The organism is Anoxybacillus suryakundensis, assembly GCF_001418025.1.
Classification (GTDB): domain Bacteria; phylum Bacillota; class Bacilli; order Bacillales; family Anoxybacillaceae; genus Anoxybacillus; species Anoxybacillus tengchongensis.
In genome coordinates this window covers 1-115,343 of record NZ_LIOK01000001.1, presented here as the reverse complement: position 1 = coordinate 115,343, position 115,343 = coordinate 1, and the positions used below count along the sequence as shown (strand labels likewise).

Annotated in this window: 110 protein-coding genes, 1 tRNA gene and 4 other annotated features (1 of these 115 running past the window's edge); of the genes, 100 read left to right on the top strand and 11 right to left on the bottom strand. The window is 41.3% G+C overall.

Features of this window, described 5'->3' with window-relative positions:
- The 3 genes in view from pfkA to ASC42_RS00545 are tightly spaced (at most 48 nt apart) and all read left to right on the top strand, a layout consistent with a single transcriptional unit that may run on beyond the window.
- On the top strand, positions 1-312 hold the end of the coding sequence (gene pfkA / locus ASC42_RS00555; RefSeq protein WP_055440081.1) for a 6-phosphofructokinase. Its footprint begins 648 nt before the window's first position; 312 of the gene's 960 nt are visible here — the last part of the coding sequence; its start codon lies beyond the left edge, outside the window; it ends in the stop codon at positions 310-312.
- 48 nt (positions 313-360) lie between these two features.
- Positions 361-2,121 (top strand): pyruvate kinase, encoded by a 1,761-nt coding sequence (pyk, locus tag ASC42_RS00550; RefSeq protein ID WP_055440080.1) that lies wholly within the window; start codon positions 361-363, stop codon positions 2,119-2,121.
- A gap of 45 nt (positions 2,122-2,166) precedes the next feature.
- On the top strand, positions 2,167-2,559 hold the full coding sequence (locus ASC42_RS00545; RefSeq protein ID WP_082435655.1) for an FxsA family protein: 393 nt from the start codon (positions 2,167-2,169) through the stop codon (positions 2,557-2,559).
- Between the two features lie 18 nt (positions 2,560-2,577).
- Here ASC42_RS00545 and ytvI read toward each other — a convergent pair whose 3' ends face one another.
- Entirely contained in the window at positions 2,578-3,696 is a 1,119-nt protein-coding gene (gene ytvI / locus ASC42_RS00540) for a sporulation integral membrane protein YtvI (RefSeq protein ID WP_055440078.1), read from the bottom strand.
- Positions 3,697-3,783: 87 nt separating this feature from the next.
- On the opposite strand from ytvI, the gene ASC42_RS00535 reads away from it, so the two are divergent.
- From ASC42_RS00535 to ASC42_RS00420, 24 genes are all read left to right on the top strand, one after another.
- Positions 3,784-4,239, top strand: coding sequence for a DUF441 domain-containing protein (locus tag ASC42_RS00535; RefSeq protein ID WP_072242629.1), 456 nt, complete (start codon positions 3,784-3,786; stop codon positions 4,237-4,239).
- 261 nt (positions 4,240-4,500) lie between these two features.
- The gene (gene citZ, locus ASC42_RS00530; RefSeq protein ID WP_055440077.1) at positions 4,501-5,619 is read left to right on the top strand and encodes a citrate synthase; all 1,119 of its coding nucleotides are present in this window, start codon (positions 4,501-4,503) and stop codon (positions 5,617-5,619) included.
- A 70-nt stretch (positions 5,620-5,689) separates the two neighbouring features.
- Complete coding sequence (gene icd, locus ASC42_RS00525; RefSeq protein WP_055440076.1) at positions 5,690-6,964, top strand: NADP-dependent isocitrate dehydrogenase; 1,275 nt, start codon at positions 5,690-5,692, stop codon at positions 6,962-6,964.
- A gap of 23 nt (positions 6,965-6,987) precedes the next feature.
- Positions 6,988-7,926, top strand: a complete 939-nt coding sequence (mdh, locus tag ASC42_RS00520; RefSeq protein WP_032100355.1) for a malate dehydrogenase — start codon at positions 6,988-6,990, stop codon at positions 7,924-7,926.
- A 53-nt stretch (positions 7,927-7,979) separates the two neighbouring features.
- Positions 7,980-8,450 (top strand): MaoC/PaaZ C-terminal domain-containing protein, encoded by a 471-nt coding sequence (locus tag ASC42_RS00515; RefSeq protein ID WP_055440075.1) that lies wholly within the window; start codon positions 7,980-7,982, stop codon positions 8,448-8,450.
- 90 nt (positions 8,451-8,540) lie between these two features.
- Positions 8,541-9,257, top strand: a complete 717-nt coding sequence (locus tag ASC42_RS00510) for a response regulator transcription factor (RefSeq protein WP_032100353.1) — start codon at positions 8,541-8,543, stop codon at positions 9,255-9,257.
- A complete protein-coding gene (gene pnpS, locus ASC42_RS00505) occupies positions 9,250-11,013 on the top strand; it encodes a two-component system histidine kinase PnpS (RefSeq protein ID WP_055440074.1) in 1,764 nt (587 codons plus the stop codon). Before ASC42_RS00510 ends, pnpS begins: the two co-directional genes overlap by 8 nt.
- A gap of 194 nt (positions 11,014-11,207) precedes the next feature.
- Positions 11,208-13,835 (top strand): DNA polymerase I, encoded by a 2,628-nt coding sequence (polA, locus tag ASC42_RS00500; RefSeq protein WP_055440073.1) that lies wholly within the window; start codon positions 11,208-11,210, stop codon positions 13,833-13,835.
- 16 nt (positions 13,836-13,851) lie between these two features.
- Positions 13,852-14,673, top strand: a complete 822-nt coding sequence (gene mutM / locus ASC42_RS00495) for a DNA-formamidopyrimidine glycosylase (RefSeq protein ID WP_055440072.1) — start codon at positions 13,852-13,854, stop codon at positions 14,671-14,673.
- Positions 14,674-14,740: 67 nt separating this feature from the next.
- Positions 14,741-15,364 (top strand): sporulation membrane protein YtaF, encoded by a 624-nt coding sequence (ytaF, locus tag ASC42_RS00490; protein ID WP_055440071.1) that lies wholly within the window; start codon positions 14,741-14,743, stop codon positions 15,362-15,364.
- An 11-nt stretch (positions 15,365-15,375) separates the two neighbouring features.
- Positions 15,376-15,978: a dephospho-CoA kinase gene (gene coaE, locus ASC42_RS00485; RefSeq protein WP_072242627.1), complete on the top strand. Its 603-nt coding sequence runs from the start codon at positions 15,376-15,378 to the stop codon at positions 15,976-15,978.
- Positions 15,979-16,084: 106 nt separating this feature from the next.
- Entirely contained in the window at positions 16,085-17,113 is a 1,029-nt protein-coding gene (locus tag ASC42_RS00480) for a glyceraldehyde-3-phosphate dehydrogenase (protein ID WP_055440070.1), read from the top strand.
- A 241-nt stretch (positions 17,114-17,354) separates the two neighbouring features.
- A complete protein-coding gene (gene speD / locus ASC42_RS00475; RefSeq protein WP_012574217.1) occupies positions 17,355-17,729 on the top strand; it encodes an adenosylmethionine decarboxylase in 375 nt (124 codons plus the stop codon).
- Between the two features lie 75 nt (positions 17,730-17,804).
- On the top strand, positions 17,805-18,197 hold the full coding sequence (locus ASC42_RS00470; protein ID WP_055440069.1) for a hypothetical protein: 393 nt from the start codon (positions 17,805-17,807) through the stop codon (positions 18,195-18,197).
- Positions 18,198-18,259: 62 nt separating this feature from the next.
- The gene (nrdR, locus tag ASC42_RS00465; protein ID WP_032100345.1) at positions 18,260-18,730 is read left to right on the top strand and encodes a transcriptional regulator NrdR; all 471 of its coding nucleotides are present in this window, start codon (positions 18,260-18,262) and stop codon (positions 18,728-18,730) included.
- A 29-nt stretch (positions 18,731-18,759) separates the two neighbouring features.
- Positions 18,760-20,157 (top strand): replication initiation and membrane attachment family protein, encoded by a 1,398-nt coding sequence (locus ASC42_RS00460; RefSeq protein ID WP_055440068.1) that lies wholly within the window; start codon positions 18,760-18,762, stop codon positions 20,155-20,157.
- A gap of 10 nt (positions 20,158-20,167) precedes the next feature.
- Positions 20,168-21,100: a primosomal protein DnaI gene (gene dnaI / locus ASC42_RS00455; protein ID WP_055440067.1), complete on the top strand. Its 933-nt coding sequence runs from the start codon at positions 20,168-20,170 to the stop codon at positions 21,098-21,100.
- Between the two features lie 62 nt (positions 21,101-21,162).
- Positions 21,163-22,017, top strand: coding sequence for a putative sporulation protein YtxC (ytxC, locus tag ASC42_RS00450; RefSeq protein ID WP_055440066.1), 855 nt, complete (start codon positions 21,163-21,165; stop codon positions 22,015-22,017).
- A 295-nt stretch (positions 22,018-22,312) separates the two neighbouring features.
- Positions 22,313-24,244, top strand: a complete 1,932-nt coding sequence (gene thrS, locus ASC42_RS00445) for a threonine--tRNA ligase (RefSeq protein WP_055440065.1) — start codon at positions 22,313-22,315, stop codon at positions 24,242-24,244.
- Positions 24,245-24,357: 113 nt separating this feature from the next.
- Positions 24,358-24,482, top strand: a sequence feature (ribosomal protein L20 leader region).
- Positions 24,483-24,507: 25 nt separating this feature from the next.
- Positions 24,508-25,050 (top strand): translation initiation factor IF-3, encoded by a 543-nt coding sequence (gene infC / locus ASC42_RS00440; RefSeq protein ID WP_006323512.1) that lies wholly within the window; start codon positions 24,508-24,510, stop codon positions 25,048-25,050.
- Positions 25,051-25,069: 19 nt separating this feature from the next.
- Positions 25,070-25,270 (top strand): 50S ribosomal protein L35, encoded by a 201-nt coding sequence (gene rpmI, locus ASC42_RS00435; protein ID WP_003397838.1) that lies wholly within the window; start codon positions 25,070-25,072, stop codon positions 25,268-25,270.
- 18 nt (positions 25,271-25,288) lie between these two features.
- Positions 25,289-25,648, top strand: coding sequence for a 50S ribosomal protein L20 (rplT, locus tag ASC42_RS00430; RefSeq protein WP_055440064.1), 360 nt, complete (start codon positions 25,289-25,291; stop codon positions 25,646-25,648).
- A gap of 61 nt (positions 25,649-25,709) precedes the next feature.
- Positions 25,710-26,198, top strand: a complete 489-nt coding sequence (locus tag ASC42_RS00425; RefSeq protein WP_055440063.1) for a dUTP diphosphatase — start codon at positions 25,710-25,712, stop codon at positions 26,196-26,198.
- Between the two features lie 55 nt (positions 26,199-26,253).
- Positions 26,254-27,339 carry a M42 family metallopeptidase gene (locus ASC42_RS00420; RefSeq protein WP_055440062.1) on the top strand — a complete coding sequence of 362 codons (1,086 nt, stop codon included), beginning with the start codon at positions 26,254-26,256 and terminating at the stop codon, positions 27,337-27,339.
- Between the two features lie 22 nt (positions 27,340-27,361).
- Here the strand turns inward: ASC42_RS00420 and sspI are convergent, their stop codons facing one another.
- Positions 27,362-27,571: a small acid-soluble spore protein SspI gene (gene sspI, locus ASC42_RS00415; RefSeq protein ID WP_032100298.1), complete on the bottom strand. Its 210-nt coding sequence runs from the start codon at positions 27,569-27,571 to the stop codon at positions 27,362-27,364.
- Between the two features lie 83 nt (positions 27,572-27,654).
- Between sspI and msrA the strand changes: the two genes are divergently transcribed.
- From msrA to ASC42_RS14160, 11 genes are all read left to right on the top strand, one after another.
- Positions 27,655-28,179: a peptide-methionine (S)-S-oxide reductase MsrA gene (gene msrA, locus ASC42_RS00410; RefSeq protein ID WP_055440061.1), complete on the top strand. Its 525-nt coding sequence runs from the start codon at positions 27,655-27,657 to the stop codon at positions 28,177-28,179.
- Positions 28,176-28,928 carry a TrmH family RNA methyltransferase gene (locus ASC42_RS00405; protein WP_055440060.1) on the top strand — a complete coding sequence of 251 codons (753 nt, stop codon included), beginning with the start codon at positions 28,176-28,178 and terminating at the stop codon, positions 28,926-28,928. The genes msrA and ASC42_RS00405 overlap by 4 nt, the downstream gene beginning before the upstream one ends.
- A gap of 70 nt (positions 28,929-28,998) precedes the next feature.
- Positions 28,999-29,234 (top strand) — a binding site (T-box leader).
- A 48-nt stretch (positions 29,235-29,282) separates the two neighbouring features.
- On the top strand, positions 29,283-30,317 hold the full coding sequence (pheS, locus tag ASC42_RS00400) for a phenylalanine--tRNA ligase subunit alpha (RefSeq protein ID WP_055440059.1): 1,035 nt from the start codon (positions 29,283-29,285) through the stop codon (positions 30,315-30,317).
- 15 nt (positions 30,318-30,332) lie between these two features.
- On the top strand, positions 30,333-32,747 hold the full coding sequence (pheT, locus tag ASC42_RS00395) for a phenylalanine--tRNA ligase subunit beta (protein ID WP_055440058.1): 2,415 nt from the start codon (positions 30,333-30,335) through the stop codon (positions 32,745-32,747).
- 204 nt (positions 32,748-32,951) lie between these two features.
- Positions 32,952-33,395, top strand: a complete 444-nt coding sequence (locus tag ASC42_RS00390) for a hypothetical protein (protein WP_245191123.1) — start codon at positions 32,952-32,954, stop codon at positions 33,393-33,395.
- A gap of 133 nt (positions 33,396-33,528) precedes the next feature.
- Positions 33,529-34,422 (top strand): polyprenyl synthetase family protein, encoded by an 894-nt coding sequence (locus tag ASC42_RS00385; protein WP_055440056.1) that lies wholly within the window; start codon positions 33,529-33,531, stop codon positions 34,420-34,422.
- 18 nt (positions 34,423-34,440) lie between these two features.
- Positions 34,441-34,596 carry a competence pheromone ComX gene (gene comX / locus ASC42_RS00380; RefSeq protein ID WP_055440055.1) on the top strand — a complete coding sequence of 52 codons (156 nt, stop codon included), beginning with the start codon at positions 34,441-34,443 and terminating at the stop codon, positions 34,594-34,596.
- 6 nt (positions 34,597-34,602) lie between these two features.
- Complete coding sequence (locus ASC42_RS00375) at positions 34,603-36,858, top strand: ATP-binding protein (protein ID WP_055440054.1); 2,256 nt, start codon at positions 34,603-34,605, stop codon at positions 36,856-36,858.
- Between the two features lie 21 nt (positions 36,859-36,879).
- Complete coding sequence (locus tag ASC42_RS00370) at positions 36,880-37,530, top strand: response regulator transcription factor (protein WP_055440053.1); 651 nt, start codon at positions 36,880-36,882, stop codon at positions 37,528-37,530.
- A gap of 177 nt (positions 37,531-37,707) precedes the next feature.
- Positions 37,708-38,733, top strand: coding sequence for an MFS transporter (locus ASC42_RS00365; protein ID WP_245191122.1), 1,026 nt, complete (start codon positions 37,708-37,710; stop codon positions 38,731-38,733).
- Between the two features lies 1 nt (position 38,734).
- Entirely contained in the window at positions 38,735-38,911 is a 177-nt protein-coding gene (locus ASC42_RS14160; protein WP_342413228.1) for a hypothetical protein, read from the top strand.
- A gap of 64 nt (positions 38,912-38,975) precedes the next feature.
- Here the strand turns inward: ASC42_RS14160 and ASC42_RS00360 are convergent, their stop codons facing one another.
- The gene (locus ASC42_RS00360; protein WP_055440052.1) at positions 38,976-40,157 is read right to left on the bottom strand and encodes an IS701 family transposase; all 1,182 of its coding nucleotides are present in this window, start codon (positions 40,155-40,157) and stop codon (positions 38,976-38,978) included.
- Between the two features lie 238 nt (positions 40,158-40,395).
- Here ASC42_RS00360 and ASC42_RS00355 point away from each other — a divergent pair, with 238 nt between their 5' ends.
- Positions 40,396-40,701, top strand: a complete 306-nt coding sequence (locus tag ASC42_RS00355; protein ID WP_055440051.1) for an ABC transporter permease — start codon at positions 40,396-40,398, stop codon at positions 40,699-40,701.
- Positions 40,702-40,759: 58 nt separating this feature from the next.
- On the opposite strand, the gene ASC42_RS00350 is transcribed toward ASC42_RS00355, so the two are convergent.
- Entirely contained in the window at positions 40,760-41,320 is a 561-nt protein-coding gene (locus ASC42_RS00350; protein ID WP_055440179.1) for a Uma2 family endonuclease, read from the bottom strand.
- Between the two features lie 124 nt (positions 41,321-41,444).
- Here ASC42_RS00350 and ASC42_RS00345 point away from each other — a divergent pair, with 124 nt between their 5' ends.
- The 24 genes from ASC42_RS00345 (at position 41,445) to uvrC (ending at position 67,335) form a co-directional block, all read left to right on the top strand.
- Positions 41,445-41,891 carry a MarR family winged helix-turn-helix transcriptional regulator gene (locus ASC42_RS00345; RefSeq protein WP_055440050.1) on the top strand — a complete coding sequence of 149 codons (447 nt, stop codon included), beginning with the start codon at positions 41,445-41,447 and terminating at the stop codon, positions 41,889-41,891.
- Positions 41,888-45,010 carry an MMPL/RND family transporter gene (locus tag ASC42_RS00340; RefSeq protein WP_055440049.1) on the top strand — a complete coding sequence of 1,041 codons (3,123 nt, stop codon included), beginning with the start codon at positions 41,888-41,890 and terminating at the stop codon, positions 45,008-45,010. The genes ASC42_RS00345 and ASC42_RS00340 overlap by 4 nt, the downstream gene beginning before the upstream one ends.
- Positions 45,011-45,085: 75 nt before the next feature.
- On the top strand, positions 45,086-45,307 hold the full coding sequence (locus ASC42_RS00335) for a hypothetical protein (protein WP_221248163.1): 222 nt from the start codon (positions 45,086-45,088) through the stop codon (positions 45,305-45,307).
- Positions 45,294-45,848 (top strand): hypothetical protein, encoded by a 555-nt coding sequence (locus ASC42_RS00330; protein ID WP_055440047.1) that lies wholly within the window; start codon positions 45,294-45,296, stop codon positions 45,846-45,848. The genes ASC42_RS00335 and ASC42_RS00330 overlap by 14 nt, the downstream gene beginning before the upstream one ends.
- Before the next feature lie 122 nt (positions 45,849-45,970).
- Positions 45,971-46,246: a cell division protein ZapA gene (gene zapA, locus ASC42_RS00325; RefSeq protein ID WP_055440046.1), complete on the top strand. Its 276-nt coding sequence runs from the start codon at positions 45,971-45,973 to the stop codon at positions 46,244-46,246.
- Positions 46,239-46,778, top strand: coding sequence for a CvpA family protein (locus ASC42_RS00320; protein WP_032100274.1), 540 nt, complete (start codon positions 46,239-46,241; stop codon positions 46,776-46,778). The genes zapA and ASC42_RS00320 overlap by 8 nt, the downstream gene beginning before the upstream one ends.
- 49 nt (positions 46,779-46,827) lie before the next feature.
- Positions 46,828-48,537 carry a DNA polymerase/3'-5' exonuclease PolX gene (gene polX / locus ASC42_RS00315; protein ID WP_055440045.1) on the top strand — a complete coding sequence of 570 codons (1,710 nt, stop codon included), beginning with the start codon at positions 46,828-46,830 and terminating at the stop codon, positions 48,535-48,537.
- A gap of 19 nt (positions 48,538-48,556) precedes the next feature.
- Positions 48,557-50,902 carry an endonuclease MutS2 gene (locus tag ASC42_RS00310; RefSeq protein ID WP_055440044.1) on the top strand — a complete coding sequence of 782 codons (2,346 nt, stop codon included), beginning with the start codon at positions 48,557-48,559 and terminating at the stop codon, positions 50,900-50,902.
- An 11-nt stretch (positions 50,903-50,913) separates the two neighbouring features.
- Positions 50,914-51,321, top strand: a complete 408-nt coding sequence (locus ASC42_RS00305) for a DUF350 domain-containing protein (RefSeq protein ID WP_032100526.1) — start codon at positions 50,914-50,916, stop codon at positions 51,319-51,321.
- Between the two features lie 193 nt (positions 51,322-51,514).
- The gene (locus ASC42_RS00300) at positions 51,515-53,191 is read left to right on the top strand and encodes a long-chain-fatty-acid--CoA ligase (RefSeq protein WP_055440043.1); all 1,677 of its coding nucleotides are present in this window, start codon (positions 51,515-51,517) and stop codon (positions 53,189-53,191) included.
- A gap of 96 nt (positions 53,192-53,287) precedes the next feature.
- Positions 53,288-53,869, top strand: a complete 582-nt coding sequence (locus ASC42_RS00295) for a fatty acid metabolism transcriptional regulator FadR (protein WP_055440042.1) — start codon at positions 53,288-53,290, stop codon at positions 53,867-53,869.
- Positions 53,870-53,908: 39 nt separating this feature from the next.
- Entirely contained in the window at positions 53,909-54,676 is a 768-nt protein-coding gene (locus ASC42_RS00290) for an enoyl-CoA hydratase (RefSeq protein WP_055440041.1), read from the top strand.
- Positions 54,677-54,691: 15 nt separating this feature from the next.
- Entirely contained in the window at positions 54,692-55,465 is a 774-nt protein-coding gene (locus ASC42_RS00285) for an electron transfer flavoprotein subunit beta/FixA family protein (RefSeq protein WP_055440040.1), read from the top strand.
- Between the two features lie 16 nt (positions 55,466-55,481).
- Positions 55,482-56,459: an electron transfer flavoprotein subunit alpha/FixB family protein gene (locus ASC42_RS00280; protein WP_055440039.1), complete on the top strand. Its 978-nt coding sequence runs from the start codon at positions 55,482-55,484 to the stop codon at positions 56,457-56,459.
- Positions 56,460-56,606: 147 nt separating this feature from the next.
- Positions 56,607-56,921: a thioredoxin gene (gene trxA, locus ASC42_RS00275; protein ID WP_055440038.1), complete on the top strand. Its 315-nt coding sequence runs from the start codon at positions 56,607-56,609 to the stop codon at positions 56,919-56,921.
- Between the two features lie 127 nt (positions 56,922-57,048).
- Positions 57,049-58,254 (top strand): hypothetical protein, encoded by a 1,206-nt coding sequence (locus ASC42_RS00270; RefSeq protein WP_055440037.1) that lies wholly within the window; start codon positions 57,049-57,051, stop codon positions 58,252-58,254.
- Positions 58,255-58,337: 83 nt separating this feature from the next.
- Complete coding sequence (locus tag ASC42_RS00265) at positions 58,338-59,315, top strand: NAD-dependent epimerase/dehydratase family protein (protein ID WP_055440036.1); 978 nt, start codon at positions 58,338-58,340, stop codon at positions 59,313-59,315.
- On the top strand, positions 59,275-60,192 hold the full coding sequence (locus ASC42_RS00260) for a lysylphosphatidylglycerol synthase transmembrane domain-containing protein (RefSeq protein ID WP_055440035.1): 918 nt from the start codon (positions 59,275-59,277) through the stop codon (positions 60,190-60,192). The genes ASC42_RS00265 and ASC42_RS00260 overlap by 41 nt, the downstream gene beginning before the upstream one ends.
- On the top strand, positions 60,189-61,631 hold the full coding sequence (locus ASC42_RS00255) for an alkaline phosphatase family protein (protein ID WP_055440034.1): 1,443 nt from the start codon (positions 60,189-60,191) through the stop codon (positions 61,629-61,631). Before ASC42_RS00260 ends, ASC42_RS00255 begins: the two co-directional genes overlap by 4 nt.
- Positions 61,628-62,350 carry a glycosyltransferase family 2 protein gene (locus ASC42_RS00250; protein ID WP_032100265.1) on the top strand — a complete coding sequence of 241 codons (723 nt, stop codon included), beginning with the start codon at positions 61,628-61,630 and terminating at the stop codon, positions 62,348-62,350. Before ASC42_RS00255 ends, ASC42_RS00250 begins: the two co-directional genes overlap by 4 nt.
- Before the next feature lie 74 nt (positions 62,351-62,424).
- On the top strand, positions 62,425-63,171 hold the full coding sequence (locus ASC42_RS00245) for a hypothetical protein (RefSeq protein WP_055440033.1): 747 nt from the start codon (positions 62,425-62,427) through the stop codon (positions 63,169-63,171).
- An 18-nt stretch (positions 63,172-63,189) separates the two neighbouring features.
- Positions 63,190-64,113, top strand: a complete 924-nt coding sequence (locus ASC42_RS00240; protein WP_055440032.1) for an FTR1 family iron permease — start codon at positions 63,190-63,192, stop codon at positions 64,111-64,113.
- A 47-nt stretch (positions 64,114-64,160) separates the two neighbouring features.
- The gene (locus tag ASC42_RS00235) at positions 64,161-65,561 is read left to right on the top strand and encodes a hypothetical protein (protein WP_055440031.1); all 1,401 of its coding nucleotides are present in this window, start codon (positions 64,161-64,163) and stop codon (positions 65,559-65,561) included.
- A complete protein-coding gene (gene uvrC / locus ASC42_RS00230) occupies positions 65,554-67,335 on the top strand; it encodes an excinuclease ABC subunit UvrC (protein ID WP_055440030.1) in 1,782 nt (593 codons plus the stop codon). Before ASC42_RS00235 ends, uvrC begins: the two co-directional genes overlap by 8 nt.
- Positions 67,336-67,345: 10 nt before the next feature.
- On the opposite strand, the gene ASC42_RS00225 is transcribed toward uvrC, so the two are convergent.
- Positions 67,346-67,777 carry a YslB family protein gene (locus tag ASC42_RS00225; RefSeq protein WP_055440029.1) on the bottom strand — a complete coding sequence of 144 codons (432 nt, stop codon included), beginning with the start codon at positions 67,775-67,777 and terminating at the stop codon, positions 67,346-67,348.
- Between the two features lie 285 nt (positions 67,778-68,062).
- On the opposite strand from ASC42_RS00225, the gene ASC42_RS00220 reads away from it, so the two are divergent.
- The 25 genes from ASC42_RS00220 (at position 68,063) to yihA (ending at position 94,429) form a co-directional block, all read left to right on the top strand.
- Entirely contained in the window at positions 68,063-68,671 is a 609-nt protein-coding gene (locus ASC42_RS00220) for a succinate dehydrogenase cytochrome b558 subunit (protein WP_055440028.1), read from the top strand.
- A 23-nt stretch (positions 68,672-68,694) separates the two neighbouring features.
- Positions 68,695-70,455, top strand: coding sequence for a succinate dehydrogenase flavoprotein subunit (gene sdhA / locus ASC42_RS00215; protein ID WP_004889163.1), 1,761 nt, complete (start codon positions 68,695-68,697; stop codon positions 70,453-70,455).
- A complete protein-coding gene (gene sdhB / locus ASC42_RS00210) occupies positions 70,452-71,213 on the top strand; it encodes a succinate dehydrogenase iron-sulfur subunit (RefSeq protein ID WP_009361787.1) in 762 nt (253 codons plus the stop codon). The genes sdhA and sdhB overlap by 4 nt, the downstream gene beginning before the upstream one ends.
- An 87-nt stretch (positions 71,214-71,300) precedes the next feature.
- Positions 71,301-71,750, top strand: a complete 450-nt coding sequence (locus tag ASC42_RS00205) for an acyl-CoA thioesterase (RefSeq protein WP_055440027.1) — start codon at positions 71,301-71,303, stop codon at positions 71,748-71,750.
- 80 nt (positions 71,751-71,830) lie between these two features.
- Positions 71,831-72,046 (top strand): helix-turn-helix domain-containing protein, encoded by a 216-nt coding sequence (locus ASC42_RS00200; RefSeq protein ID WP_183241385.1) that lies wholly within the window; start codon positions 71,831-71,833, stop codon positions 72,044-72,046.
- Between the two features lie 109 nt (positions 72,047-72,155).
- Positions 72,156-72,953, top strand: a complete 798-nt coding sequence (racE, locus tag ASC42_RS00195) for a glutamate racemase (protein WP_055440025.1) — start codon at positions 72,156-72,158, stop codon at positions 72,951-72,953.
- Between the two features lie 90 nt (positions 72,954-73,043).
- Positions 73,044-74,090 (top strand): GerMN domain-containing protein, encoded by a 1,047-nt coding sequence (locus ASC42_RS00190; RefSeq protein WP_055440024.1) that lies wholly within the window; start codon positions 73,044-73,046, stop codon positions 74,088-74,090.
- A gap of 93 nt (positions 74,091-74,183) precedes the next feature.
- Positions 74,184-74,951 carry a ribonuclease PH gene (gene rph / locus ASC42_RS00185; RefSeq protein WP_055440023.1) on the top strand — a complete coding sequence of 256 codons (768 nt, stop codon included), beginning with the start codon at positions 74,184-74,186 and terminating at the stop codon, positions 74,949-74,951.
- Positions 74,948-75,559 carry an XTP/dITP diphosphatase gene (locus ASC42_RS00180; RefSeq protein ID WP_055440022.1) on the top strand — a complete coding sequence of 204 codons (612 nt, stop codon included), beginning with the start codon at positions 74,948-74,950 and terminating at the stop codon, positions 75,557-75,559. Before rph ends, ASC42_RS00180 begins: the two co-directional genes overlap by 4 nt.
- Entirely contained in the window at positions 75,556-76,068 is a 513-nt protein-coding gene (locus tag ASC42_RS00175; protein WP_055440021.1) for a metallophosphoesterase family protein, read from the top strand. The genes ASC42_RS00180 and ASC42_RS00175 overlap by 4 nt, the downstream gene beginning before the upstream one ends.
- Before the next feature lie 80 nt (positions 76,069-76,148).
- A tRNA-Arg gene (locus tag ASC42_RS00170) sits at positions 76,149-76,222 on the top strand.
- A gap of 377 nt (positions 76,223-76,599) precedes the next feature.
- Entirely contained in the window at positions 76,600-77,502 is a 903-nt protein-coding gene (gene ilvE / locus ASC42_RS00165) for a branched-chain-amino-acid transaminase (RefSeq protein ID WP_055440020.1), read from the top strand.
- A gap of 12 nt (positions 77,503-77,514) precedes the next feature.
- Positions 77,515-77,772: a binding site (T-box leader), on the top strand.
- 66 nt (positions 77,773-77,838) lie between these two features.
- Positions 77,839-79,557: an acetolactate synthase large subunit gene (gene ilvB / locus ASC42_RS00160; RefSeq protein ID WP_055440019.1), complete on the top strand. Its 1,719-nt coding sequence runs from the start codon at positions 77,839-77,841 to the stop codon at positions 79,555-79,557.
- A complete protein-coding gene (gene ilvN, locus ASC42_RS00155) occupies positions 79,554-80,072 on the top strand; it encodes an acetolactate synthase small subunit (RefSeq protein WP_055440178.1) in 519 nt (172 codons plus the stop codon). Before ilvB ends, ilvN begins: the two co-directional genes overlap by 4 nt.
- A gap of 17 nt (positions 80,073-80,089) precedes the next feature.
- Positions 80,090-81,115: a ketol-acid reductoisomerase gene (gene ilvC / locus ASC42_RS00150; protein ID WP_055440018.1), complete on the top strand. Its 1,026-nt coding sequence runs from the start codon at positions 80,090-80,092 to the stop codon at positions 81,113-81,115.
- Positions 81,102-82,646, top strand: coding sequence for a 2-isopropylmalate synthase (locus ASC42_RS00145; protein WP_055440017.1), 1,545 nt, complete (start codon positions 81,102-81,104; stop codon positions 82,644-82,646). Before ilvC ends, ASC42_RS00145 begins: the two co-directional genes overlap by 14 nt.
- Before the next feature lie 18 nt (positions 82,647-82,664).
- Positions 82,665-83,774 carry a 3-isopropylmalate dehydrogenase gene (gene leuB / locus ASC42_RS00140; protein WP_055440016.1) on the top strand — a complete coding sequence of 370 codons (1,110 nt, stop codon included), beginning with the start codon at positions 82,665-82,667 and terminating at the stop codon, positions 83,772-83,774.
- 11 nt (positions 83,775-83,785) lie between these two features.
- Complete coding sequence (leuC, locus tag ASC42_RS00135) at positions 83,786-85,201, top strand: 3-isopropylmalate dehydratase large subunit (RefSeq protein ID WP_055440015.1); 1,416 nt, start codon at positions 83,786-83,788, stop codon at positions 85,199-85,201.
- An 11-nt stretch (positions 85,202-85,212) separates the two neighbouring features.
- Positions 85,213-85,797: a 3-isopropylmalate dehydratase small subunit gene (leuD, locus tag ASC42_RS00130; RefSeq protein WP_055440014.1), complete on the top strand. Its 585-nt coding sequence runs from the start codon at positions 85,213-85,215 to the stop codon at positions 85,795-85,797.
- An 83-nt stretch (positions 85,798-85,880) separates the two neighbouring features.
- Positions 85,881-86,801 carry a DUF3196 family protein gene (locus ASC42_RS00125; protein ID WP_055440013.1) on the top strand — a complete coding sequence of 307 codons (921 nt, stop codon included), beginning with the start codon at positions 85,881-85,883 and terminating at the stop codon, positions 86,799-86,801.
- Positions 86,802-86,902: 101 nt separating this feature from the next.
- On the top strand, positions 86,903-88,189 hold the full coding sequence (tig, locus tag ASC42_RS00120) for a trigger factor (protein WP_032100248.1): 1,287 nt from the start codon (positions 86,903-86,905) through the stop codon (positions 88,187-88,189).
- A gap of 195 nt (positions 88,190-88,384) precedes the next feature.
- The gene (gene clpX, locus ASC42_RS00115; protein WP_055440012.1) at positions 88,385-89,647 is read left to right on the top strand and encodes an ATP-dependent protease ATP-binding subunit ClpX; all 1,263 of its coding nucleotides are present in this window, start codon (positions 88,385-88,387) and stop codon (positions 89,645-89,647) included.
- Between the two features lie 107 nt (positions 89,648-89,754).
- Positions 89,755-91,413, top strand: coding sequence for an ATP-dependent protease LonB (gene lonB / locus ASC42_RS00110; RefSeq protein WP_055440011.1), 1,659 nt, complete (start codon positions 89,755-89,757; stop codon positions 91,411-91,413).
- Positions 91,414-91,526: 113 nt separating this feature from the next.
- Positions 91,527-93,851 (top strand): endopeptidase La, encoded by a 2,325-nt coding sequence (lon, locus tag ASC42_RS00105; protein ID WP_055440010.1) that lies wholly within the window; start codon positions 91,527-91,529, stop codon positions 93,849-93,851.
- On the top strand, positions 93,848-94,429 hold the full coding sequence (gene yihA, locus ASC42_RS00100; RefSeq protein WP_055440009.1) for a ribosome biogenesis GTP-binding protein YihA/YsxC: 582 nt from the start codon (positions 93,848-93,850) through the stop codon (positions 94,427-94,429). Before lon ends, yihA begins: the two co-directional genes overlap by 4 nt.
- Positions 94,430-94,469: 40 nt before the next feature.
- Here yihA and ASC42_RS00095 read toward each other — a convergent pair whose 3' ends face one another.
- Positions 94,470-94,943, bottom strand: coding sequence for a hypothetical protein (locus ASC42_RS00095; protein ID WP_055440008.1), 474 nt, complete (start codon positions 94,941-94,943; stop codon positions 94,470-94,472).
- A gap of 177 nt (positions 94,944-95,120) precedes the next feature.
- Here ASC42_RS00095 and hemA point away from each other — a divergent pair, with 177 nt between their 5' ends.
- From hemA to ASC42_RS00055, 8 genes are all read left to right on the top strand, one after another.
- Positions 95,121-96,455 (top strand): glutamyl-tRNA reductase, encoded by a 1,335-nt coding sequence (gene hemA, locus ASC42_RS00090; protein ID WP_055440007.1) that lies wholly within the window; start codon positions 95,121-95,123, stop codon positions 96,453-96,455.
- A 12-nt stretch (positions 96,456-96,467) separates the two neighbouring features.
- Positions 96,468-97,283 (top strand): cytochrome C assembly family protein, encoded by an 816-nt coding sequence (locus tag ASC42_RS00085; RefSeq protein WP_055440006.1) that lies wholly within the window; start codon positions 96,468-96,470, stop codon positions 97,281-97,283.
- Between the two features lie 21 nt (positions 97,284-97,304).
- Entirely contained in the window at positions 97,305-98,231 is a 927-nt protein-coding gene (gene hemC, locus ASC42_RS00080) for a hydroxymethylbilane synthase (protein ID WP_055440005.1), read from the top strand.
- The gene (locus tag ASC42_RS00075) at positions 98,232-98,981 is read left to right on the top strand and encodes a uroporphyrinogen-III synthase (protein ID WP_055440004.1); all 750 of its coding nucleotides are present in this window, start codon (positions 98,232-98,234) and stop codon (positions 98,979-98,981) included.
- Positions 98,974-99,957 carry a porphobilinogen synthase gene (hemB, locus tag ASC42_RS00070; RefSeq protein ID WP_141653475.1) on the top strand — a complete coding sequence of 328 codons (984 nt, stop codon included), beginning with the start codon at positions 98,974-98,976 and terminating at the stop codon, positions 99,955-99,957. Before ASC42_RS00075 ends, hemB begins: the two co-directional genes overlap by 8 nt.
- On the top strand, positions 99,957-101,252 hold the full coding sequence (gene hemL, locus ASC42_RS00065; protein WP_055440002.1) for a glutamate-1-semialdehyde 2,1-aminomutase: 1,296 nt from the start codon (positions 99,957-99,959) through the stop codon (positions 101,250-101,252). The genes hemB and hemL overlap by 1 nt, the downstream gene beginning before the upstream one ends.
- Before the next feature lie 87 nt (positions 101,253-101,339).
- Positions 101,340-102,245: a LysM peptidoglycan-binding domain-containing protein gene (locus tag ASC42_RS00060; RefSeq protein WP_055440001.1), complete on the top strand. Its 906-nt coding sequence runs from the start codon at positions 101,340-101,342 to the stop codon at positions 102,243-102,245.
- Positions 102,246-102,260: 15 nt separating this feature from the next.
- Positions 102,261-103,172 (top strand): protein kinase family protein, encoded by a 912-nt coding sequence (locus ASC42_RS00055; RefSeq protein ID WP_055440177.1) that lies wholly within the window; start codon positions 102,261-102,263, stop codon positions 103,170-103,172.
- Here ASC42_RS00055 and ASC42_RS00050 read toward each other — a convergent pair.
- Positions 103,157-103,348 (bottom strand): hypothetical protein, encoded by a 192-nt coding sequence (locus ASC42_RS00050; protein ID WP_009361757.1) that lies wholly within the window; start codon positions 103,346-103,348, stop codon positions 103,157-103,159. The two genes, ASC42_RS00055 and ASC42_RS00050, sit on opposite strands and share 16 nt — an antisense overlap.
- Positions 103,349-103,485: 137 nt before the next feature.
- Positions 103,486-103,708 (top strand) — a binding site (T-box leader).
- Between the two features lie 41 nt (positions 103,709-103,749).
- Between ASC42_RS00050 and ASC42_RS00040 the strand changes: the two genes are divergently transcribed.
- The 4 genes from ASC42_RS00040 (at position 103,750) to ASC42_RS00025 (ending at position 112,089) form a co-directional block, all read left to right on the top strand.
- Positions 103,750-106,374: a valine--tRNA ligase gene (locus ASC42_RS00040; protein ID WP_055440176.1), complete on the top strand. Its 2,625-nt coding sequence runs from the start codon at positions 103,750-103,752 to the stop codon at positions 106,372-106,374.
- A 62-nt stretch (positions 106,375-106,436) separates the two neighbouring features.
- On the top strand, positions 106,437-107,741 hold the full coding sequence (locus ASC42_RS00035; protein ID WP_055439999.1) for a bifunctional folylpolyglutamate synthase/dihydrofolate synthase: 1,305 nt from the start codon (positions 106,437-106,439) through the stop codon (positions 107,739-107,741).
- Positions 107,742-107,799: 58 nt separating this feature from the next.
- The gene (locus ASC42_RS00030; RefSeq protein ID WP_055439998.1) at positions 107,800-111,222 is read left to right on the top strand and encodes an Ig-like domain-containing protein; all 3,423 of its coding nucleotides are present in this window, start codon (positions 107,800-107,802) and stop codon (positions 111,220-111,222) included.
- An 18-nt stretch (positions 111,223-111,240) separates the two neighbouring features.
- Entirely contained in the window at positions 111,241-112,089 is an 849-nt protein-coding gene (locus ASC42_RS00025; protein ID WP_055439997.1) for an ankyrin repeat domain-containing protein, read from the top strand.
- A 9-nt stretch (positions 112,090-112,098) separates the two neighbouring features.
- Here ASC42_RS00025 and ASC42_RS00020 read toward each other — a convergent pair whose 3' ends face one another.
- The 4 genes from ASC42_RS00020 to ASC42_RS00005 all read right to left on the bottom strand — a co-directional run.
- Positions 112,099-113,736, bottom strand: coding sequence for a hypothetical protein (locus ASC42_RS00020; RefSeq protein WP_055439996.1), 1,638 nt, complete (start codon positions 113,734-113,736; stop codon positions 112,099-112,101).
- Positions 113,737-113,749: 13 nt separating this feature from the next.
- Positions 113,750-114,319 carry a PulJ/GspJ family protein gene (locus ASC42_RS00015; RefSeq protein WP_055439995.1) on the bottom strand — a complete coding sequence of 190 codons (570 nt, stop codon included), beginning with the start codon at positions 114,317-114,319 and terminating at the stop codon, positions 113,750-113,752.
- On the bottom strand, positions 114,303-114,893 hold the full coding sequence (locus ASC42_RS00010) for a prepilin-type N-terminal cleavage/methylation domain-containing protein (RefSeq protein ID WP_055439994.1): 591 nt from the start codon (positions 114,891-114,893) through the stop codon (positions 114,303-114,305). The genes ASC42_RS00015 and ASC42_RS00010 overlap by 17 nt, the downstream gene beginning before the upstream one ends.
- 249 nt (positions 114,894-115,142) lie before the next feature.
- Positions 115,143-115,343: ATP-binding protein (locus ASC42_RS00005; protein ID WP_167338081.1), on the bottom strand; the 201-nt coding region annotated here is incomplete at its 5' end.

Here is a 115,343-nt window from a genome sequence, read left to right as displayed (position 1 = left end):
ATCATTGTTGTTGCAGAAGGTGTCGGTAGCGGTGTGGAATTCGGTAAGCGCATCGAAGAAGCAACAGGGTTCGAAACGCGTGTGACAGTATTAGGTCATGTCCAACGCGGTGGTTCACCAACTGCTTTTGACCGTGTCCTTGCAAGCCGTCTAGGTGCGCGCGCAGTAGAGTTGTTACTTGAAGGAAAAGGCGGACGTTGCGTTGGTATTCAAAATAACCAACTAGTTGATCATGATATTATTGAAGCGTTAGCCCAAAAACATACAGTCGATCAGAAAATGTACCAACTATCAAAAGAGCTTTCAATTTAATGGATATTTGTGGTATCGTTTCCATATGCAAAGTGTAGGAGGGTATTTATGCGCAAAACGAAAATTGTTTGTACGATCGGTCCTGCGAGTGAAAGCGTAGAGAAACTTGTACAACTTATCGAAGCGGGAATGAACGTTGCACGTCTTAACTTTTCTCACGGAAGCCATGAAGAGCATGCTGCACGCATTCGCAACATTCGTGAAGCATCAAAAATGACTGGAAAAACCGTTGCCATTTTATTGGATACAAAAGGTCCAGAAATTCGCACGCACAACATGGAAAATGGTGCAATTGAATTAAAAGCAGGTGCTGAAGTCACCATTTCGATGAAAGAAGTACTTGGTACACCAGAAAAATTTTCGATTACTTATGAAGGACTCATTGATGACGTACATGTCGGTTCAACCATTTTATTAGATGACGGGTTAATCGGTTTAGAAGTATTAGCTGTTGACAAAGAAGCGAAAGAAATCAAAACAAAAGTGTTGAACGGCGGCGTACTAAAAAATAAAAAAGGTGTCAACGTGCCGGGCGTAAAAGTGAAATTACCGGGCATTACGGAAAAAGATGCAGATGACATTCGTTTTGGTATTGAACAAGGCATCGACTTCATTGCTGCATCGTTTGTTCGACGTGCTTCCGATGTGCTTGAAATTCGCGAATTACTCGAAGAACATAACGCATTACACATTCAAATTATCCCGAAAATTGAAAATCAAGAAGGCGTAGACAATATTGATGAGATTTTAGAAGTGGCAGACGGTTTAATGGTTGCTCGCGGGGACCTAGGTGTCGAAATTCCAGCGGAAGAAGTACCACTTGTGCAAAAAGAGTTAATTAAAAAATGCAACGCGCTTGGAAAACCGGTCATCACAGCGACACAAATGCTCGATTCAATGCAACGCAACCCACGACCAACTCGTGCAGAGGCAAGCGATGTGGCGAACGCTATTTTCGATGGAACAGATGCGATTATGCTTTCCGGAGAAACAGCAGCAGGGGCTTACCCAGTTGAGGCGGTACAAACGATGCACCGCATTGCTTTGCGCACGGAGCAAGCGTTACAATATCGCGATTTATTATCAAAACGGAGCAAACAAAGCGGAACAACAATTACAGATGCAATTGGACAATCGGTTGCTCACACGGCGTTAAACTTAGATGTTGCAGCAATTGTGACACCGACAGTAAGCGGTCATACAGCGCGTATGATTTCGAAATACCGCCCAAAAGCGCCAATTATCGCTGTTACATCAAATGAAGCTGTCTCTCGTAAATTAGCACTCGTTTGGGGTGTTCATCCGCGCGTTGCCCAACATGCGACGTCAACAGATGAGATGCTTGATATTGCTGTTGAGGCGGCTATCGATACAGGTATCGTGAAACATGGTGATCTTGTTGTCATTACAGCAGGTGTTCCGGTTGGAGAAACAGGCTCGACTAACTTAATGAAAGTGCATATGATTGGCGATATGATTGCGAAAGGCCAAGGCATTGGTCGTAAATCCGCATTCGGAAAAGTCGTTGTAGCTAAAACGGCTGGAGAAGCGCTTGAAAAAATGATAGAAGGTGGCATTTTAGTTGCCCCAGCGACAGATGCGGACATGATGAGAGCATTAGAAAAAGCTGTGGCCATCATCACCGAAGAAGGTGGCTTAACAAGCCATGCGGCTGTTGTTGGCTTAAGCTTAGGAATCCCGGTAATTGTCGGTGTAAACAACGCAACAGCTATTTTAAAAGATGGACAAGACATTACGGTAGATGCGAGCTTCGGTGCTATTTATCGTGGTCATGCGAGCGTGCTATAATAAAGAAGGGGACATCCCCTTCTTTATTATTTTGGAGGGATGTATGTGCAAAACATCTTTTTTCTTCTTTTTATCGTGATTCCAGCGCTAGAAATTGTCGTTCTTGTGTTGGCGGGAAAGGCAATTGGTATATGGCCAACATTTTCACTAATCGTTTTGACAGGCATGATCGGTGCATTTTTAGCGAAAAAACAAGGATTGCATACGGTGCAGCGGGTGAAATATGAGTTCAAGAACGGACGTATACCAAGCGATGCGCTATTAGATGGTGCTTGTATTTTAGTTGGTGGAACATTGTTGCTAACGCCGGGATTTATTACAGATACGGCAGGTTTTATTTTACTTCTCCCATTTGCGCGTGAAAAAATAAAACCGTGGCTTGTTCGCTTGTTTAAGAAGATGTTCTATACAAAAACATGGATTTATATTCGAAAATAAAAAGCATAAGCTAATGGCTTATGCTTCCTTTTTTCCGATAATAAAGTTCCAAATATCTTGAAAAACGCCAGCATGATGTAGTGTTCGACCAATGACAAGTAATACAGGTCCAACGATTAAGCCGAGAAAACCGATCAATTTGAAACCGACAAATAAAGCGATCAATGTAGCTAACGGATCGAGTCCGATATTAGAGGAGAGAAGTTTTGGTTCCATCACTTGTCGCTGTACGAGAACGACGAGATATAACACACCAAGGCCGATAGAAAAGTGAGTATCGCCGCTCATCGCTGCGTAAACAATCCATGGAACAAACACTAATCCTGTTCCTAAATACGGTAAAATATCAACAATGCCGATAATAAGAGCGATCGTAATCGCGTATTCTACTCGCAACACAAGTAAGCCGACTAATACGATCAGTGTTGTAATCGAAATGAGTGTCGCTTGCGCTTTAAGAAACCCAAATAGCGCCTTTTTTAATTCGGCAAACACTTTTGTCGTGCTCGTTTGCACTTTGTTTGGTAACAATTTTTGAAACAATGCTTTTAGGCGATACCAGTCTTTGCATATAAAAAATGTGGCAAGCAACGAGAAAATAAAAATTGTTGCAAAATTAGGCAACCATCCAATGATAGAAGGTATATTTTGTAATATGTTTTGGATAAATTGCCCGACCGTTGTAGCAATTTTCGTTCCAACAGATTGAATGTTTGACATAATCGTATCTTGTTGTGATGTGTCTAAATTTTTAAAAAGTGTAGCTAGTTGGTTATAGAGTGGAATGATTTGGCTTGCCACAAACTGTTCTATATAAATAACGAGTTTTTGAAAATGATTTGGCACCACTGTTGCTAAGTATTGTGTTCCAGTCACGATTTCTGCAACAAGAAGGGTGACAAGCCCAGCAACGAGTGCAAGTAAAAGAATTAAAACAACGATGACTGCCAACGCCCTTGGCATTTTCATTTTTTTCTCCATTACGTCGACAATCGGATTAATGAAAAAGGCGATCGCTAACGCAATTAAAAACGGGTACGTTAACGTGGACAAATAATATAAGCTTGCTAATCCGGCGATAATCACAACGATCACAAATAAAAAACGAAGGGAACTGTACAAATATTGATTCGACATTCCCTCACCTCCCGTCTTTTGTCATTTACAACTATTATAATATACAATGCAAAGGAAGAAAAAGTTTCAAAGAAGGGGGCGTATTTCGTGCAACCATTTATTTTTTTATTTATTCTTCTTGTCATTGGTATGATAGCAAAAAATCATTCCCTTATTGTTGCTGTACTTTTTTTACTCGTTGTGAAAAGTATCGGATTAAGTTCTAAAATATTTCCTTATTTAGAGCAAAAGGGAATTAATCTTGGTGTGACGATGATTACGATTGCTGTATTAGTTCCGATTGCAACTGGAAAAATAGGGTTGAAAGAACTGACAGAGTCTGTTCGCTCGATTTATTCCTGGATTGCCATGTTATCAGGGGTTGCTGTCGCTTTGTTAGCAAAGGGAGGAGTTACACTGCTTGTGAAAGATCCACATATGACGACTGCGCTTGTTCTTGGGACGATTTTAGCTGTATCTTTATTTAAAGGGGTCGCTGTTGGCCCGTTAATAGGTGCTGGCATTGCATATGTAATCATGAAAATAGTCGATGTATTTTCTTAATTGATTACTTTTTTATAATAATATTTTTGAATTATGATTTCTTTTAGTTCACAAAAGTCTGATAATTGTTTATAATGGTAGTGGAGCATGTACGAAACTATCGTATATATTCCCCTGCTCGCTTCGTAAAGCGGATAGGTGAATATATAACAAAATGTAAGCATTTTCTTTGCATTTTTATTCAGCTGTTTTGAGCAATCGCTCGACGACGCGTTTCAACATGGGAAAAGGGGAATAAAAGAGAAAAAGGAGAGATGTAAGATGACAGTAACTCGCGGTCTCGAAGGGGTTGTAGCAACCACTTCCACAATTAGTTCAATCATCGATGATACGCTCACATATGTTGGGTATAATATCGATGACTTAGCTGAACACGCTACGTTTGAAGAAGTCGTTTATTTGCTTTGGCATCGCAAACTGCCGAATAAGGAAGAACTAGAAATGTTAACAAAACAGTTAGCGGAAAATGCCGATATTCCGCAACAAGTTATTGATCATTTTAAAATGTATCCGCTTGATCAAGTTCATCCAATGGCAGCGCTTCGTACAGCGATTTCATTCCTCGGCTTGTACGATGAAGAAGCAGAAGCGATGAATCTTGAGGCAAACTATCGGAAAGCCATTCGTTTACAAGCGAAAATATCAACAATTGTAGCTGCATTTTCGCGCATTCGAAAAGGTTTAGAACCTGTGCCACCGCGCAAAGATTTAAGTTTTGCGGCAAACTTTTTATATATGCTAACAGGTAAAGAACCGGATCCGATCGCTGAGGAAGCGTTTAATAAAGCGCTCGTGCTGCATGCAGATCATGAATTGAACGCTTCAACATTTACAGCGCGCGTCTGTGTTGCGACTTTATCTGATGTATATTCTGGCATTACAGCAGCGATTGGAGCGTTGAAAGGGCCGCTTCACGGTGGAGCGAACGAAGCGGTAATGAAAATGTTGACAGAAATCGGCACGCTTGAAAATGTAGAAACGTACATTCATAACAAATTAAATAATAAAGAAAAAATTATGGGCTTTGGTCATCGTGTGTATCGCCATGGAGACCCACGTGCAAAGCACTTGAAGAAAATGTCTGAAAAATTGACGAAGTTAACAGGTGAACCACATTGGTATGACATGTCGGTGAAAATTGAGGAGATCGTTACATCGGCAAAAGGATTACCACCAAATGTTGACTTCTACTCTGCTTCTGTTTACCATAGTTTAGGAATTGATCATGATTTATTTACGCCGATTTTCGCAATTAGTCGCATGTCTGGATGGCTCGCACACATTTTAGAGCAATACGAAAACAACCGTCTCATTCGTCCGCGTGCTGAATATACGGGACCTATGAGACAAGTATACGTGCCGCTTGAAGAGCGAGCATAAGGATGGCTGCAAAAGGTGAGAAACTCGCCTTTCTCACCTTTTTATACTACATAATTTGGAGGTCGTTATTGTGATGCAAGGTGAAAAAATTACGGTTACAAATGGGGTATTAAACGTTCCAAACTATCCAATTATTCCATTTATTGAAGGAGATGGGACAGGTCCAGATATTTGGGCAGCTGCATCTCGGGTGCTAGAAGCGGCTGTGGAAAAAGCTTATAAAGGTGAACGCAAAATTGTTTGGAAAGAAGTGCTTGCTGGTGAAAAAGCGTTTAAATTGACAGGTGAATGGTTGCCACAGGAAACGCTTGATACGATTCGTGAATACATAATTGCCATTAAAGGACCGTTGACAACGCCAGTAGGTGGTGGGATCCGTTCATTAAACGTTGCGCTTCGTCAAGAGCTCGATTTATTTGTATGCTTACGCCCGGTTCGTTATTTCAAAGGAGTTCCTTCTCCGGTTAAGCGTCCTGAAGATACAGACATGGTTATTTTCCGTGAGAATACGGAAGATATTTATGCGGGAATTGAGTATGCCAAAGGAACACCAGAAGTGAAAAAATTAATTGATTTCTTGCAAAACGAAATGGGTGTGCGTAAAATTCGCTTCCCTGAAACATCTGGAATTGGTATTAAGCCGATTTCAGAAGAAGGTACGAAACGATTAGTGCGCGCAGCAATTAAATATGCCATTGAGCATGGTCGGAAATCGGTTACGCTCGTTCATAAAGGAAACATTATGAAATACACAGAAGGCGCATTTAAAAACTGGGGTTATGAATTAGCTGAGCAAGAATTCGGCGATCAAGTATTTACTTGGGCTGAATATGACCGCATCGTTGAAATGCATGGAAAGGAAGCTGCAAACCGAGCGCAAGCGGAAGCAGAAGCAGCAGGAAAAATTATTATTAAAGACTCGATTGCAGATATTTTCTTACAACAAATTTTAACTCGTCCACGTGAGTTCGATGTCGTTGCGACAATGAACTTAAACGGTGACTACATTTCAGATGCGCTCGCAGCACAAGTAGGCGGCATCGGTATCGCCCCAGGTGCAAACATTAACTACGAAACAGGCCATGCGATCTTTGAAGCGACGCACGGAACTGCACCGAAATATGCAGGATTAGACAAAGTGAACCCATCATCTGTCATTTTATCTGGCGTAATGATGTTTGAGCATCTCGGTTGGAATGAAGCAGCAAAATTGATTATTGACTCGATGGAAAAAACTATTGCATCTAAAGTGGTCACATACGACTTTGCACGTTTAATGGAAGGTGCAACAGAGGTGAAATGTTCTGAATTCGCGGATGCTCTCATTCGAAATATGGGAGAATAACATAAAAAAGGGGATGGAAGAACGTGGGTATGAAACGTAAAAAAATCTCAATTATCGGTGCTGGATTTACGGGAGCAACAACAGCGTTCATTTTAGCGCAAAAGGAGCTCGGGGACATTGTTCTTGTCGACATTCCGCAGTTGGAAAATCCAACAAAAGGAAAGGCGCTCGATATGCTTGAGTCAAGCCCGGTTCTTGGATTTGACGCCAACATCATCGGTACGTCGGATTATGCAGATACAGCTGATTCAGATATCGTCGTGATCACCGCTGGCATTGCGCGTAAACCCGGCATGAGCCGCGATGATTTAGTCACGACAAACCAAAGTATTATGAAGGCGGTCACGAAAGAAGTCGTCAAATATTCGCCGAACTGCTTTATTATCGTATTAACGAATCCTGTTGATGCGATGACATACACGGTGTTTAAAGAATCCGGTTTCCCGAAAAACCGTGTGATCGGTCAATCTGGGGTGTTGGATACCGCACGTTTCCGTACATTTGTTGCACAAGAATTAAATTTATCTGTAAAAGACATTACGGGATTTGTTTTAGGAGGTCATGGAGATGATATGGTGCCACTTGTGCGCTATTCGTATGCGGGTGGCATTCCTCTTGAAACGTTAATTCCAAAAGATCGTTTAGACGCCATCGTTGAACGTACTCGCAAAGGTGGCGGTGAAATTGTGAACTTGCTTGGCAACGGCAGTGCTTATTATGCGCCCGCTGCATCCCTTGCTGAAATGGTTGAAGCAATTGTGAAAGACCAGCGCCGAGTTCTTCCAGCCATCGCTTATTTAGAAGGCGAATACGGATATGAAGGTATTTATTTAGGTGTGCCAACCATTTTAGGTGGCAACGGAATTGAAAAAGTTATCGAATTAGAGCTAACAGAAGAAGAAAAAGTAGCGTTAGCAAAATCTGTTGAGTCGGTGAAAAATGTGATGAAAGTATTACAATAATAAAAATTCGGGGGGAATCCCCGAATTTTTATATATGGTCAAACAAAGGGGAGATGGGTATGCTGAGCAAAAAACGCAAACTTGGACGTTTAATTTCAGACATTTCCGTTGGTGAGAAGCTCGTATTAACGGAAGCGATCGAAGATAAGGATTTATTGTTATATTTAGGGCTAACAAACGATGCCAATCCGCTTTATATTCAACATGACTACGCATCTCAAACGCCATGGAAACGCCCGATTGTACCAACCATTATGTTAACAGGTATCATTACGTCGGCTGTTTCAAAATATTTGCCGGGACCAGGAAGCCACATCATTTCCCAAACGATTGAATTTAAACGACCGGTATATCATTACGAACATGTTGAATTTTTATTTGAAGTGACTGAAGTGGATGAAGAAAATAATGAAATTCATATTTCGATTCAAGCTGCGCGAGATGGAGAAGAAATATTAGTTGGAGCATTGCGTGTCGTTCCGCCATATCCGTTCGTTGAAGAAAAAGCACTAGATAACTTTTAAAAAGGAGGCGTTGCCTCTTTTTTATTTTTTTCTTTTTACATCATTCGTTATAATAAAAATGTAACAAATTTACGTTGTTGGAGGATGGTTATGTCGAAACGTGTGTTAGTTGTCGATGATGAGCAGTCGATCGTTACGTTGTTAGAGTACAACTTAAAACAGGCAGGGTTTATCGTATTGACAGCCTATGATGGAGAAGAAGGGCTTCATAAAGCGTTAGAGGAGCGTCCCGATTTTATCATTCTTGATTTAATGTTACCGAAATTAGATGGGATTGAAGTATGCAAGCAGCTACGGCAACAAAAAGTGATGACTCCTATTTTAATGTTGACAGCAAAAGATGATGAATTTGATAAAGTACTTGGGCTTGAATTAGGTGCCGATGACTATATGACCAAGCCGTTTAGCCCACGTGAAGTTGTAGCACGCGTTAAGGCCATTTTACGCCGAACAATCATACCAGGACAAGAAGAAAAACAAGAACATAGCGACGATTCGCTTATTGTCGGACAACTAAAAATTTTCCCAGATCGTTATGAGGCATATTTTGCACAACAAAGATTAGAACTCACTCCGAAAGAATTTGAATTATTAGCATACTTAGCGAAATATAAAGGACGTGTATTGACACGTGATCAATTATTAAGTGCAGTTTGGAACTATGACTTTGCGGGGGATACACGCATTGTCGATGTGCATATTAGTCATTTGCGTGACAAAATCGAACATGATACGCGAAAGCCTGTATATATTAAAACGATACGGGGCTTAGGATATAAATTGGAGGAGCCGAAAGCGGATGAATAAATTTCGCTCCCGGCTATTGCTCGGGCTTATTTCCGTCATTTTGTCGGTTTTATTCGGTCTAGGTTTGCTATTAGGTCAATTGTTTCAAAAGTTTTATGCAGATACTGTGCATGATCGAATGGAGAAAGAGGCAAAACTTTTAGCCTTATATATGGAAAATAAATCGCTTCAGTCTGATATGTTTGAACAACGATTGAACGCCATTAGCGATATGCTGTCTGCTCGCATCACCATTGTTGATCGAGACGGAAAAGTTCTGTTAGATACAAACAATTACGTGTTGATTGATAAAAAACGTCATCAAAAGCTCATTCAAACGTTATTAAAAAAAGAAGATGAATCAGTTATATTTGAAGAAGAACAAGACTTATATTATTATGCAGTTTCATTTTGGCAACGTGATCAACAACTCGGATATATTGTCATAAGTTTGCCGATGGATGCGATTGAGCGGGTGGACGAACAAATTTGGTTGTTGCTCACGTTCAGCTTGAGCATTGCTTTTTTCATCATTCTTTTATTAGGTATTAAAATTACAAACCAGTATACGAAACCGATAGAAGCAGCAACAAAAGTGGCGATGGAGTTGGCACGTGGCAATTATAAAGCTCGAACGTATGAAAGTCGAGAAGACGAAACAGGCATGCTTAGCCAGTCGCTAAACATTTTGGCGCGCAATTTACAAGAGATGGTTCGTACACAAGAAATGCAGCAAGATCGCTTACGTGCTCTCATTGAAAATATGGGAAGTGGCTTAATTTTAATTGATCAGCGTGGGTACATTTCGTTAATGAACCGCGCGTATAAGGAAATGTTCCATATTGATCCATTAGATTACATACATCGCTTATATTATGAAGCGTTTCCACATCAAGAGGTCATCGCCCTTGTAGAGGAAATATTTATGACAGAAATAAATGTAAGGAAACAAATGCTTCTTCCGATTGGTATTGAACGAAAACATTTTGAAGTGTACGGAACGCCCATTATTGGAACGAATGATGAGTGGAAAGGAATTATTATTGTGTTCCACGATATTACTGAGCTAAAAAAGCTTGAGCAAATGAGAAAAGATTTTGTGGCGAACGTTTCGCACGAATTAAAAACGCCGATTACATCGATTAAAGGGTTTGCTGAAACGTTATTAGATGGAGCGATGCATGATGCGCAAACGCTTGAATATTTTTTAACGATTATTTTAAAAGAAAGTGAGCGCCTTCAACATTTAATTCAAGATTTGCTTGATTTATCGAAAATTGAACAGCAAGGATTTACGTTAAATATATCCGTTGTTGACTTGAATGAGGTATTGAAAGAAGTCATTGTCATGCTTGAATCAAAAGCGAACGATAAACAAATTACATTGACATGTACATCGAATGCAACGCTTTGTTATATGTATGGTGATTTACATCGTTTAAAACAAATTTTTATTAATTTAATTAATAATGCTATTGCTTATACACCAGCTGGTGGGCGTGTAACAGTTTATGTGGAGAAAGACGATAAAGAGTTACGCGTTCATATAAGTGACACAGGTATCGGAATTGAACAAAAGGAAATTCCACGTATTTTTGAAAGATTTTATCGTGTGGACAAAGCACGAAGTCGCAACTCAGGTGGTACAGGTCTTGGATTAGCGATTGTGAAACATTTAGTAGAGGCGCATCACGGTACAATTTCTGTAAAAAGTGAAGTGGGGGTAGGGACGACATTCACTGTTCATTTTCGTGCAGATGCTTGTGCAGACGACTGATTTTTAACGATATATTTACAATTAGTTTACCATGTATTAAAAAAATATTGGTAACATAACAAGTGAAAACCCCTTCATCCAAGAAGCCGATTGTCTTGGAATAGGCGAGGACAACGAATGTTCTCGTCTTTTTTCTTTTTTGGCGGTGATCATGGTAAAATAAGCGTAAGTGAATCAAAGAGGAGGTTTTCGGTTTGGCGAACAAATTAGTCTTAATTGACGGCAATAGCATCGCTTATCGCGCTTTTTTTGCATTGCCTCTGTTACATAACGATAAGGGTATTCATACAAACGCCATTTATGGTTTTACAATGATGTTAATGAAGCTCATTGAAGAAGAGAAGCCGACGCATATGCTCGTCGCGTTTGATGCAGGGAAAACGACATTTCGCCATGAAGTGTATACAGAATACAAAGGTGGGAGACAAAAAACACCACCAGAATTATCGGAACAGTTTCCGTTTTTACGCGAACTGCTTGATGCATACAACATTCGTACGTACGAACTTGAAAATTATGAGGCAGATGATATTATCGGAACGATTGCTACGGAGGCGGAAAAAGAAGGATTTGACGTCGTCATTATTTCGGGTGATCGTGATTTAACACAATTAGCCTCTGAACGCATTCATGTACATGTGACGAAAAAAGGGATAACAGATATAGAGCGATATACACCAGAACATGTATTTGAGAAGTACGGGCTAACGCCTGCTCAAATTGTTGATTTGAAAGGATTAATGGGAGATGCGTCAGATAATATTCCAGGAGTTCCAGGGATAGGAGAGAAAACTGCATTAAAATTATTAAAAGAATATGGAACGGTTGAACATGTGCTTGCCTCACTTGAACATATTTCTGGAAAAAAACTAAAAGAAAACTTGCAAACGTACCGTGAACAAGCGTTATTAAGTAAACAGCTAGCTACCATTCGTCGCGATGTTCCGCTGACGCTATCGCTCGATGAATTAGCATGGCAGTCGTATGATGTCGAGCGAGTGACAACGTTGTTTCAAGAGCTCGGTTTTACATCGCTTATGGACAAAATTGGTCGGTCTTCACAAGAACAACGATCGTTAAAAGATATTTCATTTGTTACTGTTCAAACGATTGACGAGCATATGTTGGAAAAAGAAAGTACACTTCTTGTTGAAGTGATGGATGCGAATTATCATCAAGCACCTATTTTAGGCTTTGCGCTTGTCAATGAACGTGGACACTTTTTTATCCCGACGGACGTTGCTTTAGCGTCGTCTGCATTTAAAACGTGGCTTGAAGATGAGCAATGCAAAAAAAGTGTATTTGATGCAAAACGAGCGATCGTTGCGCTAAAGTGGCACGGTATTGAACTCAAAGGTGTCGATTTCGATTTATTATTAGCCGCATATTTACTCAATCCGACAGATGCTAACGGCGATGTGGCGGCTATTGCAAAAACGAAACAATATACAGATGTACAAAGTGACGAAGAAGTATATGGAAAAGGGGCAAAACAAGCTGTTCCACCGACAAATGTATTAGCTGAACATCTCGTACGAAAAGCAAAAGCGATCGCTTCGTTAAAAGAAACATATATTCATGAACTTAAACAAAATGAACAATTTGAATTGCTTATTCACTTAGAGTTACCACTTACGTTCATTTTGGCACAGATGGAGTTCTACGGTGTAAAAGTGGATGTAAATCGTTTGCAAGATATGGGGAAAGAATTCGCTGCTCAACTTCAACAAATTGAGCAACGCATTTATGAATTAGCAGGAACGACATTTAACATCAATTCCCCAAAACAACTAGGGACGATTTTGTTTGAGAAATTACAGCTGCCGGTTGTAAAAAAGACGAAAACAGGTTATTCAACCTCGGCGGATGTTTTAGAAAAATTGGCGCCGTACCATGAAATCATCGAGCAAATTTTACATTATCGTCAGCTCGGAAAATTACAATCGACATATGTAGAAGGATTAATGAAAGTTGTTCGAAAAGATACAGGAAAAGTGCATACCATTTTCCAACAAGCGCTCACTCAAACAGGACGTTTAAGTTCAACGGAGCCCAATTTACAAAACATTCCGATTCGTATTGAAGAGGGAAGAAAAATTCGCCAAGCGTTCGTCCCATCTTTTGATGACTGGGTGATTTTTTCTGCTGACTATTCGCAAATTGAGTTGCGGGTGTTAGCTCATATCGCTAACGATGAAAATTTAATTGTAGCATTTCATCATGATCTCGACATTCATACGAAAACAGCGATGGATATTTTTCATGTGAAAGAAGAAGAAGTGACTGCTCAAATGCGCCGGCAAGCAAAAGCTGTCAACTTCGGCATCGTTTATGGGATTAGCGACTACGGATTGTCGCAAAACTTAGGCATTACACGCAAAGAAGCAGCGGAATTTATCGAGCGCTATTTCCAAAGTTATCCGGGCGTAAAACGGTATATGCAAGAAATTATACAAGATGCAAAACAAAAAGGATATGTCACGACGTTGCTTCACCGTCGTCGTTATTTACCTGATATTACGAGCAGTAATTTTAATGTTCGTAGCTTTGCGGAGCGGACAGCGATGAACACGCCAATTCAAGGAAGTGCAGCGGACATTATTAAAAAGGCGATGATTGATTTAGCTAGCCGTTTACGTGAAGAAGGACTACAAGCTCGTTTGTTGCTACAAGTACATGACGAACTCATTTTAGAAGCGCCAAAAGAGGAAGTACATTTGTTGAAAAACATTGTTCCCGATGTAATGGAAAATGCTGTTTCATTACGTGTTCCGCTAAAAGTCGATTATCATTTTGGACCGACGTGGTATGACGCAAAGTAAGGAAGGGTGAACATGCATGCCAGAATTACCGGAAGTCGAAACGGTGCGACGTACATTACTTCCTCTTGTTGTTGGTAAAACGATCGAACGTGTGAATGTGCTTTGGGAGAAAATCGTTCAACACCCTGAAGTAGAGACATTTTGCGAACGATTGAAAGGGCAAACAATTTACGACATCCAGCGGCGAGGGAAATTTTTAATTTTTCAATTGGATAATGTCGCTCTTGTTTCCCATTTGCGTATGGAAGGACGTTATATATATGAAAAAGAAGATACACCATTTGATCGGCATACGCATGTCTTTTTTACATTTACCGATCGCACGGAACTTCGTTATCGCGATGTGCGGAAATTTGGTACGATGCATCTGTTCGATAAAGGAAAAGAATTACACGTTCCTCCTTTGTCAAATATCGGACTTGAGCCACTTGACGAGCAGTTTACTGTTTCATGGCTTAGCGACCAGCTTCAACGCACGGAGCGAACGATTAAAGCGACATTGCTTGATCAAACCATTGTCGCAGGATTAGGTAATATTTATGTCGATGAAGTGTTGTTTCGTTCTTCCATCTCTCCAGAGCGTGTAGCAACTACGCTAACTGTCCAAGAAATCGAAGCGTTACATAAAGCGATTATTCAAACGATACAAGAAGCGATTGAAAAAGGCGGAAGTACCGTTCGAACGTACGTTAATACGCAAGGGAAGACAGGGACGTTTCAAACGCAATTATATGTATACGGCCGAGCAAACATGCCGTGCCGTCGTTGTGGGACACCTATTATAAAGACAACTGTGGCTAATCGCGGTACACATTATTGTCAGCATTGTCAAACATAGCATAAGAACATTGCCTAGGCCTCTTCCATATACTATGGTAGCTTTTCAAAGGAAGGGGCGGGCGTATATGATTACGTGGTCTTTAGTTTTGCTTGCTTTAGCTGTGAGCATCGACGGCTTGACTGTCGGTGTTACGTATGGTATGCGGAATGTACACATTCCGCTTCGTTCGTTGCTTATTATTTCGCTTTTTTCATGCATGACATTTTTAGTAGCGATGGGCATTGGTCGCATGCTTTATATGTTTTTTTCACCAACCGTTGCTAATGCAATGGGTGGGAGTATATTAATCATATTAGGATTATGGATGATCATTCAATTTATGCTTAAAAGAGATGACAATGAAGAAAAGTTTTTAATGAACGTAGAAATTCGTTCGCTCGGTATTGTCATTCAAATTTTACGCAAACCGACGATGGCTGATTTTGACCGCTCGGGAACGATTACAGGGATGGAGGCGGTATTTTTAGGCATCGCCCTGTCGCTCGATGCGTTTGGAGCAGGCGTGAGCGCTGCGCTTTTAAATTATTCTGTGTTGTTTACTACATTTCTCGTTTGTTTGCTTAGCTTTAGTTTTTTATTTAGTGGGTTAAAAATTGGAAAATCGTTTAGGAAGTATGACTGGCTACAAAAATACTCGTTTTTACCTGGGATTATGCTTATTGTTATTGGTATTTTTAAAATGAGGTAGGGGTGAAGGCGGTGTTAACGATCGGATTAACTGGGGGCATCGCTAGTGGGAAAAGTACGGTCGCGGCAATGTTCCGTGACTTACATATTCCTGTCATCGATGCAGATGAAATCGCTCATCGTGTCACATCAGTTGATGGCGACGCATATCAACCGATTATAGAGACGTTTGGGAGCGACATTTTAGATTCAAATGGTGCAATTGATCGACGTAAGCTTGGTGCGATCGTATTTCATGATGAACAAAAGCGAAAACAGTTAAATGCCATTGTTCATCCACTTGTTCGCAAACATATGTTGCAACAGAAAGAAAAATATGCAAAAGAAGGGGAAAAAGCAGTTGTTCTTGACATTCCCCTTTTATTTGAAAGTAAATTAGAGTATCTCGTTGACCGTATTCTCGTTGTGTATGTTGATGAACAAACTCAACTTCGTCGCCTTCGTGAGCGTAATGGATTTTCGGTTGAAGAAGCATGGGCGCGGATAAAAGCACAAATGCCACTTGAAGAAAAAAGAAAAAAAGCAGATGAGATCATCGATAATAATGGAACGATTGAAGAAACGAAAAAACAATTGCACACATGTTTAATGCGATGGGGTGTCCTTGAAAAATAGGACGCCTTTTTTTATTTTTTTATAGCATAAACACCTTAAAAATGTTATACTATTTTTGTATATAACAGATAAATAGTATAACACATATATTGAAAGGGGCTATATAATGAAAGCGAGAGTAGCGATTAACGGGTTCGGACGCATCGGACGTATGGTGTTCCGAAGAGCTATTATGGAGCATGATCTTGACATTGTAGCGATTAATGCGAGCTATCCGCCTGAAACGTTAGCTCATTTAATAAAATATGATTCAAACCACGGTAAATTTGACGGAGATGTCATTGCGGTTGAAGACGGCTTAATTGTAAACGGAAAAAAAGTACAATTGCTGAATTCACGTGATCCACGGCTATTACCATGGGGAGAACTTCAAATCGATATTGTTATTGAAGCAACAGGAAAGTTTAACGCAAAAGAAAAAGCAATGATGCACGTCGAAGCAGGAGCGAAGCGCGTCATTTTAACTGCACCTGGAAAAGATGAGGACGTAACGATTGTTATGGGAGTCAATGAACATATGCTTTCTCCAGAGCATGTGGTCATTTCAAACGCTTCATGTACAACAAACTGTTTAGCGCCTGTTGTGAAAGTGCTTGATGAAGCATTTGGGATCGAAAATGGACTCATGACAACCGTCCACGCATATACGAACGACCAAAAAAATATTGACAATCCGCATAAAGATTTACGTCGTGCACGTTCATGCGCACAATCGATCATTCCGACAACAACAGGTGCAGCGAAAGCGTTAGCACTCGTATTACCACATTTAAAAGGGAAAATGCATGGTATGGCGTTGCGCGTTCCGACACCAAACGTTTCACTTGTTGACGTTGTTGTCGATGTGAAAAAAGACGTCACCGTCGATGAAGTAAACGAGGTGTTTATGCAAGCTGCGCGTGGATCTCTAAAAGGCATTTTAGACGTGACGATGGAACCGCTTGTGTCGATTGATTTTAATACAAATCCACATTCTGCCATTGTTGATGGGTTGTCCACGATGGTGATCGAAAATCGGAAAGTAAAAGTATTAGCATGGTATGATAATGAATGGGGCTATTCGTGTCGCGTTGTCGACTTAACAAAGTTTGTTGCGAAACAATTGTTAAAAAATGAAACGGTTACGATGTCATAACGCTGGGGGTTCCCAGCGTTATTTTTCTACCCATTTTATAAAAAAACAAAAAACGATATTGAAAAAAAAATATAAACGAAGTATACTATTTTTCGTGAACTTCTTGAACGCGTGGTAATGTGACTACTTAAAGGGTTAGGACCTCTTTGGACTAACTTTCCCCCGTGGTAGTTATACATTCCAAAAAGCAAAAGAAATTCATCGTTTATTTTTTTAAAATTCATAAAAGGGGGATACGATCATGGATACAATGGGTCGTCACGTTATCTCAGAACTTTGGGGATGCGATTTTGATAAGTTGAATGACATGGAGTTTATTGAAAAAACATTTGTTGATGCAGCGTTAAAGTCTGGTGCTGAAATTCGTGAAGTTGCGTTTCATAAATTTGCACCACAAGGCGTTAGCGGTGTTGTCATCATTTCTGAATCACATTTAACCATTCACAGTTTTCCTGAACACGGTTATGCCAGCATCGACGTTTACACGTGTGGGCATTTAGATCCGACGATTGCAGCTGACTATATCGCAGAAGCGTTAGGTGCGCAAACGCGCGAAACAATTGAATTGCCTCGTGGTATGGGTCCAATTGAAATTAAACAAGCAAAAGCTTTATAATAAAATGTAAGAGAGAAAGAGGTGTAGATTCTGCACCTCTTTTTTATCATTCATTGAAAAGCGAGGAGACAAACGGTGAAATGGAAATATGTATTAACCAATCATAATGAAACATCTGAACGTCATCCGGATGAACAGCTAAAAAGCCGTTATTATAAAACAACACAATCTGCTGCATTACAAGCAGTAAAAGAAATGTTTGAGCAAATGGATGGATGCCACATTGTGGCGATTTCAGCAGAACGTGGAGAAATAAGCGTATCACTAACGAAAGGAAAAAAAGCATTTATTGTTGCAACAATCGTTTCTGTTCGTCCATTTGAAACAGCCATTGACTTTTCAGTAACGACAGAAACAAAATGGTTTCCAATTGACTTTGGGTTTAGTCGCCAACTTATTATTCGTTTATACGATCAATTAGCTAAACGATTTACATATATCGGATCGGGAATATATAGCGATAAATAGTTGTATATGCGCCTTTTTTTGTCTACTATAAGGGTAAGATCATTGCTAGGGAGCTGATACATATGAAATGCCCGTCGTGTCATCACAATGGAACGCGCGTGCTTGACTCGCGTCCGGTTGATGAAGGGCGTTCCATTCGCCGTCGTCGTGAATGTGAACGTTGTCATTTTCGCTTCACAACGTTTGAGCGGATCGAAGAAACACCGTTAATTGTTGTGAAAAAAGAGGGAACGAGAGAAGAATTTAGCCGGGAAAAAATATTACGCGGGCTCATTAAAGCGTGCGAAAAACGGCCGGTTGCGCTGGAACAACTAGAGGAAGTGACGCAACAAATTGAGCGAGAGTTGCGCAACAGCGGTATAAATGAAGTGAAAAGTGAAACGATTGGTGAAATGGTCATGGAACGGCTATCAAAAATTGATGAAGTTGCCTATGTTCGTTTTGCGTCTGTATACCGTCAATTTAAAGATTTAAACGTTTTTATCGAGGAATTAAAAGAACTTATTAAAAAAGAACAAGGGGAAAGGGCATAATATGCTCTTTTTAGAAGAAGGTCGATAATATGGAATATAGCTGGAAAGAATTAATTGCCGTCGACCGATATATTGTGCATGCGAATGGTGTTTTAAGCGAACTAGATCGAAAAGTATTGACGCTTTTATATCAACCGTTAATTGGTGCTCAAGCATATAGTCTATATATGACGTTATGGAGTGAACTAGAGCAAGCACGTTTATGGAGCGAAGAGACGACGCATCATAGTTTAATGGCAATTATGCAATGCAGTTTGCCGACGATATATGCGGAACGTTTAAAGCTCGAGGGCATTGGGTTGTTGAATACGTATATGAAGCGCACGAATGAAAATGATGAACGCGTATTTATTTATGAACTTTGCCTCCCTCTTACACCAGAACAATTTTTTACTGATGGTGTTTTAAACGTATTTTTATATGATCGTGTAGGAAAAACAAAATTTCAAAAGTTGAAAAAGTTTTTTTCTGATCGTGCCATCGATCGCACTTCTTTCATACCCGTTACGCGCTCATTTCACGATGTATTTTCATCGATCCAACCTGAAAAAATGATTCATAAGTTAAGCGACGAAGCGAAACAAGAAGTCATGTTGCAAGATGGACAGCAGTATATAGGAAAAGAGCAAGCGATGTATACGATGCGAGATGATATATTTGATTTTGATACATTTTATGCAGGACTGTCCCATCATCTTGTCCCACGTCGTGCGATTACTGAAAAAGTGAAAGATGCGATCAAAAAGCTAGCCTTTTTATATGGCATTGACCCGCTTGACATGCAAAAAATTGTGATGAGTGTTATAGATCCGGCTGAACAAATTGATATTGAAGCATTAAGAAAAGCAGCACAAGAATGGTATCAATTTGAACGTGGTGAGGCGCTTCCGCGTCTATATGATCGTGTGCAGCCGTTAGAGGAGCGGACGATGGCGCATGTCGAGCCAAAAAACGAAGAAGAATATTTAATGAAGCAGCTTGAAACCGTTTCGCCGAGACAACTACTTATGGACTTTTCTGGTGGCGTTGAGCCAGCGCTAGCAGATTTGCAGCTCATTGAAGAGATTATGTTTAAACAAAAATTGCCACCAGGTGTTATGAATGTGCTGATTTATTACGTCATGCTGCGTACAGATATGAAGCTTCCGAAAAAATATGTAGAAAAGATCGCGAGTTCATGGGCGCGAAAAAAAGTGCGCACAGTGAAGCAAGCGATGGAATTGGCGAAAAAAGAAGCGCGTGAATACGAAACATTTATAAAAGAAAAAGAGAAAAAAGGTTCGAAAAAGCCGATTCGTACTGAGTTATTGCCAGATTGGTTACAAACAGATTATTCACAATTTGAGCGAAAACAAGTGAAATCGGAAGAAGAGCTAGAACAAAAACGACGCGAGTTGGAAGAACGGTTGAAAAAGCCGAAAAGTTAGGGGATAAATGATGAAACCAATTCGGGAAACGATCCATCATTTAATGAATCGTCATGATTTTAAAGAGCGATATGAGGCGATGAAGCGCGATATTTTAAACGATCGACACGTTCAATCGTTTTTACGTGGTCATGATGTGACGGATGCGATGTTGAATCGACATCTCGGGAAATTGTATGAGTTTGTGCAACAAAGTAAGCATTGTGAACGTTGTCCAAGTTTAGAACAATGTCCGAATTTACTGAAAGGGTACACACCTCATTTAATTTGGCAAGGGAAAAACATTGATGTACAATACGAGCGCTGTGCTCGTAAAGTGCAAGATGATGAACGGAAAAAACAACATTCGCTCATTCGTAGTTTATTTATTCCGCGTGACATGCTGCAAGCATCATTTGATCAGTTAGAGACGGACGATCTTGGAAGAATTGAAGCGATCGAACTTGCGAACACATTTGCTTCAACGTATGAAGTAGGTAAACGAACGAAAGGACTGTATTTATACGGTTCTTTTGGCGTTGGAAAAACGTATTTGTTAGCAGCGATGGCAAATGAGTTAGCCCAAAGACATATCGCTTCATTTCTTGTGTACGTGCCGGAATTTGTTCGTTCATTAAAGTCATCACTTCAAACGGACGCGTTTCAAGATACGATTGAATATGCAAAGCAAGTGCCTGTTCTTATGCTCGATGATCTAGGGGCAGAACTAATGTCAAGTTGGTGGCGCGACGAGGTGCTCGGTCCGATTTTACAATATCGTATGCTTGAGCATTTGCCGACATGCTTTACATCGAACTTTGATTTGAAACGTCTTACCCATCACTTCGCTCACTCACAACGAGGTGAAGAAGAACAGGTGAAAGCGGCTCGAATTATTGAGCGAATTGTTTATTTAGCTACTCCGATCGAGATGAAAGGAAAAAATCGACGAATCGAAATGTGATAAACAGGCGGTGTTCCCCATATATATAAAACAAGCATGTTTTTGGAAAAGGGGGGGCACCGTTGATTTATATCGTATTTCAAGATGGACAAGATGCACAACGGCTTTTTGTAGAATTGAATAAAGCACCACAACCATATGGAAAATTACTTTACGACGACAAGACGATTACCGTCTTCTTTCATGAATCGAATATTGCCCATATGCGCGCATTGTTCATTCCGATTTTTACTTCATGTATCATTCAAGCGTTTGAAGCACGTTGGATTTTATCAATTATTTCTCGTACGTTCTTTTATGAGAATGAAGAAGAGCAACAACAAATTTTACAGCTCACTTACTCGTTTATTGATGGAGAAAGGTACGACTATCGTCTCGGAAAAAAATTGACTACGCCACGCGAGCAATTGATTGCCCAATCGCTATATGAATGCTTACATGAAGGTGTATTTTCGTTCGAGTCGCTTATGACTTTTCGGTTAAAGCCGTATTATGATCGATTGATGCATTATGTTGAATTAGCCATTGACGAATACAAACTAGAACAAGAATATCAAGCGTTTATTCATATGTTGCGCGAAATTGTTGCATCACGTCAGCCGCAAATGAACGTGCTTCATTTAGTATATGAAAACGATACGTTCCAATTTTTTGATGAACATTTTTTTTCTTTGTCGTTTCAACAGCTGAAGCAGTTAATTGATCGTCGCCTTATGGTGAGTCAGCCAATGTACATTGATACATCTGTATTAGCCCCGCTCGTATCGATCGCACCAGAAAAAATATATATGTATACAGATGTCACAGATGTGGGAATGATTCAAACGATTCAAAATGTGTTTCAAGAGCGAATGGAGCTTCGAACACCTCTTGATTTTCCAAAAAAATATGCTTATAATGACATACATAATGAATAAGGTCAAAAGTGATGATGAGGACATGGGTGTATGTTTACGGTTCACAGAGAGGGAAGGCATAGGCTGAAACCTTCCTAACACGAAAGATGCACTTACCACCTCTAAACTTCAGCAGTGAACAATGGGACGATGCCCCGTTTAGTAATTGCTGACGGTTTGCGCCGTTATCGAAATGAAGCCGTTTATACGCTCGTTGTATATTTGTATAAACGGGAAGAAGGGTGGAACCACGAAGCCAACTCGTCCCTCATTTTTGGGACGAGTTTTTTTATTTTTAAAAAAGGAGTGAATAGCTTTGGCGGATGTAGTAAAGATCACATTTCCAGATGGAGCAGTAAAGGAGTTTCCGAAAGGAGTGACAACAGAAGACATTGCGGCGTCAATTAGTCCTGGCTTAAAGAAAAAAGCAATTGCAGGGAAGCTGAACGATCGAATGATTGATTTGCGCACATCAATTGAAGAAGATGGCGCGCTTTCGATTATTACACAAGATATGTCAGAAGCGCTTGACATTTTGCGCCATAGCACAGCGCACTTAATGGCGCAAGCGATTAAACGATTATATAAAGATGTAAAGCTTGGCGTTGGTCCTGTTATTGAAAACGGCTTTTACTACGATATTGATGTCGATGTGCCAATTACAGCGGAAGACTTACCGAAAATTGAACAAGAAATGAAAAAAATCGTGAAAGAAAACTTGGACATCGTTCGTAAAGAAGTAAGTCGTGAAGAAGCGATTCGTCGCTATGAAGAAATTGGGGATCATTTAAAAATTGAACTTATTCACGACATTCCGGAAGGAGAAGTTGTCTCCATTTACGAACAAGGAGAATTTTTCGATCTTTGTCGTGGGGTGCACGTGCCATCAACAGGAAAAATAAAAGAGTTTAAACTGTTAAGTGTGGCGGGTGCATACTGGCGTGGCGACAGCAAAAACAAAATGTTGCAACGTATTTACGGAACAGCCTTTTTCAAAAAAGAAGATTTAGATGAATATTTACGCCTTTTACAAGAAGCGAAAGAGCGCGATCATCGCAAGCTTGGAAAAGAACTCGACTTATTTATGACATCGCAAAAGGTCGGACAAGGATTACCGCTTTGGCTCCCAAAAGGAGCGACGATTCGCCGAACAATTGAACGTTACATCGTCGATAAAGAGTTGTCGCTTGGTTATCAACACGTATATACGCCGGTACTTGGCAGCGTGGAATTATATAAAACGTCTGGCCATTGGGACCATTATAAAGATGGCATGTTCCCACCGATGGAGATGGATAATGAGCAGCTTGTATTACGTCCGATGAACTGCCCACATCATATGATGGTGTATAAACATAAAATTCATAGCTATCGCGAACTGCCAATTCGCATCGCTGAACTCGGCACGATGCACCGTTATGAAATGTCTGGAGCGCTTACAGGCTTGCAACGTGTGCGCGGCATGACGTTAAATGATGCACATATTTTCGTGCGCCCAGATCAAATTAAAGACGAGTTTAAGCGCGTCGTCAATTTAATTTTAGAGGTATATAAAGACTTCGGTTTAACTGATTATTCATTCCGTCTGTCGTATCGTGATCCACAAGATAAAGAAAAATATTATGATGACGATGCGATGTGGGAAAAAGCACAAAGCATGTTAAAAGAGGCGATGGACGAACTCGGACTTGACTATTACGAAGCGGAAGGAGAAGCGGCGTTTTACGGTCCGAAATTAGACGTTCAAGTGCGCACAGCGCTAGGAAAAGATGAAACATTATCGACTGTGCAATTGGATTTCTTACTGCCAGAACGTTTTGATTTAACATACATCGGTGAAGACGGAAAACCGCATCGTCCAGTCGTTATCCATCGCGGTGTCGTATCGACGATGGAACGCTTCGTCGCTTTCTTAATTGAGGAGTATAAAGGGGCGTTTCCGACATGGCTAGCGCCTGTACAAGTGCAAGTCATTCCAGTCGCTCCGTCTGTCCATATGGATTATGCGTACGAAGTGAAGCACGCGTTACAATCAGCAGGCGTGCGTGTCGAAGTCGATGAGCGTGAAGAAAAAATTGGCTATAAAATTCGTGAAGCGCAAATGCAAAAAGTCCCTTACATGCTCGTTGTTGGTGATAATGAACTAAACGAACGAGCTGTGAACGTGCGAAAATACGGTGAACAAAAAAGTGAAACGATGGGGCTTGATGCGTTTATTGATTTCATCCAAAAAGAAGTACGAAAATAGTTGCATTTTCCCTTCATGTTTGTTATAGTTTTATTTGTTGTGATGAATTGACATCAGTTGACAATGTATTTTCGTTTATGGTATATATGTTAAAGTAAAAGTAAATACTTGTTTGGAACAAGCAGAAGCACCCGCTTCTCACCTGATCGACGCCATATTGGCTGTTAGCAGGTTCGTGACAAAACAAATGTTGTCAGCGAGACGTGTGGGTGTATTATGCCCACACGTTTTTTGTTATGTGCGTTCTGCTTTGACAAACAAGCTTGAAAAAACCGTGGAGGTGGCTAGTTATTAGCAAAGATTTTATTATTAATGAAAACATTCGGGCACGTGAAGTTCGTTTAGTCGATCCAAATGGCGAGCAGCTTGGGATTAAGACGAAACAAGAAGCGTTAGAAATTGCCGCGCGTTTAAACTTGGACTTAGTGATGGTTGCACCAAATGCGAAACCGCCGGTATGTCGCATTATGGATTATGGCAAGTTCCGCTTTGAGCAACAAAAGAAAGAAAAAGAAGCGCGCAAAAAGCAAAAAGTAATCAACGTGAAAGAAATTCGTTTAAGCCCAACGATCGAAGAACATGACTTCAACACAAAATTGCGCAACGCGCGGAAGTTCCTTGAAAAAGGAGATAAAGTAAAGGCGACGATTCGTTTTAAAGGACGCGCGATTACGCATAAAGAAATTGGTCAGCGTGTGCTTGACCGATTTGCTGAAGCGTGCGCGGATATTGGTACGGTTGAGACGGCACCAAAAATGGATGGCCGCAGCATGTTTTTAGTGCTAGCACCGAAAAACGACAAATAACAAAAGGGAGGAACACCTTATGCCAAAAATGAAAACTCACAAAGGCTCAGCGAAGCGTTTCAAAAAGACAGGAACAGGTCAATTAAAACGTTCACACGCATTCACTAGCCACTTATTCGCAAACAAAACGCAAAAACAAAAACGTAAACTTCGTAAAGCAACACTTGTATCAAAAGGCGATTTCAAACGTATTCGTCAATTGTTAGATAACGTAAAATAATTTTAGGAGGGAAATGTTATGCCACGTGTAAAAGGCGGTACAGTCACACGCAGACGTCGTAAAAAAATTCTTAAACTTGCAAAAGGATATTTTGGTTCGAAACATCGTTTATATAAAGTAGCAAACCAACAAGTAATGAAATCGTTAATGTACGCGTATCGCGATCGTCGTCAACGCAAACGCGACTTCCGTAAACTTTGGATTACGCGCATTAACGCAGCAGCGCGCATGAACGGTCTTTCTTACAGCCGTTTAATGCACGGATTAAAGCTTGCAGGAATCGAAGTAAACCGCAAAATGCTTGCTGATTTAGCAGTAAACGATGCTGAAGCATTCGCACAACTTGCAAACATCGCAAAAGAAAACTTAAACAAGTAATAAAAGAAATGACCATTCTCCCTTGAGGGGATGGTCATTTTTTATAAGAGGGGGAGAAAAAATGAATTTGCGAACATTATTTTCTATGCAACGACAATTAGATGAGCGAATCGAGACAGAGCGTGGATTGCGCGGCGAACGTTTAGTCGAGCGTAAACTGTTAGCCCTTCTTGTCGAAGTAGGGGAGCTAGCAAATGAAACGCGTTGTTTTAAATTTTGGAGCTCAAAACCGAAAGCGGCAGATGAAACGATTTTAGAAGAATATGTAGACGGTCTTCATTTTATTTTATCGCTTGGACTAGATCTTTCTTTTGATAAGCATATCGAATGGCCGAACGTGCAAGAAAGCGAACGGCTTGTTGAGCAGTTTTTACACGTATTTGAAGCGATTCATACGTTTCGGATGAAGTTAGACGCAGAGGCATATAACGAATTAGTATACGTGTACGCCAAGCTCGGTCATGCGCTACAGTTTACTGCTGAACAAATCGAACGAGCGTATGTCGCAAAAAACGAAGTAAATCATGAGCGACAAAGTCACAATTATTAACAACTGTCAAAATGTTTAGTATAATGAATAGCGTACATAGAGAGGAGTGACATACGTGAAGAAATTAGATGAAACGTTAACGATGTTGAAAGCGTTAACGGATGCGAAAGGTGTTCCAGGGAACGAACGAGAAGTGCGCGAAGTAATGAAGTCGTACATCGCTCCGTATGCTGATGAAGTGACAACGGATCGTCTTGGTAGCTTAATTGCGAAAAAAGTAGGAAAAGCAAATGGGCCGAAAGTCATGATTGCTGGCCATTTAGATGAAGTAGGTTTTATGGTGACGCAAATCGATGAAAAAGGCTTCATTCGCTTCCAACCGCTCGGAGGCTGGTGGGGGCAAGTCATGCTTGCTCAGCGAGTGACAATCGTAACGAAAAAAGGTGATATTACAGGCGTCATCGGTTCAAAACCGCCACATATTTTACCTGCTGAAGCAAGAAGAAAGCCGGTAGAAATCAAGGATATGTTTATCGACATCGGGGCTTCGAGCCGTGATGAAGCGATCGAATGGGGTGTACGTCCGGGTGATGCGATCGTTCCGTATTTTGAATTTACCGTGATGAACAATGAAAAAATGTTGCTTGCAAAAGCATGGGATAACCGCATCGGTTGCGCAGTTGCTATTGATGTGTTGAAACAATTAAAAGATGTTGAGCATCCAAACGTCGTATACGGTGTTGGAACCGTACAAGAAGAAGTAGGCTTGCGCGGGGCTCGAACATCCGCTTTTGCGATTGAACCAGATATTGCGTTTGCGGTAGATGTCGGCATCGCTGGTGACACACCAGGTGTATCCGAAAAAGATGCCATGGGGAAACTCGGCGGCGGGCCGCATATTGTTTTATACGATGCAACACTTGTTTCTCATAAAGGATTGCGTGAATTTGTCATTAGCGTAGCAGAAGAAATGAACATTCCATACCGTTTTGACGCGATGCCAGGCGGTGGAACAGACGCAGGAGCGATCCATATAACAATGCGTGGTGTCCCAGCATTAACGATCTCTATCCCAACGCGCTACATTCACTCCCATGCGGCACTTCTTCACCGCGACGACTATGAACAAACCGTTAAACTATTAGTCGAAGTCATTAAGCGTCTTGATGAAGATAAAGTGAAAGAAATTACGTTTGATTAAAAAATAGCCTTCAACGCGAAGGCTATTTTTTTACGGCTTCTTCTAATGTGGCAAGCATCGATTGTTTTTGTTCCTCTGTTGCGTGATTCCATAGTGCTTCGAATAAGACACCAAGACCAGGTAAATATTTTTCTTCACCTTGTTGAATCGCATCGACGATCGTATGTTCAAGCTGGTCTTTTGAGCTGTTTGCGACGTTTGCCATGACGGCACCGCGTAAATTAAAGTCCATTTGATTCACTCCATTCTTTATGTATTGCGTACGTAGTTTTTGCTATAATGATAACTACTATTCATCAAAGAGGAGAGAGGAAAATGGAAAAAGCAACATTTGCGGGCGGATGTTTTTGGTGCATGGTCACTCCGTTTGAAGAACTTGACGGCATTTATGGCATCGTTTCTGGATACACAGGCGGTCATGTGGAACATCCGACATACGAACAAGTGAAAACAGGAACGACAGGACATTACGAAGCGGTACAAATTACGTTTGATCCAGATGTGTTTCCGTACGAAAAATTGTTGGAGTTGTATTGGTGTCAAATTGATCCGACGGATGATGGTGGGCAATTTCATGACCGTGGTCCGCAATATCGAACAGCGATTTTTTATCATAACGAAAAACAAAAAATATTAGCGGAACAATCGAAAAAGCAATTAGAAGAAAGCGGACGTTTTTCCAAACCGATCGTGACAGAAATTTTACCAGCGACAACGTTTTATCCGGCAGAAGACTATCATCAAAATTACCATAAAAAAAATCCGAAACATTATAAAGAAGACCGCGCTGCCTCAGGCCGCGATGAATTTATTGCGAAACATTGGGGGAACAACGAGTGAAACGAATTGAATCGCCGAAAAATGAGCGAGTGAAGCAATGGAAAAAGCTTTTAACGAAAAAAGGACGCGACAAAACCGATCTGTTTCTCATTGAAGGATTTCATTTAGTAGAAGAGGCGGTCAAAAGTGGCGTTCATATCGAAGAACTGATTGTTGCGGAGCATGCGGTCATCCCAGCAAGCTGGGACATTGCCGATATTCCGATGACGATTGTGACCGACGATGTGATCAAAGCGATTAGCGATACAGAAACACCGCAAGGCATCGCAGCGGTATGTAAACAACTGCATTGGAACATTGATGATATACAAACGGCATTGTTCATTGATGCCGTACAAGATCCGGGGAATGTAGGGACGATCATTCGCACGGCAGATGCCGCTGGAATAGACGCTGTTGTTGTCGGAGAAGGAAGCGCAGATATATACAATGCAAAAGTGATTCGTGCTACGCAAGGTTCGTTGTTTCATTTCCCTGTTATAAAAGGAGATATTGGGCAATGGATCGCCCGCTTTCAAAACAAGCATATCCCTATTTATGGAACATCGCTTCAAAATGGGGTAGACTACCGTTCTGTATCTCCTTCTTCATCGTTTGCATTAATTGTTGGAAATGAAGGAAGCGGAGTAAACGATAAGTGGCTGCAACAGACGACAACAAACTTATATGTGCCGATTTACGGGAAGGCAGAATCGTTAAACGTAGCCGTTGCAACAGGAATTTTGCTTTACCATTTGCAGAAAAAATAAACATATGTTTGTATCATCACCTTGCACCTTATTGTCTATTTGCTTATAATAAATGAAGAATTTCATCATACAAAAAACGATGATCGAGAAGAGTAGCTTGCCGATCGCCATTCAGGGAGAAAACGCCATAGACTGCGAGCGTTTTTATGGTTGAAGCAAGTGAATTCACCTCGGGAGTTGGCGCTTGGACCATTTTGCGCATGCAAAATGTAAAGGCGTTCCGGTGTAGACCGTTATCTGAATGGAGTGAGCTATGCTTATTGTATAGCTAACAAGGGTGGTACCGCGAGTGCACTCGTCCCTTACTTAAGGGGCGAGTTTTTTATTTTTATACATAATAAGGGAGGGTATTTCATGAAAGAGCGGTTACAACAGCTTCAACAAGAAGCACTTGAAAAAATTGAACAGGCAAACGATTTAAAAGCGCTCAATGATGTGCGTGTGGCATATCTCGGCAAAAAAGGACCAATTACGGAAGTGCTGCGCGGGATGGGGGCGCTGTCGCCTGAAGAACGTCCAATTATGGGAGCGCTTGTCAACGACGTGCGTGAAGCGATTCAACGAGCGTTAGAAGCAAAGCAAGCAAAGCTCGAACAAGAAGAAGTTGAGAAAAAACTAGTGGCGGAGGCAATTGATGTCACACTTCCAGGGCGCCCGATTAGACGCGGCAACCATCATCCGTTAACGCGTGTCATTGAAGAAATTGAAGATTTATTTATTGGCATGGGCTATACGATTGCTGAAGGTCCAGAAGTAGAACAAGATTATTACAACTTTGAAGCGCTCAATTTGCCAAAAGGTCATCCGGCGCGTGATATGCAAGATTCATTTTATATAACAGAGGAAATTTTATTGCGCACGCATACGTCACCAGTGCAAGCAAGAACGATGGAAAAACATCAAGGGCGCGGTCCTGTAAAAATCATTTGCCCAGGAAAAGTGTATCGCCGCGACAACGATGACGCAACACATTCCCATCAATTTACACAAATTGAAGGGCTTGTTGTAGACGAAAACATTCGCATGAGCGATTTAAAAGGAACGTTACGTGAATTTGCGCGCAAAATGTTTGGTGAAGATCGCGACATTCGCTTCCGCCCAAGCTTTTTCCCATTTACAGAACCGTCTGTTGAAGTCGACGTTTCATGTTTTAATTGCGGCGGGCACGGCTGCAACGTATGTAAAGGAACAGGTTGGATTGAAATTTTAGGGGCAGGGATGGTTCATCCGAACGTGCTCGAAATGGCAGGATTTGATTCGAAAAAATATACCGGCTTTGCGTTCGGTATGGGTCCGGAGCGCATTGCGATGTTGAAGTACGGCATTGACGACATCCGTCATTTTTATCAAAACGATGTTCGTTTCTTGCAACAATTTAATCGGGTGTAAAGGGAGGTTGGAACGATGTTTGTTTCATATAAATGGCTACAGGAATACGTTGATTTAGCAGGCATTACCGCAAAAGAATTAGCCGATCGCATCACGAAAGCAGGCATTGAAGTAGAAAGCGTCGAGGTGCGCAATAAAGGAATACAAGGTGTCGTCATCGGACATGTACTTGAGCGTGAACAACATCCGAACGCCGATAAATTAAGTAAATGTTTCGTCGATATTGGTGAAGGAGAGCCGGTGCAAATTATTTGCGGGGCGCCGAACGTCGCAAAAGGACAAAAGGTTGCCGTTGCTAAAGTTGGTGCCGTATTGCCTGGCAACTTTAAAATTAAACGCGCAAAACTGCGCGGGGAAGAATCGAACGGCATGATTTGTTCGTTACAAGAACTTGGCGTCGAGTCAAAATTAGTACCGAAAGAATACGCCGATGGCATTTTCGTTTTCCCAAGCGATGCACCAGTCGGAGCTGATGCGTTAGAACTACTTTACTTAGATGACGAAGTGTTAGAACTTAGCTTAACGCCAAACCGTGCCGATTGTTTAAGCATGATTGGCGTCGCTTATGAAGTGGCAGCGATTTTAGGAAGAAGTGTAAAACTCTCAACCATCGAGCTACAGGAAAACGATGAAAACGTTCATAACTATATTTCTGTACGTGTCGATGCACCAGAAGACAATCCGCTATATGCGGGGCGCATCGTGAAACATGTGAAAATCGGTCCGTCGCCGCTTTGGATGCAAGCGCGCTTAATGGCGGCCGGCATTCGACCGCACAACAATGTCGTTGATATTACGAACTACATTTTACTTGAATACGGTCAGCCGCTTCATGCGTTTGACTACGACCGGCTCGGTTCAAAAGAAATCGTCGTTCGCCGCGCAAAAGCCGGTGAAACGATCGTGACGCTTGATGATGTAGAGCGCACGCTGACAGAAGAGCATCTCGTCATTACAAACGGGAAAGAGCCTGTCGCTTTAGCTGGTGTGATGGGCGGTGCGAACTCGGAAGTATGTGATGAAACAATAAACGTATTTATTGAAGCGGCATATTTTAACGGGGCGACGATTCGCCAAGCGGTCAAAGATCACGGATTGCGCAGCGAGTCGAGCACACGGTTTGAAAAAGGAATTGATCCTGCGCGCACGAAAGAAGCGCTTGATCGTGCAGCGGCATTGATGGCGGAATATGCTGGCGGGGAAATCGTTGGTGGTGTTGTCGAAGTCAACACGCTAACAAAAAAAGAAGTCGTCGTTACGATTACGTTAGATCGTATCAATCGCGTGCTTGGCACAACAATTACGAAAGAAGAAGTCGCAGGCATTTTGACGAACTTGCAATTTACATTTACAGAACATGACGGTACGTTTACGATTACTGTTCCGTCACGTCGTGCAGATATTACAATTGAAGAAGACATCATCGAAGAAGTGGCGCGTTTATATGGATACGACCATTTACCAGCAACATTACCGATCGGCGAGGCAAAGCCAGGAAAACTCACACCATATCAAGCAAAGCGCCGCCACGTGCGCCGTTATTTAGAAGATGCGGGCTTGTTCCAAGCGATTACGTACTCGCTCACAAACGAAGCAAAAGCGACGATGTTTGCGCTTGAAACGGCGGAACCGATCCATCTCGCTCTTCCAATGAGTGAAGAACGCAGCGTCTTGCGGCAAAGTTTAGTGCCGCACTTGCTAGAGGCGGCAAGCTACAACCGCGCTCGCCAAGTCGAAAACGTCGCGCTATATGAAATCGGCTCGGTATACTTAGCTAACGGCGAACATGAACTGCCGAACGAAAAAGAACGTCTCGCAGGCGTTCTGACAGGCGTATGGCATGCCCATTTATGGCAAGGAGAGAAAAAAGCAGTTGATTTTTATGTCGTAAAAGGCATTGTAGATGGCTTGTTTGCGTTGCTAGGATTAGAGAGCCGCATCGAATACAAGCAAGCAAAACGCGAGTACCTTCATCCAGGACGTACAGCCGATATGTTGCTAGACGGCAAAACAATTGGCTTTATCGGTCAGCTACATCCGATCGTGCAAAAGCAATTTGATTTGAAAGAAACGTATGTATTTGAGCTAGACCTTGAAGCTTTATTAAAAGCGGAAGTAGATGATATTCGCTATACAGCGATTCCACGCTTCCCATCGATTACGCGCGACATTGCCCTTGTCGTTGATGAGCATATCGTAGCAGGTGACCTCGAGCGAGCAATTATTGAAGCAGGCGGAGAGCTATTAAAAGAAGTAACGATTTTCGACGTTTACAAAGGCGACCGCCTCCCAGAAGGAAAAAAATCGATCGCCTTCTCGCTTCGTTACTACGACCCAGAGCGGACATTAACAGATGAAGAAGTAACAAACGTTCACGAACAAGTGATCAAAGCGGTCGAACAACAATTCGGCGCCACATTGCGCGGGTAAAACGAAACCCCTATCTGATGCACGGGCATTGGATGGGGGTTTTTATGTCCTTGGCGGATCGGTGGGGGCGTTTTTTTGTCTAGTCCGCCAAAATTGGCGGGCACACCGTCAAAAAATGGCGGGGTTCGACAGCAAGTTGGCGGTGAATAATGGAAAAAAGTGAAGTATAATCAAACTATCAAAACGAAAGGAGGAATTTTTAAAATGATTCGTCAATTTGTAAGCATAGCAGTAACGGTAATACTTGTTGGAGGAATTTTATTTGGCATAGGAAAAGATTCATTAGCAAATTCCAATCAAAAGGGGATAAAAGAATCGGGGACGGTTACTCCTCAATCGATTGCATCAAAGACAAAGACAACAACAATCCAAGTTGGACAAACAGTTCAAACTTTGTATGTGACAGGAACTTTTGAAACTCAGTATAGTGATGTTCACAAAAGACAACTGTTTTCGGGAGTTAAATCGATCTCCTCGAAAGCATCTGGTAGTGGAACATGGATACAGACAGGATATAATGCGGAATTAATTGATGGTGGTCGCACATATGTCATTACAGTGTCAGGAAAATATTCCTATAATGGTGCGACATATACGATTTCCACAAGTATAGAATTTTATTGCAATGCTAATGGTTCTATTGGGTAGTAAGTGATAACAAAGCAAAAGACTTGTCACAATCTTCGACAAGTCTTTTTATTTTCCAGAAAGGAATTTTATTAAAATTGTCGAATGTTCCCTATATATAAAATATATAAATATTTATTCAAGGTGCGATAGGATGAGTGAAAAGGGAAAAATAGCGAAACAAATGAAAGAAATTGTGGAACTATTCATGTCGGAACCACAACTAAAGGCACACATGTTGATGGCAATTGAGGAACATATGAAAGAGAGCGATTTGGTTTTTGGTCGATTAGCCAATTTGCACCATGACATGTTTTCAAAACAGGAATATCCCTTCATTTATATCGCCGCAGCTGTTGAATTAATCGTGCTTGCTGGCGATTTACTTGATGACGTAGTTGATCAAGATCGATTAAAAGATGATGCGATTACCGTACATACTGCGATTGGGTTTTTGTTATTAGGGCAGCAAGTAATTGCTCATTTGCACATTGCTGATGAAAAGAAATTAAAGGCACTATCATATGTTACGTCTTGCTTGCTTCAGAGTGTACATGGACAACAGACTGATGTGGCGTGTAACGTACAGACAGAAGCAGAATGTATAAAGATGGTAGAGAAAAAATCAGGCTCTCTTGTTGCGATGGTTTGTGTGATCGGAGCATTATTAGCAGGAAAAGAGGACATCGCAGCGATTGAAACATATGCTCGCTACATCGGTATTGCAGCACAAATCGACAATGATCTTGATGCGCTATACAACTGGGATAAAAAAGCGGATATTCAAGCAAAGAAAAAGTCGCTTCCGATTTTGTATATGCTCGAAAGCAAGCACGATAACTTATGGAAACAATATTTCAACAACGAGATAGACTATGACGAGATGTATGTCCAAAAAGAAAAAGCGCTTCAGCAAATGGAACAGGAAGGAGCGATTTACTATGCGAAAGTGATGAGCCAAATTTACAAGGAAAAAGCGTGGCAAGAAATCGAAAAACTAGATGTAGATGATAAGTATAAATCCGCACTGAAAACAATGATTTTGTAATGTTGGAGGGGAATTGTGATGCAACAAATCATTCGCTTTTTAGTCGAACATCCGGAAATCATCGAAAAATTACAAAATGGTACGGTGAGCCTGATCGGTTTAAGTGAGGTAGAGGGAAAAGCGGTGATAAAGGTGTTTAGCGAATCGACTACACCGCTTGGATATTGGATGTAGATCACGATGAATCGAACAGTTATTGCCATGATTTTTGCTTCGATTTTAGCGCTATATTTAACCGTTTTAAATGTGAAACATCCATTGATCGGCATGGATGTAGTAGAAAAGAATGGCGCTGTGGTTGTTAACGATCTTTATGAGTTTGGCTGGGCAAAAAAACATGGAATTCATATTTATGATCAAGTGCTAAAAATAGATGGAAAGCCTCCGCTTTCCCATTTTATGGTTCAGAAATACAAAACGATTGAACAAGCAAAAGCAATCACTATTCAAAGAGGAAATCAAATCAAAACTTTGGTGATTGACTATCTAGCGCATGGAACGGAACAGTGGTTGTATTATATTATTTTGCCGACGGGTTTTTTTCTATTCGCTGTTCGTTTAAGCGTTTTTTTGCTTCGTTTGCGACCAGATAATAGCCCGGCGACCGTGCTGATTTACTTGTTGTTATCGGCAGGGCTTTGTTATATCAGTGCCAGTTTATCAGCGAAGCATGCGCCTTTTGGAAGGCAAATATTCAGCGGTGCATTTTTCATGCTGCCTCCGCTATTTTTGCATTTTGTTTACAACTATTTTGAAAACGAAAAGAAGGTATGGTTTGCGAAAAAAATCGTCTTTTTCCTTTATTGGTTTAACGTTGTGATGTTTATTATTTCACTGATGTCTATACCGTTTCGTTCGATAAGTGAAATGGAAGTGTTATTGACGGCATTTTTTATCAATACGGTTATCATTCTTGCTTTGTTAAGAAAAGGGTTCGTTGATTTGAAAAAAGATGAACAGCAACATACCGTAACAGGATTGTTATTGGCGATTAGTTTATCGACGATCCCGTTTCTTTTCTTTTATAGTCTTCCTATGCTAGTAATGAAAAAATGGATATTGCCAGCGGAATTAACGGTTATCTTTCTTTTCGCCTTACCGATCGTTTTTTTTTATTTAATGGCAACAGATCAACTGTTTCAACTGCCATTTTCCATCGAGCGGTTAAAGTATCTTAGTTTGTTCGCATTATTCCCATCTTTTTTTATAATGATTGTGTACAATCAATGGATCCATCGCTCTAGCAAATGGGCTGAACTTGTTGTTTTATTTTCTGTCGTTTATATCATCGTTCTTGTTGCTTTTTACATAAAAGAATGGTTAGACCGCAAATGGCGGGCAAAATTACGGATGCAAAAACATTTTTATGAAGAGAGTTTGTATCGCATAAGTGAACAACTGAAAAAACAATGTACAGTAGAAGGAGCCATGTATTGTTTGGAAAAGGAATTGCAAGAAATTTTGGACGTGGAAAAAGTAGAGGTAATACAGTCCATAAACGAACCGCTTTCTTTTGAGTACAATGAAGCGCATTGGGCGAATATCGTCAAAAAAATAAATGGTGCTCCACTTTCGATTGGTCGCGTAATGGAACATCGCTCCTTATTTGTCGTGTTTATCGGTTCGTTTCATGAGACATCTTTATGGTTAGTAGGGAAAAAGAAACGTCCTCTTTCATTTCGCACCGACCAAAAAGATTGGCTATCTACCATTGTTTATTATACGAGCATGACGATGGAAAACATGTTAAAAGTGGAGGAGTTATTGAAAGAGTTAGAACGCTTAAAAGAAAAAAAACATTCGATTCCATTTGCACGATTAATGTTTCAATGGTCAGAAAGGGAAAGAAAGAGGCTTGCCATTGATTTGCACGATACATTGCTTCAAGATTTAATTTTGTTAAGAAGAAAAGTGGAAAACTTGCTTGTTCAACCTCTGTGCGTGGAAGATATGCAAAAACAGCTAAACGATATCGAAGAGGAGATCCTCGATGTCATTGATGTAACGAGAGAAATATGTCATGAATTAAGACCGCCGTTTTTGAGCCAAATAGGATTAAAACAAGCCATCACACAGCTCATTGACCGATTTCATTTACGTACGAATATAAAAGTAAAGTGGAATGTTCACGTACCAGTCCAATTAGGAGAAGAACAGGAGCTAGTCATCTATCGGGTTATACAAGAATTACTTAACAATGCGGCGAAACATTCTCAAGCATCAACGATCCACCTCGTATTGGATGTGCAAGATGAGGCTGTTCAACTTCGTTATGTAGACGATGGAGTAGGAATAGAGATGGAAAAATTAAATAATCATCATGGAAATTTAGGATTATTCGGAATAAAAGAGCGTGTGCAAGGATTAGGTGGAACATGCAAAATCGCGTCATCGCATGGCTCTGGATTAGAGATAACGATCACCATCCCATTATAAATGTATGGAAAGGAGAGAAGCATGGCTCGTATTTTAATTGTCGACGATCATCTTCTTGTTTGTGAAGGTACGAAAAATGTGCTCGAATGTGAAGGGGATTTTCAAGTAGACATTACGACATCTGCGAGCGAAGCAGAACAAATGATCGAGCAACGTGCGTATGATGTATGTTTACTTGACTGGTGTATGCCGGATATGAGCGGTATCGAATTGAGTAAACGAATTCTCGAAAAACAGCCGAATGCGAAAATTGTCATCTATACCGGATATGATATTGTTCCCTTTTTAAATTATTTCATTGAATTAGGCATTACAGGCTTTGTCAGTAAAACCGCATCAAGTGAGCAATTAATTACAGCGATTCGCTGTGCGCTACGAGATGAGGCGGTCATTCCTGTGCATGTATTGCGTCAGCTGTGCCGTTGTGGAGCAAAAGAAAATATGGATGAAAACGGACAACTGGCTGTGCTGAGTTCTCTCGAGCAAGAACTATTAATGGAAGTTGCTAACGGCTTATGTAATAAAGATATTGCAGAAAAACATCACACGAGCCAACGAACGATAGAAAGACATTTATCGCGCATCTTCACAAAGCTGCACGTATCTTCACGAATAGAAGCAGTGGAAAAAGCAAAACAATTAGGGCTCATTCCAGAGCATCATATGTTGTGAATGCCTTCACCGGATCGGTGAGGGCATTTTCTTTTTTGGAAGTCCGCCATTTCGTGTCGGTATCCGACAAAAAATGGCGGGGTTCGACACCATGTTGGCGGTGAAGAAGAAAGAAAATAGAGATATAATTGAGGTAAAGAAAGGAAGGAACATTTATAGAGGGAGGTGAAATATTTTATGACAAAGCTTAAAGAGATGAGAGGAAAGCCAATAACGGGGTTGATTGTCATTGCGATGGCGGTGTTTATTGATATGCTTCTGTATAGCATCGTTGTTCCGATCGTGCCTTTTTACACTTCTAAATTTGATGCTTCCCAAACAGTTATTGGCATACTCATCGGCTGTTATGCGTTTTCTTTTTTGATCGCTACTCCTATATTAGGAGGAATCTCTGACAAATTTGGTAGACGAGGAGTAATGTTGTGGGGGATGGTAGTTCTTCTAGCAAGCACTTTAATATTTGCTTTTGCAAACAGTATGATGTTCCTAATTGTTGCTAGATTGTTGCAAGGTGTTGCGGCAGCGGCGACATGGACTGCGGGATTGGCGCTGATTACAGATATGTATCCACCTGCTAAAAGAGGAAAGGCTTTAGGAACAGTACTTACTTTTATGTCTGCGGGGACTCTTTTAGGTGCACCTGTAGGTGGGATGTTATTTGAATGGGGAGGTTATCAGCTGCCGTTTTTGTTCGTTTCATGTTTTATTCTTTTAGATGGATTCGCAAGGATATTTTTATTAGAGGATCCGCCAAAGACAATGGATGCTGATAGTATAGGAATGAAAATTTTCCGAGACCGTATCGTATTAAAAATTTTTGGCGTAGTTTTACTTGGAGCTTCTGCAATAAGTATTTTAGAGCCAATCCTACCTATTTATCTTGAGGAACATTTAGGGGCTAATTCTGTTCATATAGGAATTCTGTTCGGCATTACAACTCTTGCTTATGGAATGGTAAGTCCTTTAGCTGGTTGGTTATCCGATCGATGTGGAACCTTTTCTTTGATGATGTCAGGTCTGCTTATTTTAGCTGCTTCTCTTCCGTTGGTTGTACTCCCTAACTCGTTCATACTAGAAGGATCTGTGCTTTTTTTGGTAGGGGCAGCGGCTGGTTTTGTCTTAACGCCGACTTTGCCGGAATTAGCGAATTCTGTTGATCGTTTAGGTGGGGGGGGCGTATGCTACTGCGTTTGCTGTTTTTAATATGGCCTATTCTGTAGGGATGATCATCGGTCCGATTGTAGGGGGAGGAATGGCCGATTTATTCGGTATATCAACAGCTCTTTATATCATGTGTTTTGTTTTAGTAGGATATAGTCTATCTTCTAGGCTCGTAAAACATGAAAGAAAAGCTACATATGTCAATAATAAAATGGAATGAATAACTGTAGATGAGCAATTTTTATAACAATAATTACCATAAAAAGAGACAAACAGGGTATCCCTTATGCCACATGGAGCTGTTTTTTGACAACATCAATGGGAATATCTTGCTTCGCTGCATGGTAAATGAACTCGACGAGACGATGCCTTTTCTTCGTTCGGAGAAGATCAAGCCCGGTAGAGAAATCACCGTTGGACTCGAACATACTGTACACATAAGTCAGTTGTACCAGAATCCAATACCGTTTTACCGCCCGACGCCCGCGAACGCGGTATCCATCGAGTTTCAGCTGGTCTTTCGCTTGACGGAAAAAACATTCGATCGACCAACGTGCAGCATAGTAGCGCAAGATGTCTTCGTCGCTTAGCTCGCGATCGGTGCTCAAGACGCAATGAAGATGTTTCGGCGTCATCGGTTGATCGGCTTTCCATGAGAGGAGCACCACGGCATCCTTGAGACCGTTCAGAGCACCTTCGTAGCGATACACCCGATAACGCTCTTTTCCCACCGTGACGAGGCGGGTATCCCGCGGCTCCATAGATTTGGCAAATTCCTTTGCTTGAATGGCCGTCCCTTTTGGATAGAGAATCCGATTCGTCTTCAGCATCGCGATGACGTGGAACCCTTTTTTCAAGCAGGCTCCCACGAGGGTTTTCGATGGATACCAAGAGTCCATGAGCACATAAACGGGGCGACTCACATCCAACGAAGAAAGCATCTCGATCGCGAGTTCCCCTTTGCTTTTCCCCGCCGTCTTGTCGTAGAGGCGAAAGGCAAAAGGAAACGCTTGGATCATCGTATGAACCATGAGCCAAACGAGAGAATGTCCCCAGACAGACTTTTTATTCGTGTGAGAATAATGCCAATCACACCCTTGGATCGCGTGTGTTGCCCGTGACGAGGGCTTTGTTTTTTGGCAAATCGTATCATCGATCGAAACAAAAATGGGTTGATTCTCTCGTTTCGAGCTGTGTTCGACACGATGAAGCACCCACTGCTGGAGTTTGCGAAGCAGCGTCTCTTCCTCCCATGGGCTTTTCGTGAAAAAATGGCTCAGTGTCGCGCGATGGTTCGGATGAAAACTCCCATGATGTAGATCGGTCAGCGTTTCCGAAAAGCCCTTTGTAATCATCGCATCCACGATATGAACGAGATGCTTCATGACAGGTTTCGAGAAATAAAGCGCCAACCCCAACATCGTCAAAAACTTGTGGATTCCTTGGAGATGTGCTAATCTATTCATGAGACATGAACCTCCTTGTGGATAGTTATGGCACATCTATTTTAACCAAGGAATCGGGTTCATGTCTTCTTTTTTGTTTGGTTGTAAATTTATGTTAGCGAATTTGCTCATCTACAGTAATAATTACCATTTAAAAAAGAAACAAACAGGGTACTTCTTATGCCACGTGGAGCTGTTTTTTCACGGTATCAATAGGAATATTTTGTTTCGCTGCACGGTAAATGAACTCCACGAGGCAATGCCCTTTTCGCTTGCGACGTTCGCGTTTATGATTTCCACCGTTTTCCGCAACCAGTCGCTCGCGATTGGTTTGACGACGTTCTCACTGTTCATCGGTCCGCAAATCACTTATTTCTTGTCGCTGAAATTTGACTGGGCGAAATATATATTGTTTGCCAATACGAACTTAGCACAATATATTGACGGCATGCCGTTGGTGAAAGGGATGACGATGCCGTTTTCGCTTGCGGTGCTGCTTGTGTATTTTGTCGCGTTTAATGCGGTGACATGGTGGACGTTCCAAAAACGCGACGTCGCGGCTTAAACGATAAAAAGAAAAAGGCTGCCCAATTAGCTTGTGACTCGGCTATTGGCTGCCTTTTTTATTGAAAAAATAATCGCTTCGCCTCGAGAGAAAAATCCGTAAATAGGAAAGATGTAATTGTGTCATTTTCTCCAAATGCCTCTCTTTTTTTAAAAAAACCATCCTCCAACCCAAATACTTCGACTGTTTTATACAAAGGATCAACAATCCAATACTCTTGCACATGAAACTGTTCATATAGCTTAAATTTTTCGTTTCGATCTTTTAACGCTGTAGACGGAGAAAGAACCTCGACAATGAGTGTCGGTGCGCCTAAACAGCCGTTGAGTGTTAAGTTGTTTCGATTGCAAATGACGGAAATATCCGGTTGCACAACATGTTTTGCATACGTGTAGTCGTCGCTTTCGGAGAGACGAACATCAAACGGAGCAATGGCAACATAGCAATTTTTATTTTGAAAGTACGAACGAAACGCAAACGATAGTTCCATGACAGTAAATTGATGCTCCCATGTTGGTGAAGGGCTCATGTTGTAAGCTTTCCCGTCAATGAGCTCCCAACGCCCGTCCCATTGAACATAATCGGCATACGTATACAGTTTGGATGATTCTGGCTTCATCGCGTATCCCTCGCTTTTTTCAATATTATACCACACCTCACTTCATCATTGACCATTCCGTGTTTTATCGTTATATTATTAAATAGTTAAATAATTGAACTATTTTGACAGGAGGCATTGATCGGTGGAGAGAAGCATACAACAATTTATTGAGCGCTATTTGTCCATTTCGTTTCTTGTGAATAAACGAGGGGCGGCGCTGATGAAATGTGAGTTAGATGATGTGACGCACGATCAATATTATGTATTGCGCTACATATATAAGCATAAGGTGTGCACATCAACGGAATTAGCCGACGTGTTTGCGGTGAATAAAAGCGCGGTTACCGCGATGACGAATCGTCTTGTTGAAAAAGGAATGATTGCACGTGGCAAAGATGAAGGCGATCGTCGCATTATTTCACTTTCACTTACAGAAAAAGGAGAACAATGGCTTGTTGAAACAGAACAAAAAGTATACGAACTTGTTGAGAAGATGATGACAAAGCTTTCGCATGAAGAAATTGAGCAGTTTATTCAAACGTATGAGAAATTAGCGATGATTTTACAAGAAATGGAGGATGGCAAATGAAAACGATTATTCGTGGAAAATGGGTCGTTTTACTCGCGTGGATTGTCGCAGCTGTCGTGCTCGTTATGACCGCTCCGAATATGGCGCAACTTGTGCGCGAAAAGGGGCAAATTACCGTTCCAGACGGTTATTCGTCTTCGCTTGCAAGCGAGTTATTAAAAGAAGTACAAAAGCAAGAAAATAAGGAAGGGGAAATGAGCGCCGTCCTCGTCTTTCATCGAAAAGAGAGATTACAAGAAAAAGATTGGAAAGAAATCGAGAAAGCTGTAGAGCAGCTGCAAGGGAAAAAAGAAGCGCTCGGCTTAATACAAATTGTATCACCGCTTGATGACGGGCAGCTAAAAGAAAAACTGGTGTCAAAGGACGAGACAACAGCGCTTGTCTCCCTTCAATTAGAACGAAACAAACGCACCGCAAAAGAAATAAGTACAGCGCTTTATGATGAGATCAAGAATATTGCTGTGCCACACTATTACACAGGCAGTTGGATGGTCGATGAAGATGTTATTCAAAGTTCACAAGAAGGATTGAAAAAAACGGAAGGTATTACCGTCGTTTTTATCTTAATTGTTTTATTTCTTGTGTTTCGTTCGCTCGTCGCTCCGTTTGTACCGTTGTTAACGGTCGGACTGACGTATATCGTGTCACAAGCGATTGTCGCTTTTCTTGTTGATCGCGTTGATTTTCCACTTTCTACGTTTACGCAAACATTTTTAGTTGCGGTTTTATTCGGAATCGGAACAGACTATTGCATTTTATTGCTCAGCCGCTTTAAAGAAGAGTTAGCGAAGCGAGAAGATCGAACTGAAGCGATTATTGCAACATATCAAACAGCAGGAAAAACGGTTATTTTCAGCGGATTGGCGGTCATGATCGGCTTTGCGTCCATCGGCTTATCGACGTTTAAACTGTATCAGTCTGCATCAGCTGTAGCGGTCGGTGTCGTTGTGTTGCTTGTTTCCCTTGTTACGCTTGTGCCGTTTTTTATGGCTACACTAGGTGAAAAGCTCTTTTGGCCGATGAAAGGAGCGCTTGAACATAAACCGAGCAAATTATGGGATGTGGCAGGTCGTTTTTCTTTCGCTCGTCCGTTATGGGCGCTTGCGATTGTCGCGATCATCACATTGCCGATTTTATTGACGTACGATGGCGAACTTTCCTTTAACTCAATGGCGGAAATTGGCGATCGTTATCCTTCCGTCAAAGCGTTTAACATTATTGCTTCTCATTTTAGCGAAGGAGAAGCAATGCCAACGAAAATTGTGATGAAAAATGACGAAGCGATGGATGATGAGCAATATTACTATTTGATCGAAAAAATTAGCCGTGAAGTAGCAAACATTGATGGCGTAAGCGCTGTTCGTTCGGTGACGCGCCCGCTCGGAGAGCCGATTGATCAATTGTTTGTCACAAAACAAGCGGAACAGTTAAAAGAAGGGCTTGGAAAAGGAGCGGACGGCATTGGACAAATTCGGTCTGGTTTAAGCGAAGCGAGCAGCGAAATGGCGAAGTCCGCTCCAAAGCTAGCACAGGCGACGGGTGGCATTCGGGAGCTCGTCAACGGAACGACAAAATTGAAAACGGGAATGACTGATTTACAGCAAGCGTTAAAGCAATTAGAAGATGGGGTGCGAAGCGGAGCGATTGGTGCTGCTGATCTTGAAAAAGGATTGCAAACGATACAAACGAATATGAAAAAGCTGCATGATGGAGCGGATGAATTGCGAAAAGGATATGAGCAAGCAACCGGTGGACTGCGTCAATTAAGTGAACGATATGAACAAATTGAAAGTGGATTGCAAGCCATTTCTCAACAGTTGCCGCTTCTTTCTCAGTCGTTAAACCGTATTGAAGAACGTCATAAAGACTTGCGTGAAGATGCGGAGTATGCACATGTAAAGCAAGCTGTTCAACAGATGAGCGCACAAATGAATACGTTATCTGATGCACTTGTTCAAGTGAACGACGCGTTACAAAATGTTCAACGCGGCTTACAGCAAGCAAACGAATCGTTTGCGACAATAACAAACGGACAGCAAGCGCTTATTACTGGAATGGATCAAGTGATCGTTGGACTTGGAAAGCTTCGTTCTGGATTAGAGCAAGCAGCAAATGGGCAAGGGCAAATCGTTCAACGTTTGCCGGAAGTGACAAACGGGCTAGCGAAAGTAAACGACGGACAACAGCAATTGCTTACAGGTTTTTCGCAACTCAATGGTCAAATGGATCAACTCATCTTAGGATTAAATCAAAGCGTTAACGGCTTACAACAAGTCGAAGATGGCCTACAATCTGCTAGACAGTACGTTTCTGACTTAGCGAATGCGCCAGATGAAGAAATGGCAGGATGGTATATGCCGCCACAATTGTTGACGAGCGAGGAATTTGCGCAAGCGAAGAAAGCATATATGTCGAAAGACGGGAAAGTCGTGACGTTCGACGTCGTCTTTTCTTCCAATCCGTATGAAACGACAACGATGAAAAAAATCGCGGAAGTGAAAGAAGCGATCGCTCGGGCAGTGAACGGTACGAAACTTGAGCATGCGAAAGTAGGCGTTGGCGGCGTAACAAGCATATATTCGGATTTAAATGACATTTCTGCTGCCGATTATGCTCGAACATCGGTATTTATGCTTGCAGGGATTGCGATCATTTTAATTGTTCTTCTTCGTTCGTTTATTATGCCAGCGTATTTAATGTTATCGCTTATTTTAACGTATTACACATCGATGGCATTCACCGAACTTGTATTTGTGAATATGCTCGGATACGAAGGAATAAACTGGGCGGTTCCGTTTTTTGCGTTCGTTATTTTAATGGCGCTCGGCATTGACTATAGCATTTTCTTAATGGATCGCTTTAATGAATATCGCGATAAAACCGTTCAAGAAGCGATGCTTGAAGCGATGCGTCACATGGGGACAGTCATCATTTCCGCGGCGATCATTTTAGGAGGAACGTTTGCGGCGATGTATCCATCTGGTGTATTATCGCTATTGCAAATTGCGACGATTATTTTAACAGGTCTTTTCTTATATGCGCTTGTCGTTTTACCGTTATTCATTCCGGTGATGGCAAAAACGTTTGGACGGGCGAATTGGTGGCCATTTATGAAATAAGAGCGGGTGTCGATGCCCGCTCTTTTGTGATATAATGTAAAAAAATAGTTGTTGGAGTGAAACGAAGTGAGAAAAATGAATATGTCTGAACTAAACGATTGGATTTTTTCACGCAAAGGAAATGTGGAACGGGATATATTAAAAGATGGAAGAGAGCAACATGTACGTTTACGTCCACGCGACAAAGAGGAAATGCGTATATTAGATGAATTATGCATAAAACGATGGAAAAAAGCGGAGCAAGAAGGAAAAATTAAATATTTGAACGAACGAGTGTGGTATTATGAATTCGATTAAAGAGGCGAAAGAAAAACTTCAGTCGCTTCAAACGAAAACATCGTTTGAAAAAATGGTTCAAGTCACAGCCATTTTAACGAAGCTATTGGAGCCGTATCGTATACGTCCAATTATTGTTGGCAGGCTTGCGGTTGAAATATATACGCGTGGGGATTACACGACCGTAGATATCGACTTAATTGTTAGTGATCGCGAAAAAGCAGGGCAATTGCTCACTCAACTTGGTTTCACTCCGTTAGGAAGACATTGGTATCATGATGAATTGTTTGTTAGTGTGGAAATTCCAAATGATATGTTAGAAGATGCTGATGAGAATAAAGTGATTGAGTTAAGGCTAGAAGAAGGGTTGTCTGTTTACGTCATCGGAATTGAAGACATTATATTAGATCGCCTTCGCGCATGTGTACATTGGAAATCGAATTCTGATTGTGAATGGGCAAAAAGAATGTTTCTCCTTCATAAAGAGCGGTTAAATCTCACATACATGAAACAAATGGCGAAAAGAGACGGAACAAACAAACAACTAGAGCAATGGTCATAAATAAGAGCGGGGTTTCATGCCCGCTCTTATTTTCGTATATCTTTTCATATATCTGCAAATCGTGGTAAGATAAAAGGTAGAATTTTGCCGAAACGGGAGATCGGATGAATGGGGGAAATAGTTTGGCGGAGCAGAAAAAAACGCGCATTACGGTAGATATATACGGACAGCAATATTCGATTGTCGGAACAGAAAGTTCAAGTCATATTCGGCTTGTTGCTTCCATTGTTGATGATAAAATGCGTGAAATTAGCGCGAAAAATCCGACGCTTGATACGAGTAAACTTGCTGTATTAACGGCAGTCAATATCGTTCATGAATATATGAAACTAAAAGATGAATACGAGCGCCTTTTGCGAAAAATGAATAAAGAAAAGGATGATGACAACGATGATTGATTTGCTCATTTGTTTCATCCTTCTCATGGGACTGATGATTGGATTGAAACGAGGGTTTATTTTGCAATTCATCCATATGACAGGTTTTTTAATCGCGTTTATCGTTGCATATCACTATTATGATCAACTAGCACCAAGACTAAAATTATGGGTGCCGTATCCGAGTTTCGGTGATGGCGAAACGATGAAATTGCTCATTGAAAGCACAAATTTAGATGAAGCATACTACCGTGCGATTGCGTTTGCTGTTTTATTTTTTGTTGCAAAAATTGTGATGCAAATGATCGGTTCGATGTTAGATTTCGTCGCTCAGCTGCCGCTTTTAAAAAGCGTCAACCGCTGGGCAGGTGGAGCGCTTGGATTTATGGAAGTGTATTTGCTTTTATTTGTGCTTTTATATGTGAGTGCACTTGTTCCTGTTTCTGCAATTCAACAACCGCTTCACAACTCATTCATCGCTAGTTTCATCGTCAAGCACACACCGATTTTATCAAATTTCGTGAAACATATGCTTGTACAATATATGGCGTAAAAACTTCTCCGTTTGAGAGAAGTTTTTTCGTCGAAAGGAAGGGAATGAGATGGAAAAAAATAAAAAAGAAGCGATTCGTTTGCTTGAAACGATCGCTTTATATATGGAAATTAAAGGAGAAAATCCTTTTAAAGTATCCGCCTTTCGTAAAGCAGCTTCAGCGCTAGAGCGTGATGAACGTCCCTTGACCGACATTGATGATTTGACGTCCATTGCTGGTATCGGTAAAGGCACAGCCGCGGTTTTACAACAATGGTTGCAGACGGGAACAAGCGATGTGCTTGAACAGTTAAAAAAAGAAATTCCAACAGGGTTATTTCCACTTTTAAAATTGCCGGGACTTGGCGGTAAAAAAATTGCTAAACTGTACCATGAGCTAGGCGTGACCGATATCGAAACATTAAAAGAAGCATGTTTAGCTCAACGTGTGCGACAATTAAGCGGCTTCGGTGCAAAAACAGAAGAAAATATTTTAGCTGCACTTGCCCACATGAATGCACGCCCTGAGCGTTTACCGATTGCGTTTATGTTGGAAGTTGCTTCCGACATCGAGCGTCAGCTAGAAAACTTCGCTGGCATTATTCAGTTTTCACGCGCAGGCAGTTTACGGCGCGTGTGTGAGACGATCAAAGATTTAGATTTTATTATTGCAACAACAGACGATGCGCTCGTTCGTAAGCAGTTGTTGCAACTCGAACATATTTATGACGTTGTCGCAAACGGTGAAACGAAAGTATCATTGCAATTGCAATACGATTATGTTGTCAATGTCGATTTTCGCCTCGTTTCTCCTAAACATTTTGCGACAACGCTTCATCATTTCACCGGTTCAAAAGACCATAACGTTCGCATGCGCCAATTAGCAAAAGAGCGCGGTGAAAAAATTAGTGAGTACGGTGTTGAAAACATTCAAACAGGTGAAGTAAAAACGTTTACGACAGAGGAGCAATTTTTTGCCCACTTTCATTTGCCGTTCATCCCACCAGAAATGCGTGAAAGTGGAAACGAAGTCGATGCATATGATGGGACACCACTCCTCACTTTATGTGATATACGTGGAGATTTACATACGCATACGACATGGAGCGATGGGGCGTTTTCGATTCAACAAATGGCGGAAGCATGTCGGAAAAAAGGATATCGCTACATTGCAATTACCGATCATTCACAGTTTTTAAAAGTAGCCAATGGACTAACTGTTGAACGACTAAAACGCCAACAAGAAGAAATTGCTCGCTTGAACGAACAATATGATGACTTTGTCATTTTATCAGGCATTGAAATGGATATTTTACCGGATGGAACGTTAGATTTTGCGGATGATGTATTGCAAACGGTCGATTTTGTCATTGCGTCGATTCATTCTGCTTTTTCGCAACCGCAAGAAACGATTATGAAACGATTGAAAGAAGCGCTTATGAATCCATACGTTCATATGATTGCACATCCGACAGGAAGATTAATCGGAGAACGAAGCGGATACGATGTAAATATAGATGAATTGTTGCAGCTTGCGAAAGAAACAAATACGGTGCTTGAGTTGAATGCAAATCCACATCGTCTTGATTTAACGTATACCTATTTACAAAAGGCGCAACAGCTTGGTGTCAAAATCGCGATTAATACGGATGCGCACAACGTTCGTATGCTTGATGATATGGAACTCGGTGTGGCGTTTGCTCGAAAAGGTTGGATTCGAAAAGAAACGGTTATTAATACATGGGATATCGAACAACTCATGTCTTTTTTGCGAAAATAAACAGCTGGAGGGTTCATCGGTGCATGCCAAAACATTACACATTCTTGAATTTGATAAAGTGAAAGCACAACTTGCGGAATATGTATCTTCCTCACTAGGGAAAGAAAAAGTCGTAACACTTGTGCCATCATCGGACGTTGAAGAGGTGACGCGTTGGCAAGAAGAAACGGATGAAGCAGCAACCGTTCTTCGCTTGCGCGGTCACGTCCCTCTTGGTGGCATATTTGATGTTCGTCCCCAGACGAAACGCGCAAGCATCGGGGGAACGCTCAGCCCACATGAGCTACTCGATGTTGCAAGTACGATGCGGGCGGCGAGACAGTTAAAAAAGTTTTTAGAAGCGACAGAGGCCAACTTGCCACATATTATCGCATATGTGGAGCAAATAGTTCCTCTAAACGAGCTCGAACAACATATATATCATTGTATTGATGAAAGCGGAGATGTGCTTGACGAGGCAAGTGAACGGCTGCGCTCGTTACGTCAACAGCTACGTGCGATCGAAGGAAGGGTGCGCGATAAGTTAGAAAGTATTATTCGCTCATCATCTGCCCAAAAGACATTATCGGATGCAATCATTACGATTCGTAACGATCGGTATGTCATCCCTGTCAAACAAGAATATCGCCATACGTATGGTGGAATTGTACATGATCAGTCCTCATCTGGGGCTACGTTATTTATCGAGCCACAATCGGTTGTAGAACTAAACAACGAATTGCAACAGTTGCGCGTGAAAGAAAAACAAGAAATTGAGCGCATTTTAAGTGAATTATCCTCCTCTGTCGGCGAGCAGGCGGAAATAATTATTAGGAACGTCGAATTGCTTGCACAGCTTGACTTTTTATTTGCAAAGGCGAAATACGCGAAAACGATCAAAGCAACAAAGCCAGCGATCAATGAGCGTGGATATATTCGTCTTATGCAAGCGCGGCATCCGCTCATCCCTCCTGATCAAGTCGTTCCAAATGATATTGAACTAGGGAACGACTATACGACGATGGTGATTACCGGACCAAATACGGGAGGGAAAACAGTCACGCTAAAAACGATTGGCTTGTTCACCGTCATGGCTCAAGCAGGGTTGCAAGTGCCAGCGTTAGACGGCTCACAATTAGCTGTATTTCGCGCTGTATATGCCGACATTGGTGATGAACAATCAATCGAACAAAGTTTAAGTACGTTTTCGTCTCACATGGTCAATATTGTTGATATTTTAAAACAAGTGGACGAGCATAGTCTTGTGTTGTTTGATGAGCTTGGAGCAGGAACGGATCCGCAAGAAGGGGCAGCTTTAGCGATTGCTATTTTAGATGAAGTGCACAATCGCGGAGCACGTGTTGTCGCGACGACGCATTATCCTGAATTAAAAGCATATGGTTACAATCGACAAGGTGTCATGAATGCCAGTGTCGAATTTGACATCGAAACGTTAAGTCCAACGTATAAACTGTTGATCGGTATTCCAGGTCGAAGTAATGCACTTGATATTTCTCGTCGCCTCGGATTAGACGAACATATTATTGCTCGCGCTCGCACGTATATTAGCGCAGAAAGCAATGAAGTTGAAAATATGATTGCTTCATTAGAAAGAAGTAAAAAGCGAGCCGAAGAAGAATGGGAGCAAGCAGAAAAACTTCGTGAAGAAGCAGAACGGTTGAGAAATGAATTAGAGCAACAGTGGAACGAACTAAACGAACAGCGTGAGCGTTTGTTAGAAAAAGCGAAAGAAGAGGCGGAACTCATTGTAAAAAAAGCGATGAAAACGGCAGAAGAAGTGATTCAAAACCTTCGTGACATGCAAAAACAACAAGCCGTTGCGATGAAAGAACATGAGCTGATTGCCGCACGGAAGAAGCTAGAAGAAGCGATCCCACAAATGGAAAGAAAAAAGAAAAAACAAGTCCAAAAAGCTAAGCAACTGTTACATCCTGGCGACGAGGTGAAAGTCACTCATCTCAATCAAAAAGGACAACTTCTTGAGAAAGTATCGAACGACGAATGGCTCGTGCAAATTGGGATTTTAAAAATGAAAGTGCATGAAGAAAACTTGGAGTATGTAAGCAGTCCAACGCCAATTGAAACAAAACCAATTGCGACTGTAAAAGGCCGCGATTATCATGTGCCACTAGAACTCGATTTACGCGGTGAACGATATGAAGACGCGTTGCTTCGCGTTGAAAAGTATATTGATGATGCAGTATTGGCAGGGTATCCCCGCGTGTCTATTATTCACGGAAAAGGGACAGGAGCACTTCGCAAAGGGGTGCAACAATATTTGCAAAATCATCGCTCAGTAAAAAGCATTCGATTTGGTGAGGCGACTGAAGGGGGAACAGGCGTCACCGTTGTCGAATTACAATGACGGGAGGAACTATGAGCGCTTTCTGGGAAAACGAAATGATTCATATTGCTGCCAATTTTAGTGTCGTGATTTTATGTTTAGTTTTATTTTTAGCTATTTTTGAACTTGTGACGAAATATAAAAATTGGGAAGAAATTAAAAAAGGAAATATGGCAGTAGCGATGGCAACAGGTGGAAAAATATTTGGGATCGCTAATATTTTCCGATACTCGATCGATCATCACGATTCACTTTTTACGATGATCGGTTGGGGCGTTTACGGCTTCGTTTTATTGTTAATCGGTTATTTTATTTACGAGTTTTTAACGCCAAAGTTTAACATTGACGATGAAATTGCTAATGATAATCGAGCGGTAGGATTTATTTCCATGGTTATTTCGATCGGTTTGTCGTTTGTCATCGGAGCAAGTATACGGTGAGAGGAGAAAAAAATGGAAACTCTAGCGAAAGTATTGCTCGTATTGTGCGGTGTATTTTTGCTTATTGGTGTCATATATATCATGTTTTTTGCATAAAAGGATGTCAGTAGGCATCCTTTTATATTTTTTAATACAAAAATTTCTGAAAATATTATAAAATATAAATAATCTTATAGAAAAAGGGGGAAACAAAATGGAGAAGCCATGGCTAGCGTTATATCCTCAGCAAGTTCCTCATTCAATTGATTATCCGCGCAAGCCGTTGCAACAATTTTTGCGGGAAGCGGCGGAGCAATTTCCGCACAAAACAGCCATTCACTTTTTAGGAAAGGAGCTGACATATAAAGAAATATATGAACAAGCACTTAAATTAGCATCGTATATGCAACAGCTCGGTTTACAAAAGGGTGATCGCGTATCGATTATGTTGCCGAACTGTCCACAAGCGGTTATTAGCTATTATGCTGTTTTATTTGCAGGTGGTATTGTTGTACAAACAAACCCATTATATACTGAACGAGAGTTGGAATATCAGTTAAATGATAGTGGTGCGAAAATCATTATCGGTCTTGATTTACTTTATCCGCGAATCATGAAAGTGAAAGCGAATACAAAAATTGATCATGTGATCATTACAAGTATAAAAGATTATTTACCGTTTCCGAAAAACGTGTTATATCCGTTTGTACAAAAGAAACAAACAGGGATGATTGTACGCGTCAAACATGAGGGCGATTGTCATCTATTTACGAAAGCATTATCGCTTGCGAGCGGGAAAGTAAAAGAGACGGATGTGAATCCGGTGGAAGACGTTGCGCTTCTTCAATATACAGGCGGAACAACTGGGTTTCCGAAAGCTGCGATGTTGACACATCATAATTTAACGTCCAACACGCTCATGTGCACAAAATGGATGTATAAATGTGAACGCGGGAACGAATCGATTCTCGGTGTGCTTCCGTTTTTTCACGTATATGGGATGACGGCCGTCATGAACTTATCCATTATGGAAGGATATAAAATGATTTTGCTACCGAAGTTTGATGTGGAAACGACATTAAAAACGATTGAAAAGCAACGGCCAACGCTATTTCCAGGTGCACCAACGATTTACATTGCATTGCTCAATCACCCGAATTTAAGAAAATACGATTTATCATCAATCAAAATATGTATTAGCGGCTCAGCTCCACTTCCTGTTGAAGTGCAAGAACAATTTGAAACAGTAACAGGTGGAAAAATCATTGAAGGATACGGCTTAACTGAAGCATCTCCTGTGACACATTCCAATTTCATTTGGGATGGGAAACGAATTAAAGGGAGCATTGGCGTACCTTGGCCAGATACAGAGGCGATGATCGTTTCAATCGAAACAGGTGAGCGAGCAAATGTGAACGAGATTGGGGAAATTGTTGTGCGTGGGCCGCAAGTGATGAAAGGATATTGGAACCGCCCAGAAGAAACTGCTGTAACGCTTCGAGATGGTTGGTTATATACGGGTGATTTAGGGTATATGAATGAAGAAGGATATTTCTTTGTTGTTGATCGGAAAAAAGATATGATTATCGCAAGCGGCTATAACGTATATCCACGCGAAGTAGAAGAAGTGTTGTATGAGCATCCGAAAGTGCAAGAAGCTGTCGTCATCGGTGTGCCAGACGCTTATCGCGGTGAGACGGTAAAAGCGTTTGTTGTGCTTAAAGAAGGAGAGCAGTGCACAGAAGAAGAGCTTGACGAATTTATGAGAAGTAAATTGGCTGCTTATAAAGTGCCACGCATTTATGAATTTCGAAAAGAATTGCCAAAAACAGCAGTCGGTAAAATATTGCGTCGTGCCCTTGTTGAAGAAGAAAAAGAAAAACAAAAATAACCTTTATACGTTTTTTCTTGACACGTTTTTTGCCTCTCTTTAAAATAAAAATATGAATGATTATTCATTCATATTTTTGAAAGGGAGAATGCAAAGTTGAAACGTGATAAACCGAAGTTTAAACAAATTATTGATGCAGCTGTGATCGTCATCGCTGAAAATGGCTACCATCAAGCGCAAGTATCGAAAATTGCCAAACAAGCAGGTGTAGCTGACGGTACGATCTATTTGTATTTTAAAAATAAAGAAGATATTTTAATTTCACTGTTTCAAGAAAAAATGGGTTACTTTATCGAAAAAATTGAAGAAGAAATAGAAGGAATTTCGAGTCCGTCGAAGAAATTGTTTTTGTTGATTCAAAAACATTTTCAAATGTTAGCGGCGGATCCCCATTTAGCGATTGTTACCCAATTGGAACTTCGCCAATCGAATAAATCATTACGTCTGAAAATTAATGAAATTTTAAAAGGATATTTAAAAGTTGTGGATCGCATTGTGCAAGAAGGGATTGACAAAGGGGAATTTCGTTCAGATTTAGACGTACGGCTTACCCGTCAAATGATTTTCGGGACGATTGACGAAATGGTAACAACATGGGTAATGAATGAGCAAAAATATGATCTCGTTGCATTAGCGAAGCCAGTTCATCAATTGTTAACGAAAGGTTGTTGTGTTTAAAGCACAACAACCTTCCGACATACATGAAGGAGGGAGAATATGTTTTCCGTTCAACAAGAGGGGTATGTGGCGATTTTGACACTTAACCGCCCGCCAGCCAATGCATTGGCATCTTTTGTTTTGAAAGAGCTTTCAGAACGACTTGATGCATTAAAAGAAGATGACGAAGTCCGTGTTATCGTTCTCCATGGAGAAGGAAGGTTTTTCTCAGCTGGTGCGGATATTAAAGAGTTTACAGCGATTGAGGCAAGCGAACAAGCAGCTGAACTTGCTCGAGCGGGACAGCGAATAATGGAGAAAATCGAACAGTTTCCGAAACCGATTATCGCAGCTATCCACGGTGCTGCGCTTGGCGGAGGGCTCGAGTTGGCGATGAGTTGTCATCTACGTATCGTAGCGGAAAACGCCAAACTCGGTTTGCCAGAATTGCAGCTTGGCATCATTCCAGGTTTTGCAGGAACACAACGGTTATTGCGCCATGTCGGTATGGCAAAAGCGCTAGAAATGATGTGGACGAGTGAACCGATCACAGGTGCAGAAGCTGTTCAATGGGGACTAGCGAATAAAGCTGTTCCAGAAGAACAGTTGCTTCATACAGCAAAGCAGCTTGCACAAAAAATTGCTCAAAAGAGCCCGATTTCCGTTCAAGCAGTATTGCAACTTGTCAATGAAGCACGAACAAAAACATTCCATGAATGTGTCGAAAAAGAGGCGCAACTGTTTGGACAAGTATTTGTGACGGAAGATGCAAAAGAAGGCATTTCAGCATTTATCGAAAAACGGACACCACAGTTTCAAGGAAAATAAGAGGGGGAGAGAAACATGAACATTTTCGTATTAATGAAACGTACATTTGATACGGAAGAGAAAATTGTCATTCAAAACGGAAAAGTAAGTGAAGAAGGGGCAGAATTTATCATTAACCCGTACGATGAATATGCGATTGAAGAAGCGATTCAAGTGCGCGACCAGCATGGTGGTGAAGTGACAGTTGTTACAATTGGAAATGAAGATGCAGAAAAAGAACTTCGTACGGCACTTGCGATGGGAGCAGATAAAGCAGTGCTTATTAACATTGAAGACGATGTAGAAAATCGTGACCAATATACAACGGCCACAGTGCTTGCGGAATATTTAAAAGATAAAGAAGCTAATTTAATTTTAGCTGGAAATGTAGCGATTGACGGCGGTTCTGGGCAAGTTGGGCCACGCGTTGCTGAATTGCTAGGTATTCCTTATGTAACAACAATTACGAAGTTAGAAATTGACGGAACAAACGTAAAAGCTGTGCGCGATGTTGAAGGTGATGAGGAAGTCATTGAAACATCGTTACCGCTACTAGTTACGGCGCAACAAGGGTTAAATGAGCCGCGTTATCCGTCATTGCCAGGTATTATGAAAGCGAAAAAGAAACCGCTTGAAGAGCTAGAGCTTGATGATTTAGATTTGGAAGAAGACGATGTAGAAGCGAAAACGAAAACGATTGAAATCTTTTTGCCGCCGAAAAAAGAAGCGGGAAAAATTTTGCAAGGAGACATTGCGGATCAAGTAAAAGAACTCGTTTCACTTCTTCATACAGAAGCAAAAGTCATTTAATAGGGGGATGGGGAGCATGGCAAGAAAAGTATTAACATTAGCAGAAGTACGCGATGGAGCATTGCGTAACGTATCATTTGAAGCAATTTCCGCTGCGAAAACGATCGCTGAAGGCGGAGAAGTTGTTGCTGTCGTTGTCGGAGCGAGCGTTCGCTCATTCGCTTCTGAACTTATTGCTTATGGTTCCGATCGGGTTGTCGTCGTCGAGCATGAAAAATTAGCTACGTATACGCCAGACGGTTATGCTCAAGCATTACAAGCTGTTGTCGAGCAAGAGAAACCAGAAGGAATCGTCTTTGGTCACACAGCGCTTGGAAAAGATTTATCACCAAAACTTGCTGCTAAATGGCAATCGGGCCTTGTATCCGATGTTGTTGCGGTTGAAGAGGCAGGTGGAAATATCGTATTTACAAGACCAATTTATTCTGGTAAAGCGTTTGAAAAGAAAATTGTTACTGATGGCCTCATGTTTGTTACAGTTCGTCCGAACAATATTACTCCACTTGAAAAAGATGAAAGTCGTACAGGTGCAGTGGTAGATGTACAAGTCGAGATAAAAGATTTGCGTACAATCGTTCGTGACATTGTACGAAAAACAGCGGAAGGCGTGGATTTATCTGAAGCGAAAGTGATTGTTGCTGGCGGTCGCGGTGTGAAAAGTGCCGAAGGATTTGAACCATTGAAAGAGTTAGCAAACGTGCTTGGCGGTGCGGTTGGAGCATCGCGCGGGGCATGCGATGCAGGATATTGCGATTATTCGCTGCAAATTGGTCAAACAGGAAAAGTCGTTACGCCAGATTTATATATTGCGTGCGGCATTTCAGGAGCGATTCAACATTTAGCGGGCATGTCAAACTCAAAAGTCATCGTGGCGATTAATAAAGATCCAGAAGCGAATATTTTCAAAGTAGCAGATTACGGCATCGTTGGTGATTTGTTTGAAGTCGTCCCGCTTTTAATTGAGGAATTTAAAAAATTAAAAGTACATTCATAAGGGCAGAGCACGATGCTTTGCCTTTTCTTTTCAGCATATTTTTTTGTAACAAGGAAATAGTAGAAGCGAAGCAAATGATTGGCGTAAACAATACGTTCAATGGTATACTATGTGCATGGAACCGAAATGTTTAAGGAGGAATGAAATATGGCAATTGTAAATGCAACAGATCAAACGTTTGTTAGTGAGGTAAAAGAAGGTGTTGTGCTCGTTGATTTCTGGGCACCTTGGTGCGGGCCTTGCAGAATGATTGCACCTGTATTAGAAGAAATAGATCGTGAGCTTGCCGGCAAAGTGAAAGTAGTAAAAGTCAATGTAGATGACAACCCAGAAACAGCTGGGAGATTCGGTGTGATGAGCATTCCGACATTGTTTGTCTTCAAAAACGGTGAAGTGGTAGATAAAACGGTTGGCTTCCAACCAAAAGAAGCGCTTGTTGGTCTTTTAAGCAAACACTTATAATTGACATGTCTCGGAGACATCCGGGGCATTTTTTTTGAAATTTTATATTGACATTGAAAATCGTTCTCTACTATAATGATAACGGTTAATGATAATCGTTATCAAAAAAAAGGGGGATACATACGAAATGAAAAAACGTCAATTAAAAGCTGTATTTGCGCTGTTTTTATTAGCAGGTGGGATTCTTGCAGGTTGTGGTCAACAAAAGACAGAAACGACAGAGAAGAAGGAAGAAACAAAAGTAGAAGAAAAGCAGGAAGAACAGCAGTCGCCTGAAACTGAACAAGTGGAAGAGGTAAACGTTCAAGCGTTTATTGATGCTTATAAAGCAATCAAAGCTGAAACAGAAAAAGCAAAAGAAGGGCAGCCAGTTGATTGGAGTCTTGTAGAAAAAACATACGTAGAGCAACTACAAAAGCCAATTAATGAATTGGATGGTACATTTGCTCAAACGATTGAAGCAGCGATTCAAGGTGGAAAAAGTGGAGAGTTAAATGTTCATCCAGCACGTCAAATTGTTGATAAAGTGACACAATCGTATTTTTATCAGTTACAAAAAAAATTACAAAAAGATGTTGTAGCTGCACTTGAAGCTGGTGATCAACAAAAGGCGACAGCATTGTTTGATCAAATAAAATTGCTAGCAACAGAAATTTTCGTTCCAACGGCAATGAAACGTGACGAATATTACCAATTAACGGGAGAATCTAGCCTTGAACAAAGCATTAACGCTGGTTTAGCAGCGCAAGAAGAGGCGTTAAAAGCCAATAACGTAGATGATTTTAAAGTGTACATTCAGTTGACGGATAAATCGATCTATCGTAGCTACTATTTAGCATCAAAATCATATGCTGAGAAAATTGAAGCAGGTGTGAAAGAAGGAAAGGCAGAAGATGAACTGAAAGGACAACAAGCAGAAGCATGGGGCTTTTTCCAAGCGATTAAAGGCTCTTTAGCTGAAGGAGATGAAGCGGCGACAGCACGTTTGGATGAGATTTTATCGTTAAATAACGATTACAAAACGATCAAAGCATCAGAAGTAAGCGCATTATATGCTAAAGCGTTGTTTGGTAAAATGAAAGGCTATCATGAAAAAGCACCGGCACAGTTAGATGAGAATAACGTTGTCGAAGCGAAAGTAAAAGCGTTAGAAGGTAATATGTTCTTAAAGGCAATTGAATTAGATGTTCAAGCAAAATTAGGCGATGAAAAAGCAGCGGAATTGTTTGCAACAGCAGAAAAGTGGTATAACGCGATTGCTGAAAATAAAAAAGATGAAGCTGCTCAATATAGCAAAGCTGTGCTTGATGCTGTAAGTGCTATTGTTCAATAAACAAACAAAAAAGCCGCGCATACCACGCGGCTTTTTTGTTGTGATACAATAGTAAGGCGATGAACGATGAAGGAGTTACACAAATGACAAAAGTATGTATCACAGGTGGAGCAGGGTTTATCGGTAGTCATCTAGGAAAAAAAATACTTGAACTTGGACATGAGCTCGTTGTTATCGACAATTTCCATCCATATTATTCAACGTGTCAGAAGCAATACCAACTCCAACAAATAAAAAATGTCGGTTTTTTTCATTTTTACAATGTAGATATTCTTCAATTTGATGTGTTGAAAACTATTTTTTTCCATCATCGACCGGATGTGGTATTCCATCTAGCCGCGTTGCCAGGCGTACAGCCATCGTTATCAGAGCCGTTAGCATACATTGATTACGATGTGAAAGCGACAGTAAACATATTACAAGTAGCAGGGGAAGCGGGAGTTCAGCACGTTTTATTTGCGTCTTCTTCTTCTGTATACGGTAATCAAGCGTTTCAGCCGTTAAAAGAAGAAATGGCAAATGGTCAAGTTATTTCTCCGTATGCAGCGGCGAAATATAGTGCTGAATCGTTTTGTCACGCATATGCACACATATATGGCTATACGATGACGATTTTTCGTTATTTTACAGTATATGGGCCGTGGGGACGTCCGGATATGGCGATTAGTAAGTTTATTCGTCAATTGTTGCGTGACGAGCCGATTACCGTTTACGGTGATCATACGGCACGCGATTATACGTATATTGATGACATTGTTGCCGGAATGATTCAAGCGTTAGAACGAGAAGGGGAAAGTGATATTTTTAATCTTGGAGCTGGTCAACCGGTGACGATGAAGCAATTGCTTGCGGAGTTGCGCACCCATTTTCCACATATGCGTGTTCATTACGAGCCGCCTCGCCTCGGTGATGTTGTTGCCACATGGGCCGATATTACGAAAGCAAAAGAAAAAATTGGGTACGAACCGCGCATATCGTTGCGGGAAGGATTGTCAAAGACGATTGAATGGGCGAAGCAATATGAAAACGAAACAAATAAAAATTTTGATGCGACTCATTAGCTTGATATGTATTGTAGCGTTTATATGGATGACGATTCACCATTTTGATGCACGACTATTGTTTGATCTTATGCACAGGCTTGTTTCGCAACCGTGGCATACGAGTTATATGTTTACCATGTATGGGCTCGCCTTCGTTTTACGTGCTATAGCATGGAAATGGTATTTGCCTCACGCCCATTTCCAAACATGTGTCGACGGATTATTTGCTAGTTTATTTATAAACCATATATTTCCGATTAAAATTGGTGATGTCGCTCGCATCGGCATATGTGCAAAACAACATCGCATTCCATTTGCGATTGTTGCTCAGTCTGTCATTGTACTACGTCTTTTTGATTTTATTGTTTTATTTTTGTTTGCTTTTTTGGGGGCAATCGTTTATATGCAAACGCTTGTACGTTCTGCTCTTGTTTTTCCGCTCGTTGTTGCCGGTATAATTGCTTTATTTGTCGTGCTTCAACAGATAAATCCGTCATGGATACAAAAACATAAACAACATTGGAATGTTATACGGAAAAGTCGTCGTGTTGGATCGATTGTTGTTGCCATTGTTTTTAGTTGGGTATGTGAAGCGGTCGTTTTGTTTGAAATGGCGAAAATGATTGCTTTTCCTCTTTCGTTTACGGAGTCGCTATGGGTAAATAGTATGGCGGTTGGTGGACAAGTATTTCAAATGACTCCGGGAGGATTGGCGACATATGAGGCTGTCATGGCGTTTGCGTTAACGCGCATTCATTCAGATTGGGAACAAGCATATGCCCTTGCACTAGCGACCCATTTATTTAAATTTTTATTTTCTTATGTCGTTGGGCTATACGTATGGTGGCGCATCCCAACGTTATGGACATTCGTTCGAAAGGAGAACGTAACGTGAAAAAAGCATCGAAGTTTGAAAAAATAGCAGCAAGGTGTTGGAATTTATTAAATGAAGGAAAGCCATTTACCCCGATTTTCGTTATAGGGACAATGCTTCTTTTTCACTTGTTAGATGGAATGACGTTGGAAGAAGGAGAAAAAATATTCCATAGCTTTTTGCTAACAGTTCCTCTTTTTGTTTTGTATTACATATATGACTATCCGTTATTTTTACGTAACTATTTATGGATTCCTTATGTCATTTTTTTGATGATTTCGTCTTTCGTACCGACGACTTTACTTTTACTTGCCGTTAGCCTCTATTTCTTTTTTACCGTTTTCTTTTGGGGAACATTATACTATCATTTACGTATTGGAACAACATGGTTGAATTTCACTCGTTTTTGGAAACTTGTGTTAAAAAATAGCGACTCAACGAGCGGAAATGCACAAGAACAATTGCCAAAAGCATTACTTCTTCTTTCTGTATGGGAATACGGAGTACAACACAATGTACATACTCCGTCATTTATCGCTTTTTACGTCTTTGTTTTCGTATGGTCGTTTATTTTGCATCGTTATTTATTTGATTGGAAACCAAAAGTGATTGACCATTATACAAATAACGTGCCGCCAAATGAGAAATCGTTAAGTGATCGCGTCATCGTTCTTGTTGTTGACGGGATGAGAAAGGATCGTTTTGAACAAGCCAACGCCCCATTTTTAAAGTCGCTTCGTACGAATGGAACGGATTTTACGCAAATGGAAACGGTATATCCCGCAAGAACGGTCGTATGCTTTACATCGATGCTCACAGGAACATACCCGTTTGAACACGGCATTCGTTCAAATATGGTATGGAAACTAGGGATTCGTGTCGAAAGTATTTTTGATGTTCTCCGGAAAGTAGGGAAAAAAGGAAAAGTACTCGGCATCGCTCATCTTGTCGATTCCCTAGGAAATGATGTCGAAACGGTAACGGCTGTCATGCATAACGATGTTGCTGATCGCAATATTATGGAACGCGCAAAACAACTGATGACCGAACAAGATTTACATTTACTTGTCGTTCAATTTATCGGAACGGATCAAACAGGACATAGCCGTGGTGTACACTATGATGAATACGTACAAAAAATTGAAGAAGTTGACACATTAATTCAACAATTTATTGAATGGTTGCACGAACAAGGAAAAATGGATAATACAACGTTAATCATTTGTGCAGATCATGGACAAGCAGATGGAATTGGCGGACATGGCCATTTAGATGAAGGAGAACGGTACGTGCCATTTTTTATGTACGGTCCAATGATTGAAAAAGGGAAGCGAATTGACGAAAAACATAGCCTCGTTTCTCTTGCTCCAACGATCGCTTATTTGTTAGGAGCACCATATCCGAGCCATAGCCGTGGCCCTGTGTTAGTTGAAGCGCTAAAGAAAGAGGGAGAACGATGAAAGTAATTGTATTTTTACCAGCACATAATGAGGAGGAAGCAATTGGGGAAGTCATTCGTCGTATTCCAAGACATATTCAACCGAATATAGAAGTACACGTTCTTGTTGTCGACGATGGATCAACAGATCGTACGGTTGATGTTGCCAAACAAGCAGGAGCGAACTTCATTTATCGGCATGAAAAAAACCGAGGGCTAGGCGCAGCTGTACGGACCGGCTTACAACAATGCGTCGAACTTGGTGCGGATATCGGTGTGATGATTGATGCAGATAACGAATACCCACCGGAACAAATTCCCGATCTCATTATGCCTATTTTACATGGAGAAGCAGATTATACAATGGGTTCCCGTTTTTTAGGGACGATTCAAGGAATGAAGTGGCATCGGCGAATTGGAAATTACTTATTTACATTTATTCAATCCATCTTATTGAAAAGATGGATTTATGACGGTCAATCAGGAATGCGAGCATTTTCTCGTCAAGCGATGGAAGAAGCAGAAATTATTCATGATTACAACTATGCTCAAGTATTGACGTTAAATTTAGTGCGCAAAGGATTTCGGTTAAAAGAAGTGCCAATTGTATATCAAGTAAGAACGACGGGTCAATCATTTATTAAATTTACAGCTTACCTCAAACATGTCATTCCGGCTATTGTGAAAGAGATGTGCCGTCCAGTGAAACGAAAGCATATGCGCTCTATTCAGCAACGCTAGGGAGATTCTCTAGCGTTTTTTCTTGACAATTATCATGATAATTATTATCATTATCATCGAAGGAGGAGATCGGATTGAAAAAGTTTTTATTTTTTTGTTTATCAATGATATTGATTTTCACATTAGTCCCTACTTCTTCGTTCGCTTACTCATACGGTGATCCGAACGAAGAAGCGGTTGCGGAAGCGTATAAAGAAATGGTAGCGAAAGCGCGAGAGAAAAAGTTCGATGAAGTGAAAGCCATTTACGAAACGGTGCAAAAAGAAATTGATATGCATATGGGTCCGGAACCGTCTGCCATCATTTTAGAGGCAATTGAGCAGAAAGATGCAGATACGATCGTTTCCGCGATGCAAAAAGTGCTTGTGCTTAACGTGGCGCGCCGTTTAGAAAACGTAGAGAAAAACTTCGACAACTACGATACGAGCAAACGTTTATTGGCAAAAGCATTTGCTACATATAAAGCACTCTCACCAATCGTGCAACAAAAGAATGCGGAACTCGATGAAAAATTAAAACAACAGTTTGATGTTGCTCTTCAATCGCTCGGAAATCCAGGATTGTTCGGAGTAGGAAAAAAAGAGTCAAATATCGATCAATTTAAAGAAAGTAAGCATACCATTTTGCAAGCGTTGCAAGATCAATTTGAACTAGAGAATGTTGAAACAGGTCATTTTACAGAAGAAGATTTAGACCGATTAGCTGCAGCGAAAAAGACGGAATGGACGGATTTGTCTGATGTGAAAAACTGGATACCAATCATTGTAATTGTGGGAGTTATTGCTGCTGTTGTAGTGTACGCGATAAGAAAACGAAAGTAAAGAAAGGGGTCGTGTAGGTTGGAAGTTCAAGCGCTGCTCATTACGTTTCGTGAAGCATTAGAAGCACTATTAATTGTAGGGATTATTACATCATATTTAAAACGCATTGATCAATCACGGTATGTGAAATATGTTTGGCTCGGTGCAGGATTAGCCGTGTTTGCAAGTGCGATCGTCGCTTTATTATTCCAAGTTGTTCTAACCGGCTTTTCAACGATGGCGAGCGAAATGTATTTAAAGGTAAGCATTATTTTTATTTCTTCCATCTTACTGACGCAAATGGTTTTTTGGATGGCGGAACATAGTAAAGACATAAAAAGAAGTATGGAAGGAAAAATGAGCAAATACGTGTCCAAAGGTGACGTATTGGGCATGGTTATGCATTCGTTTTTAGTCGTATTGCGTGAAGGAGTCGAGACCGTCTTTTTCTTTGCTGCAATTACAGGTGGAAATATCGGAGCGGCAGTACAAGGATGGGGGGCAATTACAGGATTAACGATTGCAGCTATTGTCAGCTATATGTTCTTTAAAGGAACGATGCGCGTGCCATTAAAAACGTTTTTTAAAGTGACAGGTGCGTTTATTATTTTGATTGCGGCCGGATTGCTTGTGCAAGGTGTTTCGATGCTACAAGATTTGAAAATCATTGGTAGCGTCATGCCGCATGTATACGACATTACGTGGTTTATGCCGGAACATCCGATTGACCATGAGCATTTTGTACGTGACACAGGACATGAACCAATTATTTCTGGCGACGTAGGCATTTTTCTTAAAGCATTATTTGGTTATTCGTCGATGCCATCCTTGGAAGAAGTATTAGCATACGTTGGTTATTTCGTTGTTATTTATTTACTCGTAAAAACACGTTATGGTGCAAAAGAAGGAAAAAAAGAAAAGAGCGAAAAAAATGAGCAGGTGCTTGAACAACAAGTAATGTAAAGTACAAGGGGAAGCCTTGTACTTTTTTGCTTAGGAGGGTTTTGATTGTGAGAATGGTTTCCATTGTTTTGTTGCTTATTGTTTATATATCATACATCGTATATGCTAGTCCATTCGCTGCAACATGGGACGAAGTAGATTTTGCTTTAGCGCTTGAGCGATATGATTTGCTTGCAATGCAGCCGCATTTTCCGGGATATCCGTACTTTATTTTTGGAGGCATGCTCATTCATTCATTTGTCGCCAATCCTGCCAAGGCGCTGGCGATTTGGAACGGTTTGCTTATGATCAGCACCTCAATTCCAATATATTTGCTTGCAAAAACATTTGTGGAAAAAAAGTACGCGTGGGTTGTTACTGCACTCGTTCAATCGCTTAGTTATGTCATGCTGATCGTTTCGCAACCGATGTCGGAAGGAAGTGCACTCGCTGTTTTATGGTGGTATGTATGGAGTTTACAACGTGCGCTTCACTCGGATCGTATTGATATGCAGTTGCTGCCGTTATGGTTATTTAGCGTCATGCTCGGCATTCGTTTATCGTATATTCCTTTTGGGATTGGCATTTTATACGTTTGGTGGAAGCGAGCATATCGCTTCAAAACGCTTCTGTTATACAGTTTTGTAGCGGTTGCTTTTCAATTTATTTGGATTATGGCAGTAGCTACAACAGAGGGGGAAGGGTTTTGGCAGTTGGCTCTTTCATTTACAACAGGACATTTTACGCAATGGGGGGGAACGGTGTCGACAGATGAAGCACCGTTTTGGCAACGAGCCATTGTGCTTATTTTTTATAATATCATTTGGACAGGTATGGCCAAGCAGTCGATATGGCTACTGAGTTGCTTTATTATTTTATTAGCTATGACGTGGAAACAAATAGCGATCCCGCCTTTATATCGTTTGCTTTTATTGACATATTTTCTATGGGCATTGTTTGCGCAAAATATTGAAAAGCCAAGACATATATTGCCGATTGTCGTCATTGTTTCATTCTTTTTGTTTGTCAGTGCCCTTCAATCGTCATCACGTCTACGGCTTACCGCGGCGTTTGTTTTGCTTCTCTCGCAAACGGTCATCGGCACGCAAGCGATCAAGCATCAAGCGACACAGTTGCCAGCGACGTATCAGTTGGCGTATGATTTTGAACAGAAAGAAAAGCCTTTTGTTTTATTTACGTGGGAAGAGACGCGCGTTCTTGAATATTTACGTGTTTCGTTTCCGCATGGGCGCGTGTTTTCATTTGACGTTTTCGAGCGTGAAAAAGCGACATTTCCACATGCGAAAGTGTATGTCACCGACCATGTGATTAAAGGATTTCAAGCGCAAGGTATAGACGTTCGTCCGTATATTCGTTCCGTTCGAACGTATGAATCGAGTTTATTATCTGACCCTGTGTACGGACGCATTACCGTATATGAATGGCGGGAGGAGGGAGAACGTGAATGAACGATTAAAAGAAAAATTAGCGATTTTGCCCGATCAGCCGGGATGTTATTTAATGAAAGACGCCCACGGGACGGTCATTTACGTTGGGAAAGCAAAAGTGTTAAAAAATCGTGTCCGTTCTTATTTTACTGGTACACATGACGGAAAAACGCTTCGGTTAGTAAATGAAATTGCTGATTTTGAATATATTGTGACGTCTTCGGATTTAGAAGCGCTTATTTTAGAAATGAATTTAATTAAAAAATACGATCCGAAATATAACGTCATGTTAAAAGATGATAAGAGCTATCCGTTTATTAAAATTACTGGAGAAACGCATCCGCGTCTTATCATCACCCGAACGGTGAAAAAAGATAAAGGGAAATATTTTGGGCCGTATCCGAACGCCCAAGCTGCGCACGAAACGAAAAAACTGCTCGATCGTCTATATCCATTAAGAAAATGTGAGAAAATGCCGAAAAAAGTTTGTTTATATTATCATATGGGACAATGTTTAGGACCTTGCGAATATACAGTGTCAGAGGAAGAAAATAAAAAAATTGTTGAACAAATTACTCGTTTTTTAAATGGTGGGTATAAAGAAGTAAAAGAGACATTGACAGAAAAAATGTTAGAAGCAGCGGAACAGTTACAGTTTGAGCGGGCGAAAGAATATCGGGATCAAATTGCGTATATCGAAACATTAATGGAAAAACAAAAAATGATTTTGCACGATTTTGTTGATCGCGACATTTTTGGATATGCGTACGATAAAGGGTGGATGTGCGTACAAGTATTTTTTATTCGCCAAGGAAAGCTCATCGAACGAAACGTATCGATGTTTCCGTTATATCAAGAACCAGAGGAAGAGTTTTTAACGTTTTTAGGGCAGTTTTACAGTAAAGAGTATCATTTAAAGCCACGTGAAGTTGTATTGCCGCGCGACATCGATGGAGAGATGGCGACAAATTTGCTTCAGGTGAACGTCACACAGCCGAAAAGCGGCAAAAAGAAAGAGCTCGTTGATTTAGCGTGTAAAAACGCACAAATTGCTTTACAAGAAAAATTCTTTTTAATTGAGCGTGATGAAGAACGGACGATTCGTGCGATTGAACGATTAGGTGAAGCAATGGGGATTCAAGCTCCTCATCGTATTGAGGCGTTTGACAATTCAAATATTCAAGGGGCAGACGCTGTCGCTGCCATGGTCGTATTTATTGATGGAAAGCCGGAAAAAAAAGAATATCGTAAATATAAAATAAAAACGGTGCAAGGAGCGGACGATTACGAGTCGATGCGGGAAGTGATTCGACGACGATATACGCGCGCGTTGCGCGAACGTCTACCACTTCCTCAATTAATCATTGTCGATGGCGGAAAAGGACAAATACAAGTCGCAAAAGAAGTGTTGGAATGCGAACTCGGGTTGTCGATTCCTGTTGCTGGTTTAGTGAAAGATGATAAACATCGCACATCCCATTTATTGTTTGGCGATCCACCGAACGTCATTCCGTTAGAAAAAAACAGTCAAGAATTTTATTTGTTGCAGCGCATTCAAGAAGAAGTGCATCGTTTTGCGATTACATTTCATCGTCAAGTTCGTTCAAAATCTACATTCCACTCCATTCTTGATCAAATTCCAGGGGTTGGTACAAAAAGAAAACAAGCGTTATTGCAACATTTCGGATCGATTAAAAAAATGAAAGAAGCAACGGTTGAACAGCTACAAGAAGCAAACGTTCCAAAACATGTCGCCCAAAAAATTCACGAAGCGCTCCGAACGTATGAAAGCTGACCGATGATGGTCAGCTTTCATCTTTGCGATCCCATTTGACAGTAAACAAAACGGTTTTGGCGCGTCGTTTTTGTTGTTCAAACGCTTCCGTCACATATCCTTTTTGCTGTTCAAACTGTTGAGCAAGAAAGCCCGCTTCAAGTTGAAACGTACACTCCCCACCAAAATCGAACCGCATGGCGACAAGCGATCCATCTAATTGAAGATCGCATTGATCTTTTTTCTCCTCCAGTAGCGATAAATTCCCCCAACCAGCTTGTTCAAAAAAAGCAACGATATCATCGAGCGTAGCTAGCGGGTACTTTCTCGCTAATTCTTTTCCTGCCCAATATAAAATAAATGGAGTTTCTTTCCCAAACAAATTTGGTAGCAGTTCTTGCCGAAATAAAAAGTCGCTAAAAGCAGAAATGTTCGTTTGTTTCCATTGTTCGTATCCGCTCACGATCAATTCCCCTCTCTATTGTTCATTATAGCGAACAACAATGTGAAAAACAGTATTGACTTTTCTCTTATTTCGGACTTCACTAGAAGTGTAGTTATTTTAAAATTTGAAATGATTGAACATTTCGTGAACACCTTTTCTTGACGCTCCTACATTCTGGGAGTACAATGAATGTGACAATGATCAATGGAAATGGAAGTGTTTACACATCTGTTGATCATAGTCTAGTAGATGTGGATGGGAGCGTATAAAAAAGGAAGATGACAAATTTAAGGGGGGTTATGTATGGCACAAAATCGCGAATTTTTTTACCGTCGACTCCATTCATTGCTCGGAGTCATTCCAGTTGGGCTGTTTTTAACGCAGCATTTAGTAGTTAACCATTTTGCAACAAGAGGAGCAGAATCGTTCAACAAAGCGGCAGCATTTATGGAGCAGCTACCGTTTCGGTACTTTTTAGAAATTTTCGTTATTTTTCTTCCGTTATTGTTCCATGCCATCTACGGACTGTATATTGCGTTTACAGCACAAAACAATGTAAGTCGCTACGGATATTTCCGTAACTGGATGTTTATGTTGCAACGCTTAACCGGGATTATTACGCTCATTTTTGTCGTCTGGCACGTATGGGAAACGCGCGTTCAGGCTGCGTTTGGTGCAGAAGTAAACTATGACATGATGGCGAACATTGTTGCGAACCCGTTTATGCTTGCATTTTATATTGTCGGAATCGTTTCTGCAGTATTTCATTTTGCGAACGGGTTATGGTCGTTTTTCGTTAGCTGGGGTATTACAGTGACTCCTCGTTCACAACAAATTTCTACATACGTGACAATGGGGATTTTTGTCGCGCTTTCGATCGTTGGTATACGCGCGATTTTAGCATTCGTTTAATCCACAAGAAGGAGTGAGGAGACATGAGTAAAGGAAAAATTATTGTCGTTGGTGGAGGTCTTGCCGGTTTAATGGCAACCATTAAAATCGCCGAAGCAGGTGTAAAAGTAGATTTATTTTCATTAGTTCCCGTGAAACGGTCTCACTCTGTTTGTGCACAAGGTGGCATTAACGGTGCGGTCAACACAAAAGGGGAGGGAGACTCTCCGTGGGAGCATTTCGATGATACAGTATATGGTGGGGACTTTTTAGCTGACCAACCTCCGGTAAAAGCAATGTGTGAAGCTGCCCCTGGCATTATTCATTTGCTTGATCGCATGGGCGTCATGTTCAACCGTACGCCCGAGGGCTTGCTTGACTTCCGTCGTTTTGGAGGAACACAACATCACCGTACAGCATATGCAGGAGCAACAACAGGACAACAGCTTCTTTATGCGCTTGATGAACAAGTGCGTCGTCATGAAGTGGCAGGTCTTGTAACAAAATATGAGGGATGGGAGTTTTTGGGTGCTGTTTTAGACGATGAGCAAGTATGTCGCGGTATTGTCGCGCAAAACTTGACAACGATGGAAATTAAAGCATTCCCTGCTGATGCAGTCATCATGGCAACAGGTGGTCCAGGAATCATTTTTGGTAAGTCAACAAACTCCATCATTAACACAGGTTCGGCAGCGTCGATCGTTTATCAACAAGGGGCATATTATGCAAATGGGGAATTTATTCAAATTCACCCGACAGCCATCCCGGGTGACGATAAGCTTCGCTTAATGAGCGAATCAGCTCGTGGAGAAGGTGGACGAGTTTGGACGTATAAAGATGGGAAACCTTGGTATTTCTTAGAGGAAAAATATCCAGCTTACGGAAATCTCGTTCCACGCGACATTGCAACGCGTGAAATTTTCCATGTTTGTGTAGACTTAAAACTCGGCATTAACGGCGAAAACATGGTTTATTTAGACTTGTCACATAAAGATCCGAAAGAGCTGGATATTAAGTTAGGCGGTATTATTGAAATTTATGAGAAATTTATGGGTGAAGACCCAAGAAAAGTGCCGATGAAGATCTTCCCAGCAGTTCACTACTCGATGGGTGGATTATGGGTGGACTACGATCAAATGACAAATATTAAAGGATTGTTTGCGGCGGGTGAGTGTGACTTCTCAATGCACGGTGCCAACCGTCTCGGTGCAAACTCGTTATTATCCGCCATTTATGGTGGAATGGTAGCAGGTCCAAAAGCAGTTGAGTATATGAAAGGGCTTGAAAAATCAGCCGATGCGATGCCTTCTTCCTTATACGATCGCTATTTAAAACAAGAAGAAGAGAAATGGGCGCAAATTATGGCGATGGATGGTACAGAAAACGCATACGTCTTGCATAAAGAGCTTGGTGAATGGATGACTGATAACGTCACAGTCGTTCGCTATAACGATAAACTATTGAAAACAGATGAGAAAATTCAAGAATTACTTGAACGGTATAAAAATATTAACATTAACGACACAGCGAAATGGAGCAACCAAGGAGCATCGTTTACACGCCAACTTTATAACATGTTGCAACTTGCTCGTGTCATTACGCTTGGTGCTTACAACCGTAATGAAAGCCGTGGAGCGCATTATAAACCAGAGTTTCCTGAGCGAAATGATGAAGAATGGTTAAAAACAACGATGGCAAGCTTTACACCGGATGGTCCATCGTTCCATTATCGCGAAGTAGATACATCACTTATTAAGCCGCGCAAACGTGACTACACGAAAAAGAAAGGGGAAGTGAAATCATGAGCGAAAATAAAACGATTCGGATTATCGTCACAAGACAAGACCGTCCGGATACAGCCCCTTATGAAGAAGAGTTTGTCATCCCGTATCGTCCGAATATGAACATTATTTCGGCGCTCATGGAAATTCGGCGCAATCCGGTCAATGCAAAAGGGGAAAAAACGACGCCTGTTGCTTGGGAAATGAACTGTTTAGAAGAAGTGTGTGGTGCTTGTTCAATGGTGATTAACGGAAAACCACGCCAATCGTGTACCGCACTAGTTGATCAGCTCGAGCAACCGATTCGTTTAGAACCGATGCGCACATTCCCTGTTATTCGCGATTTGCAAGTGGATCGTAGTCGCATGTTTGACTCGTTGAAAAAAGTAAAAGCGTGGATTCCAATCGATGGAACGTATGATTTAGGTCCGGGACCGCGTATGCCAGAGCGCAAACGGCAATGGGCATATGAGTTATCAAAATGTATGACGTGCGGTGTATGTTTAGAAGCTTGTCCAAACGTCAATAGTAAGTCAAACTTCATCGGTCCAGCACCGCTTTCGCAAGTACGTTTATTTAACGCGCATCCAACAGGAGCGATGCATAAAGCGGAGCGCCTTGAAGCGATTATGGGTGATGGTGGACTAGCGAACTGCGGAAATTCACAAAACTGTGTGCAATCTTGTCCGAAAGGCATTCCGCTTACAACATCGATTGCGGCATTGAACCGTGCAGCAACTATTCAAATGTTTCGCAATTTCTTCGGTAGCGATGAAGTGTAACAACAAGGTCGACTCTTCAGGAGTCGGCCTTACGTTTCATATATGATATATGATAATAAGTCGCTTTTATAGAGGGGGAGAAGGAAAGTGAAAATATCGTATATTAATGACATAAAAGAATGGGAACAACGTTTTTCTTTTTTTCATCCGGTACGTGTCCGCTTTTCAGAAACAGATATGTTTGGTCATTTGAACAATACAGTACCTTTTGTATATTTTGAAGAAGCGCGCATCGCATTTTTTGAACATCTCGGCTTTATGAACGACTGGTTAGGAAAAGAACATGATGCGATTCCAGTCGTTGCGAATTTACAATGCGATTTTTTACAACAAGTGTATTTTGGTGAACAGCTACAAATCGGTGTCAAAGTTGCACACATCGGCAACTCTTCTGTTGATTTACATTATGTTGGAAAAAAGCAAAATGGAGCAATTGCGTTTACAGGGCGTGGGACGATGGTGCAAATGTCAAAAACGACAGGAAAAGGAGTGGCATGGGACGAAGAAGCGCGAGCGCGATTAATAGAAAACATGTAACCGTTAACGCCCTTCTTGCATACGATATGTTGACTAAATATATACCCATCCGTTTCGGTCTGGTAAAAGCAAGGAGGGTTATTCACTTGAATCAGAAGCCGCTGCTTACAAAAAGAGAACGAGAGGTATTCGAACTGTTGCTGCAAGACAAAACAACGAAAGAGATTGCTAGTGAACTATTCATTAGCGAAAAAACAGTTCGCAACCACATTTCGAATGCGATGCAAAAGCTTGGAGTAAAGGGGCGTTCACAAGCTGTTGTTGAATTGCTTCGAATGGGGGAACTTAAACTATAGAGAGAACCGGCTCGCCTTTTCGTTTTAGGCAGCCGGTTTTCTATTGATTTGATATATGTTATAATGAAAAATGTTTTGTCATACATCAACAAAGAATGAGGCGAATACATTGGAAAGACCAATTGGAGTGATTGATTCAGGTGTTGGTGGATTAACGGTCGCAAGGGAAATTATGCGCCAGTTACCAAAAGAACAAATTGTATACTTAGGAGATACAGCACGCTGTCCGTACGGACCGAGACCACGAGAAGAAATTCGGCAGTTTACGTGGGAAATGACGAACTATTTGCTCGGTTATGATATGAAAATGCTTGTTATTGCATGTAACACCGCCACAGCTGTCGCTTTAGAAGAAATTCGCGATACGCTCAACATCCCTGTGATTGGTGTCGTCCATCCGGGTGCACGCACGGCGTTAAAAATTACAAAAAACTATCATATCGGTGTCATCGGCACGATCGGAACGGTAAAAAGTGGGGCATACGAACAAGCATTGAAATCCATTAATAGCGACGTGATCGTGGAAAGTTTAGCTTGCCCAAAGTTCGTCCCTTTAGTTGAAAGTGGACAATTTGAAGGGGAAGAAGCAAAACAAATTGTTGCTGAGTCCCTTGAACCATTAAAAGACCGACCGATTGATACGCTTATTTTAGGATGTACGCATTACCCACTTTTAAGCCCATTGATTCAACAATACATGGGAGAGCATGTCAAACTCATTTGTTCTGGTGATGAAACAGCACGCGAAGTGAGTACGATTTTACATCATAGCGGTCTGCTTTATACGGGAACTAAACGCCGCGAGCATATATTTTTCACTACTGGATCGAAAGAAACGTTTCAACAAATTGCTTCGAAATGGTTCGGTCACCCCATTGAACATGTCGAAACCATTCAATTATCTTAAAATCCTTCGCATTAGCCGAAGGATTTTTTGTTCTATTTTTTTGGACGGCTCGTATACATAGTAGTACAAACCGTATGAGGAGGGGAGTCCATGCGTCGCGTATGGGTTATTGCCACAATGTTTATATTTATTCTTTCAGGATGTGGGTTGTTTGGAGGTGAAAAAGCGACGAAAGAAATTGATCCGCCAAAAGATGTAACATATGTAGGAGATGAGCAATCGGTGCAAGAAAAAGAAACAGCAGAAAAAGAAAAAGCGACAGAAACGGTGCAACGCGAACTATATTTAATTGATAAAAACGGCTTCGTCGTTCCACAAACGTTTGCCTTACCGAAAACGAATGCAGCTGCCAAACAAGTGCTAGAATATTTAGTTGAAAACGGTCCAATTTCCGAGTTGCTTCCAAACGGATTTCGGGCTGTGCTTCCTGCTGACACACAAGTATTAAGCGTTAACTTAAAACAAGATGGCACGCTTGTCATTGATTTTTCGAAAGAATTTGCGAATTATCGTCCAGAGGATGAAAAACGTATTTTACAAGCAATTACATGGACAGTGACGCAATTTGACAATGTAAAACGTGTAAAAATTCGTATGAACGGTCACGATCAAAACGTCATGCCGGTTAACGGAACACCGATTAGCGAAGAACTAAGCAGAGATGACGGAATTAACATTGAAACGAACGGTGTGGTCGATATTACGAATACGCATCCTGTCATCGTCTACTTTTTAGCACAAGACGGAAAACAAACGTATTATGTGCCGGTAACAAGACGCGTGCCGAATAGCGAGCAAGATGAACTCGCTGCAGTTGTGAACGAACTTATTAAAGGACCAAGTTACGGTTCTGGGTTGTTAAGTGATTTTCAAGCAGATGCGAAATTGTTAGAAGCGCCAAAATATGAAGATGGAAAAGTGACGTTAAACTTTAACGAAGCGATTTACGGTAGTGTGGAGAAAAATGTCGTATCTACGCATGTACTCAATTGTTTAGTTTTATCTTTAACAGAACAGCCAGGGGTAGAGAGCATCGCCATTACAGTCAACGGAAAGGCAGAATTGGTCGATGAAAGTGGAAAACCGCTATCAGAACCTGTCACAAGACCGCAAAATGTGAACACAGGTAGTTTTTGAAACCAATTTTTTGCTATACTATATAAAGATTCATCGTCGAGAGGCAGTGCTCCTGCCTCTCATTTCGTGAACATATATTGAGGAGGATTTTGTGTGAGAGTAGATGGTAGAACAAATGACGAACTTCGTCCTGTACATATTGAGCCGAACTATTTAAAACATCCGGAGGGGTCTGTACTTATTTCGATTGGCGATACGAAAGTCATTTGTACAGCAAGCATCGAAGACAAAGTTCCACCGTTTATGCGTGGAGGTGGAAAAGGGTGGATTACCGCAGAATATGCGATGATTCCTCGTGCGACAGAGCAACGAAATATTCGCGAAGCAAGTAAAGGGAAGTTGTCAGGACGAACGATGGAAATTCAACGATTAATTGGTCGTGTACTCCGTTCTGTTGTTGATTTGCAAAAATTAGGGGAAAAGACAATTTGGATTGATTGCGATGTGATTCAAGCGGATGGTGGAACGCGTACAGCATCCATTACAGGGGCGTTTGTTGCCATGGCATTGGCGCTCGGAAAAATGGTTGAAGAAAAGAAATTGTCGGCACTTCCGATTACAGATTTTTTAGCTGCTACATCTGTCGGAATCGATGAAGAGCATGGCATTATTTTAGATTTAAATTACGTTGAAGATTCAAAAGCACATGTCGATATGAATATTGTCATGACAGGATCGGGGCGCTTTGTTGAAATTCAAGGAACAGGGGAAGAAGCGACGTTCTCTTATGAGCAATTGCTCGATTTATTAACGGTTGCTGAAAAAGGCATTCATGAGCTTATTATCCTTCAAAAAGAAGCGCTTGGCCCGATCGCTGAACAGATTATGCAACATCGTTCGGAAGGGGAGAAGACGAAGTGAAGCGAATGATCATTGCGACAAAAAACAAAGGGAAAGTAGCGGAGTTTCAGCAGTTGCTTACAAAAAAAGGAATCGAAGTTCTCTCCCTTCTTGACTATAATGACATACCAGATGTTGAAGAAACAGGAACAACGTTTGCTGAAAATGCTATATTAAAAGCAACGACGATCGCCAATATGCTTCATGAAACGGTTATTGCAGATGATTCTGGATTAATCGTTGATGCGTTAGACGGCGAGCCGGGCGTATACTCGGCTCGTTACGCCGGCGAAGGAAAAAACGATCAAGCAAACATTGAAAAAGTGCTTGTCAAGCTGCAAGGCGTACCTTTTGAACAACGGACGGCCCGTTTTCATTGTACGCTCGCTATTGCCAAACCAAACGGAGATGTGACAACAGTAGATGGCGTATGTGAAGGATATATAACAGAAAAAACAATAGGGGAAAATGGTTTTGGATACGATCCGATTTTTTTTGTTCCTGAAAAACAACGAACGATGGCTCAATTAACAAAAGAGGAGAAAAACGAAATCAGCCATCGCGCAAAGGCATTACAACATCTTTTACATATATGGGACAAGCTGTTTGAAAAGGGGAATGAGTCGTGAACGTATTAATTTTAAGCGATAGCCACGGACTGACAAACGAATTACAAACGATCGTCTCACGCCATAAACAACATGTCGATGCAATGATTCATTGTGGTGACTCCGAGTTAACAAGCGACCATGCAGCTTTGCAAGGCATGCTTGTTGTGCGAGGAAACTGTGACTACGAGCGTCGTTTCCCAACTGATCTTGTTGAAGAAATCAAAGGCGTTCGCTTTTTCGTTACACACGGTCATTTATATAACGTCAAAATGACGCTTATGAACGTATATTATAAAGCGAAAGAAGTCGGAGCTGGCATCGTCTGCTTCGGTCACTCACATATTGCAGGATGTGAACAAATCGATGACGTCCTTTTCATCAACCCGGGGAGCATTTATTTGCCGCGCATGCGCCGTGAAAAAACATACGCCATGCTCCACATAGATGAAAAAAATACAACCGTACATTTTTACAATATCGACGGCCAACTGCTTCATGATTTAACAACGACATACACAACACAATAGGGGCAAGAAAATTCTAATGCCCCTATTGACTTTTTTTATAAACATCATTACAATAACAATTGTCCAAACCACGATAATATGTCCCAGTAGCTCAGCTGGATAGAGCAACGGCCTTCTAAGCCGTCGGTCGGGAGTTCGAATCTCTCCTGGGACGCTAAAGATCCCCTTGCTTGGGCAAGGGGATTTTTATTTTGCTTACTCGATATTGCTCAGCTGGATAGAGCACGTCTGATTTCGCTTCATCGAATAAACATCAGCGTATACACACGCTAACAAACCTCTTGCATAAGCAAGGGGATTTTCTTTGGTCAAAAAATGTTCAAAAATTTTTACATATTTTCTTTTCCTTGATATATCAATTATGTAAGCGGATACATAACGTTTAAACTAATCTAAATAATCAAAAAATTCAATGAAATAGTATTGACTGTTTTGGTAAATGGGCGTATGATAATTTTCAAATAAATCTAACAAAAGTCGCAATCAACAGAAGAAGCAAGGGACGGCGAACAGGGGAAGAGGGGAAAAACATTGAGTGAACAGTGGATTTTTCTAAACGATGAATTTGTTACAAAAGAAAATGCAAAAATCTCTGTATATGATCACGGTTTTCTTTATGGGGATGGAGTGTTTGAAGGCATTCGCGTGTATAGCGGCAACGTGTTTCGCATGAAAGAGCATATTGACCGTTTATACAATTCAGCGAAATCGATTTTATTAAACATTCCGTACACAAAAGAAGAATTAACAAATATTATCGTTCAAACGGTACAAAAAAACGGCTTTGAGGATGCATACATTCGCGTCGTTGTGTCACGAGGGGTTGGCGATCTTGGGCTCGATCCATACAAATGCCCAAAGCCACAAGTTGTTGTTATTGTTGAACCGTTAGCAATCTTCCCAAAACATTTGTATGAAACGGGCATTGAAGTGATCACTGTAGCGACAAGACGAAATCGTCCAGATGTATTAAGCCCGAAAGTAAAATCGTTAAACTACTTAAACAACGTATTAGTGCGAATTGAGGCGCATTTAGCAAACGTCAGCGAAGCGCTTATGCTCAACGACCAAGGTTATGTCGCTGAGGGATCAGCAGATAACGTATTTATCGTCAAAAATGGCGTGTTATATACACCACCAGGATATGTCGGGGCTCTTGAAGGTATTACGCGCGATGCGATCATCGACATCGCCAAAGACCTCGGCTATGTCGTCAAAGAAGAGCCGTTTACTCGTCACGATGTGTACACAGCAGATGAGGTGTTTTTAACAGGAACTGCAGCAGAAGTCATTGCCGTCGTCAAAGTCGACGGTCGAGTGATCGGTGACGGTGTGCCTGGTGAACATACGAAACGATTGTTAGAACAGTTTCGCAAACGAGTTGTTTCTGAAGGCGTAAAAGTATATGCTACACAAAATGTTAATGCTGGATAACAAACGAATAAAGAAAAAGCGTTGAAGAGGATAAGTAGCGAACGGGTTAGACATCTACAGAGAGCCGGGGTAGCTGGGAGCCGGTGATGTCTCCGTTCGTGAACTCCCCTCGGAGTGCCGTCCTGAACGATACAATCCAGTAGGGACGGACGGGTGCACGTCACTCGTTATTAAAACGAGCGTTGCGACGATAGTTGCACGCTCCTGAGGTGGCTTTGCCACGAAGAAGGGTGGTACCGCGGGAAGGATGCAAGCCTTTTCGCCCCTTTGGTTCACATGGACCGATGGAGGGGTGAGAAGGCTTTTCTTATTTCACATTTTTTTAGGGGTGAAAAAATGGCAGCGAATATGAAAGTGAAAGAAAGAGTGGCAAAAAAGCAAACGTTATGTGGAGCACTTATGTTGATTGAAGCGCTCAAAGCAGAAAACGTGAAAGTGATTTTCGGTTATCCAGGAGGGGCTGTATTACCGATTTACGACAAGCTGTATGAGTCAGGTGTGTTTCACGTGCTCACACGTCATGAACAAGGTGCCATTCATGCAGCGGAAGGATATGCGCGCATTTCTGGAAAACCTGGTGTTGTCATTGCTACATCAGGACCAGGGGCGACAAATATCGTGACAGGTTTAACGGACGCGATGATGGATTCTATTCCGCTCGTCGTTTTTACAGGGCAAGTAGCATCAAATGTCATCGGTTCGGATGCCTTTCAAGAGGCTGATGTATTAGGAATTACGATGCCAATTACGAAGCATAGTTACCAAGTACGCGATGTACATGAGCTGCCAAAAATCATTAAAGAAGCGTTTCATATTGCAACGACTGGACGTCCAGGCCCTGTATTAATCGACATCCCAAAAGATATGTCTGTCGCAGAAGCGGAGTTTGATTATGAACAGGAAGTCCAGTTACCAGGTTATCAGCCCACAACCAGACCGAATCATTTACAAATTCGCAAGCTTGTCGAGGCAGTTAGCCAAGCGAAACGGCCGGTCATTCTAGCTGGAGCAGGTGTTCTTCATGCGAATGCTCATGAACAGTTGAAACAATATGCTGAACAACAACATATTCCGGTGATCCATACACTCTTAGGACTTGGCGGATTTCCTGCCGATCATCCGCTATTTCTTGGAATGGCAGGAATGCATGGAACGTACACTGCAAACATGGCGTTGTATGAATGTGATTTACTCATTAATATTGGTGCACGATTCGATGATCGGGTGACTGGAAATTTGGCTCACTTTGCACCAAAAGCGACAGTGGCTCATATCGACATTGATCCAGCAGAAATCGGAAAAAATGTACCGACAAAAATTCCGATCGTTGGCGATGCGAAAGAAGCGCTTATTCAGTTAATTGAACAAAACGGAAAGCGACCAGATGTATCAGAGTGGCTTAACAAGCTAAATGAATGGAAAAGAGAATATCCGCTTATGTATAAACGAGAACCGGGCGTACTAAAACCACAGCGACTCATTGAAATGATTCATGAATATACAAATGGTGAGGCGGTTGTCACGACAGATGTGGGTCAACATCAAATGTGGGTTGCTCAATATTATAAATTTAAACATCCGCATCGTTGGGTCACATCAGGCGGACTAGGGACGATGGGATTTGGGTTGCCAGCGGCAATCGGAGCGCAATTGGCACAACCAGAAGCAACGGTCATATCGATCGTTGGCGACGGAGGATTCCAAATGACTTTGCAAGAGCTATCTGTTATTCAAGAGTTAAATTTGCCGATTAAAATCGTCATCGTCAACAATCAAGCGCTCGGTATGGTTCGTCAATGGCAAGAAATTTTTTACGAAAAACGATATTCTCATTCACTCATTCCGAATCAACCCGATTTTGTCCGTTTAGCGGAAGCATACGGCATCAAAGCGATGCGGGCGACGACGGAGGAAGAAGCGGAATACGTACTGAAAGAAGCGCTTGCGACGAACGCACCGGTTTTACTCGATTTTCACGTTCATCCAGGTGAAAACGTATATCCGATGGTTGCGCCAGGAAAAGGATTACATGAGATGGTGGGGGTGAAATGGTGAAGCGCATTATTACAATGACGGTCAATAACCGTCCGGGCGTATTAAACCGTATTACAGGTTTATTTACAAAACGGCATTACAACATTGAAAGCATCACAGTTGGTCATACCGAATCGGAAGGCATTTCACGCATGACGTTTGTCGTCAATGTAGATGATGAACGCATTGCCGAACAAATTACAAAACAGCTAAACAAACAAATTGACGTATTAAAAGTTGTCGATATTACCGATCAAGCAATTATTGTTCGAGAGCTGGCCTTAATTAAAGTGGCGGTCACGCCGGCAACGCGCGGGGAAATTTATACGCTTATTGAACCGTTTCGTGCCGCAATTGTCGATGTAGCACGCGATAGTCTCGTCGTTCAAGTGACAGGCGAGCCAGAAAAAATTGATGCGCTCATTGACTTATTAAAGCCATACGGATTAAAGGAAGTTGCAAGAACAGGAACAACGGCGTTTCCGCGCGGCTCACAACGCGCATCATCAACAAATAAATCACTATTTATTATTTAAAAGGAGAGGATTTTATTATGGTAAAAGTATATTACAATGGCGATGCAAACGAAGCTTACATTCAAGAGAAAAAAGTAGCAATTATCGGATATGGTTCTCAGGGTCATGCCCATGCACAAAATTTACGCGATAGTGGTGTTGATGTCATCATTGGATTGCGTAAAGGAAAGTCATGGGAAAAAGCAGAGCAAGATGGATTTGTCGTCTTACCGGTTAGTGAAGCAACAAAGCAAGCCGACATTGTGATGATTTTACTTCCAGATGAACATCAACCGAAAGTATATAAAGAAGAAATCGCACCAAACTTACAGCCTGGGAACGCGCTCGTGTTTGCGCACGGATTTAATATTCACTTCAATCAAATCGTTCCGCCAAGCGACGTTGACGTCTTTTTAGTTGCACCAAAGGGTCCTGGTCATTTAGTACGTCGCACATATACAGAAGGGGCTGGCGTACCAGCTTTAATTGCCATTTATCAAGATGTGACTGGTGAAGCGAAAGAAACGGCGCTGGCGTATGCGAAAGCGATTGGTTCTGCTCGAGCAGGTGTTATTGAAACGACGTTTAAAGAAGAAACAGAAACGGATTTATTTGGTGAACAAGCGGTTCTTTGCGGTGGATTAACTGCTCTTGTTAAAGCAGGATTTGAAACGCTCGTTGAAGCGGGATATCAACCAGAAATTGCATATTTTGAATGTTTACATGAGCTAAAGCTGATCGTTGATTTAATGTACGAAGGCGGTTTAGCAGGTATGCGTTATTCCATTTCTGATACAGCACAATGGGGCGACTTTGTGACAGGGCCACGCATTATTAACGACGCAGTAAAAGCGGAAATGAAAAAAGTGCTTGAAGATATTCAAACAGGCAAGTTTGCGAAAGGTTGGATTTTAGAAAACCAAGCGAATCGTCCAGAGTTTAACGCGATCAACCGTCGAGAAAACGAGCATTTAATTGAAATTGTTGGTCGCGAATTACGAAAAATGATGCCGTTTGTCAACGCTAAACAGAAAGATGTGGTGACAGTCGGTGCGAAAAATTAACATTTTTGATACGACGTTGCGTGATGGCGAGCAGTCTGCGGGCGTCAACTTAAACTTGCATGAAAAGCTAGAAATCGCTCGGCAGTTAGAACGCCTCGGTGTTGATATCATCGAGGCGGGATTTCCTGCCGCATCCAAAGGTGATTTTCAAGCCGTTCAAGCGATCGCGCAAACGGTTCGCAATTGTTCGGTTACAGGTCTTTCTCGCTCTGTTCAGTCGGACATTGATGCGGCGTGGGAGGCGCTAAAAGATGGGGCGGAACCACGATTACACGTATTTATCGCAACGTCACCTATTCATATGCAATATAAATTGCGGATGACACCGGAACAAGTTATTGAAACAGCTGTTGAGTCTGTTCGTTATGCGAAAAAATATTTCCCGATTGTACAATGGTCAGCAGAAGATGCATGTCGAAGCGATCTTCCGTTTCTTGCAACGATCATTGAGAAAGTCATTGAAGCGGGAGCGAACGTCATTAACATTCCAGATACAGTAGGTTATATTACTCCAAAACAATATGGTGACATATTCTCTTTTTTAAAGAAAAATGTTCGGAATATTGAAAAAATTAGTCTATCTGCCCATTGTCACGATGATTTAGGTATGGCCGTCGCGAATTCGCTTGCTGCTATTGAAGCAGGAGCGACGCAAATTGAAGGAACGATTAATGGCATTGGCGAACGGGCTGGAAACGCAGCAATTGAAGAAGTGGCGGTGGCGCTTTATATTCGAAAAGATTACTACCAAGCAGAGACGCGTTTGAATTTACAAGAAATTAAACGAACGAGCAATTTAGTAAGCAAATTAACAGGAATGATTGTGCCGCCAAACAAGGCGATCGTCGGTAAAAACGCTTTTGCTCATGAGTCAGGCATTCACCAAGACGGTGTGTTAAAAGAAAAAACAACGTACGAAATTATATCCCCACAACTTGTCGGGGTGCAATCAAATTCGATGGTGCTCGGAAAACATTCGGGACGCCATGCGTTTCGCACGCGCATTCAAGAGCTTGGCTACTTATTGACGGAGGAAGAAGTGAATCGTTTATTTGTTCGTTTTAAAGATTTAGCAGATAAAAAGAAAGATATTACGGATGATGATTTAATTGCACTCATTTTAGATGAAAAACTAGATACGTATAAAAATTTTTATCAATTATGTTCGATTCAAGTGCAATACGGAACAAATCAAATTCCAACAGCCGTTGTTGTATTAAAAGATGGGGAAGGAAACGACATTCAAGAAGCGGCGACAGGGGCTGGTAGTGTCGAGGCGCTATATAATGCTTTAGAAAAAGCGTTGCAATTACCGGTGACGTTGCTTGATTATCGCATTGAATCTGTCGGAAGCGGACGGGATGCGTTAGCGCAAGTATATGTGAAAGTATCGCTCGACGGAAAAGAAGCAAGCGGTCGGGGAACGGCACAAGATGTGCTAGAAGCATCAGCAAAAGCATATATTCATGCGGTCAATCGCATGTTTGTCATCGAAAAAATGAGAGAAGAACAAGCGCTCGCTGCGCAATAACAAAGGGGGATGTTTTTTATGTATCGTATCGCTGTGTTACCTGGGGATGGCATTGGAAAAGAAGTGACAAAAGGAGCGGTAAATATTTTACAGGCGATTGGTGATCGTTTCGGCCATACGTTTCACTTTTCATACGGATTGATTGGCGGAGAAGCGATTGACCGTGAAGGAACACCGCTTCCAGAACAAACGCTTCATTTATGCAAACAAAGCGATGCGGTATTGCTTGGTGCAGTTGGGGGACCGAAATGGGATAATAATCCACCTCACGTTCGGCCAGAAAAAGGGCTATTGCAAATTCGGAAAGAAATGAATTTGTTTGCCAATATTCGTCCTGTTACGTTTTATGAGAGTCTAGCCGCTTCTTCTCCGCTTAAACCACATGTTATTGAAGGAGCAGACTTTGTCATCGTACGTGAGTTAACCGGAGGCTTGTATTTTGGGAAACCGAGTGGGCGACGCATAGAAAAAGGCGAAGAAGCTGTTGTTGATACGTTGTTTTATAAACGAGCAGAAATCGAGCGGATCATTACGTTTGCTTTTACACTTGCACAAAAGCGGAAGAAAAAAGTAACTTCTGTTGATAAAGCAAATGTGTTAGAGTCAAGTCGGATGTGGCGGGAAGTAGCTGAGCAAGTGGCTAAACGTTTTCCAGACGTTCAACTTGAACATATGCTTGTCGATAATGCTGCGATGCAACTCGTCCGCTCGCCAAAACAGTTTGACGTCATTGTCACAGAAAACATGTTTGGTGATATTTTAAGCGATGAAGCATCGATGTTAACCGGTTCGCTTGGCATGCTTCCATCGGCAAGCTTATCTGTTGACGGACCTGCATTATATGAACCAATTCATGGCTCTGCACCAGACATTGCAGGACAAAACAAAGCGAATCCGCTCGCAACGATTTTATCAGCAGCGATGATGCTTCGTTTATCATTTGGACTTACAGAAGAGGCGGATATCGTTGAACGAGCAGTCAAGCAAGTGTTAGATGCTGGGTATCGCACAGCTGACATCGCTAAACATGGCGATTGTGTATTATCAACGACAGAAATGGTCGAAAAAGTAAAAGATGCGATTTTAGATGATGTAGCGATTGAACGAATTATGCAAGTGTATGTGTAGGAGGGATGATGGTGGCGCCAAAGACGATTATTGAAAAAATTTGGGATGAACATGTTGTTTATCGTGAAGATGGAAAACCGGATTTATTATATATTGATTTACATCTCGTTCATGAGGTCACATCGCCGCAAGCGTTTGAAGGATTGCGGCAAAAAGGGAGAAAAGTGCGCCGCCCAGATTTAACGTTTGCGACGATGGATCATAATGTGCCAACGGTCAATCGTTTTGTCATTGAAGATGAAGTGGCGAAAAATCAAATGACGGCATTAGAGCGAAACTGTCGCGAGTTCGGCGTTCCGCTTGCCGATTTAAATAGTCCTGAACAAGGTATTGTTCATGTTATCGGTCCCGAACTTGGGTTGACACAGCCGGGGAAAACAATTGTGTGTGGGGATAGCCACACGTCTACACATGGCGCTTTTGGAGCATTAGCGTTCGGTATCGGAACGAGTGAAGTCGAACACGTACTAGCGACGCAAACGTTATGGCAACACCGTCCAAAGACGATGCAAGTGAACGTTACAGGCTCGTTAGCAACGGGCGTATCAGCAAAAGACGTCATTTTAGCGATCATTGGCAAGTTTGGTGTAGATTTCGGAACAGGATACGTGCTTGAGTTTACGGGAGATGTCATTCGTCGTATGTCGATGGAAGAGCGGATGACAATTTGTAACATGTCGATTGAAGCAGGTGCACGAGCTGGGTTAATTGCCCCAGATGACGTGACGTTTGCATATTTACGAGGAAGAAAATACGCTTCAAAAGGAGAGGCGTTTGAACAGGCGGTTGAAAAGTGGAAACAATTACGTACGGATGAAGGAGCGGTATATGATCGAGTCGTTCATATCGATGGAAGTGAAATTGCTCCAACAGTGACATGGGGAACAACGCCAGCGATGAGCTCTCCAATTGATGGAACGGTCCCTTATCCAGAACAGTTTGCGACAGAAACGGAACAAAAAGCGGTGCAGTTAGCGTTGGAATATATGGGGTTAAAACCAGGAATGAAAATGACGGATATTGCGGTGCAGCATGTGTTTATCGGATCATGTACAAACTCACGCATGAGCGATTTACGGGAAGCGGCGCAAATTGTAAAAGGAAAAAAAGTCGCACCAGGCGTCAGAGCGCTTGTCGTTCCGGGCTCGCAACAAGTAAAAAAACAAGCGGAAGAAGAAGGAATTGCGCAAATTTTTATTGACGCAGGTTTTGAATGGCGTGATTCGGGTTGTAGCATGTGTCTTGGAATGAATCCAGATACTGTTCCAGCCGGGGAACATTGCGCTTCAACGTCAAACCGCAATTTTGAAGGGAGACAAGGAAAAGGGGCGCGTACGCATCTTGTCAGTCCAGCAATGGCAGCCGCTGCTGCGATTTACGGACATTTTGTCGACGTGCGCACGTTATATCAAGAAGTGGTGAGATAGGAGGGGGAAAATTGGAACCATTCGTCGTTCATAAAGGAAAAGTAGCTGGCTTAGATCGAGCCAATGTAGATACCGATCAAATTATTCCGAAACAATTTTTAAAACGCATTGAACGCACCGGATTTGGTCGATTTCTTTTTCACGATTGGCGTTATTTGCCGGACGGAACACCAAACCCACATTTTGAGTTAAACCGTCCTGAAAACGAAGGAGCGACGATTTTAGTGGCAAACGAAAATTTTGGATGTGGTTCATCGCGCGAACACGCCCCTTGGGCGCTTGCGGATTACGGATTTCGTGCTATTATCGCTCCTTCGTTTGCCGATATTTTTTACAATAACTGTTTAAAAAATAGTTTGCTCCCTATTAAACTTCCAAAAGAAGATGTTGCTTATTTGTTAAAACAGGCGGAGCGGTCAGACTACGAGCTGACGATTTCGCTTGAACAACAAGTTGTTTTTGATGAAGAAGGATTTACGAGCTCGTTCGATATCGATCCGTATCGAAAACAGCTCCTTTTAAAAGGCTGGGATGAAATTGATTTAACATTTGTGTATGAGCCATATATTATCGCTTACGAAAAAGCACGCTCTTGACGACTCGTCGAGAGCGTTTTTCGTTGAGTTTGTCGGCAAACATTGCTACACTTAAAGACAAATGTGAACGAAGGTGAGTATATGTGAAAAATCGAAAAATCGTTCCGCATCCTTATTTAAAAGAGCGGTTGTTAGCGGAAGGAATGGATGCGTTAAAAGGAAAGCGATATAAAGAAGCGTATACGTATTTCATACAGTTAGAGCAACTTCAATTGCATGATGATGATGTGGAGATGGCACTTGTCGTTTGTTTGTTTGAAATGGGACAGGCAGAAGAAGCGAAAGAAAGATGTGAACAGCTGTTAGAGCGTGGCAAAGGGGATTGGGCGATATACATTTCGATGCTCGTTCATTTACAACAATACGACGAGGTGGTTGTAGTTATTCACAAACTTCAACGAAAAGGAATCGATTGCACTCCGTTTTTACCGCTCTTACAGTTTAGTGAAAAAATGATTCATTCGCATGACGATCATCTGACAAAACAATACGAATCGATTTTTCAAGGCAATGAATGGACGAAACAACTTCGTATCCTTCAGCAACTTGATTTGCGTCTCGTTTCACATCTAGTGCCAATATTCGTTCGTTATTTGCGTGATGAAGCGAAACACCCGATTGTGAAAACGACAATGTTACACATATTAAAGAGAGAACAAGTGACAGAACCGATGACCGTAAAAAAATTCGGTCAAACGATGACTGTTGTTCCAGTCGGAATTGATGAACAAAAACAAAAACAATGGACGAAACAAGTGCTTGACATTGTTGAACAAACGTGGTCGAAACAAAATCCGACAATGTATGAATGGTGTGAACAAATATGGCTTCGTTATATGTTTGTGATGTATCCATTTCTTCCAACAGAGTCGGCACAACAATGGGCGAATGCGCTATACACATATGTTGAGCAATGTGAAACAGGGCAAACGATATGGACAAATCCGCTCGTTTCCAAACTTTATGAAGCAGAAAAATTATGGCTCTCTGTTGAAAGTATATAATTGTATGGTATAATATAGTGGTTGTATTACACATAAAACCGTGTATGCCTACATATATGTAGTTCATTTACATGAATTTTTGAAGTTGGAGGGAAAGAAGCATGTCGGCGAAATGGGAAAAACTCGAAGGCAACCAAGGCGTTCTTACAGTAGAAGTAGACGCTGAAAAAGTGAATGAAGGATTAGATGAAGCGTTTAAAAAAGTAGTGAAAAAAGTACAAATTCCAGGATTCCGTAAAGGTAAAATTCCTCGCTCTTTATTTGAAAAACGTTTCGGCGTTGAATCATTGTACGCAGATGCGTTAGATATTTTATTGCCAGAGGCATACGCAAAAGCTGTTGAAGAAACAGGTATTGAACCAGTTGATCGTCCGGAAATCGACGTCGAGCAAATGGAAAAAGGAAAAAGCTTAATTTTCACTGCGAAAGTGACTGTGAAGCCAGAAGTAACACTTGGCCAATATAAAGGGCTTGAAGTTGAAAAGTTAGATGACACTGTAACAGATGAAGATGTAGAACAAGAATTAAAACGCTTGCAAGAGCGTCACGCTGAGCTTGTTGTGAAAGAAGAAGGAACAGTAGAAAACGGTGATACAGTTGTCATCGATTTCGAAGGATTCGTTGACGGTGAGGCGTTTGAAGGCGGCAAAGCGGAAAACTATTCCCTTGTCATCGGTTCAGGCACATTTATCCCAGGATTTGAAGAGCAATTAATCGGCATGGCTGCTGGGGAGGAAAAAGATATTGAAGTAACATTCCCAGAAGAATATCATGCAGAGCAATTAGCTGGTAAACCAGCGGTATTTAAAATTAAATTGCATGAAATTAAAACAAAACAACTTCCTGCGCTTGACGACGAATTTGCAAAGGATGTAGATGAAGAAGTCGAAACATTAGATGCGCTAAAAGAAAAAATTAAAGAGCGCTTAACAAAAGAGAAAAAAGAAGAAGCCGAAGCAGCACTTCGCGATGCGGTTGTTCAAAAAGCGACAGAAAACGCACAAATGGATATTCCAGAAGTGATGGTGAAAAATGAAACAGATCGCATGATTCGCGAGTTTGAACAACGTTTACAAATGCAAGGATTAAACCTTGACTTATACTATCAATTCTCTGGACAAGATGAAGCTGCACTTCGCGAACAAATGAAAGAAGAAGCAGAAAAACGTGTTCGCGTAACATTGACGCTTGAAGCGATCGTCAAAGCAGAAAACATCGACGTCACAGAAGAAGAAGTAGAAAAAGAATTGCAAGAAATGGCAAACTTATACAGCCTATCTGTTGATAAGTTAAAAGAGCTTTTAGGCACAGTGGACGGCTTAAAAGAAGATTTAAAAATGCGTAAAGCGATCGATTTCCTTGTCGAGAACAGCAAAGTTGTTGCATAATGAGAAGAGAAAGAACAAGGTGCATGATGTGCCTTGTTCTTTCCACATATAGTTGCAGTAATGGAAGTTTTCTAACTTTTCGTACACATTTACGTTTTTATTGGCATACTTTTAAAGATTTATGATAAAATGACGAATACATAACGTTTTTCTTTTTCGTGTACATATGATCGTAAAGAAATAAGGGGTGAAATCATGTTTAAGTTTAATGATGAAAAAGGGCAGTTAAAATGCTCGTTTTGCGGCAAAACGCAAGAACAAGTACGCAAACTTGTTGCTGGCCCAGGTGTATACATATGCGATGAGTGTATTGAATTATGCACAGAAATTGTGCAAGAAGAGCTTGGATCGGAAGAAGAAGTAGAGTTTAAAGATGTACCAAAGCCAAAGGAAATTCGTGACATTTTAGACGAGTACGTCATCGGACAAGACGAGGCGAAAAAAGCACTTTCTGTGGCGGTATACAACCATTATAAGCGCATTAATTCAAACAGCAAAATTGATGATGTCGAATTATCTAAAAGTAATATTTTAATGATCGGACCGACAGGAAGCGGAAAAACGTTGCTCGCTCAAACGCTTGCGCGCATTTTAAACGTACCGTTTGCGATTGCTGATGCGACATCGTTGACAGAAGCAGGGTATGTCGGTGAAGACGTCGAAAATATTTTATTAAAGCTCATTCAGGCTGCCGATTATGATATTGAACGGGCAGAAAAAGGAATTATTTACATTGATGAAATTGATAAAATTGCGCGCAAATCAGAAAACCCTTCCATTACGCGCGACGTATCAGGTGAAGGTGTACAGCAAGCGTTATTAAAAATTTTAGAGGGAACAATTGCAAGCGTGCCGCCACAAGGAGGACGAAAGCATCCGCATCAAGAGTTCATTCAAATTGATACGACGAACATTTTATTCATTTGTGGTGGAGCATTTGACGGATTAGAGCCGATTATTAAGCGCCGTCTCGGTAAAAAGGTGATCGGCTTTAGCTCAGATGTGCAAGCGGAAGTTGAAGAAAAAGATTTATTGTCTAAAGTGTTGCCAGAAGACTTATTAAAATTCGGATTAATTCCAGAGTTTGTGGGACGTCTTCCTGTGATTACAAGCTTACAACCGCTTGACGAAGACGCGCTTGTCGATATTTTAGTCAAACCGAAAAATGCGCTCGTAAAGCAATATCAAAAAATGCTCGAACTTGACGATGTCGAGCTTGAATTTGAAGAAGAGGCGCTTCGTGAAATTGCGAGACGTGCGATTGAGCGAAAAACAGGAGCGCGCGGTTTACGTTCAATCATTGAAGGCATTATGCTTGATGTCATGTTTGAATTGCCGTCGCGTGAAGATGTACAAAAATGCGTGATTACAGCAGAAACGGTGCGCGGAGAAAAAGCGCCGCTGCTTATTTTACAAGATGGAACAATTGTCGAGTACGAACGAAAAACATCTGCGTAAATGGAAAAAAGGTCGATTTTCCGAATCGGAAAGTCGATCTTTTTTTGTTTATTTCTCTCTTTGCTCGGAGATACTATGCGTACAATACATATGCAGGAGGAACGGCCATGAACTGGACAAACATTGCTCTACTTATTCAGTTGTTTTTCGGGATTATTATCGGCCTATATTTTTTGAACCTGTTAAAAAGTCAACGAACGCAAAAAATTTCGATCGATAAAGAAGCGAGAAAAGAGATGGAACAACTTCGGAAAATGCGTTCCATTTCACTCACGGAGCCGCTTGCTGAAAAAGTGCGTCCAAAAACGTTTGATGATATTGTTGGTCAAGAAGATGGCATAAAAGCATTAAAAGCGGCATTGTGTGGACCGAATCCGCAACATGTCATTATTTATGGACCACCAGGTGTTGGAAAAACAGCGGCCGCTCGTCTTGTATTAGAAGAAGCGAAAAAAAATCCGTTATCTCCATTTCGAAAAGATGCTGTTTTTATTGAATTAGATGCAACGACAGCACGCTTTGATGAGCGTGGTATTGCTGATCCGCTGATCGGTTCTGTGCACGATCCAATTTATCAAGGAGCGGGTGCGATGGGACAAGCTGGCATCCCACAACCGAAGCAAGGAGCGGTGACGAACGCACACGGTGGCATATTATTCATTGACGAAATTGGTGAATTGCATCCGATTCAAATGAACAAGTTGTTAAAAGTGTTAGAAGACCGAAAAGTATTTTTTGAAAGCGCGTATTACAGTGAGGAAAATCCAAATATTCCGAATCATATTCATGATATTTTTCAAAACGGATTACCGGCTGATTTTCGGCTCGTCGGCGCTACGACGCGCACGCCAAATGAAATACCGCCAGCGATTCGGTCACGCTGTATGGAAGTCTTTTTCAGAGAGTTAGAACAAGAAGAAATTTATAAAATTGTGGAAAAAGCAGCAGAAAAAGTAAACCTTCCGATTGAAGAACAAGCGGTTGATGAACTGGCGATGTATGCTCGCAACGGAAGGGAAGCGGTCAATACGTTACAAATCGCAGCTGGTATTGTCATTTCTGAGAAACGTTCTAAAATTTTACGTCAAGATATTGAATGGGTCATTCAATCAAGTCAATTATCGCCACGTTATGAGAAAAAAGTGGGACAGGAAGCGAAAGTTGGGTTAGTAAACGGATTAGCGGTTTACGGTCCGAATAGCGGATCGCTGTTAGAAATTGAAGTTGTAGCATTGCCAACGAAAGAAAAAGGGTCGATCAATATGACCGGTATTGTCGAAGAAGAACAAATTGGTGGTCAAGGCAAGTCGATTCGCCGAAAAAGTATGGCGCGCGGCTCGATTGAAAACGTCATTACTGTTTTACGTTCGCTCGGTGTGCCGGCAGATCAATACGATATTCATGTAAACTTTCCAGGTGGTGTCCCAATTGATGGTCCTTCTGCTGGTGTGGCGATGGCGGTTGGTATTTACTCTGCCATTTATCATTTACCGATTAATCCAACCATAGCGATGACAGGGGAAATTGGTGTACATGGCAACGTGAAGCCTGTTGGCGGCATTTTTCCAAAAGTAAAAGCAGCAAAACAAGCTGGAGCGAAAACCGTTATTATTCCGCGCGAAAATATGCAGTCGATTTTAAGACAAGTGACAGGTATTGAAATTGTTCCAGTCGATCACATTGGCGATGTTCTTTCTTTTTTATTTCACGAACACGTTCGTTCTATCCCGATGCGTCATCATTTACCGAAAACAGAGCTCATGTAAAGGCAATCGGCTTCAACCGAGCGTTGAAGTCGATTTTTTACGATGAAAGATTTTACAAACGATATAATGTACTATACAATAGGGCAATAGAAGTATGATGGAGGTGCGGGGTTGTGGCGAGAAAGAAAAATAAAGTCATTCCACTCTTGCCGTTAAGAGGATTACTTGTGTTTCCGACGACAGTATTACATTTAGACGTTGGGCGAGAAAAATCCGTACAAGCGTTAGAAAAAGCAATGGTTGAAGAAAATCTCGTGTTGTTAACATCCCAAAAAGATGTACAAATTGATGAGCCAGAACTTGAAGATGTATATGAAATGGGTACCATTGCCCGTGTGAAGCAGTTGTTAAAGCTGCCGAACGGAACGTTTCGTGTGCTCGTTGAAGGGATCTCGCGTGGAAAAGTAGTGAAGTGGGTCAGCGAAGAACCGTGTTACGTTGTGCAAGTGGAACAGTTTGTTGATAACGAAAAAGAAGATATGGAATTTGAAGCGTTGCGCCGAACGATGCTTGAATATTTTGAGCAGTACATCAAACTGTCGAAAAAATTATCTGCAGATATTTATACATCTGTCATGGACATTCAGCAAGCGGGACGAATGGCGGATATTATTGCGTCTCATTTGCCGTTAAAACTTGAAGAAAAGCAACGATTGCTTGAAGCGGTCGATGTGAAAGAACGCGTCCATCAAATCATTCAAATTCTTCATAATGAAAAAGAAATTTTGCATTTAGAAAAACGAATTAGCCAGCGCGTCAAACAATCGATGGAACGAACGCAAAAAGAATATTATTTACGCGAACAAATGAAGGCGATTCAAAAAGAGCTCGGTGAGAAAGAAGGAAAAGTTGGCGAGATTGATATGTTGCGTGAAAAAATTGAGCAAGCAGGCATGCCGGAACACGTGAAAGCAACGGCATTAAAAGAACTAGAACGATATGAAAAAGTGCCAGCTGCCTCTGCTGAAAGCGGAGTCATTCGCAACTATTTAGATTGGTTGTTGGCGTTGCCGTGGACAAAACAAACAGAAGATATTCACGATATTCATCGCGCTGAAAAAATTTTAAACGAAGAACATTACGGCCTTGAAACAGTAAAAGAACGCGTGTTGGAATATTTAGCTGTTCAGCAATTAACACATTCGTTGCGAGGGCCAATTCTTTGTTTAGTAGGTCCACCTGGTGTTGGAAAAACATCTCTTGCTCGTTCGATCGCAAAAACGTTAAATCGAAATTTTGTTCGTATATCGCTTGGTGGCGTGCGCGATGAATCAGAAATTCGTGGTCATCGTCGCACGTACGTTGGTGCTTTGCCAGGTCGTATTATTCAAGGAATGAAAAAAGCAGGAACGATTAACCCTGTATTTTTACTTGATGAAATTGATAAAATGTCGAGCGACTTTCGCGGTGATCCGTCTGCTGCACTATTGGAAGTGTTAGATCCGGAACAAAACCATTCGTTTAGCGATCATTATATTGAGGAGCCATATGACTTATCTAAAGTCATGTTTATTGCAACAGCGAATACGCTCGCAACAATTCCGCGCCCGCTGCTCGACCGAATGGAAGTCATCACGATTCCAAGCTATACGGAAATTGAAAAGCTGCATATCGCAAAGGAACATTTATTGCCAAAACAAATGGAAGCGCACGGTTTACAAAAACGAATGCTTCATATGCGCGATGAGGCGATGATGCAAGTTATTCGTTATTATACGCGTGAAGCAGGTGTGCGCAACTTAGAACGTCAGCTCGCTTCCATTTGCCGCAAAGCAGCGAAAACAATCGTATCAGAAGGGCGAAAACGAATTGTTATCACAGAAAAAAATGTGAGCGAGTTTTTAGGAAAACCGAAATATCATTACGGACAGGCGGAGAGCGAAGACCAAGTCGGCGTAGCGACAGGGCTTGCATATACGGCAGCTGGCGGAGATACGCTAGCGATTGAAGTGTCAATTGCGCAAGGAAAAGGGAAACTGACGTTGACGGGGCAATTGGGAGATGTGATGAAAGAATCTGCTCAAGCAGCATTTACATACATTCGCTCGAAAGCAAAACAATTAGGCATTGATCCAGAGTTTCATGAAAAACTAGACATTCACATTCACGTGCCAGAAGGGGCGGTACCAAAAGACGGTCCATCTGCAGGGATTACGATGGCAACAGCGCTCATTTCTGCTTTGACAGGGAAACCGGTCAGCCGCTTTGTCGGTATGACAGGAGAAATTACGTTACGCGGTCGCGTGCTTGCGATTGGCGGTGTGAAAGAAAAAGTGTTGAGCGCTCATCGCGCAGGGTTAAAAAAAGTCATTTTGCCGAAAGAAAACGAAAAAGATTTAGAAGATATTCCAGAGATCGTAAAAAAACAATTGCAGTTTGTTCTCGTTTCACATATTGATGATGTACTTGAACATGCTTTGGTAGGTGGAGATAAATGAAAATTACAAACGTAGAAATGGTCATTAGCGCTGTGAAGCCAGAACAATACCCAGCAGGCCAACTCTCGGAGTTTGCGCTTGCTGGGCGCTCGAATGTCGGAAAATCATCGTTTATTAACAAAATGATTAATCGGAAAAACTTTGCCCGTACGTCATCCAAACCGGGGAAAACACAAACATTAAACTTTTACCGCATTAATGATGCTTTTTATTTCGTTGACGTACCGGGGTATGGCTTTGCGAAAGTATCAAAAGCAGAGCGCGAAGCATGGGGAAAAATGATTGAAACGTATTTTACAACGCGCGAACAATTGAAAGCCGCGTTGTTGATTGTTGATTTGCGTCATCCTCCGACGAAAGATGATGTGATGATGTATGAGTTTTTAAAGCATTACAACATTCCGACGCTCGTCATTGCGACGAAAGCGGATAAAATTCCGCGTGGGAAATGGCAACAACATGCGAAAGTAGCAAAAGAAACATTGCGTCTCATCCCAGACGATGAACTTATTATTTTTTCAGCAGAAACAGGACAAGGGAAAGATGAGGCATGGGGCGCACTGCAAAAATGGGTATAAAGAAAAAATGTGGGTGAAATCGCCCACATTTTTTGTATAATTATCCTTTTTTCACGAACAATAAGTACAATCCAAGTAAAATGAACGCCAACGGCCAAATGTGGATGAGTGAATCAAACGTTACGGATGTTACCGCTTGTTGTAACGGATGAGAAAATAAAAAAATGAATGATAAAGCAAAAAGTAAAATGGTAGGAAGTAACGCTTGTTTCGTTTTTACGTATTGCAAAAATAAACCAAGCGCTATAATTAACGTCAATACGCTTATATCATCTGGCCACGATGAAAGACGAGAAGAAAGATGAAAATGAACGCCAACCCCTGTAAACACAACACCGGATAAAATGGCGGAATAATCTTTTCCGATGAACGCCTGACCTAAAAAAGCGATCCCGATAATGAACAGCAATGTTGACCACGTATGGAAAGATGGAAAAAGCAAAAAGCGTTCAAGTAAAAAGTACGTCCCAAAACCAATTAAAATGATGCCGGAAAAAATACCACGTTTTTTCATTGAAATTCCCCCAATTCCGTGCGACACTTAAAACAGCATCTGTTCACTAGTTTACTAAATGAGCGCCATTTAAGAAAGATCGAAAGTTGTCAAATTGTATTCACACTTTGTAAGGAAAAAACAACATAGACGTGCTATAATGAAATGAGATGACTTTAAACATTGGGGTGATGGGAAATGTATGTCGTTGTTGTCAGCGTGAACTATCGTACAGCCCCTGTCGAAATTCGTGAGAAATTGACGTTTAATCAAACGGAACTTGCTGAAGCGATGAAAGCGCTACAAGAGCAAAAAAGTATGTTAGAAAACGTCATTGTATCGACATGTAACCGGACGGAAATTTATGCGGTTGTCGATCAATTAAACACAGGGCGTTATTATATAAAAACATTTTTAGCGGATTGGTTTGGGCTTGATAAAGAACAAATCGCTCCGTATTTGCGCATTTATGAAGAACGTGAAGCGATTGAACATTTATTCCGCGTCGCCTGCGGTCTTGATTCTATGATTTTAGGCGAAACACAAATTCTTGGGCAAGTGCGCACAAGTTTTCTTTTAGCGCAACAAGAAAACACAATAGGCACGGTGTTTAAACAACTATTCAAACAAGCGATTACGCTTGCTAAACGAGCGCATGCGGAAACGGAAATCGGTGCAAATGCTGTATCTGTCAGCTATGCAGCGGTGGAACTGGCGAAAAAAATTTTTGGCGATTTAAAAAATAAACATGTGCTCGTGTTAGGCGCTGGAAAAATGGGTGAATTGGCGCTACAAAACTTGTACGGAAGCGGCGTCAAACGCGTGACGGTGGTGAATCGTACGTTTGAAAAAGCACAGCAGCTTGCCGAACGATTTAACGGAGATGCTAAGCCATTATCACAATTGCAATGCGCATTATTAGAGGCGGACATTTTGATTAGTTCGACGGGTGCAAAACAATATGTCATTACAAAAGAAACGATGGCAGTCATTGAAAAAATGCGCAAAGGGCGTCCGTTTTTTATGATTGATATTGCAGTGCCACGCGATTTAGATCCTGCGCTTGCTGAACTAGATAGCATCTTTTTATATGATATTGACGACTTACAAGATATTGTTGAAGCGAATTTAGCCGAACGGAAAAAAGCAGCGGAGCAAATTGAGCGCATGATTGCTGAGGAAATGGACGAGTTTCAACAATGGCTGCATATGCTTGGTGTCGTACCAATTATCGCAGCTTTGCGTGAAAAGGCGATGCTCATTCAAGAAGAGACGATGAAAAGCTTAGAACGAAAGTTGCCACATTTATCAGAACGAGATAAAAAAGTATTAAACAAGCATACGAAAAGTATCGTCAACCAATTGTTGCGCGATCCAATTTTGCGCGCAAAAGAATTGGCTGCAGAGGACAATGCAGAAGAAGCGCTTCAGTTGTTTATGAAAATTTTCAACATTGAACAGCAAGTGAAGCAGCAACAAAAAGAGATAAGCTGTGTTCACGAGCGAGCGGCAGAACCATCTTTTCAATCGTAAGGAAGAGCTAATATGTTTGACATGACGAGATGGTACGAACTCTCGCTTCTTTTACATGCATCGTCCGTTTTGTTTTATTTTATCGATTTTCTTCATCACAACCGGAAGGCAAATCGCATTGCTTTCGGGTTGCTTTCTATTGTTTGGGGGATGCAAACATTTTTCTTTTTTGCGAGAATGGTGGAGACAGGAAGATTTCCTGTTTTAACGCTTGCGGAGGGGCTGTCGTTTTACGCGTGGCTACTTATTACGTTATCGCTTGCGATTAACGGATGGCTGCGCGTTGATTTTCTCGTCTTTTTCACAAACGTATTAGCGTTTTTTATTCTTTCATTGCATACGTTCGCACCGACACCGTACACTGTTGGCATTGCAGAGCAATTGATGTCTGAACTGTTGTTTATTCATATTACGATGGCCATTTTATCGTATGGAGCGTTTTCGATTTCGTTTATGTTTTCCCTTCTATATTTACTTCAATATGAGTTATTGAAGAAAAAAAAGTGGGGAAAACGATTATGGCGGCTTGGCGATTTAGCTAAGTTTGACGATCTTTCCTATGTGTTAAACGGCGTCGGTGTTCCGGTACTATTATTAAGTTTAATTTTAGGCATTGTTTGGGCATATATGAAAGTAGATCATTTCGTTTTATATGATGCGAAAGTACTCGGTTCGTTTACTGTATTTGCAACATACAGTTTTTATTTATATAAGCGAGCTGTTCAAGGGATGCAAGGAAAAGAAATGGCATTTTGGAACATTGGCTCCTTTCTAATTTTACTAATTAATTTCTTTTTGTTTGGTACGTTATCGCAATTTCATTTTTAGCGATTGTTGGAGGAAAGAAAGATGAGAAAAATTATTGTTGGTTCGCGTCGAAGCAAGTTAGCGCTAACCCAAACAAACTGGGTCATTGAACAACTGAAACAACTCGGTGCCCCGTTTGAATTTGAAGTGAAAGAAATCGTCACAAAAGGTGATCAAATTTTACATGTGACGTTATCGAAAGTAGGGGGCAAAGGACTGTTTGTAAAAGAAATTGAACAGGCGATGCTAGATGGCGAAATTGATTTTGCAGTTCATAGTATGAAAGATATGCCTGCTGTTTTACCAGACGGATTAATGATCGGATGCGTACCGAAGCGTGAAGATCATCGCGATGTGCTCATTTCGAAAGGTCATGTTCCGTTTGAAAAACTGCCAGGCGGGGCGGTTGTTGGAACGAGCAGTTTACGACGTTCCGCGCAACTGTTAGCCGTTCGTCCAGATTTACAAATCCAATGGATTCGCGGCAACATCGATACGCGCTTAAACAAGCTAAAAACGGATGCGTACGACGCCATTATATTGGCTGCTGCTGGGTTGCATCGCATGGGTTGGGCAAAAGAAGTAGTTACTCAATATTTACCAACGGACATATGTGTCCCGGCGGTTGGACAAGGGGCGTTGGCGATTGAGTGTCGAGAAAATGATGAGGAATTATTGCATTGGTTAAATAAGTTAACCGATGAACAAACGGAACGCGCTGTGCGCGCCGAACGGGCATTTTTACAGCGCATTGAAGGTGGTTGTCAAGTACCTGTTGCTGGATATGCATATGTTGATGGAGATGTCGTCGTCCTTACAGCCCTCGTTGCTACGCCGGATGGAACAGAAGTGTTAAAAGAAATTGTGCGCGGAACAGAGCCAGAACAAGTGGGGATCGAAGCGGCACAACGTTTAATTGAACGTGGTGCAAAACAATTGATTGCTCGTGTGTTAAAGGAGATGCAATAAATGCTTAAGGGGAAAAGGGTGCTTGTAACGCGTGAGAAAGCGCAAGCAAAAGCGTTGTCGCAAACGTTGGAACGATACGGTGCGATTCCAGTTGAATTGCCGTTAATTCGCATTGGACGAGCGAAACAAGCGGATCATAACTTATTGCATGAATGGTATACGTTTGATTGGATTATTTTCACAAGCCAAAACGGAGTCAAATATTTTTTTGAGACGGTGAAAGACGTTCAGCCACCCACGTGGCCGAAAGTAGCTGCGGTAGGAGAAAAAACAGCGAAATCATTGCAAAAGCGGAACGTTACTGTCGATTTGATTCCAAACGAATTTGTTGCCGAAAGCTTATCGGAAACGTTACAACCTTTGCTTTCTACCGACACGCGCGTGTTGCTTGTGAAAGGAAACTTAGCGCGCGATACGTTGCGAGAACAATTAAGTAACATGGCAGACGTGACAGAGTGGGTCGTGTACGAAACGACATACAATGAAGAAGCAAAGCCACAACTCATAAATTTGCTTTGCCACCGAATGATTGATGTCGTTACGTTTACAAGCTCATCGACAGTACATAGTTTTGCGCAAGCAATCACAGGAGAAAACGTCGATTTGTCTTTCGTCACAATTGCATGTATCGGTCCGATCACGAAACAAACAGCTCTTGATTTAGGCATTCCTGTTCACGTTTGTCCACATACATATACGATAGATGCAATGATTGAAGAACTTAATCAATACTTTACAAGGGGTGAATAATATGCAATTTGCACGTCATCGTCGTCTGCGTCAAACAGCCAACTTACGAGCGATCGTACGTGAAACACATCTGCATATAGAAGATTTGATTTATCCGATCTTTGTCGTCGAAGGGGAAGAAATAAAAAATGAAGTACCTTCGATGCCCGGCGTGTATCAACAGTCGCTTGATTATGCGCTTGAAGACGTGCGTGAAGCGGTTCAATTAGGTGTACGTTCTATTATTGTATTTGGTGTACCAAACGAGAAAAACGAGATCGCTTCACAAGCATATTGTGAACAAGGAATTGTTCAACGCGCTATTCGAGCTATAAAAAATGCGTTTCCGGAACTTGTCGTTATTGCGGATACATGTTTATGCCATTATACGAGCCACGGTCATTGTGGCATCGTAGAAAACGGAACCATTGTTAATGATGACACGCTTGCATTATTAGCGAAAACAGCGGTAAGCCAAGCGAAAGCTGGAGCGGACATTATCGCACCGTCTAATATGATGGACGGATTTGTCGCAGCGATTCGCCAAGCGTTAGATGAAGAAGGATTCACATATGTACCGATCATGTCTTATGCGGTGAAATACGCTTCGGCATTTTACGGCCCATTTCGAGATGCAGCGCATAGTGCCCCGCAGTTTGGCGATCGAAAAACGTATCAAATGGATCCGGCTAATCGTCTAGAAGCGTTTCGTGAAGCGCAAGCGGATGTAGATCAAGGAGCCGACTTTTTAATGGTGAAACCAGCGCTAGCGTATTTAGATATTATTCGCGATTTGAAAAACCATTTCCATTTGCCGATTGTCGCTTATAACGTAAGCGGAGAGTATGCGATGGTAAAAGCAGCCGCTCAAAACGGCTGGATTGATGAAAAAGCAGTTGTACTGGAAATGTTAACGAGCATGAAACGAGCAGGAACGGATTTAATTTTAACGTATTTTGCAAAAGACGTTGCTCGTTGGTTAAAGGAGGATAAATAATGCGTAGCTATGAACGTTCAAAAGCGGCATATGCCGAAGCCGTAAAGCTTATGCCTGGCGGTGTAAACAGTCCAGTGCGCGCATTTAAAGCGGTGAAAATGGATCCAATTTTTATGGCGCGAGGAAAAGGCTCAAAAATTTATGACATTGACGGCAACGAATACATTGATTACGTCTTATCTTGGGGACCGCTTATTTTAGGTCACGCAAACGATCAAGTTGTCGAGGCGCTCAAACGGGTAGCAGAGACAGGTACAAGTTTTGGAGCGCCGACGTTAATTGAAAATGAACTTGCTAAACTTGTCATGGAGCGCATGCCGTCTATTGAAATCATTCGCATGGTAAGCTCAGGAACAGAAGCGACGATGAGCGCTCTTCGCCTAGCGCGCGGTTATACAGGACGAAATAAAATTGTAAAGTTTGAAGGCTGTTATCATGGTCATGGAGATTCACTTTTAATTAAAGCAGGGTCAGGTGTTGCGACGCTCGGTTTGCCGGATAGCCCAGGGGTGCCGGAAACAGTTGCCCAACATACGATTACTGTACCGTACAACGACTTACAAAGTGTGCGATATGCGTTTGAAAAGTTCGGTAAAGATATTGCGGCAGTTATTGTCGAACCTGTTGCAGGAAACATGGGAATCGTTCCGCCAGAGCCAGGCTTCTTACAAGGTTTACGGGATGTGACGAACGAATACGGTGCGCTTCTTATTTTTGATGAAGTGATGACAGGTTTCCGTGTTGACTATTATAGCGGCCAAGGATATTACGGTGTCACCCCTGATTTAACATGTCTTGGAAAAGTCATCGGTGGTGGGCTACCAGTCGGTGCGTATGGTGGTCGGGCTGATATTATGGAGAAAATTGCGCCGAGCGGTCCGATTTATCAAGCGGGTACGTTATCAGGAAATCCGATGGCGATGACAGCAGGGTATGAAACGTTGCGTCAGTTGACGCCAGAAACGTATGAGCAGTTTAAGAAAAAAGCGAATCGCTTAGCGGAAGGATTAAGCGAAGCGGCAAAAGCATATAACATTCCACATACGATTAACCAAGCTGGTTCGATGATCGGCATGTTCTTTACAAATGAGCGTGTCATCAATTACGAAACAGCGAAAACATCCGATTTAGACTTATTTGCTCGTTATTATCAAGAAATGGCGAACGAAGGCATTTTCTTGCCACCGTCGCAGTTTGAAGGCATGTTTTTATCGACTGCACATACCGATGAAGATATCGAAAAGACAATTGAAGCGGCGCGCCGTGCGTTTGCGAAAATTAGCGATTGCCTATAAGGCATCGCTTTTTTTATGCATACTTCTTTTTTCCACTTCATAATCATAGTAATGTGAAATGACTTGGACGTTGAAGGAGAGATGAGCATGTTGCGTTTTTCAATTGAAGAAGCGATTGCCTTTCGGCGTGAACATTACGTTGATCAGTTATTATCGATTTCGCTACAACCAACCATTACGATTGAGGAACAAGAAGATTATGTGTATATTCGCGGGGTGTTGGAACTGTCAGGGGAGTATGCGAAACGGGAAGAAGATGGAGAGGACGATCTATCGGTTGAAGCCGTTCGCTACGTTGAGCATGTCCGTATAAACGATGAACAAGTTGGTGAATTTTTGCATCAATTTCCGATTGACGTCACCGTACCGAAAGAGCGAATTGACGACCTCGAACAAGTATATGTATTGATTGAATCATTTGATTATGATTTAAGGCAACATGAATTACGTCTTATTGCGGAAGTGGCCATTCATGGTATTCAAATGGACGATGATCGCCAAGATGATGAATGGGAGCCATACAATGTAGACGATTTCGAACCGTTTGAAGTGGTCGCAAGAGAAGAAGTATATCAACAGGAAGAAACGGAAGAGGATCAAGGAAGTATCGTCAACGTTCCACCGTTTTATATGTTTCATGAAGAAAGTAATCATGTTGAACAACAGCTATTAGATGATGAGCAACATGAAGATAAACGAGCTGAAGAACAAAAAGAGGAAAAACAATCATTTCAACTTGAAATGAAAGGGAGAGATACGAACGAAAAACGAAATGAAAACGCCTTATATTTAACAAAATTATTCGAAAAAAATGAAGAACAGGCGTTTGCTCGTTTGAAAATTTGTATTGTCCAACAAGGTGACTCGTTGGACAAGATTGCCGAGCGATACGACGTATCTGTCCAACAGTTGTTGCGTACAAATCATTTAGAAAGCGGTGCGGACATACACGAAGGACAATTGCTATACATTCCAACGCCAAGTAAAGTGTAAAAGGGTTGTACGATGATGAAAACGGTGCAATTACAACATGAGCGTATACAAAAATGGGAAATAGCGAATAGAACATATGCGCTCAAACGAATCGATTCATTGGCACATTGGCAGGCAATTGAACAAGCTCATCGCCTACGTATACCGCTTGCCATTCCGATTTACGAAACGAAAAAGCGAGATGGGCAATGGTATTATATGATGCCTTGGTTAAAAGAAAAAACGGATCCAACATCGTCATTTTTTCACGATTTGGCGCGATGGCATAAACATTCGTTAAAAGAAATGCAAACGATGGAAACGGAAATCGAATCGTATTATAAGGAACGAAAAAGCTCACTTGAAAAAACAAAACAAACATTAAATCAGTATATTGAACAATGTGAAAAACAATGGTATATGTCGCCGTTTCAACTGCAATGTTGCACCCATTTTCTTGACGTTATGCGCGCCATTTCTTTTTCTGAACATACGTTAAATGAGTGGCGTGAGCGAATGAGAGAAAAAAAGACGGTGCGCATTTGTTATATTCACGGTCGCCCATCGTTTCGCCATTATGTCGAGCGAGATGATGACACATCGTATTTTATTAGTTTCGAACGAGCACGCTGGGCGCCTCCATTTCATGATTTACTTTTCTTTTTTCGCCAATATTTGCACACGTATCCGATTGTATGTGATGAAGCAGTACAATGGCTTTCACAATATGAACAAACATTGGCGCTTGAAGAAGATGAGCGGTTACTATTTTTTCATTTACTTGTTGATCCTCATCGTTTTGTTCGTCTCATTCATCGGTACGAGCAACAACGTCATGAGCGACAATTCACCGCTACTTGGCAGCAGGCATATTGGCAAATGAAAAATATCGAATATGTCATCGGAAAATGGGAAGAAGAAAAACAAACGGATCAAATCCAATCATAATGTAAAGCGAAGGAAAGAAAAATGAAAATAGCAAGTAAAATGACATCAATTGTTGTTGGAAATAAAATCGTGCGAATTGCTTGAACAACGGTAATCGGAATGATGCATTGTTCAGCAATGAAGCGAAGTTTTCTTAACCACGGTGGCCAAGCGTACGGATTGTAACGCTTACGCATATGCTCACTTCCTTTTCAAATGGTTAGCTCCATATGTTGGAGCTTTTCTTTTTTTATCATATGTATAAAGGAGTGAAAATGTGGCAAACCTTATTGACGATTCATATGATTTTTATATAGTATTATGTATGAATAGAAAAAAAGCGAAGATGGGGAAGAGTACGGCGCAACCCGCCTGGCAGAGAGGGAAATCAGTAGCTGCGAGATTTCCTAGGTTTGTGGTCGTCGGAAGGTCGCCCTGGAGCTGCTTCTTCGAACGAAAGTAGAAGAAGCCGGTGCATCGCCGTTATCGATTTGAGTGCTTAAGCGTAGCTTAAGAAAAAAGGTGGTACCGCGAAAGAGTCTCCTTTCGTCCTTTTCGGATGAAAGGAGTTTTTTATTTGAATGAAGGAGGGATTTTTATGTTATCGCCAAAATATGACCACCGTACTGTTGAGGCAAACCGTTATGAATGGTGGTTAAAAGGAAAGTTTTTTGAAGCAACAAGCGATGAAACGAAAAAACCGTTTACGATCGTCATTCCACCGCCAAACGTGACAGGGAAACTTCATTTAGGACATGCGTGGGATACGACGTTGCAAGACATTATTACGCGCATGAAGCGCATGCAAGGATATGACGTTTTATGGCTTCCGGGCATGGACCATGCGGGAATTGCCACGCAAGCGAAAGTCGAAGAAAAGTTGCGCAATGAAGGAAAGACGCGCTACGACTTAGGACGTGAAAAGTTCGTCGAAGAGACGTGGAAATGGAAAGAAGAATATGCAGGGCACATTCGCTCTCAATGGGCGAAACTGGGGCTTGGTCTCGATTATACGCGCGAGCGCTTTACGCTTGATGAAGGATTATCAAAAGCGGTGCGTGAAGTATTCGTTTCGCTATATAACAAAGGACTTATTTATCGTGGCGAATACATTATTAACTGGGATCCAGTAACAAAAACAGCATTATCGGACATTGAAGTCGTGTATAAAGATGTGCAAGGTGCCCTATATCATATGCGCTATCCACTTGTAGACGGCTCAGGCTATATCGAAGTGGCAACGACTCGTCCAGAAACGATGCTCGGCGATACAGCCGTTGCTGTTCATCCAGAAGACGAGCGCTACAAACATCTTATCGGAAAAACAGTCATTTTACCGATCGTTGGTCGTGAAATTCCGATTATTGGTGATGAGTACGTCGATATGTCTTTCGGTTCCGGAGCGGTGAAAATTACGCCAGCACATGATCCAAACGACTTTGAAATCGGAAACCGTCATAACTTGCCGCGCGTTCTTGTCATGAATGAAGACGGTACGATGAACGACAATGCGCTTCAATATAAGGGACTCGATCGTTTCGAATGCCGTAAACAAATCGTCAAAGATTTACAAGAACAAGGTGTGCTATTTAAAATCGAAGAGCATATGCATTCTGTCGGTCATAGCGAACGGAGCGGTGCTGTCGTAGAACCGTATTTGTCGACACAATGGTTTGTCAAAATGAAGCCGCTTGCTGAGGCTGCCATTGAACTACAAAAAACAGAAGGAAAAGTGAATTTCGTCCCAGAGCGATTTGAAAAAACGTATTTACATTGGATGGAAAACATTCGCGATTGGTGCATTTCTCGCCAGCTTTGGTGGGGTCATCGCATCCCAGCATGGTATCATAAAGAAACAGGCGAAGTGTATGTTGGACACGAACCACCAGCAGACATTGAAAATTGGGAACAAGACCCTGATGTATTAGATACGTGGTTTAGTTCGGCGCTTTGGCCATTTTCAACAATGGGCTGGCCAGATGAAACATCGGCAGACTATAACCGTTATTATCCAACAGATGTGCTTGTTACAGGCTACGATATTATTTTCTTCTGGGTATCGCGCATGATTTTCCAAGCGCTTGAATTCACTGGAAAACGCCCGTTCAAAGATGTCCTTATTCACGGACTAGTGCGTGATGCACAAGGACGAAAAATGAGTAAGTCGCTTGGCAACGGCGTCGATCCGATGGATGTGATTGATCAGTACGGTGCCGACTCGCTTCGTTACTTTTTAGCGACAGGAAGTGCCCCTGGTCAAGACTTGCGCTTTAGTACAGAAAAAGTTGAAGCGACATGGAACTTCGTCAATAAAATTTGGAACGCTTCCCGTTTTGCGCTCATGAACATGGAAGGATTCACGTATGAAGACATCGACTTACATGGCGAAAAAACGGTTGCGGATCATTGGATTTTAACACGCTTAAATGAAACGATTGAGACGGTGACAAAACTCGCCGACAAATACGAGTTTGGTGAAGTCGGTCGCGTGTTATATAACTTCATTTGGGACGACTTATGCGACTGGTATATCGAAATGGCGAAATTGCCACTATACGGTGACGACGAACAAGCGAAGAAAACGACGCGCTCCGTTCTTGCTTACGTGCTTGATCAAACGATGCGTCTTCTTCATCCGTTTATGCCGTTTGTGACGGAAGAAATTTGGCAACAGCTTCCGCATGAAGGAGAGTCGATTACGGTTGCTCCGTGGCCAAAAGTTCGTCCTGAACTAAGCAATCATGAAGCAGCTGAACAAATGCGTTTACTTGTTGATATGATTCGTGCGGTGCGTAACATTCGCGCAGAAGTGAATACGCCGCTAAGCAAACCAATTACGTTGCACATTAAAGCGAAAGACGAGCAAATTGCGAATACCCTTCATAAAAACCGCTCATATATCGAGCGCTTCTGTAATCCTAGCGAGCTTGTCATCGACACGACGATTCCAACCGTCGAGAAAGCGATGACCGCTGTTGTGACAGGGGCAGAACTAAGCTTGCCGCTCGAAGGGTTAATTAATATTGAAGAAGAAGTGAAACGTCTTGAAAAAGAGCTGCAAAAACTCGATCAAGAAGTCGAGCGTGTGCAAAAGAAATTAAGCAACGAAGGATTTTTAGCGAAAGCGCCAACGCACGTTGTGGAAGAGGAGCGGAAAAAAGAGCGCGACTACATCGAAAAACGCGAAGCTGTTCGCGTCCGTCTTGCACAATTAAAACAATAGTTTTATGATGAAGACGAATCCATTTTGGATTCGTCTTTCACTTTGTAGAGGAGGGATTTTTCATGGTTTTTACATATAAAGAAGCAGTTGATTGGATTCATAGCCGTCTATCATTAGGAGTCAAACCGGGGCTTAAACGAATGGAATGGATGATGGAAAAGCTCGATCATCCAGAGCGCCGCATCAAAGCGATTCATGTCGGTGGGACGAACGGAAAAGGATCGACCGTTTGTTTTTTACGTCATATATTACAAGAAGCAGGATATCGTGTTGGAACATTTACATCGCCATACGTTGAACAGTTTAATGAGCGCATTAGCATAAACGGACAACCGATTAGCGATGTCGATCTGATCAAACTAGTGCAAATCATTCAACCTTTAGCAGAGGAGTTAGAACAAACGGAATTAGGTGGGCCGACAGAGTTTGAAGTCATTACCGCCATGGCGCTTTATTATTTCGGTAAAATGAACGTGCAAGACGTTGTCATTTTTGAAGTTGGACTTGGTGGTCGCTTAGACTCAACGAACATCATTTATCCGCTTTTATCGGTGATTACAAATGTCGGCTACGATCATATACATATATTAGGGGATACACTCGAACAAATTGCATTTGAAAAAGCGGGAATTATTAAAGCAGGAATTCCTGTTGTTACTGCGATCGATCAGCCTAAGGCGCTACAAGTAGTAGAAGAAAAAGCAGCATCTGTGCGGGCAAAAACGTATGCGCTCGGTCGTGATTTCATGCTTTTCTCTCATGAACCAACAGCAAGTGGGGAACGTTTTTCGTTACAAACACCGTTTACGACATATCATCATGTAACGACAACGATGCTTGGAGCACATCAAGTAAAAAATGCTGCGCTCGCGCTTATGGTCGCCGATTATTTACGCACATATTATTCGTTTCTTATTGAACGTGAACATATGTATCACGGTATTCGAAAAGCGGAGTGGCTCGGACGATTTGAAAAAATGAGCGATCGCCCGCTTATCATCATTGACGGCGCGCATAACGAAGAAGGAATCGCTAGCCTTGTGGCGACGATGAATGCTCACTATCCGAATCGCCGTGTGCACGTGCTCTTTACAGCGTTAGGTGATAAACCGGTCACAGCGATGATTCGAAAGCTACAATCGATTGCCGAAACAATGACGTTTACAACGTTTGACTTTCCACGCGCTCTTTCCGCTGAACAACTCGCGGAACAAGCGACACATCCGAATGTGCAATGGACAAACGACTGGAAACAATGGTTAAAAGAAAAGCGAAAGCAAGCTGAAAAAGATGATATTATTTTAATTACAGGTTCACTTTATTTCATCTCAAATGTGCGGAATTTTATAAAAAATAAATATAAATAATGGGAAGGTTACTGGTATAATAGATAAAAAGTAGGAGTTTTGAAAGGGGGAGAGGTAGGTGAAAAGAGCTGTTTCGGTATTTTTAACGCTTCTTTTACTCGTTCCGTTATTCATTCCTGTCATCACTGTACGTGCGAACGACAATATCACATACAATGTTCTTGAAATTGTTAGTCACGCCAATCAATTATCTTCATCACCGTTAAAACAAGAATTAGGAAGCACGTCGAATATCAATGTGACAACGATGACGATGAAACGTTTTGTTGCTTTGCGTGATGAATTAGACGGTAAATATGATGCAATTGTGATTTCGAGTGGCGATTATAACCCGACAAAACTAGGCATGACAACGAGCAGCAATAGAAGTGCATCGCATAATACGACGAATATTTTAAACGATATGACAGATTTGAAAGCTAGACAAATCAAACAATTTTATATTGACAAAGGATTGCCTGTTTTTCTTCATGACAGCAGCGTAAAAAAGTATCCGACAAGTAAATTATATAGTTACTCTCAATCCAATGCATGGAAGTCAAAAACAAACGTCATTTTCTTTACAACGAATACGAACATGAAAAACTATTTTGCGACAAATGGCACGAAACGTCCTCATTTTGTGCTCACAAATGCCCCGTCTTCGACACAGGTGTATACAAAAGGAGATACGTTGTCATTTGTATATCAAATTACGAATTATACACAATTTCAAAATAAATTATTGACTGTCAACTTATATATCGACTCTGATTTTAACGACAAATATACGAGTGAAGAAATTGTTTCATCAAAGCAAGTGCAAGGAGCAACAGGAACGATTTCGTACACCCTTCCAGCTGGCTATTCTGGACCACGTTATTGGAAAGTAGAAATTGTTGATGAAACAAGCGCGTTAAAAGATTATGAAAAAGGGTTTGTGAAGTTTCAAGATGTTGTTGCAAATATTAAAGTATTACAAATTCGCAAAGGGAACGATGCAAGTTCTTTATTAAATACGAAAAATATGAATCCGAGTTTTTTAAGTCGTACAAATGAATATCATATTAATATTGACGTAACAACATTAGCAGATTTTCAAAAAAGCAAGATGTACGAACCAAATTATTCACATGAAGTCATTAATGGAAAATATGATATGATTATTTTTGGTTTTGCAGATTGTTATAACGGATGTGGTTCTGTTATTTCTTTAAATCAAAATACCGTTCAATCCGTCAAAAACTTTATTCAATCTGGTCAAAGCGTCATGTTTACACATGATGTGATGTTTGGAGCAAATAACGTATGGGTAAATGAATTCGGTCCGATTGTGCAACAAATTCAACCGCAAACGGATTTAGGAAACGGGGCACCAAATGCATCGACAAGTACAAAACAAGTGAATAGCGGTTTAATGACAAACTATCCATTTGCATTAGGTGATAGCATTACAATTGCAACAACGCACAACCAATATTATACACTTAATTTAGAAAATGAGAGTGTAATCCCTTGGTACAATATTGACGGATCTCCTCGTGATGTATATGATAGTTGGAACCATTATTATACGTACTCTAATGGAAACGTCACATATTCAGGAACAGGGCATGTAGGGACAACAGCAGCATTTCCAGAAGATGAACAAAAACTATTCGTCAATACGATGTACCGTGCGTTTTTCGGATCGAATCATGCACCACAATTAACGGTTATCACACCGAAAGAAAACGAAAAAATTCCGAGCAATCAGCCGATTGAACTATCGTATAAAGTAGAAGATTTAGATTTAGTTGACCGAACGTTTTCTACGAAAGTGTGGTTAAACGATCAAGAAGTGTATGCACAAAACAACGTACCAAACGGCACAACGATTATTCAATCGCTTCCGCACAATATGCCAAACGGTGGAACAGCGAAAATAAAAATTGAAGCAACAGACGCACGTGGAGCAAAAGTAACGAAAGAATTTCAAGTGATCATTGAAAAAGTATCGGCAAACATTGAAGTCAGTCGAACAATTTCAAAAACGCTCGCTCCAGTTCATGAGCCGGTGACGATACAATATACACTCACACCAAAACCGTTGTCATTATTAACGAATACGTTGTTAAAAGTAACGAACATGGCGTTTGAAGAAAAATTGCCGGCAGGTATTGAGGTCGTTTCTTTACCGAATGGATTTACAAAACAAGGGACAATCACAGAAGGATATACAATTAAAGGAATGTTGCCAGACATTTCGTTTGTAAAATCAGGAACAACGTATGTAGCTGAACCGCAAACGTTCGCCATTCAAGTAAAGCCAATGACAAAAGGAACGTTTTCACTATCGCAAGCAAAATTGACGTATAAAGATATTAATACGCAAATCGTCAATTTGTCATTTAATGCTTTGTCGTTTGTTTCTGACTACAAAATTACAGATGTCACGCTACCAAGTACGATGTTTGTAAATCGTGGCGTGCCGAAAAATGCGCGTTTATTATTAAACGTTTTGCCACAAGAAGCAACGATCGCCTCAGTGGAGTGGAGCGAAAACAGTAACGGACAAATCATTTCAATCGATCAAAACGGCGTCATTACCGCAGTACAAGAAGGAACGGCGCAAGTAACAGCGCGGGTAAAAGATGTGTTCGGTAACGTAAAGACAGCAACGATGACAGTGATTGTACGCATCCCGGTTGATTCGATGACAATAAACGATTTTACTGTTCATGTTGGTGAAACGATTCCAATTCCAATTACCGTATCACCGGCAGATGCGAAAAAAGCCGTATCTTATTCACTAGGAAATAGTTTGTATGCTGAAATTAACGGTGCAAACGGCACAATTACCGGATTAAAAGAAGGAGTAACAACGCTAACTATTCAAGCGTTTAACAGAAATGACGAGCTCATTGAAAAGACGATTACTGTCACCGTTCAAGCGATCCCAGTAACTGCCGTTATTGTATCGCCAACAGTTGCGAATATAAATATCGGCGAAACAACTACGCTCACAGCAACAGTTGCACCAAACGATGCAACGTATAAGACAATTACATGGCGCTCATCGAATCCGAATATCGCTTCGGTTGATGAAAATGGAAAGGTTACAGGATTGAGCACAGGACAAGTGACGATTACCGCGCAAGCGCATAACGGTGTCGTTGGTACAGCGATCGTTCACGTTGGCTCACCGCTGACGGGCATTTCGCTTCCATCCACATTAATTGTACAAAAAGGAAAAACGATCAACGTATTACCATACATTTCACCAATTCCGACAAATGCGACGACAAAAATTGTGAGCCGTTCATTTACGATCGGTAATAGTTATTATGCGGTTGTTGATTCAAATGGGGAAGTGACTGCAAAACGTCTCGGTGAAACGCCGTTAACGGTAAAATTGATCGATGAAAACGGAAAAACGTGGACGGCATCAACCATCATTCGTGTCGTTGAACATGCGACAGACCCAACGAAAGGCGGAAATAAAAACGGCTGGTTGTACTAACGAAGGATGTGAACACGTATGAAAAAAGTGATGACGCTATTTGTCATCATCAGCTTGTTAAGTGGGTGCTTTCCGTCGCAAGAAGAAAAACAACAAAAATTTATCCGGGCGATTGAGCAAGGAAACATTCAAGCGGTGCGCGACTATATGGAAAAAGAAAAAAATATTAATTTTAAAATAAAACATGAAACACCGCTTGATGTGGCGATGCGTACCGGTCAGCGCGATATTGCAGCACAACTATTAAAAGCTGGAGGAAAGTCGGCTGTTATGCCGCTTCCTCCCCTACATTTTGCACTTGCTTCATCTTTAGCCCAAGGAAATGAAGAAAATATAGAAATCGTAAAACAAATCGTAAATGAACAAACGGTTCGTGAAAAAGATAAACAACATAATACTCCCTTGCATATTGCGGCAGGGAGCGGGAATCTTGCTCTTGTACAGCTCGTTTGTCAATACGACGTTGACGTCAATGCGGTAAATAAATATGGTGAAACGCCTTTATTGCTTGCGGTGCAGGCGGGAAATGTAGATGTTGTTCGCTTTTTGTATGAACATGGCGCAAATGTAGAGATCGCAAATCAAGTTGGTGAAACCCCGCTATATAAAGCAGTTGAACGAAATTTTATTGATGTAGCCACATATTTATTAGAGAAAAAAGCAAAGGTGGATGCGAAAACAAATATCGGAAAAACGCCATTAATGGTTGCAGCCGAGTATGGTTATGATGAATTAATGACGCTCTTGCTTCGCTACGGAGCTGATGTGCATGTGAGAGACAACACTGGCAACACCGCACTTTCCCTCGCACAATATTGGAAACACGAAAACATTATAAAGCAGCTAAAGGAAAAAGGAGCCAAGTAGCTCCTTTTTTCATTGTACGCGTATTTCATCAACGATAACGGCGAGTTGTTTAACAAGCGGCAATCCGAGACCGCGGTTAATAAACACATCTTTATTATGTTTCACAACAAAACGAGCGTACTGCTTTTGTTCTTCTTCAGATGAAATAGGCATTTGGAACGAAAGATTTGTTCCGCTATCACTCGTTTCACCACGATACGTATTAACGATCAACCCGTTTTCATCTGTGTACGGAATCATGGAGTTGTTGCCACGAGCAAATAGCCCCCCTTCAATATTTATATACGATCCGACAGCATAAATTACTGCGTTGCTGTCTGTATAGAAAAATCCTTTTAAGTTTGGTGTTGTGAATGAAAAATGGTTTGTAAATTCATTGACACGAGCAATTTCTAGCTCGCCTTTTGTGAGTAACACAACTTCTTTCCCATTTAAGCCGCTAATTGTTGTATTGTAAATGGACGTATTTCCATTGACGTATACGGTAGAATCGAACGCCACTTGTCCTGTAATCGTTAAATTGCCGAGCACAATAATATTTCCTTTCATTTGTAAAGGTAAACTCCCTGCATTTTCTAAAGTTAGGTCGCCGTTCACAATGAACCATTGCCCGTCATTTAAAGTTAACGACGTAATATCAAAATACGGGACGGTACTTGTATCAAGGAAAATGGATTTTCCACTGGCAATCGCGCCTTCTAATGCGGTTGGTAAATCGATAGGGTCATTAACGACAACAGTCGCAAATGACGATTTTATTTGTTCGACAAGCTCGGATAATGGTAAAGAAATAAGACTTTGATATTGCGCTTGTTTACTCGGATCAAATCCATCAATGCCGGCCGCTGATAGTAGTTTGTCTTTTAATGTCAAATCAAAATTTACGTCAATAAAGTCATCTTGCTCTTTTTGAACGCTCGGTCCTTGATATTGGAACGATAGTGAATGTGCTGTAAAATCATTCATGTTTTTTGTAAATGCAGTTGATATGGTGTAACAACTTCTCGCTCCATTTCCATGATCGCACGCATAGCGGTTGCCTTCAACAAACAATATACTTTTTTCACTCGTCGTTGGGAATGTTGTTTGTACGGAATAAAGCGTCGAGTTGTAAATATAGTTAGCAACGTTTGTGACATATATATCTTTTCCCGTGTATATATTGCCGTCAATATATGCTCCGCCATTTAACGTAACATTTTCACGCGAACCAAGGGCATATTTTAAAAAGCTCGGTGCGTTCGTAATAATGACTTCACGTGTGACCGTTTTGCTTCCATATGGGGCAGATATACGAAAAACGCGTGTAAATAATTTATTACGCACGATTCCTTTTGCATCGGTGATATCTTCAATTGTGACGCTATGGCGTTTTATGAGTTCACTCAAAAAACCAGCTTGTGCATTTCCTAAATCGAGATCCAGCTGCGTTGGGGTTGATAACGTTAACTGTTCGACTTTCGCTTTCAGCTCAGCAACCGTTTCTTCTACGTTTTTGACGGCATCGTGAAGCGATGTGACATCCTCTACGCGTACTTGAGTAAATTTTGCTTGATATATGCTGACGGATAAAATCGTAAATCCAATAATAAAAAAGACAGTGACTGTCAACATAACGAGCACAAGGCTATATCCTTTCTCGTTCACCTCTCTTCCCCCCTTAAAATCCGAATTGTGATTGCAATGTAAACGGTTCAATATATAACGGATCGCCCGGATGGCGATGATCATTGTCTTGAACAGATAAACGAATGGAAATGACACCGCTTTTACATACATTTTGTTGTTCTTGTACGCACGTATAAGTGAACGTTGATTGTTCTGGGACGATGCGTAAATTACTTGATGTGATTTGTTTATCATTTATTTGTAATGTTCCCGTTGCCTCATCTATTTTAATTTGTAACGTTTGTCCTTCTTGTTCTTTTTCTTCGACAAGACCTGTATTTGTATCAATTTCTTTTTTTACGTGATTGACAAACGTCAATGTATGTTCGTTTGATTCATTTTTGTTTAATCCGTCTGGCGCGAGGGCGTATAGTTCGTTAAAAATCGTTGTCATCAATATATCTGCTTCACTTCGCAATTGACTTTCAATGCCAATCCGTTTATACGCCTTCGTTCCGGCTGTAAATACGCCATATGCAGAAGCAGCAATAATCGATGTGATCGCTAAACCGACAAGTAGTTCAATAAGCGTTAGTCCTCGTTCATTAGCGAATACTTTCATTGGCGATCACCCCTTTTAATACGATCACTTCGTTATTTGAACGGACAGTGACATATAAACGAAGTAAATAGTCGCTTACATTTTCTTTTATATCTTTCTCGTTTTGAATCGTTTGCTTTAAAGGGTCAGGAAACTCGTTCGGTGGGTTTGTTTTTATTTGTGACCATATGGCCTGATCGTATGGAATTAACCAAGCTTGTACGTCTTCTTCATCATATGTTACGTTGTTAACCGTTGGTGCAAAAACAGCTTGGCATACGTCTTCGTTAGGAAATAACGATGTATTGGAACATGACGAAGCATCGAAGCGTATGAACGGTGTTTGTTCTGTCATATGGTCATGAACATAGGCGTTGATCGTTTGGAAATCGAGACGTTCCATATAATGAATAACCCCACGAGCGATATTGACGGCAACGGTTTTTGATTGGCTATACGCTGTGTATGTCATCGCATTAGTGAAAAACATGAACATGCCGCTCACAACAAATGATAAAATAACAATGGATAATAGTACTTCAATTAACGTAAAACCATGTTTATCATAAAAAATATTCATTTTCTTTTGACACATTTTCCTTCCCCTTCTTTTAAAATACATAACTTTATTATACAATATGTTAGAGTTAGGTGTTGTATCATTTGTGAACGGGGGGAACAAGTTGTCATATTTATTTTTGTTTTTGTCAATAATAAATTGAGCCAGAGCGATCACTTCAAAAGTGAGCCACTTTTAGAATCAGAGTTCCCATAAATGGGAGAGGGTGGGTGTTTGGATGACTTGCCCCTAGGGGCAAGTCATCCAAACACTTCGCGCATCTGGCTACCACTCCCCATTTTCCCTCTGTTTCATACTTTGACGGAATCGATAAGATTCTCCGTTTAGAAGAAGAATGTGCGAACGGTGAGTGAGCCGATCAAGCAACGCTGCTGTCATCTTTTCATCCCCAAAAATGTTCGTCCATTCTACAAATTCAAGATTTGTTGTAATGATGACACTTGCACGTTCATAGCGATTGGAAAA

What these genes read in the sequence shown, in the direction of transcription:
- pyk (WP_055440080.1), top strand. Translation starts at nt 361, where the DNA reads ATGCGCAAAACGAAAATTGTTTGTACGATCGGTCCTGCGAGTGAAAGC.
- ytvI (WP_055440078.1), bottom strand. Translation starts at nt 3,696, where the DNA reads ATGTCGAATCAATATTTGTACAGTTCCCTTCGTTTTTTATTTGTGATC.
- citZ (WP_055440077.1), top strand. Translation starts at nt 4,501, where the DNA reads ATGACAGTAACTCGCGGTCTCGAAGGGGTTGTAGCAACCACTTCCACA.
- ASC42_RS00515 (WP_055440075.1), top strand. Translation starts at nt 7,980, where the DNA reads ATGGGTATGCTGAGCAAAAAACGCAAACTTGGACGTTTAATTTCAGAC.
- ASC42_RS00510 (WP_032100353.1), top strand. Translation starts at nt 8,541, where the DNA reads ATGTCGAAACGTGTGTTAGTTGTCGATGATGAGCAGTCGATCGTTACG.
- pnpS (WP_055440074.1), top strand. Translation starts at nt 9,250, where the DNA reads ATGAATAAATTTCGCTCCCGGCTATTGCTCGGGCTTATTTCCGTCATT.
- mutM (WP_055440072.1), top strand. Translation starts at nt 13,852, where the DNA reads ATGCCAGAATTACCGGAAGTCGAAACGGTGCGACGTACATTACTTCCT.
- ytaF (WP_055440071.1), top strand. Translation starts at nt 14,741, where the DNA reads ATGATTACGTGGTCTTTAGTTTTGCTTGCTTTAGCTGTGAGCATCGAC.
- ASC42_RS00480 (WP_055440070.1), top strand. Translation starts at nt 16,085, where the DNA reads ATGAAAGCGAGAGTAGCGATTAACGGGTTCGGACGCATCGGACGTATG.
- speD (WP_012574217.1), top strand. Translation starts at nt 17,355, where the DNA reads ATGGATACAATGGGTCGTCACGTTATCTCAGAACTTTGGGGATGCGAT.
- nrdR (WP_032100345.1), top strand. Translation starts at nt 18,260, where the DNA reads ATGAAATGCCCGTCGTGTCATCACAATGGAACGCGCGTGCTTGACTCG.
- ASC42_RS00460 (WP_055440068.1), top strand. Translation starts at nt 18,760, where the DNA reads ATGGAATATAGCTGGAAAGAATTAATTGCCGTCGACCGATATATTGTG.
- dnaI (WP_055440067.1), top strand. Translation starts at nt 20,168, where the DNA reads ATGAAACCAATTCGGGAAACGATCCATCATTTAATGAATCGTCATGAT.
- rpmI (WP_003397838.1), top strand. Translation starts at nt 25,070, where the DNA reads ATGCCAAAAATGAAAACTCACAAAGGCTCAGCGAAGCGTTTCAAAAAG.
- rplT (WP_055440064.1), top strand. Translation starts at nt 25,289, where the DNA reads ATGCCACGTGTAAAAGGCGGTACAGTCACACGCAGACGTCGTAAAAAA.
- ASC42_RS00425 (WP_055440063.1), top strand. Translation starts at nt 25,710, where the DNA reads ATGAATTTGCGAACATTATTTTCTATGCAACGACAATTAGATGAGCGA.
- sspI (WP_032100298.1), bottom strand. Translation starts at nt 27,571, where the DNA reads ATGGACTTTAATTTACGCGGTGCCGTCATGGCAAACGTCGCAAACAGC.
- msrA (WP_055440061.1), top strand. Translation starts at nt 27,655, where the DNA reads ATGGAAAAAGCAACATTTGCGGGCGGATGTTTTTGGTGCATGGTCACT.
- pheS (WP_055440059.1), top strand. Translation starts at nt 29,283, where the DNA reads ATGAAAGAGCGGTTACAACAGCTTCAACAAGAAGCACTTGAAAAAATT.
- pheT (WP_055440058.1), top strand. Translation starts at nt 30,333, where the DNA reads ATGTTTGTTTCATATAAATGGCTACAGGAATACGTTGATTTAGCAGGC.
- ASC42_RS00390 (WP_245191123.1), top strand. Translation starts at nt 32,952, where the DNA reads ATGATTCGTCAATTTGTAAGCATAGCAGTAACGGTAATACTTGTTGGA.
- ASC42_RS00385 (WP_055440056.1), top strand. Translation starts at nt 33,529, where the DNA reads ATGAGTGAAAAGGGAAAAATAGCGAAACAAATGAAAGAAATTGTGGAA.
- comX (WP_055440055.1), top strand. Translation starts at nt 34,441, where the DNA reads ATGCAACAAATCATTCGCTTTTTAGTCGAACATCCGGAAATCATCGAA.
- ASC42_RS00375 (WP_055440054.1), top strand. Translation starts at nt 34,603, where the DNA reads ATGAATCGAACAGTTATTGCCATGATTTTTGCTTCGATTTTAGCGCTA.
- ASC42_RS00370 (WP_055440053.1), top strand. Translation starts at nt 36,880, where the DNA reads ATGGCTCGTATTTTAATTGTCGACGATCATCTTCTTGTTTGTGAAGGT.
- ASC42_RS00365 (WP_245191122.1), top strand. Translation starts at nt 37,708, where the DNA reads ATGACAAAGCTTAAAGAGATGAGAGGAAAGCCAATAACGGGGTTGATT.
- ASC42_RS14160 (WP_342413228.1), top strand. Translation starts at nt 38,735, where the DNA reads ATGGCCTATTCTGTAGGGATGATCATCGGTCCGATTGTAGGGGGAGGA.
- ASC42_RS00360 (WP_055440052.1), bottom strand. Translation starts at nt 40,157, where the DNA reads ATGAATAGATTAGCACATCTCCAAGGAATCCACAAGTTTTTGACGATG.
- ASC42_RS00355 (WP_055440051.1), top strand. Translation starts at nt 40,396, where the DNA reads ATGCCCTTTTCGCTTGCGACGTTCGCGTTTATGATTTCCACCGTTTTC.
- ASC42_RS00350 (WP_055440179.1), bottom strand. Translation starts at nt 41,320, where the DNA reads ATGAAGCCAGAATCATCCAAACTGTATACGTATGCCGATTATGTTCAA.
- ASC42_RS00340 (WP_055440049.1), top strand. Translation starts at nt 41,888, where the DNA reads ATGAAAACGATTATTCGTGGAAAATGGGTCGTTTTACTCGCGTGGATT.
- ASC42_RS00335 (WP_221248163.1), top strand. Translation starts at nt 45,086, where the DNA reads ATGAATATGTCTGAACTAAACGATTGGATTTTTTCACGCAAAGGAAAT.
- ASC42_RS00330 (WP_055440047.1), top strand. Translation starts at nt 45,294, where the DNA reads ATGAATTCGATTAAAGAGGCGAAAGAAAAACTTCAGTCGCTTCAAACG.
- ASC42_RS00320 (WP_032100274.1), top strand. Translation starts at nt 46,239, where the DNA reads ATGATTGATTTGCTCATTTGTTTCATCCTTCTCATGGGACTGATGATT.
- polX (WP_055440045.1), top strand. Translation starts at nt 46,828, where the DNA reads ATGGAAAAAAATAAAAAAGAAGCGATTCGTTTGCTTGAAACGATCGCT.
- ASC42_RS00305 (WP_032100526.1), top strand. Translation starts at nt 50,914, where the DNA reads ATGAGCGCTTTCTGGGAAAACGAAATGATTCATATTGCTGCCAATTTT.
- ASC42_RS00300 (WP_055440043.1), top strand. Translation starts at nt 51,515, where the DNA reads ATGGAGAAGCCATGGCTAGCGTTATATCCTCAGCAAGTTCCTCATTCA.
- ASC42_RS00290 (WP_055440041.1), top strand. Translation starts at nt 53,909, where the DNA reads ATGTTTTCCGTTCAACAAGAGGGGTATGTGGCGATTTTGACACTTAAC.
- ASC42_RS00285 (WP_055440040.1), top strand. Translation starts at nt 54,692, where the DNA reads ATGAACATTTTCGTATTAATGAAACGTACATTTGATACGGAAGAGAAA.
- ASC42_RS00280 (WP_055440039.1), top strand. Translation starts at nt 55,482, where the DNA reads ATGGCAAGAAAAGTATTAACATTAGCAGAAGTACGCGATGGAGCATTG.
- trxA (WP_055440038.1), top strand. Translation starts at nt 56,607, where the DNA reads ATGGCAATTGTAAATGCAACAGATCAAACGTTTGTTAGTGAGGTAAAA.
- ASC42_RS00270 (WP_055440037.1), top strand. Translation starts at nt 57,049, where the DNA reads ATGAAAAAACGTCAATTAAAAGCTGTATTTGCGCTGTTTTTATTAGCA.
- ASC42_RS00265 (WP_055440036.1), top strand. Translation starts at nt 58,338, where the DNA reads ATGACAAAAGTATGTATCACAGGTGGAGCAGGGTTTATCGGTAGTCAT.
- ASC42_RS00260 (WP_055440035.1), top strand. Translation starts at nt 59,275, where the DNA reads ATGAAAACGAAACAAATAAAAATTTTGATGCGACTCATTAGCTTGATA.
- ASC42_RS00250 (WP_032100265.1), top strand. Translation starts at nt 61,628, where the DNA reads ATGAAAGTAATTGTATTTTTACCAGCACATAATGAGGAGGAAGCAATT.
- ASC42_RS00220 (WP_055440028.1), top strand. Translation starts at nt 68,063, where the DNA reads ATGGCACAAAATCGCGAATTTTTTTACCGTCGACTCCATTCATTGCTC.
- sdhA (WP_004889163.1), top strand. Translation starts at nt 68,695, where the DNA reads ATGAGTAAAGGAAAAATTATTGTCGTTGGTGGAGGTCTTGCCGGTTTA.
- sdhB (WP_009361787.1), top strand. Translation starts at nt 70,452, where the DNA reads ATGAGCGAAAATAAAACGATTCGGATTATCGTCACAAGACAAGACCGT.
- ASC42_RS00190 (WP_055440024.1), top strand. Translation starts at nt 73,044, where the DNA reads ATGCGTCGCGTATGGGTTATTGCCACAATGTTTATATTTATTCTTTCA.
- ilvB (WP_055440019.1), top strand. Translation starts at nt 77,839, where the DNA reads ATGGCAGCGAATATGAAAGTGAAAGAAAGAGTGGCAAAAAAGCAAACG.
- ilvC (WP_055440018.1), top strand. Translation starts at nt 80,090, where the DNA reads ATGGTAAAAGTATATTACAATGGCGATGCAAACGAAGCTTACATTCAA.
- leuB (WP_055440016.1), top strand. Translation starts at nt 82,665, where the DNA reads ATGTATCGTATCGCTGTGTTACCTGGGGATGGCATTGGAAAAGAAGTG.
- tig (WP_032100248.1), top strand. Translation starts at nt 86,903, where the DNA reads ATGTCGGCGAAATGGGAAAAACTCGAAGGCAACCAAGGCGTTCTTACA.
- clpX (WP_055440012.1), top strand. Translation starts at nt 88,385, where the DNA reads ATGTTTAAGTTTAATGATGAAAAAGGGCAGTTAAAATGCTCGTTTTGC.
- lonB (WP_055440011.1), top strand. Translation starts at nt 89,755, where the DNA reads ATGAACTGGACAAACATTGCTCTACTTATTCAGTTGTTTTTCGGGATT.
- yihA (WP_055440009.1), top strand. Translation starts at nt 93,848, where the DNA reads ATGAAAATTACAAACGTAGAAATGGTCATTAGCGCTGTGAAGCCAGAA.
- ASC42_RS00095 (WP_055440008.1), bottom strand. Translation starts at nt 94,943, where the DNA reads ATGAAAAAACGTGGTATTTTTTCCGGCATCATTTTAATTGGTTTTGGG.
- hemA (WP_055440007.1), top strand. Translation starts at nt 95,121, where the DNA reads ATGTATGTCGTTGTTGTCAGCGTGAACTATCGTACAGCCCCTGTCGAA.
- ASC42_RS00085 (WP_055440006.1), top strand. Translation starts at nt 96,468, where the DNA reads ATGTTTGACATGACGAGATGGTACGAACTCTCGCTTCTTTTACATGCA.
- hemC (WP_055440005.1), top strand. Translation starts at nt 97,305, where the DNA reads ATGAGAAAAATTATTGTTGGTTCGCGTCGAAGCAAGTTAGCGCTAACC.
- ASC42_RS00075 (WP_055440004.1), top strand. Translation starts at nt 98,232, where the DNA reads ATGCTTAAGGGGAAAAGGGTGCTTGTAACGCGTGAGAAAGCGCAAGCA.
- hemL (WP_055440002.1), top strand. Translation starts at nt 99,957, where the DNA reads ATGCGTAGCTATGAACGTTCAAAAGCGGCATATGCCGAAGCCGTAAAG.
- ASC42_RS00060 (WP_055440001.1), top strand. Translation starts at nt 101,340, where the DNA reads ATGTTGCGTTTTTCAATTGAAGAAGCGATTGCCTTTCGGCGTGAACAT.
- ASC42_RS00055 (WP_055440177.1), top strand. Translation starts at nt 102,261, where the DNA reads ATGAAAACGGTGCAATTACAACATGAGCGTATACAAAAATGGGAAATA.
- ASC42_RS00050 (WP_009361757.1), bottom strand. Translation starts at nt 103,348, where the DNA reads ATGCGTAAGCGTTACAATCCGTACGCTTGGCCACCGTGGTTAAGAAAA.
- ASC42_RS00040 (WP_055440176.1), top strand. Translation starts at nt 103,750, where the DNA reads ATGTTATCGCCAAAATATGACCACCGTACTGTTGAGGCAAACCGTTAT.
- ASC42_RS00035 (WP_055439999.1), top strand. Translation starts at nt 106,437, where the DNA reads ATGGTTTTTACATATAAAGAAGCAGTTGATTGGATTCATAGCCGTCTA.
- ASC42_RS00025 (WP_055439997.1), top strand. Translation starts at nt 111,241, where the DNA reads ATGAAAAAAGTGATGACGCTATTTGTCATCATCAGCTTGTTAAGTGGG.
- ASC42_RS00015 (WP_055439995.1), bottom strand. Translation starts at nt 114,319, where the DNA reads ATGAAAGTATTCGCTAATGAACGAGGACTAACGCTTATTGAACTACTT.
- ASC42_RS00010 (WP_055439994.1), bottom strand. Translation starts at nt 114,893, where the DNA reads ATGTGTCAAAAGAAAATGAATATTTTTTATGATAAACATGGTTTTACG.